We start from the raw sequence: 113,737 nt of genomic DNA, 5'->3' as shown, positions 1-113,737 counted from the left end.
GACACTGGCGATGACACTGGCAGTGACGACGACACAGACACTGGCGATGACACTGGCAGTGACGACGACACTGACACTGGCGATGATTCTGGCAGTGACGATGACACAGACACTGGCGATGACACTGGCAGTGACGACGACACAGACACTGGCGATGACACTGGCAGTGACGACGACACTGACACCGGTGGTGACTCTGGCAGTGATACAGGTTCTTCGACCAGCCTCAGTGTTACCAGTAATGACGGCGCATTGAGCGATTTTTGGGACTACTTAGAGGTTCGCGACATCGCCGTAGGCTACGTGGAGTTTACCGGCGTTGAAACGTCTATTCTCTTAGTGGGTGGCGAAGATATTGACTCTGTTGAAACCTTGAGCAATTTAACCGCGTCACCCAATAATGGGTTTGGCTTAGTAGCTGCCTTTGCCGATGGCACCAACATCACGGGAGCAAGCATTATTTCGGTGGTTGACGGGGTTGAATATAACTTTGAATGCACCGTAAATTGCGAAATTACTATTGATATCGAGGCGCAGTTGATCACCTTCGCTAACTCAGAATTTATCTGGGAAGACGGCAACGATTCGATTTTAGTTAGCGGCTCAGCCGAATGGTTAAGCAGTGATGAATACGTAGATACCTCAGATTGGGTGGGCTCTGAGGCGCCAACTGAGTCAACGTTTTGCGCCACTAACCTAACGACCAGCACAGCAGCGCAATTAGATGGCGGCTTGTCTTATACCACCGATGACGGAAACTGTGTTGGCCTGTTAAGCGTTGATAATAGTAAATTTACCAAACCGCTAACCGCGACCATAGTGACAACCGGTGACGGTGCCGGCGATGGCAGCTTGAGTATTGATAGCAATGTAAAAGTGTATGCTCGCACAGTAGACAAGGGCGTTGCTTACGTCGGCGAGAACGATGAAGCCTATTTTGAGACTATCATAGAAGGGGCTTTTGCTATCACCAATACCAGTGATTACGAGCTCTGCTTGGAAGATACCGACAATTGGCAGATGATGAAAGCAGACGGTACCGAGTTAACGAAATCGGTAACGGTTGCCTACTCATTTAATGACACCGAATACAGCTATGATTTTACTAGCTTTAATCGCGTCAACTTTCCTGGTTTAGATTGTTTACCACCTGGCGGCTCTACCATGATCCATTTAACACTTTCCCAATACGCAGTTACAGCCAGTGAGGACCTTAGCTTTCCCGAGGTCACTGGAATCACGCTTGCCTTAGAAGCTGAATACAACATAGTGGCCGACAATACCACTTACACCACACTGACCCCGGATTATATGGAGTGGTTGTACGTGAACGGTTCGCCGGGGATCCGTTTCGCCTTTACTAACAACACCGGCGTGCAACTCGTGCAAGACGACACACACCCAGTGTGGTATTACGATGATGATGGCTACCCAATATTAAGAAGTTATGTGTACTTACACACCCAACTTGGCGTAGAGGATTATGAACTCATCGAAAGTGATTATATTATTAACGACGGTGATCAAGTGCTGTTATTAGATGACTCGGCCGAAATAGCCATTCTTGCTCTGGGCGGAGGCACCGCGGTCAGGGCTGTACTGTACCCCGATTTATAAGCTATTCACTTTAACGAGTAAAAACACTCAAGGGTATTGATGCTAACGCACAATACCCTTTTTACTGTTTTAACGGATAGCGGTCATACACCGGACAAGTAGAAGTCAGTGCGTCCCAAATCTCCTGCGCCGCTCGTGTCTGACCAAACTGCTGTGCCAACCAAGCTAAATACGTTTTCGACTTAACGTTAAGCCTCTCGCCATGGGCTAACAATTGGCTGACGATAGACTCAAAATGGGGAAACACATGTTGCGTAACGCCTAACTGCTTTAGGCGTGCTTTATAATAAGCTTTAGCAACTTGCTGACTCACTGACGCATTGCCTAACAGCTCGTCCTTATCAATCAATAATAAGGCCTGCTGATATGCGTTAATGGCATTATCAACTTGCTGCAACTGCCAGTAAACGTCACCAACATCGCCCCAAACCTGATGAATATTCACAGCCTTTCGTTTACTAATGGCCCTTAGTTTGTAGTCTAATGCGGTGTGAAAATTGTGCTGATAGTAAAACACGGTGCCGAGGTTTTCATAGCCCAATGCACTGTGCTCAAAATGAGTAATGAGTTCGCCGTAAGTGGCTTTTGCCCCAGCCAGATCGTCTAAGCACAACTGTATAATTCCCAGATTAGAAAGGATCACCTCTTGCTTCACAAACTGATTGGCAGCCTTAAAATTTTTTAAGGCCATTTCAATATTGCCCTTGGCAAAATAGTAATTGCCAAGGGTATTGTATGCATGCCAGTTGTCAGAAGACAGAGCCAGCGCTCGGTTGATAAAGCGTGGAATATTCTCATCCGATACAGCGCTACTCTCGTTGCCACTCCATATCTGCAAGGTCAATTCTGCTAAAAGACTCAAGGCATCGGCGTTATGAGGCGCGGATACCAGGGCTGCTTGCACCATGGCCAGTGCATTGGCCTTTTCGCCCAAACGCGATAGTAGCTCGGCCTTGGCAAGAATGACCGAAATATGAGGGGCTGCGAGCGCGCCGGCCTTCGCACAATCGCTAGCCGCCCGCTCTAATAATGTGGCTTCTTCTCCCTGCCAACTCATATTCGCTTTGATTCGACAAGACTCTGCATAGGCTAAGCCGTAATTAGGGTCGAGCTCTCGAGCCTGTTCAATACTCGCTAAGGCGCGCTGGTAATGGGACATATTGTAGCTAGTGTAGCTGCGATCTACACCTTCAACATAGGCCCGAAAGGCAGCGGGTTGAGCAATAGATTGCGGCGCTAACGCCTTACCGACAAGCACTCGATTTAAGCGTTTAAAAAGCGTACGAACAATATTTTCTGTGCGAGCGCGCTGCGCCTCGGGATGAAAAACCTCTTGTAACGCCACCAAACTATGCCGCGCTGAGGCCAAGGTAACTGTGATCCCCCAGTAGTGTTTTGCGCGAGTATGTTGCAAGCGTATCACCACGTGTGCATCCCACATTTCAATAGCGGCTTTGTTGCTCATCGACGTGGCATCGTTATCGTCAATAAGCACAGCATTAATGGTCGGCTTGTCGTGAGTGTACTCAACAAACTTTGCGCCAAGGCCACGCAGCTCAAGATCGGCAATCACTATGACACGAGTAGGGCCAATAGCGGGAACCAAGCTGGCGAAATGCGTACTGTTCGTACTGTCACCCCTATCTTGTGGTATTAGCCCAACTATCAGGCTTACAATAATCGCCGTACTGACAAATGCAAACGCCAACCAAGGTAATGCGCGCCTTATTCTTGACCTAGCCTCAGTACGTTTAACCTGGTCGCCATCGTCACTTTCGGCCTTTTCAGCGCCGGTGTCTTGTTCAGCGCTTTGTCCTTTTGCCAAGGTAAATACTGACGGATCATCAGAAGCTAGTATGAGAGTGTAAACCTTTACGCCTAAGGCTTTTGCTACCCGCGTGAGGTTGTGAAAAGATACAGGTTGCTCGCGAAACACCTTGTTGATCAAATCTTTGGGCGGGCTCGACAAATTCTCGAGATCAGCCAAGTATTTGGCTAACTGAATTTGCGTACTAAAGCCTTTATCCGCCATGGCGGCTTCTAATTTTTGTCGCGACGCTTTTACGCCGCGTACTCTTCGTCGATTTTCCATATCACTTGAGCTCACACCCGCATTGCATACCGCAAAGTCACCATGTAACCAATTTCGTAACAAGGCCCCCAATAACTCTCACAGTTAAATTCGACCCCATAAAAACCGCTACTATGCTGCCGTACTTTGCATATATTGCCGAGAAGAGATTACTTTTCAATCAGTTTTTGGGGAAATGACGATAAAAATTACTCGTTTGTGCAACGATAGGCATCGACTGATCACGACTTACCACCTTGTTATCGATAAGCCTCTCATGCCAGTTCAATGAAAAGTAAGCCCCGTGAACATTGCGCTTAAGGCAGTACAATTGAGCAATAAATTAACCAATTCTAACGCCAGCGGTGCGCTAGCCTGCGGTGCCATTGGTGAATATATTTATAAAGACACTCTTCATAATTTAATCAATACGTTTTACATCATGTATTTTAAGATGGTAAACGGATCATATCAATATGGACAGGCATCTTTTTAGGTTGTGGTGATAACAACTTAATATTTTTTAGTGAGTACCAACAAAAAACTATAATCGGCTCTTATTTTAGATAAATGCATGCAGCGATTCGGTATCTGCGTTGGGTAAGTGCTTTTGAGGTGAATTTAGTACGAGGCTAGGCCTGCCTCTTGTGAAAAAAATGCCTGAAATGAAAAGTGATTCAGAAGGGCGTTAACCCAATGTACTCGTTTGCCGACGCTTTCGTTTGTAGTGCTTTAAAGTGTCTGCTTGTCCTGCAGCCACACTAAAATGTGTTTCAAAGGTTAAAAACATATCTTGCCAGGTGTGTTCGTCGAATCCTAAGCGTTGCAATATGGGCGATTCAGACATATCAATTGCACCTCGTTGTTCAGGATTGATTCTGCGACCCGATAGGTCCACTAATTTTAGATAGTCGACTAAATCGAAAGTTAACCCTAGCGATTGTTTCTGCATTGAGTTACCGACAAAGGGCATTAAGGTAGAGGGTTGATAACCGTTCTTAAAATCATGAATGCGACGCTTTATACTGGTGTGGTTAGATGATTCTGGGGTGGTTGCCATTTTGGCCCGTATTGGATTTAAATCTACGTACACCATACATGCAGCTAATGCATGTTCATCCAACAGAGCTTGTGACTTGAATCGCCCTTCCCAAAAATGCCCCGTACAGTTATCTTCCTGGTTTGCTTGTCGGGCAATAGGCTCATTCAATTCTCGCATAAACCAGCTGATATCGATTAATCGACTTCGATAAACCGATAAGGTTGAATTAAGTGTGATGCGTTCAGCGTCACTGAGCTCCGCCTCAATCAGCTCAGTAGCTTGCTTAGATGTGAACTTATGTGAAAGCAGAGTCCCTTTGTGAAGCTTATGCCAGCGCTGAGCAACCTCTTTATCCGTCCAATGTTTTGCTTTGTCAGAATTAACATGTAACACCACATGAGTATGATTACTCATTACCGCATATGCACACACTTCAATGGCAAAGACCGTGGTCAAAAATAACAATCTGTCTTCTACCCACTGGCGACGGTGTTCATAACTTTTTCCAGTCAGTTTATCTTCGCCGCACAAAAAAGCCCGACGAACACAGCGGGATATACAATGATAATAAGGGGTGTCTGAAAGACTGATTTGTCGCTTCCTTGGCAATGGCATAATTCATTCCTTGAATTAAGAATACTTAAGCATAGTTGATGTGGTTAACCTTGTAGTCTAGTTTGTGGCTGTCCATGTTAAATTATTGAATTAAGAATACTTAAGCATAGTTGATGTGGTTAACCTTGTAGTCTAGTTTGTGGCTGTCCATGTTAAATTAATCAACAAATCCTTGTCTAATTAACACCGCCCTAGTTAATTTCAACCAACCATGCACCCTAAGTTACTTAAGCGCTGGTTGTAAATACACAGTACCTTCTTTCATCACAAAAACAACGTTCTCAAGTAAACTGATGTCATCTAATGGGTTGCCTTTGATCGCGACTATGTCGGCCATTTTCCCTTCTTCAATGCTGCCAAATAGCTGTTCTTGCTGGAGAAGCTTCGCCGAGTTGATAGTAGCTGCTTGTAGGGCTTGCAGTGGTGTCATACCAAACTCTACCATTCGCGAAAACTGTTTGGCGTTGTCACCATGGGGGTAAACCCCTGCGTCGCTGCCAAATACCATATTCACTCCAGCTTTTACGGCTTTTCTAAAGTTATCACGCTGCTTTTTACCTACCGTACGTTCTTTAGCTAAACTCTCTTCTAAAATGCCGGCGTTTTCACCCTCACTTAGAATAAATTCTGTCACGTAAACATCCATAGAAAAGTAAGTTCCGTTTTTCTTGGCCAAAGAAATAGCCTCATCATTTATAAAGCTAGCATGCTCTATTGAATCCACTCCTGCTTTTATTGCACTAATAATGCCTTCCGTACCGTGTGCGTGAGCCGCCACTGTTAATCCGCGCATATGCGCTTCGTCGACTATGGCTTGCATTTCTTCTAGCGTATATTGCTGAACGCCTACTTTGGTGCCTTTAGATAACACACCACCTGTAGCGCAAAACTTAATCACCGTTGCACCATATTTAATATTCTCACGTACTTTTTTGCGCACTCCCCAAGGACCATCTGCTACGCCATCGGCTGTCACTTTATATTCAGCAGGCAACAGATTGTTATCACAGTGCCCACCTGTCACCCCTAAAGCGTGACCAGATACAAACATTCGTGGCCCTTCAATGTCACCATCGTTAATCGCATCACGTAGTGCCACATCGGAAAAACCTGGAGCCCCTACATCCCGCACGGTAGTAAAGCCAGCCATTAAAGTTACTTTCGCATGTTTTGCGCCCGTTAATGTCACTCTAGGTAAAGAGTCAGCTAAGCCACTATAACCATGTTGTTGTGAATCGGCAGTAAGATGAACGTGCATATCGGTCAGACCGGGTAAAAGTGTATGACCGCTCAAATCGACGGTATTTTGAGGTAATGGTGCACGATTATTGGCGGTAATCTTGACAATTTTACCGTCTTGAATTTCTAATAAGGGACGTGTTATTAATTTACCGTTTTTAACATTCACAAAGGCATCTGCATAAACGAACTGAGTGTCTGCTATAGCCAGAGTATTTACCGTGAATACGCCAAAAACAGAAAATAACATGCAGCGAATAAGCTGAAATCCTTTCATAGTTTAGATACCTTTTATTAATGCTATTGTATTTTTACTATACAACTTTTCATGGAAATAATACGAATTGATAGTAACGATAAGACAAAATAGCGTGAAAAAAACGATACAGATTATGATAAATCCGGTCACATTAGTTTGAAAGTATGAAGTCGATATGTATTGAGCACTAGCCTAGATACCTGAGATTATCAGGTCTATTGAAAGCTAGGCGTTAAGACTAACGAAAAGATTCTGCTTAGAATCATTTGTAGTTAAAAGACTTATTTCTCAATTAAATAATCAGAATCCAGTGACCAAAAGTTATTTTCGAGTCTTTTCAATGGCCGTTCTTTAGAACCAGGTTCGGCATTGAATAAGATCAGGTTGATAAGGTCAGAACTGACGGCTGGATTACTATGAAAATAATCATGTCCAATAAAACTGCTCGACTTTGGTACTTTGATTAAGCTCACATTTCCTACTGAATTAAAGATATTGCGCTCATTTATATTCACATCTTTAGTATTCAATCGGCCAAAGCTCAAACTGTTGGTTAACCATTGAGAAATGCCTAAAGCGCTATCTTCTTGCGACGTGTAAATAGTAATTTTTCCAAAAGCGGGGCCAAACTGTTCAGCCATTAGGCGTTGTTTAATAATGCCAAAATCTAAATCCGGAGCAGCTAAAATAAGATTTTCGATACGTAAGTCTTTTCTTGGGTTTCCGCCACCAGCTCTATTCTCGATGATAAGTTCTCGTAGTGTTGTGGTGACCACATCGGTGCCTCGACTGTGGGCAACAATATGAATATTTTCGATTTCAGGGTTTTTAAACAGTAGCCGTAAGGTTTCTTTTAAATGGAATATCGTAAATTGACCCGACTCTTTATCTGCAAAATAGGCAGTTACCCCTTTTGCTGCCGCTGGCCAAGAATACACAATAGGTACACCTTGTCGTTTCAGAAAATGCCAAATACCCGCTAGGGTGAAGACAGACTCGTTAAAGGTATTATTAAACCCGTGAACAAATAAAATAACGTCTTTATTTTTACTTTGTTTTAAACGCTGGTTGATGTGGTTGTTGAGTTGGTTTTCATGAAAAGACTTTTGCTCTAGGATTTCCTCATCAATTTGAAGTCGATCGCCTACTCGTCTAAATTTATACGGTGATAAAGGAAAGCGCCCCTGTTCATCTACATTTTCTAGCACATAAGTTAAATCAGCCGACCGCTTTTGTATATTACTTTGCGCCAATAATTCATCCCAGGGTAATAACTTATCTCCAAAATTTACTTTGGCAACACCATAGGCAATGGATGGCGAACGACTCGCATCGTAAATAACCTCTTTATTGACAGAAGTACCACGGTCCGTGACATATATCAGCTCCATACTGGTTTCACGCAGATCTTCGGGAACCTCACTTTCTGAATAAGGCGTATTGATAAACACATTCGGTGTGGGCATTAATTTTGGAGCGGAAGCACAGGCAGATATCAGCAGAACGAAAAAGGAAATAAAAACTGAGCGTTGAGCTCTGTGGTAAAACATAGTTATTCCTTTTTACACTTATTCGGGAGTTTAGGAGGCCAATACAAAAAGTAATAACCAAGGGAGCAAAATATAACAGATTTCAAATCTGTGGCCCAACAGATTTGTCGGAAATGCTTTGCCTGAGAATCAGGTCTTATATATCACTAAAAGATAAAGAGGCAGCGTAAACAATATGGAAATTAGCATTGGTTTACCTTGCGAGTATGAACAGCTATGTTTCTTGTAAGGCGTGGGCATCGCCGTTTTATTTATCAGCATAATCGCTGCAATTATTATCTCGGTATGGCGAGACAAAATAAAACAACAGAAAAAACGCGAATTGCGGAAAAAGCAAAGACAAAAACGTCGACAAAAGAGCTCATAAAGATGCCTATCTTACTTTTCCCGCCTTCTTATACTGTGGACTCGAATTGGCCGATTAATAAAGTAATACATTACTGAATTACGCTATTTGTAAGCCTTATTAAGTTCTTTTCGAATTGCAAAACTTCTTTGCTTTTGCAGTCCATGGTTTTAATTGACTGGTCAAGACCAGCAAGGATATGCCCGCTCTTTTCCAGTGTGAAGAAGCTATCTAAAAAGTCGGCAAATTCGCCGCTCGCGGGGCCGCAGAACCTTTCACATAGTTCAACAAATTCAGGGTTTACACGATACACCTTGCCTATTTTAATGCCGCCAGCACTACCCGCGTAGTTGCCCATTTGGTCTTGATAGTCGATCACGCGAGTGGTGGTGCGGGTATCGACTACTTTAGTTCCTTCACGAAAACAAGCATCCTGACGATTGCCTGTGAGTTTAGCCTTACTTACCGCGAAGCGACTAAAGTCATAAATGTATTTGCTGATCAAAAGTGTTGGGAACTTCATCTTTACATCAACATTTTGGGCACCATTAAGTCCTGCTTCAGCGGCTAGGTTAAAAAATCGTTGAAGATCGGCAGTTCCCGCCTGTTTGGCATACTCAGCTTCCAATTGTTGATTTATTTGAGCAATCTTTTGAGTGTCGTAGCGGTAGATAGCATCTAGATACACACCACCGAGCATTGAACAATAAGGGGAGGAATCACAGGTGCCAAATACTCGCTGATTAATCTTCATGCGTGCAAATGATTTAGCTTTTTCGCTCATATTATGTTGGGCGATGGATACTGAACCTTGATAACTAAGATTAAACCTCATGGACTCCCACCGGTTAACTGAACCTCGTTCATAAAAATGTAGCTCTATAGCCATAAAACGTTTGCAGTGCTCACGCACCCTTGGCAACACCTCTTCACTAACAAATCCCTCAAATCCGATTTTATCATTCCCTTTATAATTGGCCTTAACCCATTCATCACGCTCATCTATGGTGCTATCGAACTCTGCATCGACGTGAGCTATAGAGCCGTAACAAAACGGATCATTGCGAGGATAGAGCAAGAAAGGACCGATTTGGCCAATGACTTTATCTACGCGGTCTAGCTGTTTTGGGGGTGTTAATGCGTTTATACCGTCCTCCCCGAGCGCGGTACGAGCTGCACTTGATGGGTTATACTGAGTGCGAGTGACGATGCCATCACGATAGCGAAATACAAAGTTATCAAAGTCGTAATATCCATAAGAATCTGACCAATCTTGCATAGACAGGCGAATGTTATAGTTTGTCCGAAAACCTTCCGCTCCAGAGCAGGTTTTTTCGATAGCAGGGATAACCTGTTGAAGCACAAATTGTTCGAGATTTGGTTTGAACAACTGTGTTCGTTGTTGGGGGCTGAGCTTATGCTCTACCCGCACAGGGATCGTTTTGGGAAAACTTCTTTTATATTCCAACTTACACCAACCAGACAACGGGCCATTATCGTTAGGCATAAGTTTTAATTTATCAGTCTGGAGCAGAGTGTGTTCAATAGCTTTGCTCTGGGCGGCAACGAATGAAGGAGATGACAGCAAAAAAAGTGAAATGACCGAGGCCATAATGAACTTTAGACTCCTGACAACGCTATGTCTTCCCAGAGCATACTTTTGTAGATTTTTTTGTGACCATGGCATGGGTTAGCCTCCTTGAAGAATAAAGACTTCAGTTGGTATATAAGGAATAGCAGAAAACCCCTGATTGGTCTAGCCGCTTACGGATCACGCTTCAAATGACAATGAGTAAACCATAAGCAATTGATGGCAAACGACTCGCATCGTATATAACCCCTTTTTGCTCAGAGCTACCTCGGTCTGTCACATATATCAGTTCCATACTGGTTTCACGCAGTGCTTCGGGAATATCGCTTTCTAAAAAAGGCGTATTGATAAAACCATTCGGTGTCGGCATTAATTTGGGACTGGAAGAACAAGCAGATAGCAAAAGCACTAACAGCGAAATAAAAACGGCACATTGTCCTCTACGTGAAACACCATATTTATTCCTTTTTTCGCTTGTTCGGGAATTTACAAGGCCGATACAAAGGTAATAACCAAGGGAGCAAAATATAACAAACTTATTCGACCTTAGGAATTTTGTTGGTGTTCGGTATAAAAATACACCTTGACTACCCTGCATATTGAGAGTACTTTAGTCCCAAGGTTTGAGAAAAGGCCTGTTTTTGTGAATCCCTCGTTGTTTTCCATTTGTAGTAATCTAGTCATAATAGTTTATTTGTAATACTTCGCGTTATCCTCAGTACAATCTCCATTTTTCACGCTAAATTGCCAATTTTTTTGGCACAATTTTAATTATTTCTAGGATATCTATTATGTCTAATACAACTACTGGTTCAGTAAAATGGTTTAACGAAGGTAAAGGTTTTGGTTTTATCGAACAAGAATCTGGCCCTGACGTTTTCGCTCACTTCAGCGCAATCGTTAGCGATGGCTTTAAAACGTTAGCTGAAGGACAGCGCGTACAATTCTCTGTTACTCAAGGTCAAAAAGGCCCACAAGCAGAAAACATTGTTTGTATCTAAACCGCTTTAACTAAACAGATAAAGCTAATGTCAGATTTTGCTCATATGTAAATGTGAGCAGAAGACTGACATACAATTAAGTCCAACGAGTTATCAATACTTTTACTCGTTTTATTATTTCGACTCATTTTCAGAGTCACACCGCCCTGTTTTTCATAAGTTCTATTTCCAACATACTGGTTTACATCCCCATTTTTGAAAAAACACGTAAAACGCAAGGCGGCTCAAAGAGAATTTTATTAATTTGAATCAAACCGCATCAATTTCAGCAACTCACCCTGCAAATGTTAGAACCTATGACAACCCTATTCCTGGTCGTGAATTTATATTAAGCCTGTTTAGCAACGTCAAAAAACACCTAAACCGCGAACAAATCGCCGATGCATTGGCATTGCACTCCTCACAAGATAAAGAAGCACTAAGAAGACGTTTGCGCGCCATGGAACGTGATGGTCAGCTATCATTTCAGCGCAAGGGCTATCAACTCATCGATCCAGAATCACTGGTAAGTGGCGTCATCAATATTCACCCGGATGGCTTCGGATTCGTCACTTATAGCGAGTCTGAAAAAGACTTATTTCTACCCAAAAACCAATTAAATCACGTATTTGACGGTGATATTGTTCAGGTACTTATTGAACCCACAAAAAACGCAAAACGTGCTTTCAATACGCTGATTAAAGTGCTCGAACGCAACACCACTCACATTGTTGGTTTGCTCCAACGTGAGAGTAAAGGTTACGTCTTGCAGTCAGATAACAGCAAGATTTCACACATTATCCAGGTTGATAAGAGTAAGCTCAATCAAGCACGCGTCGGTCAGTATGTGAATGCAAAAATCCTAAATTACCCTAATTTTCGCCAACACACACAAGTTGAAATTACTGACGTACTAGGTAACGTTAGCGATGCCGGAATAGACAGCAAACTTGCCCTTTATCGACACGGTATTTCAGCTCAATGGGATAACACCCTACTTGAAGCAGCAAGCGCTTTGGGTACGCAAGTGTCTGAAAAAGATAAAACCCAGCGCGTAGATTATCGCTCTCTGCCATTTGTGACCATTGATGGTGCCGATGCGAAAGACTTTGATGATGCGGTTTATTGTGAAAAGTTAGAAACTGGCGAATGGCGTCTATTGGTTGCAATAGCAGATGTTTCTCACTACGTTCTGCCAAACGATGATTTAGATATTGAGGCGCAACAACGAGCGACATCAATTTATCTTCCAGATCAGGTTGTTCCTATGTTACCTGAAGCCTTGTCCAACGGACTTTGCTCGCTAAACCCAGATGAAGATCGCTTAGTGATGGTTTGCGAAATGACAATTAATCAAAAAGGGCTAGTTAGCAACGCTCAGTTTTCTGAGGGCTTGATTAAGTCTCATGCTCGATTAACATACAATCAAGCTAATGCACTTGTTACTAAACCAGGTAGTAAGCTGGGTAAGACAATTTCCGATTCCAATCCAGAAATAGTGCCACATGTTGCAAACTTACACTCTTTGTTTAGAGTTTTAGGCACACAACGCAAACAACGAGGTGCAATTGAATTCGAAACACAAGAACTCGCGCTTAAACTCAACAAAAATAAAAACATCGCCAACATATCACCGCTGAAGCGCAACGACGCGCATCGAATGATAGAAGAGTTCATGCTTTGCGCCAATGTCGCCACTGCGCAGTTTTTAGAACGTAACAAAATTCCGAGTTTATTTAGAGTACATGCCGGTCCGCAACAGAAAAAGTTAACGGCACTTCGCGCATTTTTGTCTGACAAAGGTTTACACCTCGGCGGCGGAGATAAGCCAACACCTCATCACTATAATAATTTATTAAAAAAGGTGAGTAAAAGAGCGGATGCAAAGGTGATTCAAACCTTGTTACTTCGCTCACAAAGTCAGGCGGAATATTCGCCAAATAATCAAGGACACTTTGGTTTAGCTTACGACGCCTATGCCCATTTCACTTCGCCAATTAGGCGCTACCCTGATTTATTAACTCACCGAGCAATTCGCGCAAAGATTCGAAAACAACAAAAAAGAACGGGGTTGCAATGGGTATTACGCCAATTGAAGTTGGATAAATTGCAAAATAAGACACTGCCTAAAACGGCATATCCCTATAACCCCGAAGAGATTGAGCTTTTATCAGTGCATTGCTCTAACCAATCGCGCTTAGCAGACATCGTTAGTCGCGAAGTTGAAAACGCAATGATGTGCAAGTATATGCAACCTTTTATCGGCAATTCTTTTGAAGCATGTATATCGGGAATGAACAGCTCAGGTTTATTTGTTACGTTAGCGCAATCTGGTGCCGAAGGCCTAGTGCACATTGCAAGTTTGCCCGGTCAAGGATTTAACTTTGACGCAAATAAGCAAAAATTAACCAACAACCATCATGAATTTGAAATAGGGAATGAAGTCACGGTTGTTTTAAAAGACGTTGACTCACTTAACCGTAAAATGAATTTCGAACTCCCTTTAGATTCCTCAGCAGTCGTTTAAATGCATAAGATTTACGATGAGTTTAAACCTGATTGAACTCGATAGCCTCAAGCGGCCAGATTCACACTTTGAAAAGATGACACAAACTTAGTTGCTTCGCTTTTCTTAAGAATCAAGTTTGTGGCTGTCCATGTAAATGCTACATGTAAATGCTATGTCCGCTTTGGCAACGAGCAGATATTCGGCAATAAGCGAAAAACAGAAGTAGGTTCCGGCATTTTCCATCGGCAGCAATAGACTGTGAGTTCAATTTTTGGTGGTATGGAACCGGGAAAAGAAAAGAGGCAGTACTTAGTAAATGAGCTTTAGAGTATTGCCTGAGACGCCCGATAATTAGGTTTTCGTTAAATGTAATTTCGTGATTTTTAAAACACAACTACTTTTTATGAGTGTAAATTCTTCCACGACCATCGTGTTTTGCTTTGTACAACGCCTTATCACATTGACTAATTAACAAAGATGTTGTCAGTAATGTGAGGTTATTACTAGATGATGTCAAAGAAGAAAGAAGCGATTTTGTTATGGAAGACGCCTACGCAAAAATGGGAAACTCTCTCCAATCTCGAACTATGGTCTTGAATAAAATTTCTTCACTTCCTAAGCCCAACTCGCAAGAGGAACTTGATCAACTCAGAAAATTGAACGAAGAGTACAAGAGATTAATTACTTCATTTAAAGATGCAATCAAGCAACTGAATACATATATTAAACAATCGAAAGATGCTTAATAAGGTGTTCAAAAAAATACCATAACTTACTCTTGTATGAGAATGAACTGAATATCTGCAAATGGCACAAAGTTCTCAGTCAGAATTAACGTAAAACTATCCGTTCAAGCAGTGCATGCGTCGAACAGGTTCCCAAGGCTAAATGACTGCTTTAGAAAATAGCACAGAAGAAAATGAAATGACCGTTCCTCGATAAGCTTATCTGCCGTTCAAAATATTTTATTGAACGACATTAATTTGCAGTGATAATGCCGACAAAAACTGGTTTGAGTAAGCTATTAAATAAGTATTCGTACTCGCGCACTTTCAATTGGACGACATTAAACTTTCAATTGGACGACATTAAACTTTCAATTGGACGAAATAAATTCTACTATTAGTCAGAATCATACTTAACCCAATTGAGTCGCATAATGTTTGAACGTTTCGCTAAAAAAAATTTATTAGATGCGCTTAGTGACACACCTGTTGTGCTAATTCATGGTTCTCGTCAATGTGGTAAAACAACGCTCGCACAACTTGTAGGTGAAAAGCAGGGCTATTACTATCTGACCTTTGATGATACTAACCAACTCAACTCTGCAAAAAACGACCCTGTGGGTTTTATCGATAATTTACCAGAAAAAGTCATTATCGACGAAGTCCAGCGTGCTCCAGAAATATTTACAAGTATTAAGGCTAGCGTTGATAAAAATAGAAAACCTGGACGTTTTATACTAACTGGCTCGGCAAACGTTTTACTCCTTCCAAAGTTATCGGATTCGCTCGCGGGTAGGGTAGAAATTATTCATCTAAGAGCGTTATCGAAAGCTGAAATTATTGGTCGCCAATCCAGCGTCATGCTAAGCATATTTACACGCACCTTAGATCAAAATGTCAAAACAACTGGATATGTAAAACTTGGGAAAAAGATTAACACGTTAATCACTGCTGGCGGCTACCCTTCTGCACTTAGCCGAACTAGTGAAAACAGGAAAATGGCATGGTATCGAGATTTTACTAACACTATTATTCAACGAGATATTCAGGATATTGCCAGTATTCAGAATATAAGCATACTCCCGAAATTACTTCAGCTCTGCGCCAGTCAGACTGCTAGATTGTTCAACGTATCTGACTTAGCGTCCCCCTTTTCAGTAAGCCGCCCCACTATAAAAGAATACATTACATTACTTGAACAAATATTCTTAGTTGAGCAAATTCAGCCATGGCACACTAACCGCTTGAGTCGTTTAATCAAGACCCCCAAAATACATTTAGCAGACACGGGATTAGCGTGTGCCTTACTTAACGTAAAAAGTGATGACTTGGAGAAAGATAGAAGTTTGTTAGGACAGCTTCTTGAAACTTACGTGTATCAAGAATTACAAAAATATGCCAGTTGGCAAGACAACAATATAGATATTTACCATTTCAGGAACAAAGACAAAGTAGAGGTCGATTTCGTTATACAAGACGGCAAGTATATTACTGGTATAGAAGTGAAAGCGTCTGCGACCATCCAATTAAGTGATTTCAAGGGACTCATTAAGTTACGTGATGCGGTTAACGACTGTTTTGCAAATGGTGTTGTATTTTACGACGGAGATACAATACTCTCTTTTGGTGACCGCTTATTTGCAATCCCTTATGCTGCATTTTTAGCGAGTTGAACATACTTTTGACCTAGAACTAATTAGCCTTTCAGTTCCAAATGACCGGTTTAGGGCTAGAATTTAACCCCAAAAGCCAGGTTTTTAAATGACTCCTAATCGCTCTAAGCCGTCCTACAATTAGTTTAATCAATTATCGGTAAACAACCTTTTGCATTTCATCTGGTGACTGATTTGAAACGGCCGCTTTCTTCAACAATACAAATAATATTTAAGCCTAAATGTCGGCAATTGGCACAAACCCAACCAAAACCTAGTGACGTGGCTGTGCGAGTTTCAAACTTTAATGTCTAGTTTCAAACTTTAATATACTCGCACAAGGGCCTTTCGGCCCTTTTAGTTTCTATTCAACAGTAACTGACTTGGCCAAGTTTCGCGGTTGGTCAACATCTGTACCTTTAATTACGGCTACGTAGTAGGAAAGTAATTGTAAGGGCAGTGTGTACACGATTGGTGCGATAGCTGGCTCACAATGAGGCACATTAATAACTCGCATGGTGTCGTCACTGGCGAATTTTGCTTGCCTATCGGCGAACACATACATAATACCGCCTCGGGCGCGCACTTCTTCTACATTGGATTTTAACTTTTCTAAAAGTTCGTTATTAGGAGCAACGACTATTACTGGCATTTCGTCATCGATTAACGCCAGAGGTCCGTGTTTTAATTCTCCAGATGCGTATGCTTCAGCGTGGATGTATGAAATTTCTTTGAGCTTTAACGCACCCTCCATAGCAATCGGGTATTGGTCACCACGGCCTAAGAAAAGGCTGTGTTGTTTATCGGCAAACTCTTCGGCTAAATCTTCAATTCCAGCGGTTAAACTTAAGGTTTCTTCAAGTTTAGCTGGCAAGCTGTGTAAACCGCTAACAATCGACTTCTTATCTATTTCAGATATGCCATTGTACTTACCTAGGGCCAATGTCAGCATCAAGAAACCAGTCAACTGAGTGGTGAACGCTTTGGTAGAAGCAACGCCTATTTCTGCACCTGCTAAGGTCATAAACGCCATGTCAGATTCGCGCACTAACGATGAACCTGGCACATTACATATCGCCAAACTCGACATATAACCGACGTTTTTGGCTAATCTTAGCGCGGCTAAGGTATCGGCAGTTTCACCAGATTGAGAAATAGTCACCAACAAGCTGTTGGGGTGTACCACTGATTTGCGATAACGAAACTCAGAAGCAATTTCAACGTTACAAGATACGTTGGCATATTGTTCCAGCCAATAGCGCGCCGTCATACCGGCATGATAACTAGTACCACATGCGATGATTTGCACATGTTTAATATCTTTTAAGATGGCCTCAGAACCTGCCCCAAATATCCCTTCAACTAAGTCAGTCTCACCTAAGCGATCTTGCAGAGTATTGCGCACAACTATGGGCTGCTCATGGATTTCCTTGAGCATATAATGACGATATCCGCCTTTGTCGCCAGCATCATGTTCAATATCTGAATCGAATACATCGCGCTCTACCAACGTACCTGTAGCATCGTATACTTTGATGCTTGTACGAGTTATCTCTGCGACGTCGCCTTCTTCTAAGAACATAAAACGACGAGTAACCGGCAATAAAGCCATTTGGTCTGATGCGATAAAATTCTCGCCAATCCCTAAACCTATTACCAATGGACTGCCTGAACGAGCAACAATAACGCGATTTGCGTCCATTTTGTCCATAATCACGGTACCGTAAGCACCATGAAATTGGCTCACAGAATCTTGCACTGCTTGTAGCAGATCTTTGCCATTTTTAAGCTCTTCATGAACCGTGTGAGCAATGGTTTCAGTGTCGGTATCTGAACCAAAGGTATAACCTTTGGCTTGTAAATCGGCACGCAGATCTTCATAGTTTTCGATGATGCCGTTATGCACCACGGCAATCCGGTCATTTGAAAAGTGTGGGTGTGCATTTTTCTGAGTAACACCGCCATGGGTGGCCCAGCGAGTATGCGCTATACCGGTAGAACCTTTCACTGGATTCGCTTCAATCGCATCACTTAGTGCTTTTACTTTTCCAATCTGACGTTCACGGGTCAAGTTGCCGTTGCCATCCAACACTGCCACTCCAGCTGAATCGTATCCGCGATACTCGAGTCGTCTCAGTCCTTCTAACAATATTTCAACTACGTTGCGTTCGGCAATTGCGCCTACTATCCCACACATAATCTTCTCCTAATGTGTTTCAAGGGTTGGAGCGCAAATCACATTTACGCCGTGTTGTTCAATTTGATGTTTGGCTTGTTCATCAATGCCATCATCAGTTACCAATATTGAGATTTTTGACCAGGGCAATTCCACATTGGGTATTTTGCGCTGTAATTTTTCTGATTCCGCCATCACAATCACTTGTTTTGATACTTCTGCCATGGTGCGGCTCAATGAGGTTAACTCATTGAAAGTTGTAGAACCGCGCTGCGTATCTAATCCCGCAGCACCTAAAAAAGCTTGGTCGAAATTATAGGCGCGAAGCATTTGTTCAGCCATTTGACCTTGAAACGAATGAGACTGTTGATCCCATGTGCCGCCGGTCATTAGCACTTGCGGCTCGTTTTCACGTTCTAATAAGTCATTCGCCACATGCAGTGAATTGGTCATAATGACTAAACCACGTTTGGCGGCTAAATGGGGGATTAACGCCGCTGTAGTGCTGCCACTATCAATAATAATACGGTTATGATCTTGAATAAGAGTAGCTGCGGCAATGGCAATAGCTTTCTTTCGACTCGAAAGCTTTTCATTGGTTAATTCAGAAGATTCTGACGGCAATAAGACAGCGCCACCAAATTTTCTGAGCAATAACCCGTTACTTTCGAGTTCTGATAAATCTTTTCGAATCGTTACTTCAGAGGTTGAAAACAGCTTAGATAAAGCGTCTACAGCGACTTCTCCACGTTCGTTTAAACGCTCAATGATAGCTCTACGACGTTGTTGGGTATTGCGTTTTTGCACTATTGTATCCACCGATGAAAGCACTTAAGTTTCGAAACGAAAGAAATAATAGACAATAATTTACGAATTGCAAGTATTTAGTTTCATACCTGTGTATTTTTCGATCAAAAGGAGAAAAGCTGAGGTAAACAATTTGCCACCAATCAAGATTAATTCTCGGTAGGCGGCAATATTCCAAGGTTTTGTTTTAGCAGGTCTTTGGCTTGGTCACTCAATAATGCTTCTGCAAGCATTTCTTCTAACGCCAACTCGTCGTAATCACCTGCTTGGAAGGTAAGACTGATCTCACTCATTAAGTTAGCTTCAAAAAGTGTCGCCGAGAGTGGCGAGAGCTCTGAGATCTTAGATATGGATATAGTTTGGTCTTTTACCACTTCGATTATTAAAGAAGGCATTTCCCATATTTTCATTAGCTCAACACTGAGCAACATAGAGCGCTGACTGAGAAATTTCTTAAACACCAATGAATCTTGTTTGAAGTCTGGATGACTTTTTTGAAACGCTTCAACCATAAATTGGAAAATAACGATTTTGCCTAAATCATGCATCAAGCCAATAATATAGGCAGCATCAGCATTCAAATTGCGCGCTTGGGCTAGGGTTTTGGCAAGCACCGCTACCTCTTGGCTATGCAACCAAACTTTTTCTCCAAATGCTTTAAAATAAATCGGTTTTTGATGACATAAGTTTTTTACAAAACCATTTAAAACAAATTCTTTTATATCTTTTGCCCCCATCAACATAAACGCTTTTTGCAGATCGGTGATTTCATTATTTCCACGTTTATAAGCAGGGCTGTTGGCTTTTTTCATCAGCTCGCTTGCAATACTCGGCTCTTGTTCAATCACTTTGATGAATTCAGTCAAGTTAAAGTCGGGATCGTTCAATAAATTAGTTAAGGTCAGCACAGACTGCGGCAGAACTGGGAAATGGGTTAACACGTCTTGCGGATTTTTAAGGGCGTGATTCACCCGAGTTAAGATATATTGTTCTAGTGGATTTAAGGTGGTACTGGTTTCAGATGGCCCTAACAAATAATCGTAGAACAGAAACTCCAAGCGGTTAAATGAAGCAACGCTAAGAGTGATACTTTTTGCAGGTACTGGAATATCAGGTAAATTAGATTCAGCAGGGCTCGCTTGTTTTGTTACTTCCGGTAAGCCACTTTTTGCCGAATCTATAACCGCAGACGTCTTGATTAACGGAGTTTTAACCGCTGGTTTGGGTGTTGAGCGCTTAAACAAGCGAGAGATCAATTTTTCAAACATATTCGAATTTGCAAACCAGTAATTTTGTTTAAGGCCTTGTTCAAGGCCTATTGAAATACACGATAACAACCTGAATCAATTTCTATCTAATATTAGTTAGCAAAAACTTAAAGATAAAAATTGTCGCTAGAATCCTGTTACCTATTCTTTCAAGTCTTTTTGGTCGGTCGTTTCCAACCTTGTATATTTCGCTGTTTGCTCCGAGCAACCGCCAATTCGTGATCATCGACATTAGTATTTACCGTTGAACCAGCGCCTACTGTGGCCATTTTCCCGATCGTCACTGGCGCGACTAGCGCACTATTAGAGCCAATAAACGCGCCGTCTCCAATAATAGTTTTGGATTTATTCACACCGTCATAATTACAAGTAATGGTGCCCGCACCAATATTGGCTCCTTCTCCAACCAGCGTATCGCCTAAATAGGTTAGGTGGTTGGCTTTAGAACCTTTGCCTAATACGGTTTTTTTCATTTCTACGAAATTACCAACCTTAGACTTATCATGCATTACAGCCCCTGGTCTGAGTCGAGCATATGGACCAACACTGCAGCCACTATGCAATTCAGCTTGCTCAATTATAGAGTTCGCTTCTATTACCGAATCATCGCCGATTTGGCAGTCAATCAAAATGCAATTAGGACCAATTTTTACATTATTGCCTAACTCCACTTTGCCTTTAACGATAACATTAACGTCAATGCTGCAATCTATGCCAAATGATAATTTACCACGCAGATCAAAACGATGAGGATCTAAAATATACAAACCTTCCATCAGCAAGTTTTCGGCATTTTCTAGCTGATAAGCACGTTCTATCATCGCTAATTGCTTGCGATTATTAATCCCTTCAACTTCCACCGAACTCGTGGGGTGTGATGCTTTAATCACTTTACCTTCGTTTGCAGCCATCTCGATGACGTCTGTGAGATAAAACTCACCTTGTGCGTTATCACTGTTTAGCGCTGATAACCAACGTTTCAGGTCAGCGCCGCCCATGATCATCATGCCGGTATTAATTTCTTTTATTTGACGTTGAGCATCTGTGGCATCTTTATGTTCTACGATGGCGGTCACATTTTCACCATCTCGAATAATACGTCCCATTCCTGTGGGGTCATCCAATTCAACGGTCAACAGTGCTAGATCTGACTGTTGTTTAACATCAATTAGTTGCTGCAATGTCTGCGCTTTAATTAAAGGCGCATCACCCACCAAGATCAAAACGTCTTCGTCATCTTTAATATGAGGAACCGCTTGCTGAACCGCATGGCCAGTACCCAATTGCTCTGATTGTAAACACCAATTGAGTTGATTATGCGCCAATGCCGATTGCAGTTGCTCGCCACCATGGCCATAAATTAAATGAATGCTTTCAGCGCCCAGCGTGTTCACAGTATCGATAATATGTTGCACCATAGGTTTATCGGCAATGGGGTGAAGTACTTTGGGTAATTTAGACTTCATGCGCGTGCCTTTGCCCGCTGCAAGTACAACTACTGAAAACGTCATTGAGTATCCTTAAATCATAAAATTCTATTTATTCTAACTAAGCTCACTAAAAGGTCTAGTAATATCACACAAAGCATATATTATTTGTTTGGCTAAAACCTGTGCGGATTTTATCCGTAGAAGTATTGGACGCTTATCGTTAAGATGATGTCTTGAAATTAATGAATGGAAATTGGATTTCTTTGAACGCCTTTCGAACTTTACATCGTAGTATTTTAATTTTGTTTGCCGTAGTGGTTATTTCAATAGTAACCCTTGTTCATTTTACAGCGTCAAAAATTGTTGCTGAGCAAAGCCGAGCTCAACAGCAATCCATTTCTCCTGCCATTACTTTAATTATTGATCAGCTTCTTGAACCCCTTCATGTATCCGAAACATTAGCCAAAGCCAAAGAACTCAAAGATTTAATGAAAGACAAAGACATTGATGAAGAAGCAATGTTTTCTATGCTCACAAGACTCGAAAGCGAGTTTGATATGGAGTTTTTTATTGCCAGTGAAAGCAGCCGTATGCAATACAACTCAGACAAGACAAAACTGGCATTAGTCGAAGACAAAGTGGATTGGTATTTTCGCTACAAAGCTGCTCCTAATGACGCTATAGCTGATATTGGTCAATGGCAAGATCCACATTTTTATATCGATTTAAAAGTGTATGACGGTGATGATAACTTTCTCGGCTTTTTTGGGATCAGTAAAAGCCTCGACAGTTTCGTGGAAATTTTTGATCAGTACAAACGCGAATATGGCTACGATTTTATTTTTGTGGACCAAGACAATAATATCGCACTTTCTTCAGATCCTAATTTAATCGTTGAGAATGCCACATTTAAAACCCTTGAAAGTTTAGATTGGTATAAAACGCTAGACATCAGCAAATTACCCGATGGTTCACTGAATAATTTGTTAGTTAAAACCTCCGGTGTAGATGCGCTCATTGCGGAAGTGAAAGTTGAGCCTTTCGGCTGGACTATGTATTTGCTGACGCCTTTGGAAGCAAGACAAACTGAAATTAGCCGTAGTTTTATCATTAGTGTTGTCACGTTGTTGGTGATTATATTTGTATTATTTATGCTGATTTATCACCTGCTGTATTATTTTAAGCAAGACATGCAGAAAAACTTCCAGACCGATCCTCTTACACGTTTGCCGAATCGTAATAAAGTCGAATTACGCTTTGCTGAAATGATGGATAAAGGACTGCAAGTAGGGGTGATTCTGATTGACATTGATCACTTCAAAGCGGTAAATGACACCCACGGCCACAACGCGGGTGACAATGTACTTCGTCAAATCTCAAATATGTTAAGTAATCAGTTACGACACGGTGATGTTGTAGGTCGCTGGGGTGGTGAAGAGTTTGTACTGTTGTTGCCAGACACAAGTCCTGAGCAAGCCTACGAAGTGGCACAAAAGTTACGTGAAAGCATGTCGAATATGACCGCTTCCACCGGCTCAGCTGCAGTTCAAGTAACGGCTAGCTTTGGCGTATCACACACCGACACGCTGCGCCCTCTAACCGAAGTGTTAGGTTATGCAGACGATGCTTTGTATCAGGCCAAACGAGACGGTCGTAACATTGTCAGAATGCAATTATCAAAATCAGAGTAGTAAGTAGTTCCACTTGCTACCTGCTTGTATATTGCTAGGCGAGTTTGAGTCTAAACTTAATCACACCTGTTGTGAGGCTCACTCCGAATAGAATTAATCCTGCGCCCAACAACATGCCTAGAGTTAGCATTTCTTGTAAAAATAACACGCCCCATAACACCCCAAATACTGGCACCAAATACGCAACGGTAATGGCTTTGGATGCACCCACATTAGCAATTAACCGGAAATACAAAATATAGGCAAAACCGGTGCAAACGACACCTAGCACTATCACTTGCACCCACGCATCAAATGATGGCATTTGTTGCGGCCAAAGCATTACGGCAAAGGGAATTAAAGCAAGCGTAGCAAAGACTTGACTGCCAGTTGCTATGGCAAGAGTGTTGATTCCGGTAAGATGTTTTTTGGTGTAACAAGCAGCAATTCCGTAAGCGAATGTTGAGCCTAGCGCCGCCAAAATAGGTAACACAGACAAATGTAAGTCAATTCCAGTACGAACCAAACTGATCACAACCACGCCACTAAAGCCAATAAATAGGCCAAAAACCGACAAGCCTGTTAGTCGTTCCTTCAACCACAAAAAGGCAACAATAGCGCCAAACATTGGGGCGGTAGCATTCAGAATAGAGGCCATGCCAGCCCCCAATAACACGGTACTGTAACTAAACATAACAAAAGGGATGGCAGTGTTAACTAATCCTACAAATAAAATGGGACGCCAATACTGCCTAACAACTGAGACCTTTTTACGAAGAAATAGCAGTGGTAATAAACACAAGGCAGCAATTCCTGTGCGCACTGCGACAAGGGCAAAAGCACCAAACTCTGGTGTGGCAGAACGCATGTACAAAAAGGATGATCCCCAAATTGCACCTAACATCACCAATTCGAATACGTCTTTTAATCTCATTACATCATTTACCTTTGCTCACTCCGATTTAATAACAAGTAGGAGTTATTGACCTTTTTGTTCAAATTCTAATAGCCATGACTTACGTTCTAATCCGCCGGCGTAACCGGTAAGTGTGCCATTTTTGCCAATCACTCGATGACAAGGAACAACGATAGAAAGTGGGTTTTTGCCATTTGCCGCCCCTACAGCTCTAACGGCTTTGGGGTTGTGTAATTGATTGGCTATATCAGCATAACTGCATGTCACACCAAAAGGAATATTTGCTAATGCCTGCCAAACTTGGCGCTGAAAGTCAGTACCTACAGCACCCAAAGGTAATTGAAAACGGGTTAACTTACCTTCGAAATAGGCATTCAATTGAGTTACAGCCTCTTCCGTTATGGGGTTGCCTTGATAAATGTCTTGTTGAGATTCTGAAAAAAATATAGAAACAATACACTGACTATTTGCACAAACTTCTATTTGCCCTATGGGCGTTTCGAGATAACTATAAAATAAATCACTGCTATGCGTCATGCCATGCTCCACAATTGAAAAGTAAGATAGCTCCTCCATGGAGCCGCTGCATCGGGATTTAAAAGGTGTTGTTGAATTTGCTTTTTGATCACCAAATCAGAATCTAACCAGATATCCGGATTGGAAAGCCCGCGCATATTGGCATAAGCCACCGTCCAAGGGCCAATTCCTTTGATACTTTGCCAGTCACTTAACAGCCCATTTTGAACCTGGAACTTGGCAAGATCCCGTAAACACTGTCGGCGTTTGTCAGGGATTTTAAGAAAGCTCAAATCTGACTCGGCAATAGCCTCAGGGGAAGGAAAAAGTCGTTGCTGCTGATAACTTCCGCCAAGTTCATGAGCCAATTGAGAAACCAGATTGACCGCGGCTTTAACTGAAATTTGTTGCCCTAAAATGGCTCGACAAGCAGCCTCAAAAGCACTCCAAACACCAGGAATTCGAATTCCTGGAACAATAATGTCATGGGGTAGCCCGGTGGCCTGCAAACTCGTGTGAATGATATGCGGATCGCAATCCAAATCCAATAAACGCCGGATTTGCATTACCACAGCTTGAAAACAACTCAAATCATTGATGCTGAGCGACACGTCAAAACAATTCTTGGTAGCGTTTAAAGTAGCAGTAAAATGCCCTAGCGCATTGCCATAGGTGAATCCTTTGCTATAACTATTTTCAGTCACGGTTTCTATCTCAGCAATCGCCCGTAGTTTTAAAAAGTCACGTAAATGCGGCCAGTTGTAAGGGGCTCGATACGCCAACTGAATGTGTAATGAGGCTGACTTCATTCCCTGCTCACTACCGTGGGGCGAGGTGATTTTTCTGGCTGCGCTCTTACGAATCTGAGTCGGCGTGAGTTGCAAGTTGGATTGCAGGTTAGCTTGTAACCGACGGGCACTAGTGAAGCCGCTGGCGATAGCTATATCGTCAATCGATAATGTGCTGTTGTGTAATAAATTTTTAGCCATCAATAGCTGGTCAAACAAACGAAACTTTTTAGGTGATATTCCCAGCTTCTTTTGAAACAAATCACGCAGATAGCGATCGCTGACACCCAATTTTTCACAAATATCCTCAACATTTAACTCGGGGTGAGCACGCAGTAATTTGATGCCCCGCTCGAGTGTAGTAGTGGTGCCCTTCCAAGCAAAAGAACCCGGTGCACTATCAGGGCGGCAACGTAAACACGGACGAAAGCCCGCCTGCATTGCCAAAGGTGCCAGTTCATAATATTCGACATTTTGTTCTTTTGGTGAAGGCGCAGGACAAATTGGCCGACAAAATATGCCCGTGCTTTTCACTGCCACATAAAACTGTCCGTCAAATCGAGGGTCACGGGATTTGCGCGCCTGTTGGTATATTTGCTTGGTATTCATAAAGGTTACTTTTAGCCAACTTAGAGCAAGTTTAACCGCAAAAGATCAATAAAACGCGCTGAAAACGGAAGTGATATGAAATTAGTCCCTTATTAGAGTGAATTCATTTCCCTGTTGTTTCAGCCACCTTCAACTAGTATCCTTGTCATGATGAGATGTTTAACGTTAATTGTCCTTTTCTGGTTGACAATAATTGTCTGCCCGCCGGCCTTCGCTGAAGAAGATAGCTGGCTTTACGACTTTGCCTCCAAAACCCAAGCACAAGCTATGAAGCACAATGTGCCTGGTTATATTCTTGTTTTTATTCGTAAAGGCGAACCGGCTAAGGTGATTAGTTATGGTTTGACTGAAAATTTTGGTCAAAAAATTGATACCGATACTGTGTTTAGATTGGCCTCTGTGTCGAAAACATTCGCCGGTGTGTTAATGGCCAAAAAAGTCGCAGAAAAACAGTTTACGTGGCAAACACCGATACTAGAGATTGTGCCCGAATACGGCTTTAATCGGTTAGATCCCAATCCGATAACCCTTGGACATTTGTTAAGCCAGTCCAGTGGATATATCCCCAATGCTTACGACAATTTAATTGAAGCGAATTACTCGTTAAAACGTGTTCTAGGACAGTTAGCGAAATTAGAGCCCTTGTGTTCTCCAGGCAAATGTTACACCTATCAAAATGCATTATTTGGCGTACTTGAAGATTATTACATCAACCATAAAAGTAGTTATGGTAAAGAATTAAGCGAGAGCATTTTTAAACCATTAAAAATGCCGCACGCCAGTACAGGAAGACAAGGTTTACAAAGCTCACCAAAATGGGCAAAACCCCATGTGGCAATCACCCGCTCGAAATGGCGAGAAACCAAAGTTCAAGATGATTATTATCGTTATGGTCCAGCAGCGGGAGTAAACGCCAGTATTGAAGACATGGCGATTTGGGTGCGCGCAATGTTAGGAGAATATCCAGAGGTTATTCCCCCAGAAATAGTTGATACGGTCACCTCAGAAAAAATCAAAACAACACGAGAGTTACGCAGACGAGATTGGCGACGGTTCTTGAAAGATGCCCATTATGGCTTAGGTTGGCGGATTTACGACTTTAAAGGCCACAAATTAAACTATCATGGTGGTTGGGTGAAGGGCTATCGCGCGGACGTGTCTTTTGCACCAGATCAGAAAGTAGGTTACGCGATGCTGATGAATGCCGAATCAAATCTTATCAATAGTTTTACTGCAAAATTCTGGCAGGCTTATTTTGAATCTTATGAAGAAACTCAAAAACTGCAATTGGCAAAACAAACTGGGGGCTAACCGCAGCTTAGCGCTTTACTGACATGCGCTGACAATTGCAAAAACCTTTAATGCAGTGAATTGAGTAAATCACTATCTGCAGTAAAAGCATTTCAGAAATGGGATCATCTAGGTGATGCAAATACACCACCTAGATTTCAATTACGAGGTTTTTAGGTAGGTATAACCTTTCAAACAATTTTCGTAAAAATCCGTCCACTTAACGCCTTCTCTAGGCTTAATTTCACCTTCGGCAATTTTAGCATCAATCAATTTTTTAACGGATTGCGCCATAAAGCTTGGGTTGTATTGCATGATAGATAACACATTATCTACAGACGATCCGGTGACAACTTCTTCGATATAAAAATCGAGAGGGTCATCATCATGACTGAAGATATGCACTTCATTCAAACGACCAAACAAATTGTGCATGTCACCCATTACATCTTGGTACGCTCCGGTGAGGAACATACCTAAATAGTAGTCTTCGTTTTTGTTCAGTTTGTGCATAGGCAATACATCTGAAATACCTTTACCCAATACAAATTGGTCAATTTTACCGTCACTGTCACAGGTTATATCCACCAGCGAACAGTTTACATTTGGTCGCTCATTCATTCTAGAAAGCGGCACAATCGGTAATACTTGATCAATCGCCCATGTATCAGCAGCTGATTGGAATACCGAGAAGTTACACAAATATTGCGATGATAAGTTGTAATCAAGCTCTTGCATCTCTTCAGGAATAAAATCAGCATTTTGCAAACGCTCTTGCAAATTAACCATAATTTGCCAATAAAGGGTTTCGATTTTCGCTAACTCTTCAAAGCTAATAACTCTCAGTTTAAACGCAGATACCGCTTGCTCTTTGTATTGAGAAGCATCGTTGAAAATTTCTTGTAAGTTATCTTGGGTTGACAATAAACGAATTTGGTCTCGCATATTGGTAACTAAAATATGCTCGTGCTCTTCGAAATCAGTTTCCATTTCCGCACTGTTAGAGCGAATTTCACCAACAATTTCTGCCACAACACAACTGTGATGAGCGGTGATAGCTCTACCACTCTCGGTTACTAAAGTTGGGTGAGGCACTTGTTCAAGATCACAAACTTCCTTCATACCAAACACAACGTCTGCTACATATTCAGCAATGGTGTAGTTGCGAGATGAATCATTGGTAGATTTACTGCCGTCGTAATCAATACCAAGTCCACCACCAACATCAACATAATCGAGCTGAAAGCCCATATGGTGTAATTCGGAGTAGATCATCGCACCTTCGCTGATGGCGTCTTTAACGGCGCGAATATCCGTCAACTGACTACCAATATGGAAATGCAGTAGTTTAAAACACTGCCCCATGCCTTGAGCTTCAAGATAACGAGCCGCTTGAATAATCTCGGTATTGGTGAGGCCAAATTTAGCCCGATCACCACCAGAACCTTCCCACTTGCCTTGACCTTTCACGGTCATTTTCGAGCGCAGGCCAATAATCGGCTCAATGTCTAATTCTTTGGCCAGTTTGACTAACAACAAAAGCTCAGAATACTTTTCAATGACGACAATTATTTTGCGTCCAAGTTTACGCGCCATTAATGACAAACGCATAAACTCCTCATCTTTATAACCATTTAAAATGGTTAGTGAGTCTTGGTTGGTGTTGTAGGCTAGAACCGTCAGTAGTTCAGCTTTAGAACCTGCTTCTAAGCCGTAAGCATATTTATTACCCGCATCGACAATCTCTTCCACCACTTCGCGCATTTGGTTAACTTTCACAGGATAAACACCGCGATACTCTCCGCGATAACCAAAATCTTTGATGGTTTTGATGAAAGTTTCATTTAACAACGCAACTTGTGACCGCAGAATGTCGTGAAATCTAAGAACAACAGGAAACTGAATTCCTTCTTCTTTGATCTCTTCAATAACATCTTTGAAATCGATGCGCATTTCAGCATTCGTTACATCAGGGGTAACATGCAAATTTCCGTTAGGACCAATCTCAAAATAGCCGCTACTCCAGCGCTTAACGCCGTACAACTTCTCTGCGTCTTCAATTGTCCAGTTATCGGGTTTGCTCATTTATTTGCTCCGAGGTTTGCCAATATTTGTAAAAAGGGGCAATTCAAAAGGAATTGCCCCATTCTAATATTGCTCAAACAACTTAAATTCATTGTTAATTGCCAGCATTATACTTTGCTGATGATCTAAAAGTGTACTATTTATTTGGGTTGATATTGAAAAATATCATCTAGGTGACATTCAAACACTTCAGCCATTTTAAAGGCAACTTCCAAAGAAGGGGAATACTTGCCTTTTTCGATCGCCATAATGGTTTGTCTGGTCACCCCAACTTTGTCCGCTAGCGCTTGTTGCGTCATTTCGTTAGCAAAAAAGCGCTTTTCACGTATGCGATTAGTAATAGGTATGTCTGCCACCCTAATATCCTCTACGATAATTAAACAAGGTGACAGAAAATCGAGCGACTTCAGACAAAATGAAACTAAACATCAATATATGCGCAGTTAACAGTGGAATTTGCATAGAACTATAGTGGTCGGCAAATTCAGGATTATATTCAACTGTAATTATTCGTCCAAGGGTAAAAACTACGCCGACCACCAAAATGGTATAGCCAACTTGATTACCGCGATATTCAAACAGTTTGTCTCTTTCGTCAGCGCCCATTTCAGCTGCTTTATGATTGGTGGCTGCCAACATGCTGTGCAGCACTATTTCTACCAATACACTAAGACCAATAGCTTGAATCAGTAAATCTTTGGCACTTTCTTTAGCCTCTTCAATCGGGATACCAGTGAGCATCACAATGCTATAAAAGTAGTAACCAAATATACAAATTGTGCTGACTAATGAAATCCAATGACTTTTCTCTTTAAATGACATGTCCATGCAAGTTCCTCCCAACTAAGCTGGAAGAAATGTATACCTAAACAAACTCAATGTCAAAAATTATTAACATAGAGTAAACATTCAAAGACCTAAAGTTACTTTTTCTAGCTATTCAGTACCAATATCTTCATTCCATAATTCGGGAGATTCAGTAATAAATTGCTCCATCAGTTGAATGCATTCTGGATCCTGCAGAACTTCTAGCTCAACACCTCTGCGTTTAAGCAATTGCTCTTCACCAATAAAGGTTTGATTTTCACCAATGATAATTTTAGGAATTTCATACAACAGAATTGCCCCTGAACACATTGAACAGGGTGACAATGTTGTATACAAAATGCACTCACGGTATACACTTGCAGGTTGTCGCCCAGCATTTTCGAAGGCATCCATCTCACCGTGTAAAATGGGACTACCAGATTGCACTCTGCGATTATGTCCACGACCAATGATTTGGTTTTGATAAACAATAACTGAACCAATAGGGATACCGCCTTCCTGTTTGCCTTTGATAGCTTCATCAATGGCTGCTCGCATGAATATGTCCAATTTGCTCTCCCATTATGGTTAGTTTCGCGCACTTAATGTTAGCAAGGAGGTTAGCTGTTTAGCCTTACAATTAATCTGTCTCCCTGCTTTATTTCACCAATCTAGCATAAATTGATACACTGCTAGTGTATAGTTTTGAAGCATTCATTTAACGTCGTATCAACGCTCAATTTCCATGTATTTTAAGTTTCCAATATCCCTGTCATTGATGCGCAATAAATTCGCTATATAAATTACTGAACAATAACAAGATCCATCTAAAGTGATGTTGTTATTTATCTGCAGTTAAACGCCAAAAGGATAACAAAAGCAATGAAAATTCTTGTAGACACCCACTCACACACCATCGCCAGCACACATGCATATAGCACCGTTCATGATTATTTTGTGCAAGCTAAAGTGAAAGGGTTACAAATGTTTTCATTAACCGATCATGGACCTGAAATGCCTGACTCGCCTCACCCTTGGCACTTTGGAAATCGTAATGTGATACCACGAATTGTCGATGGAATAGCCTGTCTTAAAGGCATTGAGGCAAATATATTGCCACCTGAAGGGGGGTTAGATGTGCCAAATGGTATGAAACCTTACTTAGACTTTGTTATTGCGAGTTTCCATGAACCGGTATTCGCACCAGCGAGTAAAACCATCAACACCAAAGCACTAATAAACACTATTGCCGGTGGAGACTGCCAGATAATCGGTCATCCGGGCAACCCAAACTTTCCGATAAACTACGAAGAAGTAATTATTGCGGCCAAGGAACATAATGTTGTACTGGAGATAAATAACAGCTCCTTCACTCATTCACGGCAAGGCAGCGAACCTAATTGCGTTCGCATTCTGGAACTAATAGATAAGCATGATTGGAAAGTTGTATTTTCAAGTGATGCGCATATCGCTTTTGATTTAGGTAATTACGAAAAGAGTATTGGTCATGCGCAATCAATTAATTTTCCCATTGAACGAATTGTAAATCGTGATGCAAAAACCTATTTGGCTTTTTTAGCCGAACATAAACGCCCAGTAGCCGACGAGTTGTCTCAGTGGTGCGCAAATCTCTAACTAGCAGCAAGTATCCCTAAGCTATGCGTCGCTCCAACGCATAGCCACATCACACCTTTGATAACTCTTACCGTATTTATCCATAATCAACGCATCATGTGTGAAGCCATTTTTTTCATACAAATGAATGGCGGCTTCGCATTTGGCATTGGTTAATAAAAATAGGCAGTCGATAGGCAATAGTTTCGCTTGGGCGATGACATGCTGAAGCAATTTTTCACCTACTTTTAAACCGCGGGCGTTCTCCAACACGCCCATCTTAGTCAGTTCGAATGCGCCATCTCCTTTATTTAATAATGCGCAAGCGCCAACGACACCTAATTGGGAATGCTTAGCAAACCAAATTTTGCCTCCCTTATCGATAATGTTTTCCTGAGGTTGACCCAATACTTGTTTGTCGACATCTTCAAGCACAAACATGCTTTTTATCCATTGGCTGTTAATTTGCTCAAAAAATGGCGCTAAATCCGGTTCAAAATCTAAAAAAGTGAGGCTGTTTTCTAACATAGTTGTATCCACGATATTGGTGTTTTGGGAGGTATTTAATGGCTCAAAATGATCTTTGCTGCGCTCAAGTAACGAGCGTTTATCAAGGGCTTTTTCGAAAGTCTGCAATGAAGCGTAAAAGTGATTTTCAAACTCACTGCATAAATCTTTGGCCGCTTTATCAACGGCCGCCCATACAGGTCGCATTTCCGCGACTTTTTGATGCCCTAGCGTTGATAAGCTCAGTACTCTTTTTCTTGAGTCTTCAGTGTCTAACTGAATCTCAATTAATTTTTTAGATTCTAACTGTCGACTGAATTGACTCAGGGCTGGTTGAGTTAATCCCAGCAAATTAGCAGCTTCTACTACGCTTACTTGCTTTTTTCGATCTAATAAAGCCAGCAAAGTAAACCATTTGGGCTGAATGTTCATATCAAAATGCTGATACACCGCGGCAGCATCTGCCATCATTCGTTCACTGACTCGTTTTAAGCGACTGCCTAACGCCAGTTCACCTAATTCATTTAGAAAATCTTTGTTCATACGCACCTCTATATAAGCATTTATATAACCACTTATATATAAATGCAAGTAGAAAGACGACGATTAAACATAGGTGTATTTGCAGGGATTAGATATAAAGGGCGTTTAGCTTAAGGATAGAAGTGTTGAAGGTGGTTCATTCAACACCAAGTAAATCAACTAAGGTAGCTTGTAATCAAAAATATAGAAGTGCTTTGTGTCCTTAATCTCAATGTTCATAGTACCCACAATACCGGTCAATTCGCCGCTGCCGGAATCAGGTACCACGGTAATCGCTAAAGACGGTTCGCCTTTGTTCATAATGCCTTGATGGATTAACACAAAACTGCCGTGTTTGCTGTCTAAAGTACCTGTGAACGATTCTAATGCCACATAACCGGCAGAACCTTTAACCTCGGTCATATGACTTAGCATTTGTCCTTTCGATTGGCCGTCAAGTTCACCATGATAAGTTTTATCCAAGGTCATTCTTGCAACTGAAAATTCGGCATCCGTTTGCGGTTGCATGATTACTTCGAACTCGCCTGTTACATTTTCAGTATTCAAATTTGGATCTCCTGAATAAACAACTTGGGCATAAGGAACAACAACCAACCCTAAAATACAGAAACAAGCTATCACTAAAATGGTTTTAAGATTGTGCATTTCCATGTCTCTTTTAGATTCCAAAAATAAGTATAACACCAATCTACAAGCTGTATATAAAAACAGTTTTTAATGTCGTGGAAAATACTTTTTAAAAAAATTGAAAAAAAATGTCAGGTTATTTTCATTTGTCTCGACTATTTAAGTAATTCACTAAAACGAGAGATTTGATATGAACACTGCAACGTTAAAAATGCATGAAAAAACCACACCATCACAAAGTTTTATTTGGTTAAAACGAGGGCTAAATTTATGCTTAAAAGCACCGTTTAAGATATTCTTTTTAATGTTGGCAACAATCATTATTGAAGGTCTATTTCAATTATTACCCGCTCCTTTTGGTGTCATCACATCTAAATTAGTGATGGCCATACTAATCGCTTCGTTGTGGCCAGTATTAGATCAAATATCACTGCATAAATCTTTTACATTCAAAAGTTTAAGACTCTATACAGGTTGGTCGAAACTACCATTGTTGAGTTTGTTATTGTTACTCCCGACTGCGGCGCAAGTGCTCACAGCTGTTGCTATGTTGGGGAGCAGTGGCCTCGAATTATTGTTTTATGCTCAAATGGTAGATGTGACGCCTGCGCAGTTATCCATTATATTTGCCTCAGCTACCCCGGTTAGCATATTGTTGATGTTTGTACCTGCATACCTTTTGTTAGAAAACAAAAATATACCGACTTCAATTAACAACGGAATTCGCTTAGCACTTCGCGCATGGAAACCCCTAACAGTAGTTTTCGCTATCAATCTACTGGCAATAATGGCTGTGCCATTTACGTTTTTACTTAGCGCATTATTACTCGGTCCATGGTTGCTTTGTATAAACTATGTGGCATTTAAAGATCTCACCAACGATCAATAGGAAGGTGCGTGACTCAAACTGCAAGGATTGAAGATATTTTGTCGCAATACGCGCCGTTATTGGCACGTATTGCAGCAACTTATGAAGCCGATTTGGGGCTAAGAGAAGACTTGATTCAAGATATTAGTTTGGCGGTTTGGCGAGCTCTGGAGACTTTTAGGGGTGACAGCAGCATAAAAACCTTTATTGCACGAGTTGCTCACAATCGTTCAGTTGATCATGTACTGCGCGAAAGCCGACGCAATAACAACCTGTCAGATGAGAATATTGATGATTTGCAAACAATGTCGTCAAATGCCACCCATCAAGATAAACAATTAGACCTAATGTCAGCGCTGCGTCAACTAACCCTTGGCCATCGACAAATTATTACTATGCAATTGGAAGGTTTTACCCAATTAGAGATTGCTAGTGTTTTAGGTTTGTCTGAAGCCGCTGTTGCCAAGCGCGCCAGTAGAGCTCGGCAACAACTAGAACAATTGTTGTAGAGGAACAATCATGGATCCGAAATTTGAACAATGGCAGCAAGCCTTTCAACAAAATACGCCTAAAATAGACGTACACAAATTAGCTCTGCAAGTTGCCAGAAACAACCAACGGGAAAAGCTAAAAGCCTGGATTGATTTAATTACAGGTTGCGGCGTTAGCGTTTTTTGCGTGTACTTTTTATTAGTTTATGCTGATACAACTCTTGGCAAGCTATTGTTCGCGGCGTTAAGTCCTATTCCCTTGGCATTTAGCCTTTGGGCGTTTCGTTTACGTCAATCGCAACCTTTCGAGCACAGTCTGGATATCAATCAGCTATTAGAATTCAAACGTAAAAAACTAAGCAACCAAGTGTACTACTGGAAAGTCAGCGCAGTGATTTTAACTGCTCTGTGGTTAGGCTTGGTTGGATTTGCAGGGTTATCTTTTATCAAGCAAGGTGGCGAGAGTCTTTGGCTGACGCAAGTAATTTTACAAACCCTAGTGCTAGCTGGGACATGGGGACGCTTTATCTATTTGAACAAACAACTACCTAAACGCTTAACGAAAATTGATGCTTTAGCCTAAATTCAGAAGAAATAATTTTAATTCTCGTGGTTGCTGATGAGCTTTATTTCACCATTATGCGCTAATCATCACCTTTTACACCTGTTCAATATTCATACAAATCAACATGTTAAAAAAATGCTGTCTATCATACTCAGTAATACCAAATGGATTAAAGGACTAGATAGTATTTTTAAGGTATCCACTGACATACGAATGTATTCTCCCAATGCTATCGGCAACTAGGGTTTTCACGTTTAATGCGCGCCATCGAAACACGCTTAAAATTTAAACTTTAATTTATTGAGGAAATAACCATGTTGAAAATAGTTAAAACTTCGCTGTCTATTGTTGCCTTATCATTTGTGTTCGCTGGGCAAGCTCAAGCTGACGTGAATGAAGCATTGAAAAATATCTGCACTATTGTTCAAGCGGATGATAAAACCGAGTTACGTAAAAAAATGAAAGTCGTTCAAACCGACTACAGACTTAAACTTCAAGACTATTACGCTTCTGTAAGTTGTAATGGAGAAAGCCTAATTCGCACTGCATTTAAAGCCGGCGCAATTGAAACTGGGACTTTGTTAGTTAAAAAAATGCCAAAAAGTCAGTTGAATGCGCCTGAATCTGACGGTAAAACCTTGCGAGCTTGGGTTTCTGAACAAGGTTTGATGGATTCTGCAATTGCCAGCGTTTTGAACGAACGTATTTAATTATTCATCAACATGATGAGATAAATATTAGCTAAGCAATACCAACAACAAAATTTGACGGCTCCATTGCGAGCCGTTTTTTTGTCTGTAATACTGAGGTTGAATTACAAATACTTTTGAACCTAGCGCCGGTATAAATAGGAATAAATTTTGGACATAGTTAACCCTAGCTCCCTGCAACAAGAATGGACAACATTACAGTACCAATACGACAGTTATGAGAAATTTTCATTGTTGATTAAAGTTTTCAGTGTGATCTTATGCAGCTTTTTAGTGTTTCATGTACAGCTTGATTTTATCGTACCTTCACTGTGTATCGTGTTTTGGATGCTCGATGGAATTTGGAAAACCTTTCAGGGGAGAATTAGTCAGCGACTTTTGGCAGTTGAAAAAGCATTACTAAATCCGATGCAAGACACTGGTATGCAATACAATAGCCAATGGGAGTTTAACCGTCCTAGTAGCATGAAATTGATTGTGAGTTATGCGACAAACGCTTTAACTCCAACTGTTTTAGTTCCTCATTTACTAATCATTTTGATCGCACTTATGGGCACTTACATATCCTAGATTTGAACGCTGGAGTCACGAATGACTCCAGCTATTGTTGCTAGCTTATGCAGCTTCGGTCAAATAAATTGAACGATAAGATGCGTACATTGATGTGAACAGCAAAGGTACAACCACTAACAAACCTAACATTAATGGTAAAGCGCCTACAATGTATAGCACCAACATCACTATGCCGTAGATTAAGAATGGCATCACGTTTTTAAAGCAACCGATAAAGCTCTCCTTCATCGCAGCAAAAACCGGCATATCTTGTAATACGATTAATGCTGGAGCGAACCATACTGCCATTACCATTGGCAACATTAACGCCATTGCGACTAAAAATGATAACCAAAATTGCGCACCCATCATTTCAGGACTGCTCTCTCCTGCGAGGATGTCCATGTATACCGAACCCATAGCTACAAACATAACGACAATACTGATAACAGCACCAATTGCAGATAAGCCCACTAGCCTGCCTGCGCGATATGAGAATCCAGCAAACAAATATTTGATGTCAAAGGGCTTACCCTCTGCTGCAGCCTGACAACCTAACATCAATCCACCTACCCAAATATAGGTCAAAAACATGCTAATGATTGAGCCGATGAAAGGAATAATATTGATCACAATTGCGACAACGAAGCCAACAATCATGGTCACTATCCACATACCAATATCTTGCTTAAATAAACTAAAACCTTCTGATATCCATGTCATTCCATCGCCGACAGCTTTATTTGATGGGCCGGTATAAACCCAAGATCCAGTAGGTGCCTCTGTTGAAGTAAGATCAGACTCGGGAGCTTGATACGGGCTATTTTCGTTATTATCCATTTTTTATTCCTATGTAAATTCCCAACATCATTAGAACTAAGAATTTTTCTAATGATTTTTTTAGTAGACGTGAAATTATCATTAGAATGCTGATGAATACAACTTTTATGCACCTAACCCAGTGATCGATATATATTTTCCACGGGCTAAAGCCCGTGCTACAAGAACAAAGAAACATAACAAGAATGTGTAGGCGGGTGCTTTAGCCCCGCGGTTGTAAGGGTTTCCCCATGGCCTAAAGGCCATGCTACGGTAGGAATGTGTAGGCGGGGGTTTTAGCCCCGCAGATTTTTACAGGGTGAAGTTAAGGCTAGCGAACAAGGTTCTAGGTAAACCGACAAAATATCGATAATTGCCAAATGCGATATCTGCGCGCTCTGCATAATCTCTATTGGTAAGGTTATTTAATCGTAGTGACAAACTTATGTTGTCGTTCATTTGCCAACTTGAATGCAGGTTAAACAAGTCATGTCCCGCGTAAGTGGCTGTATTTTCTGGATCTAGATAATATTCATCCATATGAGTCCATTCCAGACGGAAGTTCAATGTCTCCATAGCTTGCCAATGTAATCTGGCTCCGGCCAAAACTTTAGGTGCCGTATCAATATAATTCCCTTCGATGTTAATATTAGACAGGGTTAAATCGGATTTATAAGTATGTCGTCCCCAACCCAAATTGGCATCAAGCTGAATATTATCAGCTAATGCTGTACGAAAATTGAATTCCAATCCCGTATGCATTGTTTTGCCTTCGCTAATATTTTGTCTCTGAGTATCTTGGAAAATTACGTTTTCTTTTTCCATTTGATAAGCAACGGCTTCTGCCTGAAACCCATCCCACGATGCTTTCCATCCTAACTCAACAGAAAGCACTTCTTCAGCGTCTAAATTCGCAATTTGTTGGCCGCTTTGTAAGCGAAAAAGTTCTGTGCTTTGAGGTGCTCTAAAACCACTGCTTAAATTAGAAAAGATAGTTTGATTAGGAGTGATTGAATGCAATAAGCCTACACGCCAAGACCACTGTTCAAAGTCGACAGTTTGATCAGAGGGACGGGTAAAACGACAATTTTCCACCTCTGCTGCACATACATCACCATCGGTTATATGATTATCGTAGTCGTACTTCGTCATATCAAAACGCGCGCCTACACTTAGCTGCGTATTTTCTGTAATACTCCATTTTGTATGCACAAAAGGCGAGATAAGCGTAGCGTCCACATCATAATCATAGTGAACACCTTGGGGAATAGTCGGCGAAAAGTCTTCCCCTTGGGACTCTGTTAACTCACCATTAGTAAGATCAACGTCAATTCCTGAAATGAATTCAACATCGGTAAAGTGCTTTTCATATTGGCCCTGAATACCAACACTTTGTTGACTGTTTTCTTCAAGTGCTTGCCAAGGTAAATAATGCTGTAGAAAACGCATATCAGTCCAACGGACGTAAGGGGTTAGTTTAAAAACGCCCTGTTCTAGTTCTGTTTGCCACTGACTATGAGCACGAAAACTCTTAGACTCCCTAAAGGCTTCTGGATTCAAGTTTATACGCCGCATAGCTTCATCTTTGTAACTCAATTCGCCTTCAATGAAACCAGCGGTTTCTTGGTTTAAGTTGGCATAACTAAGCACATTTTTAACTTCCCACCGACCTACAGATTGCTGATGAATAAGGTCAATTTTCTGCTGATTGAAACCACTGTCGTTTTGATAACCGTCATCGTCAGTGATATTCGCTAATAAGGCAAAACCCGCCTCTGCAGTGCCTTGACTAAAAGTGCCTTTGAGTCGATGGAAACCGTATCCGCCTACGTCAGCAGAAACTGTATTTTGCACACCTTCAACATCGGCACTAATAACGTTAATCAGTCCATGAACTGCATTAGAGCCGTAAAAAACACTGTTGGGGCCTCGAACCACCTCCACTCTACTAGCTTGTTCAGAGTTCACATCGAACAGTTGATTAGCGTTACAAAACCCAGGAGCTCTCAAGGAAATACCGTCTTGGGCAAATAAAAATGCGCCACAACCACCAGCCCCGGTAAAAACAGGAGAACGAATAGCAGTTAAGTGTTCTTGACCATTGCCACGGCTTATCCAACCACCGGGTACAGTATGAAATAACTGATTGATATGCTGATGCCCAACTTCTTCAATCTCACTTGAGTCGATAATACTTACGCTACTATCGGCTTGCATAATTGCAAGAGGTTGACGAGTTGCAGTTACTGTAATTCGTTCATCTATCGCTAATGACTCAGCCAAACTGACAGCGGATACACTACTCCCAGCAATAGTGAAAATACTGCACCAAATAATCTTAAACTTCTGACAATTCATTTTCTCACCTTGTTTCTATTGTGCTTAAATGTCCATCGTGGGCAAAACTTCCACCCGCTGTAAAAACCAAAACCTTATCTGAAACGCAAATTCTTGGTGCTTAATTGCTGAATGTTTTTACAGCCCATTAAACGCATATCTCTTTCAATTTCAGTGCGCATCAAACCGAGGGCGCGTTCGACGCCAGGCTGTCCCGCTGCGGCCAATCCATATAGATACATCCGTCCTATACCAACCGCCTTAGCGCCCAATGAAAGTGCTTTTAACACATGGGTTCCACGTTGCACCCCACTATCAAACAGCACATCAATTTTATCGCCAACCGCTTCTACAATTTCCGCTAGATGATCAAAAGAACTTCGAGAACCGTCTAATTGCCGACCACCGTGATTCGACACCACTATGCCGGTACAACCGATATCCACGGCTTTTTTAGCATCTTCGACATTCATGATACCTTTAAGACAAAACTCGCCTCCCCAAAACGCCACCATGTCTTCAACGTCTTGCCAATTCATTGAAGGATCAAGCATCTCAGTAAAATACCCCCCAATAGAACTGGCACCACCTTTCATATCGATATGCGCGTCTAATTGCGGTAATGAAAACTTTTCGTGGGTGACGTAATTAATCCCCCACATAGGTTTCGATGCGAACTCCCAAAGCCCTTTTAAATTCAATCTAAAGGGAATCGAAAAACCGGTACGCAAATCTCTTTCTCTGTTTCCGCCAGTGATTGAGTCTACGGTTAACATCATTATTTTGATATTGGCCTGTTTAGCACGCTCCATCATTACCCGATTCAAGCCTCGGTCTTTGTGAAAATAGAATTGATAGACTTGCGGCGCACTGAATTTTTCAGCAATCTCTTCCATGCTGACAGTACCAAGGGAAGAAACACCAAAAAGGGTTCCAAATTTATCAGCTGCGGCAGCAACTGCTCGTTCACCTTGATGATGAAACAGACGTTGCAATGCCGTTGGCGAACAATAGACAGGCATAGGTAATTTGGTGCCCATCACTTCAACTGACATATCGATATTTTGTACCCCTGACAAAACACTCGGAATAAGGTCACATTGATTAAACGCTTGAGTATTACGTTGCATAGTAACCTCATCATCAGCACCACCATCGATATAATCAAAAATGGGGCTAGGTAGGCGTTTTTTTGCAAGTTTTCTAAAGTCGTGAAAATTATGACACTGACTTAATCTCATTCACTTTTTTCCTATTTTGAAACTAAGATTTAAATAACAAATGGTTGAGTTTTGAAATGATTTACTCACTGATGTTATCTGCATTTTTAGAAGATATTGTCATTGCTTGAAGAGCCGAGTTACCTAACTCATCATCCAGCTTTTGGGTTTGTTTAATGGTATAAAACTTATTCACCGCAACATTCCGATGAACGCTTTCAAACTGTTCCGAGCCAGGCCACACAATACGAATTTCATCGACAACATCGGCATCTGCTAAACCAAAATGTAATTCAGATGGAGAGCTAGATATAAAACTTCCGCCAGACCGAACCTCTTGCAATTGCGTTATGCCATTGGCGGTGACGTATACTTTTGCACCTATAGCTTGGGTATTTTTACCCAGCCCTTGTAAGGTCAAATGAATGAACCTTTTGTCTGCAGACGAAGATGCGTTGTTTTTATATAACAACAATCGGTCTTGATGATTGCTAACTAAAATATCAACATCACCATCTCGGTCATAATCTAAACAGGCAACACCGCGTCCTGATAACGTATCGGTAATCCCAAGCTCACTGCTCTGTTCGCTAAAAGTGCCATCTTGATTAGACATAAATAAACGACTTGGGGTGTTTTCAAATTCTCGCATTGAACGTTTTAACTTCATATAGGCATAGGGGCTACCCAAGTGTTTGCGTAACTCACTATCCAAATCAAAGCCATTCACGTGAAAGGTATCGGGCCATTGGTCATTATTGAAATCGGCGAAACACGCTCCCCAAGCCCACAACCCTTCGGCAACTCCAGCCTCGTCCGTCACATCAATAAATTGTCCATCAATATTGTTGTATAGACGGTTTCCTTCTACTCCCCAGTTTCCTTCAGCTTTACCATTGGGGTCAGATACACTGCTGACAAACCAATCCAGATCGCCATCATTATCATAATCAGCCACAGCACTGCCCATACCGTTTTTATCGGTAATCTGTGATAAGTGGGTGGTATTTTCAAAGCGACCATTACCGCTATTTTTATACACCTGACTAGTTTCAAAATCGGCGGCCATCAACAGATCTGGGTAGCCATCGTCATCAATGTCAGAGAAGGTACCGGTAAAGGTAAAGTCAGTGCTGCCGATCATTTCCATTAAATGCGCTTTTTTATCCGCTGCGACAAATTCCAAAGTAGTACCAGAGCTAACATTTTCCCACAAATGGTTGGGCTGTTGACCTCCCAATCCAGGACCTCGCCAGTGGGTCGTTAATGCATCTAAATCACCATCCAAATCATAATCGGCAAACGCAAATGACCAACTGGTTAACTGTGCTGCAATACCTGAGTTTTTAATCGGTATAAATTTTTGATTGTTATGATTAATGTATAACGTGGGATTCTGGCTATGTTGATCACCATTTAACTCACCTGCTATAGAAGACAAATTAGGGTGAACCAAATTAGAGGTAATAATATCCAAATCGTTGTCGCCATCGATGTCTACCATGGCAACGCCATTCGATAATTCTTTAGAGGTAATTCCCCATTGTTTAGATATGTCGGTGAAACTGCCATCTCGGTTGTTTCGGTATAAAACGTCTGCCGAGCCATCTCCGGTAGGTTGAAAAATATCTGGCCAACAATCGCCGTCAACATCGCCAGCGGCAACACCGCCACTAAAAATTAGGCGTTGTGCAGATTGTAGATTATAAAGTGGCCAAGAAATGTGATGTCGCTTAGTTAACCCCGATCTTAAAGCCACTTCTTTGAATTGATGGGGATTATTGTCAATCTCGTCCACCTTTGCGACTTCGCAACCAAATAAGTGGGATTCAAGTACGATGGCTTTTATCCGACCTGAAGATTTTAGCGTACTGCGGTTATCAGTGATTAAGGTTTTGCTCAGACTAGCCAAAGGTTTAGGAGGAGGAGCAAAATCACCTATTTTTGCATTTAAACGCAGTGAGTCGGGTGCGTCTTCATTTTCATTTGGCACCCAAACCGCAAGGCATTCTTGATTATTCAAACAGGGGTCAGTCAACGCACTGAGAAAAGCTAGAATGGCATCCCTTTGATGGGTATTAATATGCACATCACTGGGTAGTTTACTCAAACCTTGCTGTTGTTGTTCTAATAAAAATTTAAGCGGCTTTTGAGAATGCGCTTTGGCCTGCGGATTAAACTCACTGACATACTGCATTTGCGGATTATTGGCGAAACTAAAATCGTAATTTTCAATGGAGTTCACAGGATCGATATGATGAGCAATAACATCCGACAATTGGGTAAATGCCCCCGAGTGTGTGTAAGGAGCAGTCGCGGTCACGTTCAGTAAAGTGGGTGTCCGAAACGCGAATCTATCTTGGTCTTTTTGCGTGACCCCTCGACGTCCAAAATCTTCACCATTGGGCTGCTTGCCTCTACCAAATTGGGGAACAGCAATATTGTGGAACTGTTCATCGGAAAAAATTGGCGGAGTGTGGCAAGCAACACAATCAGCACCGCCTTGTTGCGATTGGTTGAAGAATAATAATGCACCTTCAACTTGTAAATCTGTTAGTGCATCTTCGTCGCCTTTGATATAGGCATACCAATCATTATCAATTAACACTTGGGTAGATTGGTAGTACGAAATGGCTTTTTCAATATTGCTAAAATTTATCAACGTATCGGCATTAGCATCAGGTTCACCAAATGCGGCACGAAACAATTTTAACCATGACTGATTTTTATCATGCTGTTTCATTCTTGCTACAAGTGCGTCACGTATGCCTTCATGAGTTAGTGCAGTGGCGAAACTATAGCCGCGCATTTCGTCATTTGAGACCACTGGAAAACGGGTTTGACTGGCCAAAAGATCATTGCCTGCAGCAATATCTCCTAACCATAAATTACTATCAGGTGTGCGATGGTTTTGGCCTTGACCGCCATTCTTAGACTCGTCATCTAAAACAAAAACACGACCGTCGTAAAACATTGCTCGATTGTATAATGAAGAATTAAAAGTGCTTTGTGCGTGACGCGCTACGTTTGGCGCGCCATCCGCATTAGGATCAGCAGAAGACTGCCAGTCATGCCAACGGCCGGGACCAAGCAATTCGGGATCATAAGCAGACTCGCCAACTGGCAAGCTAAGTTTATCTCCGCCTGCAAGGTACGGATGATGACAACTAGCGCAAGCAACGTCTTTGTTGCCACTTAACGAGCGGCTAAAAAATAATTCTTTGCCCAACCTAAAAAGCGGTGATGATGTTGGTTTTTCATCGACGCTAGGTAAAAGAGGATAAGATTGTTCTAGCTTATCAAGTACTGCTCTGAGCATCACTCGATCAGCGTCTACTGTTGCGTGAGTCGGACTTTTAGTGCCAGTACAGCTGATTAGAAACAAAAAAGCAGTGGCAAAGCAGATTAACTGCTTAACCACTGCAACGTGCCCAAAAGCGCGCGCTAACACTTTATTTTCCTGCACTAACTGACGCACAGGTCTCACCACGCAGGTAAGTGTTATTAACAAAGCGAATTTCGAGTTTTCCGTCCTTTGCATCGATCTTATTTATCTTTTCTTTACCTTCATAAATATGTGACGACAAGCCTTTTTCACTGCCAATGTTCATGCAATTTGGGCTATAGGTCGCATTGTATTGTTGCTCACCATCGATTTGCTTTTCAAAAACCGTCACCACGCCCGTACCACATTGTGCCATGGCATAAATGTCATCACTTTTGTCATAAACCTGAACATGCTCTTCGGTTTCTTCATCAATCCAATGAATATGTTTGTCAGGTGTTCTTACGAAAAAACCACCATTACAACTCACTCCTGTAATCGGTTTCGCCGCGGCTGACACAGTTGTTGATGCAGCAAGTCCCAAAAGCATTTGTGAAATAACAATTAAACTAATACTGACTTTTTTCATAATTAACTCTCTTTGGTTATCTATTAAGTAGCATTTGACGCACTACCAATTAATTTGAATTAACGTGTTCACCGTGGTGGCTTTCCAAACCCAATCCAACTATTAAACTCTGCGGCAACCACGAGTTCATCGTTTTCAGCGGCTAATGCCAAGGCAGGTAATTTTCTTGGCGCAGGACCAGACACCACTCCGCCGCCTTCTTTAGGATTAAAAACCGACTGATGGCAAGGACACATATAGTTTTCTTCCTCTTCTACCCAACCGGTGACTGGGCAACCTGCGTGAGTACATATGGCGGAGTAAGCAACTATGCCGTCGGCAGACATTTGCTGTGTTTCTGTCGATAGCGATTCTTTAGACAGTTTTTGAATCAGAATTTGGTTGTAACGAGAGCCATCTCGCACTTCCCCGGTTTTTGGATCCACAGGTACCACTAGCAATTGTTTATCTGATTCTGCGAGATCAGATATTTTGATTAAAGGTCCCTGTAAACGCTTGCTAAAATAGGTAAAACGATCACCTACTTGTGGGGGCAATTTACTTTCTGGCGATTTTTTCTTGATTGCAGCTAATGCTGTATTTCCAGTGAAACAGTTCACTGCCGGTATTGCTAAAGCAAGATATTTCAGCAAATTGCGTCTCTTGCTATCGGTACCGTGATTTTGATTGGTTTGGGCACAACCACAGCATGCTGCTTGATCGATATCATCATGCTTGTTATTTATTTTTTCTTTCATTGCTACACCTCGAACTTCAGCAGGCTAAATAGACTTTTTATTTTATTGGTTTATGAAAGTCAGGGGAGACACTCGCCTCCCCTTCAAGCTTTTTAAGCGTCAGGTAAAGCGAATACCCAGATTACGCCACCTTCAGGCACATCTGATATCCATTCACCGGTTTCGTCTTTTGCTGCCAAAACACCATTGGTCCAATGAGGATCAACACCGTAGCCAGCGGTTATAGCTATGTATTGCTTACCGTCCACTTCATAAGCGACAGGTGGTGCAATAGCGGTTGAGTTCAAAGGGAACTCCCAAAGTACTTCGCCAGTTTTGGCATCAAATGCTCGCAACATGCGATCATTGGTACCGGCGCTAAATACAATGTTGCCAGCTGTAGATAGAACAGGTCCCCAGTTCATGGTTTTGCCGTAATCGTGCTGCCATACTTTTTCGCGCTTGTTCACATCCCACGCCTGCATCTGGCCAACACCTTTATTCTTATCAGCTAAATACACGTCTAAGTCAGGAATATCGATACCAGCCCAGAATTGACCTGAAGCAGGTTCAACATCATCTTGGAATTTACCTTCGAAGGAATTACAAATGTTGTCGTTTGCTGGTACATACATCATCCCTGTATCTGGGTTATATGATTCGTAAGGCCAGTTTTTCCCACCCCAAAGACTTGGGCAGTAAGAGACACGTTTGCCAGTGACTGGAACGTGGTCGTAATCATAGGTAGGACGACCCGTTTTAGGATCCAAAGATTTAAACGCATTGTTCGCTACGAAAGGTTTGCCTTCGAGATATTCAATCTTGCCTTTACCATCTCTTTCTAACCAATACATGTAACCGTTACGTTGTGGAGAAACTAAACCTTTAACCTTTTTTCTACCGTCTTTGAGGCCATCAATCAGCATAGGTGCGTTCATCGCAGCCCAATCCCAAGAGTCGTTATAGTGGTACTGATAGTGCCCCTTAATTTTGCCGGTGTCAGGATCCATCGCGATAGAAGATGCAACATACAAGTTATCACCTGGACGTTGGTCACCTAACCAAGGCGAACCGTTACCTACGCCCCAATAAAGGATATCTTCATCGGCGTCATAATTGCCAGGCATCCACATACTGCCGCCACCATATTTCCAAGCGTCAGGACGTTTTCCTTCTTTTTTCCAGGTTTCATGGCCAGGCTCACCAGGGCCAGGTACGCTATAGGTTTTCCAAGCAGTTTCGCAGGTTTCTGCATCCATAGCTTCAAGGAAACCACGTACACCATATTCGCCGCCTGAAGGACCGACTAGAATTTTGCCTTTCACTGGAGTAGGCGCTGACGTGATGTATGCACCTATGCTCCAATCACCGATTTGGCTTTGACACAAACGTTCACCCGTTGCTGCATCTAACGCGTTAAGTGTGCCATCTAGGCCAGCAACATAAACTTTGTCACCCCACAAGGCTACACCACGACTAGTATTGTGCATAACACTCAAATCATACGGATTATCATGCTTATAACGCCAATACAGTTGTCCAGTTTTGGCATTTAATGCAAGTACGTTGTTGTAAGGTGTAGATACAAACATAACGCCATTGTTAATTTGTGCAGGTGCTTCATGACCTGAGTCCAAATTCGTAGAGTAAGTCCAAACCGGTTTAAGCTTACTAACGTTTTTAGAGTTGATTTCTTTTAGCTTACTGTACATCCAGCCTTCGTAATTACCTTTAGGCAACAACCAGTCTTGGGGTGCTGCTTCAACTAATCGTTTGTGGGTAACCGTTTTATAGTTTTCAATTTTTTTGTTAAGGGTTGTCAGGTTTGCTGCTGATACCGAATAAGCGGATATCAGCCCTACAGCGCCTATGCAACAACTAAGATATTTCATTTTAAATACTAAAGATTTCATTATTATCCGTGCCCCTGTTTGATTTTTTGATTGGCGAACTTATGAATCAATTAACATGCCAATAACATTTCCCTTTAAATAATTTTATAACCAGCTGATTTTTAACGAATTATTATTTTTAGCCTTTAACCTTTTGAAAACATGATTTTTAAATAGTACACAGGTGTTGCAGCATAAATGCGAAAATGAGACACCTAAATTTTGGATATATTGAACATTGCCAACATATGTCAAATAAATGTTAAACATTTAAAAATTCAGTGTTATGGTGAAAAGGAAGGTCTAAATGAATAGAACGAAAATAGTGAAAAATTTGCTGTTTACGCTAGGAATTTAATTGTGTTGGAGAATGGATAAAATGAGACAAGCACCTCAGCTCAAATCGACAAACGACGTTATCGCTTTTATGACCGGAAATTTTCAAAAACGAGATGTAAAACCGAATGAAATGATCGTCAATTCTTGGCAGCGAAGTATTTTGAAATATGGCCTTGACCCGCATAAACAAAGCGAAGTAGAGATTTTATCTAGTAGTGAAATGCAACAACAGTTGCAGCGACAAGAAGACTTTTTAAATATTGCAAAGCATGGTGTTACTGGCCTTGCAAAACGAATTTCAAATGCCGGTTTTTCTGTTGTTTTAACCGATGAAACAGGCTTAACTTTAGACGCTAAAATACCTAATAGTATTCGTGAAAAATGTCAGAAATCTGGATTACGAATTGGAGCTGGATGGTCAGAAAAACAAGTTGGAACAAATGGAATTGGTACTTGTTTAGCTGAAAAAGAGTCAATTATCGTTCATCAACACGAACATTTTTTTGCGGAACAAAGCCAATTGAGTTGCTCAGTCACACCTATTTTCGATCCAATGGGGGAATTAAGAGGTTGCTTAAATGCCTCTTGTTTAGGTGCTTCGAAAAACAAAGAAAACCAATTTTTGACCTTACAAATGGTAATGATGTACGGACGAATGATCGAAAATAGTTATTTTCGACAAGCATATCGCAATCAAATCACCATGAGTATTAAACCAACAGAAAGCTTTGCAGATCTCATTCAAGAACAACTCTTAGCAGTGAATGAACGAGGTATCATCGTAGGTGCAAATCGTTCTGCTTTCGCTGAATACGATTCATTATTGCCTGCAGATCAACAACTTCCGGGCAGTCAAATAGAAGATATCGTTGGTCAATCAATTGATGAGTTGCTTACCAAAAGTAAAGGTGGCGGCGTCGTCGTGCGATCCTTCTCGCCTAAGATGCTAGAGGAAATTGAGATTGGCTTACGGGTTCCATCTGGCAAGTTAAACAGCGTACACACTGTTGCAGAACGAAAACCCACAGAAAGCTTAGCAATGAAAGCGCACCCGACTTTGCAACAGCTCGCGGGGGAAGACCCCGTTGCACAGTCGCAAATTAAACAAATCATGCGGGTCATTAATAAAGATATTCCATTCCTGATTACCGGTGAAACGGGTACAGGAAAAGAAGCTTTTGCACGCGCAATTCATCGTGCAAGCGACCGTTCTGATGGACCTTTCATCGCCCTCAATTGTGCAGCTATTCCAGAATCTTTGATCGAGAGCGAATTATTCGGTTACCGCAGCGGTACTTTTACTGGTGCGAATAAAAAGGGAATGAAAGGTAAATTGGAGTTGGCCCACGGAGGCACTATATTTCTGGACGAAATAGGTGATATGCCGATCCAACTGCAAACCCGTTTGTTACGGGTTTTAGCTGAGAGGGAGACCATCCCACTAGGCGCTTCTGAGCCGACGCATATCGATATTCAAGTTATCTCAGCTACCCACCAAAATTTGCACGAATTAATTGGCCAAAAATTGTTTCGGGAAGATTTTTATTATCGTTTAAACGGTATGTCTATCGAATTACCAAACTTAAGAGATAGAAAAGACAAAGATTTTATAATTAATTATCTGTTGAACAATCTAAATTCTGAGCAACAAATCCAAGTCTCCGAGCAGGCACGGAGTATTTTGCACAGTTATCATTGGCCTGGCAATATCCGCCAGTTAGTCAGCGCTCTAAAGTTTGCAGAAGCGTTATCCGAAGACAATAAAATTGAAGTAGACTGCCTCCCCAAAGACATAGTAAGTGCCAACATACAATTAGAAAACAAAGCTCCAATTGAAGACTCTGTTGAGCAAAATAAAACACTTTCAAATTATGTGGGAAATCAGGAAGGACAGCATTTACTAGAAACCCTTAAAAAGTATCGTTGGAATATCACTCAAGTGTCAGAAGAGTTGAATATTTGCCGCTCCACTGTATATCGAAAAATGCGCAAATATAACATCGTTCAACCTAACGAAATTTACTAGCAAACGACTAAAAAAACCACAGTCTTATTGCGCCACTTAACTAACCTAAATTAGCCTCGATTAAAAATAGCTAACGCGCCTTGCGTTGGCTTTTTTTGATACCTCAAATCCGCTCGTAGCATGTTTATCACAGGTATCATTCACTTGTCGCATCACTAATGCAACATTGCAACATAAGCGTCACTCACAATTTTCAACAAAAAGCACAACCCATTGTTTTAACTGGTTTTATTTTGTTATCGAAATGTAAAAACCATGGCATGCGAATTGCGAAATAGTCGATGGCTAACCATTCACAGGCCACAATACAATGGGAAAATAATCATGAAAATTAAATTTAAAAAATTAAAAGTCGCATCAGCGATTCTGACCTCTTTATTAGCTAGCCAAGCCTTCGCTGCTGATACAAGTAAAATTCAATTTAGCGGTGCCGTCATGCAGTCTTGGCAGACAGGAATGGAAGTTGACGGAGCTGCGGTAAATCCGGCGGATGCAGAATCTGACTCAGGCTTCCATCGTTTGCGCTTTGCATTGAACATTAATGCACAGGTTTCCGAAAAAGTGTCGATATTTGCAGAGCTTGCGGAAGAACCAAATGATTGGAATAACGGCAGTGCTGCTATCTCGCAAGATTTGGCTTGGATTCAATTTGATATGACCGATACCATGGGCTTGCGTTTAGGTAATCTCATTTCCACCACTCAGACATTCTTACGTTATTCAGATGGTGCCGCGGTTCAAGCCAATCCATTTGTAGGAAATGGCTTAGTTGACATGATCACCGCTGAAGAAGGTGTTTGGGTTTACGGTGTTCATGATGTCTCAAACGACACAAACATCACCTGGGATGCAGTTGTTTCTACACCTGACTTCTTTGCTGATTTCAGTGACGGTCGTGGTTATAACTATGGTTTAAGAGGGACGTTGAATTTCAAGAGCGGACTTTCTTTCGGTGCAGGTACCTTCAAAACCAATCATGATATGGATGCCGTAACAGGCAAAGCATTTGGTTCTGCAATAGGCTTAGGTGATGGTGACAACTATCAGTTCGCTAGTACGGCGGTAAGTGCTAGAGGCACTCATACGTTGATCATACCCGGCGTTGATGCCTTTATCTGGCAAGCCGACGTGCAATACAAAACCGATAACTTCATGATCCATGCTTTATACGGCAAAGCCAACGACGATTTTAGTTGGGCAGATGGTCAAGGTAGCTTGCAGACCAACTATATCGAACAAGAATCAGAAATGGCATTTTGGTCAATTGAAGGTAAATACGATCTTACCGCTAGTGCCTATTTAGCGGTGCGCTATCAAGAATCGACAAACGATAGTGAAGGAATCGAGACGGAAAATGATGCAACAAGATTGCAGGTTGGTGCCGGTTGGTGGATGAATGATTCAACCTTATTTAAAATTGAATATGTGAAACAAGAAGAAGAACAATTCTCTGGCGGTGGTGCTACTGAGTTTGGTGCTGCAGGCGGAGCAGAATGGGACGGCATAATTGCTGAAGCATCAGTGACCTTCTAAATAGGACTTACTCACTGCAATTATTAACTGAAGTAGGTAAAAGGGCATACTCGATATGCCCTTTTTAATCACCAAAATAAGCCTAAAAAAGCATCTGAATTAAGCTAGTTTTTTATAATATAAACGCGACGCAGATTGGACAATTCAGCGGGATTGATGATGTGCAGCGGTAATTGATTTTTGGGGATAATGTTCTGTATAAAAAATGTCGCAACTTCGACACTTTCAAATATATTTTTTTCATAAACGGTTATGCTGGAGGGATAACCTTTAGGTAACAACAAGTAATCGTTCAGGGTGCTTTCAACAAAATAAAAGATACCACCTTCGTCAACGGCTAAGATAGCACTAAAGTTTGCAATCTCGCCACACTCTTCAGTGCAGTTGCTAGTCAAAGAGGTTGTAGTATTGTTGAGCGCTACGCCCTTATTAGCGTATTCTTCCCTGCTGAGTTCAACAACTTTCACGCCTCGATTTTTGAGTTTTCGCTTTAATCTTTCCATGATATTCCATACAACTTTGATCTTAATGGCAAAGGGCCTCGACTAACGAGACCCAGCGAATAAGATTAAGACTGAATATAGGCCACATGAGTTCTCATATACTCGTATAAACCGTGCTTACCATCAGCACCTCCGATGCCTGATTTACGAGCACCCGCATGGAAACCTTGCATAGCTTCAAAGTTTTCCCGGTTGATATAGGTCTCTCCATAATCTAAGCCGCTAATCGCGTTCATGGCAAGGCTTAAATTCTGAGTATAAACAGAAGATGTTAGTCCATATTCTGATGCATTTGCACAAGCAATCGCTTCATCTAAATCTGCGACAATTTGAACAGGCAAGACCGGGCCAAAAATCTCTTTTTGCATAATTTCCATATCGCTATTACATCCTGTCAAGACTGTTGGTTGATAATGGAAACCTTGACCTAGATCTGCTAAATTTCCGCCAGTCACCACTTCAGCACCTTGCTGTTTGGCAAACTCGACCATTTTAGCAACTTTATCTAATCCAATTTTATTTACCAATGGTCCCATATCAATATCGGGTTGTGCTAAGGGATCGCCGTAACGTGTGGCAGACATTGCAGCGCTCAATTTGGCAGTAAATTCATCGGCCACAGAAGCCTGAACATAGACTCGCTCAGCACAATTACAAACTTGCCCTGTATTGATCACTCGCGAGTTCTTTATTGCCTCCACAGCTAAGTCAACATTTGCATCCGCCAATACTATTGCAGGTGCTTTACCACCTAACTCCAAATTAAGTTTGGTGATATTTGGCGCTGCAGCGGCCATTATTCTTGAACCTGTACCTACACTGCCAGTAAAGCTGATCATATCTATTTTAGGGCTGGTAGACAGTGCATTACCCACCTCGTGCCCTGTCCCACAAACAACATTGAATACGCCAGCAGGCAGATCGGTTTCAGCCACAAGTTTAGCAAACTCGAAGCAGTTGTTTGGCGTCTCCTCACTTGGCTTAACAACAATGGTATTGCCGGTGATAAGTGCAGGAGCCATTTTTCTTGCAATCAAAAAGAATGGAAAGTTCCACGGCAAGATTCCCGCGACTACGCCAAGGGGCTTCCTAAAGACAAAGATGTTTTCTCCTTGTCGATCACTAGTAACAACTTCACCTTCAATGCGACGTGCCCACTCAGCCATATAATCAATGTAGTCGGCCGTAAAGTTAACTTCTACGTTCGCTAACTCTTTTGTTTTTCCCTGCTCTTTTACGATGACAGTAGCTAGTCTTTCAGCATTCTGTCTTACTTTATCGGCGATTTTCTTTAAAAAACCTGCGCGTTCGATAGCCGGCTTTTGGGCCCATGAAGACTGCGCTTTTCGAGCAGCATGAATAGCTTGTTCAACTTCTTCAGCTGAAGAGTTAGGAACCTTAGACAACAAACGGCCATTTGCAGGGTTGAACACCTCAATGGTGGATGTTGGCTCAGCGCTAAACTCACCATTAATATAATTACGATAAACTGGTATATCAGACATGCTTGAATTACTCCCACGTTTTAATTTCAAGTCGTTTATAAATCATTACGCCGTGTCTCTATGAGACTCCTTTCAAGGACTGCACCGGCTCGGAATAATCTAATCCGTTTAAACAGAATGATTGTCTAATACCAAGCAACCCCTTAGCTTTGTAATATGGTTGGGTAAAAAACAATACCTAAGACTTAGTGCAAGCGTCACACCAGCTGTTATAACTATCCTCACTTTATTGTTAAGCCAATGTTATGAAAGTGTTTTTTTATTTAGATGGGAGAAAAATGACAAAAGCTATTTAGTCAAAAACAAACTTCGTAAAGGAGAAAAAGCATCAAGTGTTGCATGTCCAAGTGTCGCAGATGATACAGTTTGGTGATTTTTAAGACAGTTGCCGTGTCGCCCATCTTAAAAGCCGATTTCGCCCTAAAGCGTCGGTAGACTCAATGCCATCAACACATCCAGAATGACCTTAGCTTTTCAATGGAATATAACGCTCTGTAATTAGGGCTATGGTATGTATATTGCTGTATCTAATGCTACTAATAAAACAACTAAACCTGACTTGGCGGCGAATAATTATGAGCAACTTACAGTGTTTTACAGCAATTTTAATGTTGATCGGTTACACATCCAATCTGCATGGCTTTGAAAAAACCATTTGGCAGCATAAGCTCGATTATATCGCCATTCAAGAAGTTGAAAATATACCGACAAAAAACCAACCTGCAGCACAGATTTCTCAACCCATTTTAGCTTCAGCTTTAGCTAAAATTAGCATCGAGCCTAAATCTTCAGATAGCCTGTTGTCTTCTTTGGTAAGCAGCGACGAGGTAAAAACAGTTTTTACAGAACGAGAGGTAAAGGTTTTATCTGAGGGTATTTTTAGCACCTTACAATCCCTTGCCAATAATCAACTATTGATATTTTCGGTGTCTGACAGACATTCCTCATTTCTTGGTATAGGCGCAGAGACATTGTATTCCAGCGGTTCTGTGTATGTTAGTGGAAATGACCTGTATTTGTTGTTGGCAGAAGCTCAGGTCGATATTCAAAAAAAGTACATTAGAGCTGGAAATAGTGTCAATAATTCACGCTTTGCCACCAATTCGGAATTAAAGGGATTTAAATTATCAACTGGTGATTACAGTTCAGAGACGGATCACTCATGGCAACTCCAGTTGTCCGATGGTGTAACTCAGGTAAAGCAGCGAAAAGATTGGATTAAAATAGCATTAGATGGACCTATGCAAGCAGCACAATCTAAGCAAAATAACCAACAGCCAAATCAATCAAGGGAAATTCGGGCAACAGCTAATCAGCATGAAAGTAATTTAACCTTTAAAGAAATTCAGCAACAAAGAGTTTCACAGCCATCTAATCAACAACAAAAATCAGAAATTGAAGTGCGCTTAGAAAAACTCAAACAGTTGTATTTAAATGGGCAGATTCCAGAGCAAGTTTATTTGGAGAAAGTAAACGCCATAATTGAAGAAATATAATTATTGGAGTGCTTTAGCCCCGCGGTTGTTGTGGTTTCCCATGGCCTGAAGGCCATGCTACGGTAGGAATGTGTAGGCGGAGGCTTTAGCCCCGCGAGGATAGGGCAACCGTTTCCACGGCCTAAAGCCCGTGCTACAACTTTGTGAGGTTTTGGTTATTTCCATGACCTAAAGGCCATGCTAGGGGTTTGAATGTGTAGGCGGGTGCTTTAGCCCCGCGAGGATACGGCAACCGTTTCCACGGCCTAAAGCCCGTGCTACAACTTTGTGAGGTTTTGGTTATTTCCATGACCTGAAGGCCATGCTAGGGGTTTGAATTTACCGAATAGCAAAATACAATTTAGTAAACCACGCTATGATAGGCGAAGAGTTGGAGGTACTGTTAATTGCCCTAGCCTTTTGTTGGCAATTATCTAAATTCCTCTGCTCCCAGCGCTTATTGATAGCCTGTCGCTGATCACGTCGTTCTTGTGCACGATTCGCTACTAGAGTAAATCGTGCTCTTTGTTCTGAGGTTAAACGTTCGGCTATACTTTTAATCGGAGCACGGCGCGGCCGGCTTGAACCGCTGCTTTTGGGTGAACTGCACATTTCAATCTCCCTCAATTTTCCATTGTTATCTTCAGTATTAGACAGGAAAACCCGCAAATTAATTTCAGCTCTATTTTGTCGCAACATACAAGTCAATTACGACCTAAAAATAAATCCAAAGATGTCAGCATACAGTTGTCTGTGTACCGCCTCTCTATCAACACCAACTCTATCTTTACACAGGGAAACTCCCATCGCTTTGTGCGTATGCTTGCAACTGTCTAAAAAAACAAAATGACCTTCATTATTTTGTAAGCTCACCAAGCGGCTATTTTGCAATTGCTGATGATAAAAACCAGCGTGCCCTGCAAAGTCTAAAAAGTCGTTATTAAGTGGAGCAATCAGTAGCACGGGGACAGAAATTTCACTGACACTTTCGACATCCGCTGATGGACCCAGAGCAGGATCGAAAGCAATGACGGCAGTAATCCGCTCATCTTTGTAGCTTGCAGATAACAGTGTTTCCTTATCATTTTTTGCTTCTGATAGCTTTGCATACTGACAACTTAAATCTTTTTGCGCAGCAGTTGATTGACAGTACTGAGTCATGTCTTTACCCAAGGTCGCACCCGCCAACGCTAGGCTTGTAAAGCCACCTGAAGAATGGCCTATGGCAGTGACGTTATTGAAGTTTAATTGTTCACTTAAATACTCGGCAGAGGAAAACTGATTGAGAACATAGGATATATCCAAGGAACGATCCCACATACGCAAAGCCGCTTGAGGATCGATATTATCTGGGCCATATATCCAAGATTCACCAAAATGCGAGGGAGCTAAAACGGTAAACCCTTGAGATGCTAATGCATACCCTATCCAGTTATACCCCATGGGATCGCCCATCGCACCATGTGAAAAGACAAACACTTTATTTTTATGCCCTCGCTTATCAATACAAATGGGCGCTTTTTCACATACAGCGATTTGTTCAGAAGGAAACCACACCGTGACCTTAATCGGTCGTTGCCGAGACTTATCAAACAAGTCCACCTTGCTCATTTGAGCCGTAAAAGCAGGACCATTGGGTTGTTGGTTTTGGCCAAAAGCACTGGGAGCGGCAAGCCAGAATAGGGCCCCAAGCGCACAGACGATAAACGCATTGATTGTTTTAGTATGTGCAGTTATTGATAAGCTCATGATTAATCCTTTAGAAAGATATTAAGTAAGAGAGCTTAATATAGCGACAGACAGTGAAGCGCACAGGTGAAGAAAGTCACCTTTTTAATGATGACTTTTGACCTATTCAGATATTGTTGTGTGCGCTACTGTATTGAATAACTGGAGTTATGACCACGATTGGCTCAACGATTTTCCAACCTGTTGTAATCTAACCAGCCTGCTTCGATAGGGTTCTGCTGCTTGAAAATTTGGTTTAGCTTATCACTAAATTGCCAGAAGTCTGCAGCGGTTCGACGCACTGCAAATGAGTCTAAAAATGCGGCATAATCTTGTTCTGTTTCAATTTTTTGCGCCAATGCGACCATGGGAGCAAGCTCAGTTTCTTTGACTCGCCAGAACGCATCTGGGTAACTACCGAGCAATCCATGCACTAAGGTTACGTCATCATTTTTTGGATCTCGATTGGCACTTTCAGAAAATAAGCTATTCACATTAAAATGCGCACTGTTACGTACAAGAGTAAAAATTTCTGGTTGTTTGCCATCGTTTGGTTCAACCATAATCATGCTTAATTCCGGCAATACAGACGCACTTTTTCCTTTAATATTGGCTAACTGAGCCAGCAGCGCCTTGCTTTTGCCTGTTAGCTCACTCTCTTTCAATTGGTAACGAACAGGTTGCACCTTTTTTAAGTGTTCCGCAAAAATATCAAATAGCTCTTGTTTATGATTCTTGGTCTTAAATTCAATGCCACTTGGTTGATCAAAAATATGCACATTACCTTCAAAAAATGACGTCAATTCGGGACCAGATTTTTGATACCAAGAAGCCAACTCTTCACGCCGACTATCTGGTGGTAAAAATGCTAAGAAATTAGTTTCCCCTTCCATACGTAAAAAATCCATGTATAAACGAGTCATCAGTTGATGACCATAGTTACCATACACATCAAAGCCTGCGACCAACAAGTAATGAATACGTTCCAGCAGGGCATAGTCAATAACCCACGCTGTTTTAGGCGGTTCACCTACTAAACCTTTGATCACGGTAGCATTGTCAAAGTGACGAAATACCGTCAATGTGGCATTTTGATTTTCACCATCACCATCCCAAATATCGTCAGGGCTAAAGTGGTAGTCTTTTTCCAGTTCAGTGTTCATGAAGTTTTGCCTGGCCCGCATGTAATCACCTTGACGAGAAGCGTATTCGATCCAAGTTACAGCAAAAGCGGTACTTTGTTTTTCAGCAGGTAAACGCAGGTTGTCTTTTTGTGTTTCATAAAATCGATTGATCTGAGGGGAAGCGGCTACTTCTGGCTTTACAAAATACACCCAAAACCTGTCGTTAATCACATTCAACGCGACTTGTCCGCGACAAACGGGACCTTTGATGTACCCCATAATAGTATTTTGTGCACGCTCTAACATAAAACGATAACGAGCGTTGACCGGTAATTGACTAAACGCGGTTAACGGATTGGCTGCGATTTGCGGCTCGTAGCTAGGCATTTTTGTGACTGTATAATCCGCTTCAATAAACCATTTTTGCCATTTGTCGGTCAGAATTTTGTTGATGGCATAAGGTTGATGGGTTTTATTGACTATTGTTGAGTGCACTGGGAACAAGCGGTAATAAACCCGCTCTACCTTAGGATCATCAAACGGACGACGACTAGCAATAACTTCTATCGGCTGCCCAGAGGGCGTTCGAGAACGTACCATATTGAAAAACTGCGGTTGAACATCGTCATCACTTAGCTCACTGAAATACAGATGAGAGCTAAACAAATGCTCGTAAATGTAACGAGCGGTCAATTGCTCTTTCAAACTCTCAGCGTTTAAAAAATCTTCTAGTTGCTGCACCGCCTGTTGTTCTGCAACCGAAATAGGCGCTGGCGCTGGCATGTAAGCACCTCGTTCAATCCAATTGATTAAGGTGTTATGTTCATCATCACTCAATTCAGGCAGCGCATAAGGCATCCCTCCAAATGCTTGGCTTTGGGCATAACCTTCGAACTCTTGCACTGTGGGACATTGTTGGCTGCGGTCGATACTGACATCAAAGCGCTCATCTAACAATTTATCGGCTGGTAACGGGTTTTGCTTTTTCAAGGTGAGCATTTTTGCTAACACCGAAGCTTGAGTGTTAGCCACAGCTGACTGTTCGCGCTCATTTAATACTGGATAGAATCCCCGCTCTCGCCATTCACTTGAGCTTTGCGCATCAATAAAAAGTCGATTAGGCGTGGCGGCAATAATACGTGAGCCGTGATAGACCTTCTCTTTATTTGCACCTCGCTCGATGCCTTCAGGGTGTGTCATTTTTAACTGACAAGGGGCGTCATAACAAGCATGACAAACCACACAACGCGCATTTATAACAGGTGCAACTTCGGTCTCATAAAAAACTGTGGCGGCGCTGTCTGGCGAAGATTGTTCAGGTGTTGCATTGATCCGGTTATCGGTATTTTCTTCACCGTAAAGTCGGTTTAAATCAAGGTTTGCGATAGTTGCACATCCTGAACATATCAGAATGATGCCGATGAACATCTTGATCCATCTTTTCTGTTTGTACTGCATATTAGTCCAATTGAGACATTAGAAACGCCAAAGCTTTAGGCAAAAAAGGGCGGAATTAAGTATTGTAAATTAATCACCTTAACCTAGGTCAACTAATTGTGACCGTTAAAGTCTATTGTAACTTGATAAAATCCAGGAGTGCTGGTCTTTTCATAATGCCATTCATGGTGATTAATAATTTTTTCGCTTAATTGTAACCCCAATCCATAACCGTAACCAAAAGCTACTTTGCTATCATTCGAATCAACCATAGGTGAAGTATTATCATTACTGGTATTGGTGTTAATGATTATCACTCGACTGCCTTGTTGTTCAATTTTCACTTCACCGTGTTGAGTATGCTGATAGGCATTTCGAATTAAATTGTTGATAACAATGTGGCAGGCAACGGCGACGGTATTTACCTCGCACTCTTCCGTTTCCACTTTGACCTCTACATCTTTGCCGCTGAGCAAATAGTTTAAGTCACAACAGGCCTGTCTAATTTTTTCATCCAGCTTGACCGTTTCTGGCGCTACGTTTAATTCTTCATTCCGACTCAACCAAAGAAATGTATCCGTCAGATTCGTCATAGTAAGACCAGCCCGCTGTATTCGTTCTAACGTAAGCTTCTGCTTTTCACTGGTGGGAACTTTCTCGTTTATGCGCTGCAATAAGTCAACATTACTTCGAATAACTGCAATAGGTGTTCTCAATTCATGACTGGCATAGCTGAGAAAACGCTGTTCTCGTTCTAAACTTTGATGTGCTGACACCAGACTACTCTGCACCAACGAAGCCAATACATTGAGTTCGTTAAAGGTAAAATCAGGGGGCGGCGAATGAAGATTATATTTATCTAAAGACTTAGCCCAACTTTTTAATGATTCAAGAGGCTTAGTGACTTTTAGCATTATCATTACCAGTAAAAGAGCAAATAATAATATGGCGATAATAGCGACTATAGCCGTCCATATTAAGCGGTTAGTAGGATGCAGATCGGAGTAATTTGGCACAAAGTCTTTTTCTAGCATGACCTTAGATATGAATCTTTCTTCACCATTAGGGCCATGGTACAAAACCACAAAGTACAGATTTTTAGGCATGGATAAAATAGTGGCTTGGTCTTTTATCTTGAGTAACTGTCCTACTTCCGACGGTGGATTGGGGAAATGTTGCCGTATGAGTTCAGGGGTATCTTGCCAACGACTAGCAACATGAATGCCGGCGATAATTTTAGGATGTTGATCTTCAACTTCAGTGGTTTTGGCGATTTCGAACATTATGCCATTTAGACTCCTGTCGAGCCCATCCACAAAGTAGTTAACACTTAAAAACGAAAAACCAATGACCATAGAGGAGCCAAGCAATACGACGCTAAAAAAAAAGTGTAGCTTAAGACTTGGCCTGATTTTCACGATTAATTTCCTTCACTATCCACTTTAATGGCAAAACCAACACCTGACACAGTTTCAAGTTTTACATTACTCTGCTCAACATCCAACTGCTTTCGTAGATGATGGATATGTACTTTTAGGCTGTTACTGTCTGGTTGTTCGTCGCCCCAAACCTGTTGCATAAGTTGTTGCCGACTCACAGCTTGCGGACTGGTCCGCACCAAGACCTCGAGTATCTTAAATGCGATTGGCGAAAGTTTTAGCGTATTCTGCTTTAAATGTGCAGTGTGTTGGCTTAAATCTAAACTTAAATCACCAACGGCTAACTTTTTAACTTCTCCGCTTCGCCGTTTTGCAAGCACTTGTACCCGTGCCACCAGCTCTTTCATGGCAAAGGGTTTAACCAAATAATCATCACTACCCGCCTCGAAACCCTGTAATTTGTTATCAAGGCTATCTCGGGCGGTTAACATCAAAATAGGAATATCCATGCCTCTTTCCCGTAGGGTGCTGCATAGCGTTAAACCATCCATTTTAGGCATGTTAATATCAAGTATTATCATTTGGTAATGATTACTTTCGATTAAACTTAATCCCATTAAACCATTACTTGCGTGATCGCACTCGATAGACTCGATCTCAAGATAATCAACTATGGTTGTGGCAAGGTCGATATCATCTTCAACTAACAATACGTTCATGATTAATTTAACTATTCCTAATTTGCTTTAATAACCGCCAGTTGTCTTACCCGTGAGTATAGACATTTGTGTTACGCAGTTTTCTCTTCAGCTAGTCCGCCACCCAAAACTCGATACAAAGTGATACGATTTTCCAAGTCGGCTTGTTTGGTCAGAATCAGCGATTGATTGGCTTGATACATTGTTCGCTGTGCTTCTAAAACGCTTTGAAAGTTATCGATACCACCTTTATAGCGGGCAAGGGATAAAACGTAACTGCGAGTTGCAGCCAACACCAAGGATTTTTGACTATTTAGCTGCTCTTGAATAGTTGCTCTGCGTGCTAACGCATCGGCGACCTCTGAGAACGCGCTTTGAATAGTGTATTCATATGCGGCTAAGTACTTCTGTTGCTGAGCTTCTGTGTACGCTAAGTTGGCATCATTAGATCCACCGTCAAATATTGGCAAGCTGATACTAGGTGCAAGGGTCCAGATTGAACTTGCACCGCCGCTGAATATATCTGCGAGTACCGAGCTAGCCAAACCACCGGTTGCGGTTAAAGATAACGTTGGGAAATAGGCTGCTCTAGCTACACCAATATTGGCATTGGCCGATTTCAAAGTATGCTCAGCTGCCAATACATCGGGACGCTGCAACAATACAGATGATGACAAGCCAACAGGTACATCTGTGACTAAACTTTCGCTACTTGGTAATAGTTCTGGCAATAAACTGTCGTCTAGTTGCTCGCCCACAAGCAAACGCAGTGCATTCAGATCTTGCGCCACTTGGGTTGTATAACTAGCAATATCAGAACGGGCGTTATAATAAATGGTTTCAGCGCTGGCCACATCGATTCTAGAATCGATTCCCATTTCTAACCTTTTATTGGTTATATCCATGGTTTTTTGCGCGTTAGTGGCCGTTTCCTGAGCCAATTTGAGCTGGTTTTTATCAGCGGCCAAGGTTAACCAAGCACTGGTAATTTCACCAATCAGTGAAATTTTTGCCGCCTTTGCCGTTTCTTGACTCGACAAATAAGCTTCCATTTGCACCGCACTTAAACTGCGGTTTTTGCCAAACAGATCTATTTCGTAACTACTTAAACCAACTTCAGCTTGGTAGGTCGTACTAATATTTCCTGACGAGGCCTTAGTACGATTACCGCTTAATCCTGCATTTATCTGCGGATACAGTTCGGCATCTTGGATTCGATAAGTTGCACGGGCAGCTTCTACATCGGCTAAAGTTTGGCGCAAGCTTCTATTACTTTTCAGGGCAAGTTCAATAACCTGAGTTAAGCGTGGATCTTTAATAAAGCTTTTCCACGGCACCTGCGCGGCCTGTTGGTCTGATAAACCCGGAGTCTGCGCTTGGGGAGCATTTTCCCATGTCTGTGCAACAGGCAGTTCTGAACGTGTATATTCAGGCGATAAAGTACTACAACCTGCCAATATCAAAGCACCAGCAATAGGTAATAAACGAGCGACACCCTTGTTAGGTAAAGAGAATTTACGCATCAGCTTTCTCCCCTGTATTAACAGCATCATCATAAACCGGACGCCTTTTTGGGAATAAGCCACGGATGATGACAAAGAATAAAGGTACAAAGAAAATCCCCAAAACAGTTGCGGTGAAGGTTCCACCAACGATTCCTGTACCTATGGAAATTCGACTATTAGCTCCTGCACCGGATGAGATAGCCAATGGTATGGTTCCGAAAATGAACGCAAGAGACGTCATAATGATTGGCCTTAAACGCAACTTGGCAGCGTGCACAGCAGAATCAATCAACGACATACCGCGCTGATAAGAAGACTCTGCAAATTCCACAATCAAAATCGCATTTTTTGAAGCCAATCCAATGGTAGTAACCAGAGCTACTTGGAAATAAATGTCATTTTCCAAACCTCTTAAACTGGCTGCCAATGCTGCACCTACAACACCAAGCGGGATAACTAAAATCACCGATAACGGCACCGACCAACTTTCATATAACGCCGCTAGCGCTAAGAAAACCACTAAAATGGAAATAGCGTAGAGGGTGGAGGACTGTCCACTAGATAATTTCTCTTGGTAAGATAATCCACTCCATGAGAAATTTAATTTTCCCTGCCCCACTTCTTGGGTTAAGCGCTCCATTTCAGCCATAGCTTGACCCGAACTGACGCCACTGGCTGCCGCACCTTGAAGCTGATAAGACGCAATTCCATTAAAACGCGACAAACTTTGTGGTGCGCTTGACCAAGAAATAGTACTGAAAGCGGAGAAAGGCGTCATACTCGTTTCACCATCAGCGTTGGTGCCACGAACATGCCATTCACCCAGGTCTTCAGGTTTCGAACGGAACTGCGCATCACTTTCTAAATAGACCTTTTTCACCCGACCATTATCAATAAAGTCATTTACATAAGTTCCGGCCCAAGCTGAGGTTAAGGTGCTAGATACATCTGATAATGACAATCCAAGTGCGGTGGCTTTGCCATTATCAATATCAATTTTCAGTTGAGGAGTATCACTTAACGCCCCTTCTCTGACCCCAACAAGCAAACTGCTTTGTCGTGCTTTTTCGAGCAACTCATTTTTCAATTGGGTAAGCTCATCACGAGTTGTGCCCGCTGCGGCTTGCAATTCAAAGGTGAAACCATTGCTTTGCCCTAGCCCTTGAATCACCGGCTGCGACATAGAATATACGCTGGCATCACGAATACTAGACAGGTTTTTATTCATTCGATTAATTAGCGCATCTGCACTTTGCTCTTCGTTAGGTCGCTCATCCCAAGGCGTCAATGCAACAAATCCCATACCCGCATTTTGGCCACTACCGGCGAAATTAAAACCGGAAATAGAAAAGGAACGAATAACAATGTCAGACTCTTTTTCCTGCAGGTATTGCTCGACTTGCTCTGCCACGGCCCGTGTACGCTTGATGGATGCACCTGGGGGCAAATTAATTTGAAACATAGTGCTGCCCTGATCTTCTTGAGGTAAGAAACCAGTAGGTAGACGAACAATTAGCAAACCTAAAACAACAACTATGCCACCGTACACCAAAACCCAGCGAACTTTACGCGCAATAATGCTTTCGACATGGCCAGTATAAGACTTCGTCATGCGCTCAAAACCGCGATTAAAACGAGCAAAAAAGCCCTTACCTTCACTGCTATGGTTGCTTTGTTTAAGCATACTGGCACATAACGTAGGACTCAGGGTTAACGCGACAATAACCGATAGCGTCATAGAAGAGACAATAGCAATAGAGAACTGTTTATAGATTACACCTGTGGAGCCACCAAAAAACGCCATAGGTAAAAATACAGCAGATAACACAACCGCGATTCCCACCAGTGCCGTACTAATTTCCGACATAGACTCTATGGTCGCATCACGTGGCGATAGGTTCTTTTCGCGCATCAAACGTTCGACGTTTTCTACCACAACAATGGCATCATCTACCAACAAACCAATGGACAAGACAATACCGAACATAGTCAGTGTGTTGATTGAGAACCCAAACGCCGCCAGCACGCCAAATGTCCCCAATAAAACTACCGGCACAGCAATAGCAGGGATCAATGTGGCCCGCCAATTTTGCAAAAACAACCACATAACCAGCACAACTAAAATAACCGCTTCAATCAGGGTTTGTACCACTTCACTTATGGATATTTTAATAAACGCTGTGCTGTCACGGGGGAAGGTCACTTCGTAACCGTCAGGTAAGTTGACCGACAGTTCAGCCACTTTATCTTTAACCCGCGTGGCCGTATCAAGGGCGTTTGCTCCAGGTGACAACATTATTGCAATACCTGAGGCTGGATGGCCGTTCAAACGTGGAATAGCGCTATAACTTTCACTGCCAATTTCCACTCGAGCGACATCACTTAAGCGTACATTCGCCCCCGTTGAATTGTATTTAACAATAATATTGCGAAATTCTTCCGGCGTAGACATCATCGATTGGGCAGTCACAGTAGCATTCAATTCTTGATTAGCCAGCGTAGGTACGGCACCTATTTTACCAGCAGGAACCTGAACATTTTGTGCGCTTAATGCACTGCTAATGTCTGACGGCATAAGCTCATAAGCCGCTAATTTATTCGGGTCTAACCAAATACGCATGGCATATTGCGAACCGAATACTCTGACGTCACCAACACCTTCAATTCGTGCTAGAGAGTCTTGTAGGTTGGAAGATATATAGTCTGCTACATCAAAGGCTGTCGCCTGATCGGTTTTATCATACAGTGCAACTACCAATAAAAAATCTGAATTGGATTTAGTAACTGTGACACCTTGTGCTTGCACCGACTCAGGAAATCGAGTACTAACTTGCTCAACTTTATTTTGTACCTGTACTTGCGCGTAATCAGGATCAGTCCCTTCTTCAAAGGTGATTTTAACCGAAGCTGCACCATCAGACGTGCTAGAAGACGAAAAATACAGAAGCCCATCTAACCCTGTTAACTGTTGTTCTAGTATTTGCGTAACACTGTTTTCAACTGTGGCCGCATCTGCCCCTGTATAGCTAGTACTTACACTGATTACAGGCGGTGCCACACTTGGGTACTGCGCTACAGGCAACGATAAAATAGAGGCAATACCCGTAAGCATAATGATGATTGAGATAACCCAAGCAAATACTGGGCGATCAATAAAAAAGCGAGCAAACATCAACTACACTCCCACTTGTACAGAGGAGCTATTTTGGTCTTGTTTAACCACGGTAATCATGGTGCCTTGCTCGGTCATTTCAACCAATACAGGTTTAACTTCACTACCCGGACGGACTTTACCAGCCCCTTCAACTAAGAGCTTATCGTTCTCTGACAATCCGCTTGAGATCAACCATTTGTTTTCAACGGCATTAACGGTTTCAACAGTGCGTTTTTCGACTAAGTTATTCTCACCAATAACATAGGCATAAGCTTCGCCTGTGGCTGAGTGATAAATACCTTGTTGTGGAACGAGTATTGCGTGTTGATTAACCGCTTCATTTACTTGAGTTCTTACGAACATTCCAGGTAATAACAAACCATTTGGATTCGGAAATTCAGCGCGAAGGGTGACAGTACCTGTTGACGCATCTACTGACACTTCCTGCATTTTCAACTGGCCTTTGTGGTCATACTCAGAGCCGTCTTCCAAGGTAAGTGAAACTTCAGTTGTGCCTTCGGAAATCCCCTTGGAACCCAACATTTGACGCAATTTAAGCAATTCTTTACTGCTTTTTGTCATATCCACATAGATAGGGTCAAGTTTGCGGATAGTCGCTAAGGCGGTAGTTTGCTGCGCAGTAACTAATGCCCCTTGAGTCACATTGGAAATGCCAATATGCCCAGAAATAGGAGCGGTAACCTTAGTAAATTCAAGATTGATAGACGCAGAAGCTAATGCGGCTTCATACTTTTCAATATTGGCTTTCGCTTCTAAATAAGTCGCATGAACATCGTCAGCATCTTGTTGTGAAACACCTTCAAACTTCAACAAGTTCGCATAACGCTCATCCTTCAACTTAGCCGTTTCTAGCGAAGCCTTAGCACTGTTCAAATTTGCTTTTGCTTCATTGTAAGCTGCCTGATACGTAGCCGGATCAATTTGATAGAGCAATTCACCTTTTTCTACGGTATTGCCCTCATTGAATAAACGCTGTTGCACAATGCCACCTACCTGTGGGCGTACTTCTGCAATTGAGGAAGCAACAACACGACCTTGCATTTTAGTATCAATTTTATGCTCACCCGTTGTTACTGCAACATAAGATACGACTGGCACAGAGGCGGTTTTCGGGGGTGCGCTTTCTTGCTGGCAACCACTTAGCAAAGTTACTACCGTAAGCAGTCCCACGATGCTGATTGAAGATTTCATAATTAAGCATTCCTAATTAAATACACAAAATAAGATGAGGCGAAAGCCACTTTATGATTGTGCAATGCACTATCGATAAATTGTATTGGCCTATAATTGAAGCAAAGCTTAACAAGCTGATGGTTAAGGTAGGGTTAACGTATCTATGCTGTTTTAAAATATGTTCATAAATCTTTACGATTATTGTTTATATTGGTTGTCAGGGGATTAAGTAGGAGTAACTAGTTATTTCTAACAGCGCACATTCTCTATAATTAGTGTTACTGTTTTTAGACTTTAAACCGCCTCACTTCATAATATCTGCACATTTATTCTGTAGACTAATGAGTATACTTAATGAAAAGTTAGCTTAGTAAAATCAGAATTCAGAGGTTAAAGCATGGGATTATCATATCAATGGCCATTAATGATGGTGGCTGTGTCTGCTGCGATTGCATTAACAGGATGCAACGACGCTTCGGTAAAGAATGTTACGCAATCAGCCAGTGCCAAGGGCATAGACCTTTCCATGTTTGCCGAAGGAGCGTTTCTCGAAACGCCGACAATCGTTGACTGTGAAACAGCTGAAGGCACAAAAACCACCTGCTATAAATTAGTTACCTCTGGGGCGCCAGCAGGACGTGAACCTGGTCCTTTTTGCCCGAGAAAAATCACCGATGGGGCAGATAAAGGCGGAACTTGGTTTAGTAAAGAGGGAACTGGCGATTTGGTAGATATCACCGGTGAGTTTATTTTAAAGCTAGGTGAATATTACGGTGACGAAAAGTGGATGGTGTATGAAGCCAACACTGGAAATGTGCGCTACACCGCGACCAAAGCAGCCTGTTTAGGGGCGGCACGGCCTGACGTTGAAGAACAATATATGCAAAACTGCATTGAATGCGAATTAGAATACCTTGATGACGATTTTTCACTGACTTATCTAATTCCTACCCAACCTATTCCTGCAGCTGAAACCGGACGAGTTCATACGGTAGGCATTGCCTTAGACGGCACTGAACTATCTGGTCCAGCACCAATTAATGCCATTCTAGGAGCCTATACCATCGCAGCTTTTGACTATTGTGGTGGACATATTAACGTCCATCAAGGCTATCACTACCATTCGACCACCGGCTGCACTGATACCCTCGAAGACACCGATGATGGTCATGCTCCTTTAATTGGTTACGCGTCTGATGGATACGGTATTTACGCAATGAAAGATGCCCAAGGTAAAGAAACAGAAGGACTTGATCAGTGTCGGGGAATTACCGACCAAACACGAGGTTATCATTACCACGCTGCCAGTCCCAGTGAGAATATGTTCATAGGCTGCTTGCACGGCGAATCCGTTCGCCCCGCTGGCGGCCCTCCTGGCGGACCTAATGGCGCAGGTGGTCCGCCAAATGATCATCCGCCTCCCCGTGGAGAATAGTGGAAAAGATGAGTCTGAGGTCAAAGCTGAAGCTGAATATGAACACAGCTCCAACTAAACAGGCTCATTACAATTAACAGCCTTGTCAGTTGACTAAACCGTTCTTTGCCAAATCCTTTAAATCTTTAACAGCTTGAGCGGCGTCCTTGGTACTGACAAAAATATGATCGTGATAATAACCAGCAACCACGTTTGCACTGATATTTGATTGGGTAAGTTTTTTAGAGATAGCGGCGGTTAAACCAACGGCATCAAGGCTTGAGTGCACATTTAGGGTAATACACTTAAATACCCCTGAATAAGCAATTTTTTGCTTATCGGCGAGGTGTTTTTCAATAATCACCGACATACCTTCTTTTTCTAAAAACGTGCTTATCGGTTTCAACTGTTGCAGCATTTGGTAATCATAAGTTTCAAAAGTCGCAAACACATACTCTTGTGGCAACAAAACGGGTTCCATTGAAGCAATAAGTTTGGCTAAATCTTTTTCACCAGACATAAATATCTCACTCTTTTTATAATCGTAAATCTTCTTGAAATTAACTACTCAACTTCAAACCAATAACTCCCAACGCAATGATAATTAAACAAATAAGTTGTTTAATAGAAAGGCTTTGATCGAAGAAGTAATGATTAATAATTGAAATACTAGACGCACCAACAGCCAACCAAACAAGATATGCATGGCTAATGGGAATGTCTTTTGTTGCAATTGAAAACAACAGTAAACTCAGTGCCATAGATAACACAGCAAGTATAACGTAGGGAATATGAGTAAATGATTCAGATTTTTGAATACCGACTAACCAACCAGCTTCCAAAAACCCTGCAATAATGAGAATAAACCAAGACATAATAACGCTCTTATTAAGTTGAGGTCGTCCCCAAAAAATAAAATAGAGCGGTGAGGTCGTCCCCACATCCAGTTTTGAAGTTTGATCCTAGCAACTACAAATTTAGAAAGCAATTCCTGACTTTTTAAAAATTAAAACACAAAAAATTAAAACACATACAGACCAATCTCTGGGTAAATTTTTATTTCTTTAATTTTTTTGATGGTTTTTTGCGCTGCTTTACGCTTCTTAGATTGTGGTAAAGACAACATCTCAGCCATTTTGATTGCTCATCGGTGAAACCAAACTTAGCTAGTCACCTTCGCTATTTTTACCATATAGCCATTATCTTCGTGTTTTAATTAAACAAATTTAGCAAACTATGTAAGCATATTGATACAAACTTCGCTAAATCAAAAAAACAATCACTAAGTTATAACATTCAGTTTTTCAGCTCATTGTTGTAAGATTTAAATGATGTTTCAAGTAACTTTGTAGCTTTTACAGCCCCTCATTTGTTACTCAAAGAAGCATTCTTTAAATAATAATAACTGCATGTCGTTGAAGGTGTCGATTAAAACTCTGCTCACATTGCAAATTTTCTATACAACAATCAGGTAACACAATGTTTAAACCACTCTCTATGGTAGCTTTGCTATCATGTTTTGCGATTGGCTTTGCAAACGCAGCAATTAATCAAACAAAAGGCGATTTTGAAGATAAATTTCGTCAGCTAGATGAATCTCTTCCTACTCCCAATGTGTATCGCAACGCCGCAGGTGAACCCGGTCATGAATATTGGCAGCAGCAAGTAGATTACCAAATCAAGGCAAAATTAGATGAACAAAAGCGTCGAATTGAAGCCAGTGAACAAATCACTTACCACAACAATTCACCGGATACGTTAAAGTATTTGTGGATGCAATTAGAGCAGAATAAATTTCGCAACGACTCAATGTCGGCCATGACCACCACCTTTGGTGGTATTGGTAACCGTGGTCCAGCAACGGCAACTGCATCATCTGATAAACCCGCACAGCTTAGCTTAGGTGCACTGCGTCGCCAGCAATTTACCGATGACCACGAATTAGGCTTTGATATTCAGTCAGTGACCGACAGCAACGGTAACAAGCTCAAATTCACAATAGTGGGTACCAACATGCGTATCGACTTACCTCGTCACCTGAAGCCGGGTAAAAAAACCGTATTCAATATTGATTACGCGTTTAATATTGTCGAAGAAGATGCCGTAACAGCACGTTCAGGTTATGAACATTTCCCTGATGATGAACGAGAAGGCGGAAATGATATTTTCTTATTAGCCCAATGGTTCCCGCGTTTACATGCTTATACTGATTACGAAGCATGGACTAACCGAGAGTTCATTGGTCGAGGTGAATTTACCTTGGAGTTTGGTAACTACGAGGTGGAACTTACTGTACCTGCGGATCATATTGTCAGCGCCACTGGCGAGTTACAAAACCCCAAAAATGTACTCACTTCTACCCAACGCAAACGATTAAAGCAAGCTGAAGATGCAGAGCGTATCGTTTTCGTGGTGACGGCTGAAGAAGCGCTAGAAAACGAGAAAGAAGGCACAGACGCAACAAAAACATGGAAATTCAGTGCTAACAATGTACGTGATTTCGCATGGGCTTCGTCACGCAAATTCATGTGGGATGCCCGTGGCCACCAGCAAGGTGGAGATGATCAACCGTTAGTCATGGCGATGTCGTTTTACCCTAAAGAAGGCGGCAAATTATGGGAAAAGTATTCCACCGAATCAATCATCCAAACCTTAGAAGTATATTCTCGTTTTTCCTTTGATTATCCCTACCCCGTTGCACAATCAGTGAATGGCCCTGTAGGTGGAATGGAATATCCGATGATCACCTTTAACGGTCCTCGTACTGAATTGCAAAAAGATGGTAGCCGCACTTATTCGCAAGCTGAAAAGCGTTTCTTAATAGGCGTAGTTATCCATGAAATTGGTCATATTTATTTTCCAATGGTAGTCAATTCAGACGAACGTCAGTGGACTTGGATGGACGAAGGATTAAATAGCTTTTTAGACGGTGTAGCCGGTCGTGAATGGGATCCTAGTATTCCTTGGGGTGTTGAACCAAGAGATGTTGTGGATTACATGAAGTCATCAAATCAAGTACCCATTATGACTCAATCAGACAGCGTTTTACGATTAGGTCCTAATGCTTATACAAAGCCTGCCGCAGCCCTCAATATTCTGCGCGAAACTATCCTAGGCCGTGAATTATTCGACTTTGCATTTAAAGAGTATGCGCAACGTTGGAAGTATAAGCGCCCTACACCATCAGACTTTTTCCGCACTATGGAAGAAGCCTCTGGGGTTGATCTAGATTGGTTCTGGCGTGGTTGGTTTTACAGTACAGACCATGTTGATATCTCCATAGATAAAATCTATAAACTACGTTTAGACACCCATGATCCAGATATCGATTTTGCTCGTCAGCGCCAAGAAGAGTTGGATAAACCTGAATCGTTAACGGACATCCGTAACAAAGCGGAAGGACGCAAACTTTGGATTGAGCGTTTCCCTGATATTACCGATTTTTATGACGAGAATGATCGTTTCACGGTAACCAACAAAGAACGCAATGCTTATCAGAAGTTCTTAAGCAAACTCAAACCATGGGAAAAAACAGCCTTAGAACGCGCTGTGAAAGAAGACAAAAACTACTATGTATTGGACTTTTCCAATAAAGGTGGTCTAGTCATGCCAATTATACTGGAGCTAACCTTTGCTGACGGCAGTGTTGAAAACCAGTATATTCCAGCAGAAATCTGGCGTCGTACCCCTAAAGCGGTTAGCAAACTGATTATCACTGACAAAGACAAAGAGCTAGTTAGTGTGACTGTTGACCCCCACTGGGAAACAGCTGACGTGGATATAAGCAACAACCATTATCCACCTAAAATTATTCCGTCGCGGATTGAAGCTTACAAAACCAAAAAGCGTAGCGGCAAGGTTTATCGGGACATTATGCAAGATATAAAAACCGAACTAAAAACCTATGATGAAGACGATATTGAAGAAGACGACAATAATTGAGCATGAATAATTTCATCAAACTAGCTTTAGGGGCGCTGTTGTTAACAGCGTTTTCCCTAAGTGCACATCAACAAAAGACCTCGATAAGCACAGTGTTGTTTAATCCGCGCACTGAGAATATTGAAATCATGCACCGCTTTAGGGTTCATGATGCCGAGCATGCGGTAAAAGAAATATTTGGTAAAGACGCGGATATACTCGATTCAGAAAAGACTCAAAATGAGTTTAGCGACTATGTAAGCAAACGCTTTTACTTGTTTGATAGTCAGCAAAAAGCCTTGCCTCTAAAAGTGGTTGGTCATGAAATAGAGGGGAAGTTTTTCTGGGTTTATCAGGAAACCACACAGCCTGCTAAGTTAGAGAATCTGAGTATACGTCATGATGCCTTACGCGATTTATGGCCACAACAAGTCAACACGATTAATGTTGAAGGTAAAGGCGAACTGCAAACTCTGACCTTTGCAGACTCAGTGGAATTATTAAAAGTTAGCTTCCATTAAACTTTTCAATCAGCAGTAATAGACGTTTTTTAGAGTTCACAAAACACTAAGCTGAAATTGCTCTATTAACAAGCCCGTAAATATCAATTTTACGGGCTTTTTATTTACTTCTTCAAGACCAATCACCTTGCATGTTGACTGTGAATATTTTGCAAAGGTATTGAATCAAGTTCACAAAATTAAATTCGAAAAATCAAATTTCATCTTAAATTCATAAGGTTACAAGTTGGTAAAGGTTTTGCACCTACAGCTTCGTTGAATTAAAAAGAGGAAATATCATGTCGAACACAGTAAAAACAATTAATCCCTTTACTGAGCAGGTACTAGACGAGTTCCAACTTTTGAGCTTAGAAGAAGCAAATGCAGCCGTAGATAAAAGTCATGAGGCATTTTTATCTTGGCGAAACACACCTAAAGATCAACGTGCGGAACTGGTATTAAGCTTGGCCAGCACAATTCGCGAAAATAAAAGTGAATTGCTCAGATTAATGACCGCAGAAATGGGCAAAGTGCGCGCCCAGGGTGAACAAGAAATTGAACTTTGTGCAGGCATTTGTGAATACACTGCCACCGAAGCGATAAAAGCTCTGGAAGACGAAGAGCGGGAAATTGAAGGTGGCAAGGCGATAATCAGCTACCAACCTATAGGTGTTATTTTAGGTATTCAGCCATGGAATTTTCCTCTATATCAGGTCATTAGATACAGCATCAGCAACATTATGGCCGGCAACACCACAGTGATGAAACATGCTTCCAATGTATTTGGCATGGCTGTTGAAATTCAAAAGATGTACAAAAAGGCAGGCTTTCCAAAAAACGTTTATCAATCTCTCATCATCAAAGGGTCTATGGCAACCCAGCTTATTGAACACAGCAAAGTACGTGGTGTTACTTTTACAGGCAGTGACGGTGTAGGTAAAAAAGTAGCTGAAACAGCAGGTAAACATTCAAAGAAAACCGTCTTGGAATTAGGTAGTAACGATGCATATGTGATACTTGATGATGCCAATATTGAAACCGCGGTGCAAGCCTGTGTTCAGGGGCGAATGATCAACAATGGGGAAACCTGTGTAGCCGCCAAACGTTTCGTTGTTACTGAAGCGAAATATGACGAATTCAAACAAGCCTTCGTTGACCAACTTAAAAATATGAAAATGGGTGATCCTAACGATAAAGAAACAGATTTAGGCCCTATGGCACGAGAAGATTTGCGAGACGAATTACATGAGCAAGTTAAAACGTCCATTGATAAAGGGGCAAAAGTTTTGATAGGTTGCGAAATCCCAGATATGACGGGTTATTTTTACCCACCGTCAGTTCTTGAAAATGTGCAATCAGGTATGCCCGCTTATGACGATGAGTTATTTGGTCCAGTTGCCGCTCTGATTAAAGTTAAAGACAACGAAGAAGCAATGAAGGTCGCTAACGATTCAAGGTACGGTTTAGGTGGTGGTATCTTTTCAGCAGATGAAGATAAGGCGGTGAAAATGGCCATTGAAGAATTTGATACCGGCATGGTCAATATTAATGGCTATGGATTAGCTCAGCCCAACCTGCCTTTTGGTGGCGTGAAATCCAGTGGCTATGGCAGAGAACATGGTGGGTTTGGCATAGCAGAATTCGTGAATATTAAATCGGTCGTAATCAATCAACAATAGAACCTAGTCACCTAAACTGCGGATTGAATGTAAAATCCATTGAAATCCAAAAGAGTCGGTATTTTATCGGCTCTTTTTTTATGCAACTAGATTGTTAAGACAAAGAAAGGCAATCGTAGGATATTAAAGGTGAGACGCCCTTCGTCTTGCAAAGAAGGTAAAACAAAGGTGACTGATGATTAGCGGTTTTATCGATTAAAACCAAGCGAAAACTCGCAGGTAGGAATCAAAATTAGGCTGATGAGGGACGCTAAGCTGAAGTTAAGTGTGGTCGACATTGGCAATTGCCTTTTCCAAATTGGATAGCAATAGAAGCCAATGCCGACCTAATCTGAACGATTATTTAAACATTAATTTTGGTGAGTACCGCGCACTGGATAATTTTTGTTGAGTGCGAACTCAAGTCCACTAACGAACTGTTCCAGATCTGGACGAATGAAAGGTGCATTTGCAATCTCAATCATCACGGTTTCACCTTTTGGATTGACTACAAACAAGCCAGGCTCTGGAAAAGCATGGTCGGTTTCAGAGTCACTCATAGGATCTGAAATGTATAACCCCAGTGCATGCATTTGAGTTAAGGTTAAACCAGTAACAACCGGAAAGTTAACATCTAATCCTTTATCTTTCATCTTGTCTAATTGCTCTGGTGTATCAGCAGAAACGGCAACTACGTCGATGTTCAAAGATTTTAGTTTTTCTGTATAATCGGTAAGTGAATTTAGATATTTGAGGCAAATCGGACAATGATACCCGCGGTAAACAACAACCAAAGACCACTTGTCTTTATCCTCACCAAGGTGTGCTGCATCCGAAAGACTTGCTAAATTGCCGTTAGTATCTGTGATTTGTATTGTTGGAAATTTTTCGCCTGCTAAAAGTTTAGTATTCTTCATTCTATACCTCCATAAAAACGGTTAGCTCAACAGTGTCCTGTATTATTATTCTGTTTAACCAACCTAACCTAAATAATGATTTGTTTACGGTTTGTATGTAGCAAACTTCTTACCAGCTAAACTAAGTGGCTGTTTTAACGCTAAAAACATAGATTAATCCATACATGAGCGGAATATTGCAGCTGGAAACTGTGAAAGAATTGCATTAGTAATTGAATCATCTTCAATTTGCTTTGTTTGCTCCCTGATTATCCTTTATACCCTGAATACTCGGTTAGGTGTCGGACGCTGTAGATTCTACCTTGTGCAAATATTCAACGTACTCTTGTACGCTATCGTTTGGCATTTGAGTTTGCATTAAGCTTATCAACAAGCGAATATTTTGGCTCAAGTCAGGATAGTCTTGCTCTGGATGACGTTGCGTCACATCTATTGTAATGGTCTAATTTTTCAAGACACTTTGTTGGAGGTATCATAACCAAAACCAACGAGGTAAAAATGAAAAAGTTTACAACTGAATTTAAATTGGAATGTGTAGAGCTGATCACCATTCAAGGGTATCCAGTTAAGCAAGCCGCTGAATCTATGAATGTTGGTTATTCAACATTACAGAAATGGTTACGACAATATAAAGAAGAGCAACGTGGTATCACTCCAAAAGCCTCAGCAATTACAGCTGAGCAAAAACGAATTCAAGAGTTAGAGAAACAAGTTAAACAGCTAGAAAGTGATAACAACTTATTAAAAAAGGCGTCAGCCTTCTTCGCTATCGAAATGAACAAAGGCAGCAAGTCGCGCTAAAGTTGAAGAAGGCTGGGTTTAGTGTTCAACATATTTGTCGTTGTTTTAAATTGGCGCGTATCTCGTTTTACTTTAACGCAAAACCTAAACCGTTAAAACCAGATGAAATTCGTTTAGAAGCCGCGGTAAAGCATCTTCACAACGAAATGGATGCGACTTATGGTAGTCGCAGAATGATGATAGAGCTTAATCATCAAGGTTACCGAGTGGGTCGTTATAAAATACGACGATTAATGCGAAAGTGTAAACTGATAGCTAAACGCCCTCGATTACATAAGTATCCGTGGGCAGGAAAAGCATCAATCATTGTGCCAAATCATTTAAATCGACAATTTAACCCTGAGCAACTGAACACCCATTGGTCAGGAGACATAACGTACATACGAACAGGTCAAGGTTGGTTGTACCTTGCGGTCATCGTTGATCTATGTTCCAGAAAAATAATTAGTTGGGCGTTCTCAGATAAACCAAATACAGAATTAACAATGCGAGCAATACGCCTAGCCGTGAATAAACGGGAGCCGTTAACTGGGATTATATTTCATTCAGACCAAGGTGCTCAATATACCAGTGAGTCGTTTCAGCAATGTTTGCGTGAATTAGGCATTCAACCTAGTATGAGTCGAGCAGGAAATTGCCTAGATAACGCAGTGACAGAGCGTGTTTTTAGAAGTCTAAAGTCTGAACGAGTAAATTACAGAAGATATAAAACGAGACAAGAAGCCAAGGTAGATATTATCGATTACATCGAACCGTTTTATAACCAAAAACGACGACATCATAAACTGGGTAACATCTCACCAGTCGAATATGAGATGAAATTAATGAAAAGTGCCTAACAAAGAGTCCAAGAAAAGTTGACCATTACAAATTCGACCATCTTCTGCCCTATGTCCCACTTGTATAAGTATATGGCCCAGATGTGTATGTGAATGGCTCAGGATTACATCCAGATGTCCCAGTGCTATAACATTGACTTCGCGACTCTCTGACTTTGCTTGCTCATTACCCATGAACTAATTGTCGTAGCGATTATTTTATATAAATCTTCTTCTACTATAGGAGAAAGCCTATAGGTTGGCATTATCGCCCTTACTTTCAGATTGTTTATTTACTGAAAGAGAAGCTTGTTCAAATTTATCCATGACATTATGATTGACAATTCGCCCGCAGCTAGCTGTTCAAAACCTTTCGCTACTTCTTGTTTCATTTAATATTCACAGCGTTATATCAGTTTTCAAAGCAGTTCTAGCTCAGAAGTTTATTTTTCCAAATAATTAGTTAGCTTTAGCCACCATGGCAGACAAACGTTAGATACTAAAAGCCTTCTCAATGGACGGCTTTTAGCCAATAGCTGACATTACCCTTTGCAATACCATGATGATATTTAGTGCAATACTAACCGACATTTACTGCTCGTTTGTGGGGCTGGTTTAAGCTGTGAGTTCAACTGATCAATGCAAAGTTCTTTAATCCTTATTTGATGCGCAATGCGCAAGTTAGCAGTTGTGAAATTCAATATTCAGTCACAGGCAAAAACAGCGTTTTTTTGTTTAAGGATCGAGATAAATATATACCTGAAGAGGTCGTTATCTAAGTACAAGTTTAATGGGTAAAATTACAGTATCGGTTTGTAACATCCAATTCAATTGACCAACTTTTCTCACTATAGATATTGACTGCAATTCACCTTCGTTATTCGGATGAAAGTTGAGCTAAGCCTTCTAAAATAGGGCAGTCAGAGTTATCATTACCATCACATTTATCCGCTAGTTTCTGTAGCACTTCTTTCATTTTCTCAAGCTCACGTATCTTTTCATTAATCTCGTGTAAATGATTCAGTGCAAGTTGTTTCACGTTACGACTTTCTCTGTCAGTATCGAGCCAGAACTTGAGTAGTGACTGAATTTCAGCCATGGAGAAGTCTAACTTTCTCGCACGACGGATAAACCCCAATTGTTGAATGTGTGCTTGATTATATAGTCGGTAGCCGGCATCTGTGCGACTCGTTTTTTTCAATACGCCAATTTCTTCATAATATCGAATCATTTTGGCTGACACCCCCGTTAAACTAGCGGCTTTGCCAATTGTGACAAGTTTATCCATGTTATTTCTCCTTCAGAGTCCAACGTTGCAATAACAATGCATTACTGACGACAAATAAGCTACTAAATGCCATTGCAGTACCGGCGATAATGGGGTCAAGATAACCAAAGGCTGCGAGTGGAATTCCCACAGCATTAAAGATAAAGGCCCAAAAAAGATTTTGCTGTATTTTACGATAAGTCATCCTTGCAATGATTAATGCCGTGGGTACTAGGCTTGGTTTACTCCGCATTAACGTGAAAGAAGCTGCGCTAACGGCAACATCAGTACCAGACGCCATTGCCATACCCAAATCTGCTTGGGCTAGCGCTGGGGCATCATTAATGCCATCACCAACCATGGCAACCTGATAACCTTGCGCTTGATATTCCATAATATATTTTGCTTTATCTGCTGGCAGCACCTCAGCTTTAAAATCGTCTAACTGTAATTCTGTCGCCACCGATGTTGCACTCGCTTGATTGTCACCGGTAAGCATAGCCACCTTTATACCTTGTTGTTGCAATAGCTTCACAGCTTGCAGCGCATCAGACTTCAATTTATCACTAAAACAAAACAGGCCAAGTAATGTTATTTGATCTTGTTGCTGACTAGCCAACCAAGAAACAGAAGCACCCAGTATTTCTATTTGATCAGTTGGTAGTTTTACACCTAATTCTTGCATCCAATGACTACTGCCCATCAATACTAACTTGTCAGCAATATTGCCTTTGACACCATAACCTGCGACAACCTGAAATTCATCGACAGGTATTGGTTGTGTCCCTTTGGTTAATGCCTTTTCAACCACTGCCTTGCCCAATGGGTGCTCACTATTTATTTGTAAGGAATAGGCCAACTGCAATACAGCTTCTTCACTGCCACTGATGACTGTCATCTTATTTACAACAGGTTTGCCTTGAGTCAAGGTGCCTGTTTTATCAAATACGACTAAATTGATTTCTTTTGCTTGCTCTAACGCCACTGCATCTTTAACCAATACGCCTAATCTGGCAGCAGTTCCAGTGCCTGCCATGATAGCTGCCGGAGTTGCCAAACCAAGTGCGCATGGACAAGCGATAACTAAAACGGCTACCGCATTGAGAATGCCATTGGTCCAGTCATCAAACGCTAAACCTGTCACCAATAAAGTGGTAAGTGCGACCAATAACACCACAGGAATGAAGATACTGCTGACTTTATCCACTATTGCTTGGACGGGAGCTTTTGCTCCTTGGGCTTGCTCGACTAGTTCAATGATTTTAGATAAGGTAGATTCGGTACCAACATTAGTGGCACGGATCTCCAAAATACCGTCCAAGTTAAGTGAGCCCCCCGTGACAATATCACCTTCTTTTTTACTTAACGGAATCGATTCGCCACTAATTAACGCTTCATCCAGATGACTCTGCCCCTGTAAAACCTCACCGTCAACAGGCACACTTTCGCCCGGTATTACTTTTACTTTTTCACCAGATTGCACTGATGAAGCGGCCACTTTTTGCCATTTACCTAAACGTTGCACTGTCGCCTCAACAGGTTTCAAATTTTCCAATGCTCTAAGTGCATCAGTTGTTCGGCGCTTTGCCTTGTGTTCTAAATATTTACCCAGCAGAACCAAGGTGATTACTGCGCTACTACTTTCAAAATACAAATGGGGCATGCCATGAGCGCTATCAAAGCTCCACCACAAATATAAAGATAATCCGAAGGCTGCACTGGTACCGATGGAAACAAGAAGATCCATGTTGCCCATGCCAGCTTTTAATGCCCCCCAGCCTGCACGATAAAAACGAGCGCCAAAATAGAACTGAACTGGCGTAGCTAACAACCATTGCCAAACAGGCGGTAACATCCACTGTTGCGCAAATAACATGCCGAACATCGGCAACACCAATGGCAAGGTAAGTAAGCCTGCTCCCAATACGGGCCACCAAGCTTTAGTATAAAAAGGCTGATGTTTATTGGTTTTTTGTATCACGCTGTCATTGTTTAACGGGATAAAAAGGTAACCGGCTTGTGTCACGGCTTGGGCTAATTGTTCATCGGTTACAAAGGATAAAGTCCTTACTTGTACTTGCTCGGTGGCTAAATTTACCGATGCACTGACCATACCGGTTACTTTTAGCAATGCCTGTTCGACCCGCTTCACACAAGAGGAGCAGCTCATCTTTCCAATACCAAATTGCTTTACCTTTACTGGCACTTGATAACCGGCCTCAATAACAGCGGTAATTAATTCACTATGACTGGCGGTACCTTGAACCGTTGCCGTATCTGTAGCTAGGTTGACGGTAGCATTAGTCACGCCCACCACTTTAAGTAACGCGTTTTCAACACGACCTACACATGAAGCACAGGTCATACCGTCAATTTTGAATTGTGTAGTTGTATTCATAAGCTTCTCATCTTAATTGAATTGTAGAACTAAGCTGAGGTTAAAGCTTACCACGGTAGTAAGGACAACTGTTTTAGTATGAAAAGTGTTATAAATGACAATTTAACTGCAATCACTGCATTTTAAAGAGGAGTACAACCATCTTCATGGAGGCTTTATGAACACTAAAAACAGCTCATAAATCCATTGATGTTAGCGTCCGGTTTCGTATCGAAGAAGTCAGTAGGTTTGTTTGGAAGATAGTTTTCGCTTTGTCCGAATTAATACATAACAACAATGGTATTAGATATTGATTAACAAATAATAAAAAAGCCCAAATATTGCTATTCGGGCTTTCAAAAAACTCAGTAGATTAAGCGGTAATAGAAAAATCTATTACATCATGCCGCCCATTCGCACCTCAAGTTATTGATTTTAAGCTAAATTAATTTCTTAATTAATATTGAAACCCCACTATATACCCCATGTGTATACTTTTTGTCGTTGAATTATGAGTTTCCCCAAACCCCTGACATGCTACGCTATTTCTTTGGCAAGTTTGGAAATATTCACACGTGAATCTATTCTGTCTTCAACAATTGACTTAATTTTTGAACTTAGCTGCTGACGCACTTCCGCAGATTTTGGAATTGGTAAGTAAACTTCTTTTAAGCGTTGTCCTATCGTATCAATTACATCTCTGGTGAATTGCTTAGTGCGTAGTTGTCGCTTAACTATATAAGAATTAAGCAGGCCTAGTACCATCCACTCATCAATTTCATTGTTTTCGAGGACTCGTATCTTATAGAGCCCACCACAATAGAGAACTCTTTCATCACTACGGGTTATAATACAAGAGCTACCAACTAAATATGTTCCATCCCTCACAAGAATAATGTCTCCGCATTTAACATCTTGCTTGGTGGCGTATTCCTGATAAATTTCTTCAGAAATCCCCTGCTTTGGATCGTGTTTGATTTCCCAGTTTGAGAAGTCACTCGTCCTAATAAATGGAATATCACCGGTGCCATAAGCCATTTTCCCAATTTCGTCACCAGTATTTATTTGAATTAATCTCCTGTCGATAAGCTCCTGTACTGTTAGGCAGTCGCAAGTTTCGGATAAAGACTTTATTTCATTGGCGACATCCGGGTCATAGTATTTAGGCAAATAAATTTGATCTTTAACTTCTGTAGAATCAATCCAAAATGTTTCGAATTGTCCAAACTCTGACGTAACAGTATCTGAATTCATATTTTCTAGAATGTCACTCCATGTGCTTTTCAAGAAGTTTTCTATCGGTATAGTCGAATTTGAGTGTAAGACTTCCTCAATTAAGTTTGGAGCATGTTTAATGAATGCCTTTCCAATCTCTCTAGATTTCATACTATCTAAGGCTGATTCGGCGACCTCTTTTCTTATTCTTTCATTTTTTGGAATAGGTAGATATAAATCCATAAATCTATTCCCAATTGTATCAATTGTGTCGGCAGTAAATTGTACGCTTCGTATTTGTTCTTGGAATAGTGGTGAATTGATAAGAACAAACAATAGATAAGGATCAAGAGCTTCTTTATCATTGACTCTTATCTTAAAGATATGAGATTGATAAATTATCTTTTCGTCAAGCTCAGTAATTATACAGTTTGTACCAATTAGATAAGTCCCATCTCTTACCAGTAGAATGTCTCCCAATTGAACATTTTGTTGCGATTTATAAAGAGCATATATATCTTCACTAACACCTTGTTTGGGAAAGGTTTTAGTTTCCCAGTTCGAAATATCAGAAGTTCTGATAAACGGTATATCCCCAGTGCCATAAGCTAACTTCCCTATCTCGTTACCAGTACTTATTGATAGAACTTTTCGCTTTACGAGTTCCGATATTTGAATAATATCGTGTGTGTCTTTCAGTTTATCTAGTTTTTCAGTAAGAGACGGATCATAGTATTTTGGGATATATGTTCTTTCTTTAATACTCGAGACATCTAGCCAATAAGAAATCATTTGTTTGAAAACCCTTTTCTATAAATGTCCGCAACCTTTGGAATATCGTCCAAGAGTTCGTCAACTCCTTCTGCTGATTTTCTTATTGTAGGATTTCCTCTACTATCATGGCCACACCACTTAACGTCAGCCATAAAGATTGGCGTTTTTTTATCTTTTTGACCAGTGAACTTTTTTTCACAAATCAAAACACAGCATTTAGCATGAGTGTGTGGTTGAAATAAGTCTTCAGGCATTGTGACGATTGCCTTAATATTTGTTTTGCGTTCAATATAATCAACAACATATCTATATTTTGGCATTCCGAATATACTTTCTAATAGGACAATTCCTAAGGTGCCACCTTCAGTGAGAAGGTTTAAACAACGCTCTATAAATAGGATCTGTGGAGGTTGTTTATCTTCGAGTTTTCCTTTTTCAAAATTATCGTTACTCGAATTGTGTTTCCACTTATGACCCAAATCGTATTTTTTTAACATATCCTCGGAGTCAATAGCTAATTTTTTTCCAAAGGGCGGGTTCGTCACAACTAAGTCAAACTTTCCCATTTGAATGCCATCGTTTGTTGCATTAGACCAGTTTGTAGGGGTTTCCAAACTATTTTCACAATAGACTCCTCCCCTCCCATCTCCAAGAATAGCCATATATGCTTTTGCAACTTTACTGAGGAAGTAATCTTTATCTATCCCTCTAAAGTTTTTGATAGCTACCTTTTGTTTTTCAGCCTCAATTTCATTATCTGGCCAACCTAATTCTTTTCCTTGTTTGTCAATTTTTGCCCAGACATGTCTCAATCCTTCAACTAAAAATCCACCGCTCCCACAAGCAGGATCAATAATCTTTTGATCAACAGTGGGATCTACCATATCAATAACCATTTTAACGACGTTTCGAGGCGTGAAAAATTGACCCTGCCCTCCTTTTAGTGACGGGCCTATAAATACCTCAAAAGCATCTCCTACTGCATCTCTTGCGCTATCCTGCAAAGAATACAATTGTAATTCCCCAACTACATAGGCTAAGCTTTTTTCATCTAATATTATTGAGTCGGCAACTTCAATAACATCGTCGTATTGTTGTTTAACTTTTTCAAATAAGGCTACAATTCTTTTCATTACATTTTCTGGACTTTCACCAGTACCAGATCTAAATGTGACCATCTGGTCTTTTCTTGTGAAACGTTCGTCGTATATTTTGCAAAAAATTAAATTGATTAGTTGTTGAGCAAACACTTCGTCACGTGTTATCCCTACAGCGTTTGCGGCAAGATAATTTCGAATAGTTTTAAAAACCGACTTTAAATTAGTTGCAGGTCTAAGATCTTTACGTTTGAACTTACCAATATCTTCAACTCTTTCTCCATAACGAGGAATATTGGGTATTTGGTTAAATTCAATTCGACCATCAACTTCGGTCTTGTATATATATTCTCTTTCATCTCCATTAAACCAAACACCTATTCTTGCTTTAGAAAATCGAAGATAGTCTTCGAGCTGTCCTCGGCCATCTTTGCGGTTCTTTTTCTTACATTCAATAATAATTTCGACATTTTCTTCTGTATGTTCTTCACCTCCAAATACACCAATATCTATGGGGTACTCTTTTTTATTATCTGAAGGTCTAACTTTTACTCGCCACTGAGGCCTTGTTTGAATGTGTTCTACAGGATAACCATAGTCAACAACTAGAATTTCAGAAAAAACTTGTACGGCGTCTATCTCTTCTGGAGTAGCCTTAACTGGTAAACCGCTAATGTAGTCTAAAATATAACCTTCTTTTAATTCCATTTTTTGCTCTAAACCTTAATTATTTTTAATTCTTTTTTCTTCTATCCACGCTTCAATATCCACGACCTTAAAACGCCAACTTCCCCCAACTTTGAATCCTGGCAATTTGCCTTCAGCTGCCAGCCTATAAGCAGTTTTTTCATTAAGTTTGAGATATTCGGCAAGCTCTTTGAGAGTAAGTATTTCGTCAGACATTTTGAGTCCCTAATATTATTGCATATAAAATATGAGAAAATTAGGGAATAAACAAGAAATTTGGGTGTTGATTTTCCTAAAATAGATCCTTTATTAATAGACTAACATTTTGATCATTTTTAACTCTAACTTACGATTGTTATTCACCCAAGTTATCAAAAATACTCCCGCTAGTGAGATAACGAATGTTTTTTACGGCCATTGACTGCCTATTTAAGCCCTCTCCACCTTTAATTCAATTAGTTTGTTACGCTTAAATAACATTATATTACATGGAGTTACAAGTTAATTTAGATTCGTTGTTACCTTTTTAGGATAATCGTCAACCATACACTGTGTGTTTCAAAGACTTAAAAGGAGATTAACATGAAACCACAGGACGATAGGTTTATTAATGCTAACCAGCTGGGCGAAATGTTGGGTGTATCGAAGGTGACAATTTGGCGGTGGAGGAAAGGATCTCAGCTACCTTTACCTTTCCGGTTCAATGGTCAGTCAGTGAGATGGCGTCGCTCTGAGATAGAAAGTTGGTTAGAAGAACAGCGCGTAGATAGGGAGGCATAATCATGACTGATTTTGCGTTCATCCGTCTTCAGCGACTTATTAAAAGAATGTTAAGTTTCAACCAAAGTCGCCAAGACAACAAAAAGCAACCGCGCAATAAAAGTAATATTTTTGCAAACAAAACGGCACCACGGGAAACTGGGTCTAAGATGGCAGTGAATTATAATTTGCTACCGTCATATGTTAACGAGTGTTTGAGTGAAATTGACCTATCGAAACCACCTGGATTGGCCGGTGATATATGCCTAGATCTGGAGAGAATCGAGTATCGAGCGTTACCAGAGCTAAGGCCAATCGTGGCACTGTTAACATTGTCAGCGATTGTTAGTAGGAATACTACTCGAAACGTCAAGCTGAATGTCTACGTTATCGCGACAGCCTTAAGCGCTTCGGGGAAAGAGGCTCATCAGAATTATCTGAAGCAAGCATTGAAAGAGTTAAATTTAGATGAAAGCCTACATGAAACACCGCGTTCAGACTGTAACGGTCAAATAAACTTGGAGACTTCTTCAGGCACTTTTCTTTAATTTCATCTCATATTCTGCTGGTGAGACATTTCCTAATTTATAGTGTCGTCGCTTCTGGTTATAAAACGGTTCGATGTAATCAATAATATCAGCCATAGCTTCACGCCTTGTCTGATAACGACGGTAGTTAATTCGTTCCGATTTCAGACTTCGGAAAAAGCGTTCAGTAACCGCATTATCTAAACAATTCCCTGCTCGGCTCATACTTGCGATGAGCCCATGCTCTTTCAATGAACGCTGAAATGCCTCACATGTATATTGCACACCCTGATCTGAGTGGAATAGTACGCCATCAGTTGGTTGCCGTTTATTTACAGCTAGCCTTAATGCTCTTGTAGTTAGTTCACTATTAGGCTTATCTGAGAATGCCCAGCTAATGACCTTGCGAGAGCATAAATCCATGATTACAGCCAAGTACAACCAGCCTTGTTGCGTGCGAATATACGTAATATCACCAGACCATAACTTGTTTAAATGCTCAGGGTTAAACTGGCGATTTAAATAATTAGGAGCTATTACAGACGCCTTACCACCAGTAGGATATTTATGTTGTTTAGGTCGTTTGGCAACTAGCCCTAATCGCTTCATCGAAGTGCGTACACGATGAAGGCCAATATCAAAACCGAGTGCTTGTAACTCACCGTGCATACGTACCTTACCGTAAGTCGCGTCCATATCTGCATGAACTTGTTTCATGGCAGCATCGAGTTTGACTCGCTCAGGACAAATTAGCTTTGGTTTAGCTCTATAATAAAACGAGCTAACAGCAATGGATAAACAACGGCATATTTGCTGAACTTTACTACCAGCCTTTTTCAGCTTGGCAGCTACTTGCTGCCGTTGCTCATTTCCATAGCGAAAAAGGCCGAAGCTTTTTTTAACAGGGCATTGTCACTTTTTAGTTGTTTAACCTGCTTTTCTAACTCTTGAATCTTTATTTGCTCTGGCGTTAATGCGCTGGCTTTGGGCGTGACACCATGTTGTTCTTTTCGATATTGGCTTACCCAACGCTGAATTGATGATAATCCCACATTCATCGCTGCGGCTGCATCTTTATACTTATAACCGTGAACAATGACTAGCTCTGCACATTCACGTTTAAATTCTGCTGTTAATGTTTTCTTTGGCATTTTGACCTCGTTAGTTAATGGAATTTTACCTCTAACGAAGTCTCTAGTTAAATCATACCGTTACAATCTTGGAATATACCTAATTTTAAAAAGCATTGACAGAGTGGTACCCCAACTTGCACCCCTATTTTTATGAAATTCATTGCAATCAAATGAGATTGGTTGAAATAGCAAAAGCTAGAAAAAAGCCCCGAATATATTGATATTCAGGGCTTTTGAAATTTCATGAAATACCATGAAAGGTATAGTGGGCAGTTTACATCATGCCGCCCATTCCACCCATACCGCCGCCCATGCCGCCCATATCAGGCATAGCAGGAGCGTCATCAGCTGGAGCATCTGCGATCATCGCTTCAGTGGTGATCATAAGACTCGCAATTGACGCTGCAAATTGAAGTGCAGAACGAGTTACTTTAGTTGGGTCAAGAATACCCATCTCTAGCATGTCGCCGTATGTGTCGTTACCTGCATTGTAACCGAAGTTACCAGTACCGTTTTTAACTGCGTTAGTTACTACAGATGCTTCTGCGCCAGCATTAGATGCGATTTGACGTAGAGGAGCTTCCATAGCACGTAGTGCTAGTTTAATACCGTGAGTTTGGTCTTCGTTGTCACCTTTTAGGTCAGCGAATTTAGCTGCTGCACGAACTAGCGCAACACCACCACCAGCTACAACGCCTTCTTCTACCGCTGCGCGAGTAGCGTGAAGTGCATCTTCAACACGTGCTTTTTTCTCTTTCATTTCAACTTCAGTTGCAGCACCAACTTTAATGACTGCTACACCGCCAGCTAATTTAGCTAGACGCTCTTGAAGTTTTTCTTTGTCATAGTCAGAAGAAGATTCTTCGATTTGACCACGGATTTGAGCACAACGACCTTTAATCGCTTCTTCGTCACCAGCGCCATCAACTACTACAGTGTTGTCTTTATTGATAACAACACGTTTTGCAGTACCTAAATCTTCTAGTTGAACTTTTTCTAGCTCAAGACCAATCTCTTCAGAGATAACAGTACCGCCAGTTAGTGTAGCGATGTCTTGTAGCATTGCTTTACGACGGTCACCAAAGCCAGGCGCTTTAACAGCTGCAACTTTAACGATACCGCGCATGTTGTTAACAACCAATGTAGCTAGAGCTTCGCCTTCAACATCTTCAGCAATAATTAATAGCGGCTTAGATGCTTTAGCAACACTTTCTAGAGTTGGTAGCAATTCACGGATGTTAGTGACTTTTTTGTCAACCAAAAGGATGTATGGGCTGTCTAATTCAACAGTGCCATTTTCTTGGTTGTTCATGAAGTAAGGAGATAGGTAACCACGATCAAACTGCATACCTTCAACCACTTCTAGTTCGTTCTGAAGTGCTTGGCCTTCTTCTACAGTGATAACACCTTCTTTACCTACTTTGTCCATTGCTTCAGCGATAAGGTTACCCACTTCTGAATCAGAGTTTGCAGAGATAGTACCAACCTGAGCAATTGCTTTGCTGTCAGCACATTTAGTAGAAAGATTTTTAAGTTCTTCAACCGCAGACAAAACAGCTTTGTCGATACCGCGCTTAAGATCCATTGGGTTCATACCCGCAGCAACTGATTTCAAACCTTCAGTTACAATCGCTTGCGCTAGTACAGTTGCAGTCGTTGTTCCGTCACCGGCTTCGTCATTTGCTTTAGACGCAACTTCTTTAACCATCTGTGCGCCCATGTTTTCAAACTTATCTTCAAGCTCGATTTCTTTAGCAACAGATACACCATCTTTAGTGATGGTAGGAGAGCCAAAAGATTTGTCTAGAACAACGTTACGACCTTTAGGTCCTAAAGTAACTTTTACCGCGTTAGCAAGAATGTTAACGCCTGCAAGCATTTTGTTGCGAGCGTCATCAGAAAAACGTACTTCTTTAGCTGCCATGTTTAATTTCCTCTTAATTCTGTCTAATTGATTATGCTGTTATTCAACAACCGCTAGGATGTCGCCTTCGCTCATGATAAGCACTTCTTCGCCATCTAGTTTTTCGGTTTTAACACCATAGCCATCACTAAAAATCACTACGTCGCCAACTTTAACGTCAAGCGCTTTCACTTCACCATTATCTAAAACTCGACCATTACCAACAGCAACGATTTCTCCACGAGTTGATTTTTCGGCCGCAGAGCCAGTTAGTACGATGCCACCAGCAGATTTACTTTCTTGCTCTTGGCGCTTAACGATAACGCGATCGTGTAAAGGACGGATTGCCATTTTCAAATCTCCTGAAAATTCCAATTTTAAAGTTAAAATTCCCGAACGTCGGGGGGTGAGTTGCGGCTTTCACCTCAACTCGAATGAGTATCTGCGAGCAAAGATGGGGATAGCCTTACTGACTTCAAGGGTTTATGTTAAAAAAAATCTATTTTTGTGGTGTTTTTTGCGATTTTTTTGCAAATTGAAGGATTTGAGGCGTTTACGAGCGATAAAGTGTTTTTATTAAATGAAAACCGAATTGGGTTTTTACCGGGCCATGAATTGTCAAAACTGGTTTTTTAAATACCACATTATCGAACGCTTTAACCATTTGCCCCGGTTTCACCTCACCTAAATCGCCGCCTTTTTTAGCGGAAGGACATTGTGAGTATTTTTTCGCCAGTTGTTGGAAATTGGCACCTTTCGCAAGTTGGTGTTTTAGTTCTTCCGCTTGCTGTTTATCTTTGACCAATATATGGCATACACCTGCTTTCATTTGTTTTAATCCTTATGTTCTCGCCAGTTGGATGAAGCTCTGTCATTATACCCCGTATTTCGTTACTACTATGAGTTGTTAATTAATGAAAAAGCTGTTGTCTTTATCCTTTCAGGGCTTGGCCGCCATTTTACCGTTATCATTAACCCTGTATTTTATATACTGGTTTATGTCGGGCGCTGAAGCACTGTTATTTCCCTACGTCCCACAAGAATACTATTTTCCCGGAATGGGAATTTTAACAACCTGCGCAGTTATTTTACTCACTGGACTTGTGGTTAATCTGTTTTTTGTGCAATGGATGGTATCAACTGCAAACCGACAGGTTGAAAAAATACCGCTAGTCAAATCGGTATATGGAGCCATAAGAGATACCCTAACAGTATTTCAAATTAGCGATAAAGAAAATTCCAAAGCTGTCGTTTCAGTAGAAATTAAACCAGACATGCATTTAATCGGCTTCGTGACTGCCGACCAAGTTGCAGTAGAGATTTTCCAAGACGACGATAAAATCGGAGTGTATATTCCGCTTAGTTACCAAATAGGTGGCTATACCCTGTACGTAAAACGCCAGCAAATAACTAAGTTAGATATTGGTGTTGAAGAGGCCATGCGAATTGCGTTAACCGGTGGCGTCAAAGCGAAACAAAAATAAAACGCCAATTTTAAGCTGTTAACGGTCTGATGGAGAATCGATTTTCGGTCGGTTCTCAGCCTCATCTTTGTCAACATATTCCCCTTCAATAATATCACCATCTGCTTGATTACCACGATTTGAGTAGCTGGTTTGCGTGTAACTGGTGTGAGAATAACTGTGTTGCCCCTGACCTGGTTGGCCAGCTACAACGTTAACGGAAATTTGCTTAAGTAAACTTTTGGCAATAAATGGACGAGTAATAGGTAGTGCCAATAAAAAACCTAAAGCATCTGTTATAAAACCTGGGGTAACTAATAGAATTCCGGCTACCACTAACAATAAACCTTCGGCCATCTCCTGCCCAGGCATAGCGCCTGACTGCATCTTTGATTGAGCCTGCATTAGGGTCGCAATCCCCTGCTGTCGTACAAAATAAGCACCAATAAAGGCAGTAACCACAACAATAGCGACTGTATTCCAACCACCAATTTGCTCGCCGACATTAATTAACAACGCAATTTCGGCTATGGGTAAGATAGCGAACAAAATAAACAATTTACCAAACACAATACGCTCCTTGATTAAACATTTGATCTGGGGTCGTTTTGTCAATTCACAAGAACCTTTTACAAGCAAGCAAGTATTGAATTCTATACAGTGCTAAAAGATCAAAACACTTTTTTTTGAAATACATGACTTATTATTAATGTCTCCTATGGACAGAGTATAAAAGGTGTAATAATGAGTTCGCAATTTTGTATAGTTTTAACCACTTGCCCAACGAAGAAACAAGCTGAAAAAATTGCTAGTGAGTTGGTAAACCTTAAGCTCGCTGCTTGCGTGCAGATATCTCAGCCGATAACATCGTTTTATCATTGGGAAGATGAAGTCGTTACTGACGCAGAAATGCACTTAATAATAAAAACAATGTCGAATAAATTAGATGATGCACTTAAGTTGACTTTAAGCTTGCATCCCTATGATATTCCTCAGTGGATTATTCTTGATAATGCCTCCGCTAGTGAAGCATATTTAAATTGGATTGAAAGTAGCCTTAAATGAACTTTAGACGTCTTATATTGTTAACCGTATTTGTATTATTACCTTGGATGAGCTTAGCTCAAAGCAACCAAGCTTTTGATGATTTATTCGCAGACGAACCGACATTTTTGCCTGTAGAGCAAGCATTTCAGTTTGATTTTGACCAGAAAAACGACCAGCTTTTTTTGCGTTTTAATATTGCACCGGGATATTACTTATACAAAAACCAATTTAAGACAGTGGTAAAAAACGCTGAAATTAGTCAGCCAATTTACCCTGAAGCACTTATCAAAGAAGACGAGTTCTTCGAAGAGCCTCAGCCTGTTTTTTACGACCAAGTAGAGATCAACTATAGCGTACTCAGGTCGGAAAAAGATGCGGTAGTAAAACTTCAGTATCAAGGCTGTGCTGATGCGGGTTTATGTTATCCACCAACGGTTCAAGTGGTTTATTTGGACGAGGTGCTTGAAGCAGCAAGTACAACACTAAACACCCAAATGAATCAAAGTAGTGGGGCCAAACCAAACAATGATTCAGTGCCAGTTTCTCAACAATTTGAGTTAGCAGACTTACTCAAAGGTGAACAATTACTTATCCTCAAATTAGCTGCTTTTTTATTGTTGGGGATTGGCTTAGCCTTTACGCCTTGTGTTTTCCCTATGTACCCAATCCTATCCAGTATTGTGATTGGTCAGGGTAAATCAATCAGTACCTCAAAAGCATTTAGTTTATCTTTTATGTTTGTGCAGGGCATGGCAATCACCTATTCAATATTGGGATTAGTCATTGCATCCGCAGGTGCTCAATTTACCGCGTATTTACAGAACCCTTATATTTTAGGGGGGTTAATCGTTATTTTTGTGTCTCTTGCATTCGTGATGTTTGGTGCGTACGAATTGCAATTGCCGTCTAAATGGCAAGAAAAACTTAATGGATTGAGCAATAAACAAAAGAGCGGCAGCTTTATTGGTGCTTTTGTGATGGGCGTGATTTCGGGATTAGTTGCCTCTCCTTGCACCACGGCACCGTTAACTGGCATTTTATTATATATAGCCGAACAGGGTGATCAGTTGCTAGGCTTCTTTGCATTGTATGCATTGAGTTTAGGAATGGGTATTCCACTGATCTTGTTTGGGGTAACTGGCGGTAAATTACTTCCTAAAGCAGGCAATTGGATGAACGTAGTGAAAGTTGCATTTGGCTTTATGATGCTCGTTGTTGCTCTGACCTTTTTAGAGCGCTTAGTCAGTAATATTTGGATCGAATATGTGTGGTCTGTGTTAGGGCTTTCTGCTTTTACGTACTTTTATGTGATGAACCTCAATACTGCCACGACCCTTTGGAAGGGGATCCGCAGCCTAGTTATTTTTGCGGGGTTAATTGGCTCAGTATTATATGCTTATCACCAGTTCAACCAAAGCCACTCGACCGCAATAACAGCGGCAACATCTTCAACAAATATTGACGGCAGTAATCACCCTAAATTTATACTGGTGAAAAACTTACAGGACTTTGAAGAAAAGTTAACTGCAGCCAACGCACAAGGAAAATCAGTGATGGTCGACCTTTATGCCGATTGGTGTGTGGCTTGTAAAGAGTTCGAAAAGTACACCTTCCCAGCTCCTGAAGTAGTGGATGCCCTATCCGATTCAGTTTGGATGCAAATCGATCTCACGGATAACACTGCCACTAATATTGAATTTCAACAAGCCTTTGACGTATTGGGATTACCCACTATTCTATTTTTTGATTTACAAGGCAATGAATTGTCCTCTGCAAGGGTAACCGGATTTATGAAAGCCGGCCCCTTCGCAAAGCATGTAAATCAGGTATTAAACTAACGGTTGCTGAGAAGCAAAGGGTCAGTTTAGCGCTGCATCGTTAAATGCTGAGATGAGCTGAATTTTGACTATTAGTCCGCCGCTATAGCGTTTTCCTATGCTTGTTAAAATGAAGGCAAATAAGGATCTTCATGTTTTGGGTAGGCGACTAGCAGAGGCTATTTATCTAAGCTGCGAAATATTAAAGGGATTTAATTTTGTTTACTGCAACCAGCTTTTCGCAAGCAATGCAGCGGTTTCATCTTCAGGCACTGGTTTAGAATAAAAATAACCTTGTAGGTGATTACAACCATGTAATTTAAAGAAATCAATTTGTTCTTGTTGTTCAATACCTTCAGCTACACAATACATATCAAGGCTCTCAGCCATGCGCAGTGTAGTTAAGACTAAGGCTTCGTTACTCTTGTTCTTACCAATATCATCAACAAAGCTTTTATCCACTTTGAGTACTTGAATAGGAAACTCTTTTAAATATTTGAGCGATGAATAGCCGGTACCAAAATCATCGAGCGCAATAATAAATCCATGTTCGCGCATAGACTCCATATAATGCAATGCGCGCTCATAGTCTCTCATCAATGCACTTTCGGTAATTTCAAATCGTAACGTCGAAACCGGTAACCCATACTGCTCTAATAACAATACAATATGGTCAATGGAGATTTGTCGTTCAAAATGTCGCGCTGAAAGGTTAACGGATAAATACACCTCTCGCCCTTTACTCTGCCATTCGCTCAACACCGGCATAGCGCGCTCTAACGCATCCCATGTCATATTCTCAATCAGTCCTAACTCTTCAGCCACAGGAATGAATTGATCCGGCGGAACCATGCCATTAGTGTCAGGCCAGCGCATTAATAACTCAAATCCACCTACCACACCGGTATTGATATTAACGATTGGTTGGTAATAATTGATAAAGGCCTTACTTTGATGGGCCTTTTTCAAGCGATTTTCCATTAATAATCGGTCTTGCGCTTTTTCATTCATATGTTGCGTGAAATACTGAAAATCACTGCGCCCTTGCTCTTTTGCGTGGTACATCGCTAAGTCTGCGTTTCTCAACAGTTCTTCAGGCGTGTCTGCATCGCCAGGGTAAATCGCGATACCCACGCTAGAGGACACACTAACAGTTTGATTACCCAATTGTATTGGCGCTTCAAGAATCTCAATAAGCTGCTGAGCCAAAATACTCAGGCGATCAGGGTGTTTAACTTCTTCAACCATGACAACAAATTCATCACCACCTAACCTAGCCACGGTGTCATCTTGTCGCAATAAATTAGTTAAACGCTGAGCAACAACCTTGAGTAGTTCATCACCGGCTTTATGCCCTAAACTATCGTTAACCTGTTTAAAGCGGTCTAAATCGATAAAAAATATACCCATTTTAGATTTGTGTCTGGCTGCGTGATCAATACCATGCTTAATTCTATCTAACAGTAACGTTCGATTGGGAAGGTTAGTCAGGCCATCAAAATTAGCTAGGCGGCGAAGTTCATTTTCAGCCTCTTTTTGCTCGCTAATATCCGACATGATCATCAAATAATAATCAATTTCACCCTGCGCACGCATACTGGCAATGGAAGTCATATTAATCAGCACGTTAGACACTTTGTCGTTGTCGATTACTAGTTGCTCCTCCCCTTTCCAATGCCCTGTCACTCCAAGCTCGGATAGTTTTTTCCAGAATCGAGGAGGATATTCAGCGTTCAGCTTAAATAAGCGGTTTAATTGTGTTTTTAGGTCGCCATTTTCATCAATACCAAAGGCTTCACAAAACGCAGTGTTAACGGCTACCGGCACCATCTCGGTATTAAAAATAACAACCCAATCCCGAGTATGTTTAAATGCCTCACCAAATAATCTAACCTTTTCTCGATCCGCGACTGTTTCTGTCACATTGCTATAGGTTCCCGCGACAACACTTCTTAATCCGCTATGGTCAACAACTTCATTACCCACATCACGATACCAAAACCATTCACCGTTTCTGGCCCGCAATCGATAAGTGACATCTAAACCGTGACTATTTTTATCAATAAATGCCTGCCAGTTAGATTCAAATAATGCTCGGTCATCTTCGTGAATCAAATCAAGATGTGCATCAAAACTCATTAAATTATCATCAGATTTGTAATCTAACTCATCAGAGATTCTCGGCGCATAAAACTGGTTGGTATCTGAGCGCCACTCCCAAACATTACTGTTACTCGCACTTAACGCCAAAGTTAGTCGGTTTTTGCTCTGCAGAGCTTGTCCGTGAGCTGCCATTACCTGTTTATTTTGAAGATCCCGTCGATACCACCAGAACAACACCAAAGACACGAAAATAAAAATGTAAATGGCGTACGCTGCGGGAGACAACCAAGGCGAATATTTTACGAAAATATGCACAGAAGCAGGTGAGCTCTCAACACCAGTGGTAGGATCAAAAGCAATCGCAGAAAAAATGTATTCGCCTGGATCTAATTTAGGGAAGGTAACTTGAGAGTCTGTCGTTGCCGGATAAATATAACTGTCGGTGCCATCAAGTCTATATTGGTATTGAGTGGTGTTTTGATGTTCAAACGACAGCGTAGAAAACTCAATGGTTAAGCCTGCATCTTTATGATCAAGAAGCACCACCCGTTTATCCAAATTCACCAAAGGCATTTTTAATGAGTTAGAGCTTAGCTTGATAGACGTAATGCTGACTTGGGGTGGGTTTCCATCATGTGCTTCAAACGCTAAAGGATCAAAAATGGTTAACCCTTTCTGAGAGCCGTATACCAAGCGTCCATCCTGCAACACTATATGCGACAAGCCATTAAATTCTTTTCCGTCTAGTCCTTGGGAAATTCCGTACTGCTGGAGATAGGGGCCTGAGGGATCAAACTTAAGCAAACCAGCATGGGAACTCATCCAAATCGAACCGCTCTTATCTTGGTGGATGCCATAAATCATATTACTGGGCAATAGATCTTTTTTGTCGAAGCCATACTTAGGTGTATAGATCGTCGAATCTAACCCCACCAGACCAGCTCCTGGGTAAGCGATCCAAAGCGTCCCATTATTATCTTCAACGATACTTTCTGGATATACAGGTTGCCCCATACTTGCTCGTTCTAATTTGTGCACACTTTGCAGCGAGTCACTTTGCGTATTATAAGCCCACAACTGTTCTCTTTGAGCTATCCATAATATGTCTTTGAACAGTTTGCTAACACTCAAGAAGCCGTAAGACGCGCTAGCATCAATTTGCTCATTCAAAGTATCGACTTCTGTTACCACACCAGTGACCGCATCATATTTATAGAATTTTTCTAAATTGCTTAACCAATAAAAACCATTATTATCTTTGGCAAAGCTATCCATTCTGCTATTTAAAAGCTTAGCAACGTCTGAGTTAACACTCTTCGGTGGAGAAAAGGTATTGGTAATAGTATCGAAAGACCATAGCCCACCGTCAGTATTCAACAATAATGTTGTATCACCAAAAGTTTCTATGTCTCTTATTCTCGCCCTTTTGAGCCCTACAATATCTTCTGTAAACCAATGTCCGCGCAATTCATGTTCTTTGAGATCATAATAATTCAGGCCATTACTGGTACCAATCCATAAACCGTCATCATTAAACTGCGCAAAAGACTTCACACTGTTACTGCTTAACTGAATGGTTTCATCTTTGTTTTGACTCACGTTTTCGAATTTAACACTTTGCGTCGACCAGTACAGCGCACCATCGAAGGAAGAGCCAATCCACAGGTTCCCTTTGTTATCCATATCAACGGCAGTAACGTTATCGGAGGATAAGTAGTAGCGACTATCGGAAGGACTAAAATAATGCTGCAGTTGTGCAGATGGCGGATCATAACTGAACAAGCCTTGCTCTGAACCTATGTATAAACTACCGTAACTTGTTTCATAAATTTCTAAAATAGGAATGCTCAAAGCATGATCGATGAGACCAAATTGATTATTCTCATCGAACATTAAGCAAAATAGGCCTATTTCACTGCCGATCCATATTTTGTTATCACTGGCTAAAAACAATTTAGTGATAGGTTCATCACTCGTCTTGTCCTTTAATTTTATCTGACGTTCGTTACCTGTATTGAGCTCAATCTCGAACAAACCATCGCTGCGCCCCAACAAAAGTCTATCCTCTAAAAACAGCGTGGCATTGATTTGGTATTTAGCGACTTGTTTATATTCGGGCAATTTATATAACAGCGATGCTCTTCCCAAATCAGGGCTAACGATATAAACACTGCGCTCTGTGGACACGATAATTTGGTTATTTGCCAATTGGTTGATACTAGTGACCCTATCAGACCAAGTACTTTCACCCTCAGAAAAGTCCTCGATGAGGGTAGTCTCCCCGGTTTTTGTGTCGATTTTAAATAAGCCGGACCGTCGAGTACCAACCCAAATATTTTGATTGTTATCTTCGAAGATTGTGTCGATAGAAATATCGGCAAGTTGCATTTGATTACCATCAAAATGCTTAACTCGATAACCATCAAATCGATTCAGCCCGGCTTGGGTTGCTACCCATAAAAAACCACTTGAATCAATTAGTAAGTCATTGACGGTGTCTTGAGACAACCCTTGGGAAGTTGATAACTGAGTAAATTTGGGTTCGTTGATTAACGGTGCGGCTGAAACCTGAGATACGCTAAAAAATGCAAAACTTGCACACAACACGAGTCTAAGAAACTGACAGAAGTGAGTTAATCCGCAAACAACAACACGATTTTTAAGCTTTTTAAACAAACTTAAAAGTACCCCACAGTTCAATCTGTTATAGATTTAGAATGTAAAATTAATGAACAAAATCTGAGTTTACACAGGTTAGCCCAAGAACAATAGAAAAAACCGGCTATCAAAGGCCAAACTAAACTAAAGTTCTATATGCGATTAATACTCAACATCAGTTAATAATCAACGATTCTAATTAAACCATCAACATTGTTTTAAAAATCAGTTATACAATCAACGAGTGCCAAATATCTTATCACCGGCGTCTCCTAATCCTGGCAATATGTAACCTCGGTGATCTAATTTTTTATCTATCGCTGCCACATATATGTCAACATCAGGATGTTTTTTAACCACCTCTTTGATTCCTTCAGGCGCGGCCACCAAAAAAAGCCCGAGTATCTTTTTACACTTTTTCTTTTTTAACAGATCTATGGTGGCGATTAATGTTCCACCCGTGGCTAACATGGGATCAACAATTAACGCGGTACGCAAATCGACATCTTTCACCACTTTATCAAAATAGGCTACCGGCTCTAGTGTTTCTTCATCACGATATAACCCAACAACACTTATTTTAGCATTCGGAATCAACTGCAACACACCATCCAGCATTCCTAACCCAGCCCGGAGGATTGGTACCACAGTGATTTTCTTACCTTTAATTTTGGACACTTCGATTGATTCTCCTGTCCAACCAGGAATATTGACTTTTTCGGTTTTCAAATCCCGTGTCGCTTCATAAGTTAAAAGGTTGCCAACTTCACTGGCTAGCTCGCGAAAATCTTTGCTACTAATCCCTTTAGCTCGCATCAAACCAATTTTGTGCAAAATCAACGGGTGTTTAATTTCATGTACTGCCATAAGTGATCCTTTAATCTAATTGAACTGTTTGCACATAATGTATGAGTTCGGGATAGAACTCCAAAAAATCTTGTTCTATCTCATCATGATACAAATTCATAAATTGATAACCGTCTTGTGCGAATTTAATGCGCATATTTAGACGTTTTTCAATCTGTTGATAAGCGCCAAAACAATTTTCCCGGTCATCATAATTTTGTAACCATCGATGTTTTAATAAACCTGCACGAACAGACGCAAAGTGTTGACTGTGCTTAAGCGGTTCTGCTTTCAATTGCTGATAAAATTCAGTCAGCACCTGTTGTTTCGGTTGAGCGGTAAAATTTTGCCAATGTACAGATAATAAATGATCGAAATAAATATCAATAATAACACCAGAAATACGCCGTAAATCGGCTGGAAACTTTTTTCTCATCGCACTAACAACTGGGTGATGATCTGTGTAAGAGTCAATTTTTCTATGTAAACGCACACCATGCTGCACTGCGCCAGGAAGATGTTGTAAATTACTTCCTTTTACAAAGTCCCCTAAAAAATTACCCATTAAGCTCGTTTGGGATACATGAGCTAGATGAATATGGGCTAAATAATTCAATAAATATTACCTTTTGCGCTAAAACCTAAAAAAGATGCAGGAAACTTCGCTGATAAGACCAGTATTTTGCTGCTAATTAACCACTATTCTCTATAATTACTACAAACAACTTTTAATTGATTGTTTTTCAGGCGATTCTTATTTGACTTTAACCAGATTTACGTTAAGAGTATCGCAACAATGAAATTTAAAAGAAGATAGCGACAAATTCGTGAAATTTTTATTATTAAACGGTCCAAACCTTAATATGCTGGGAAAGCGTGAACCCACGATATACGGGTCGAAGACTCTACAAGATATTGTAGATGAATTGAAAATTCTAGCAAATCAGGAAGGTGTTGAATTGCAGCATCTGCAGTCCAATGCGGAACATGAACTGATAGATAGAATTCATGATGCTATGGGGGAAGTAGATTTTATTATTATTAACCCCGGTGCATTTACCCATACTAGCGTGGCTATTAGAGACGCTTTATTAAGTGTTAGCATTCCGTTTATTGAAGTGCACCTTTCAAATGTGCACGCACGAGAAGAATTTAGAAAACATTCCTATTTATCCGATATTGCCAAAGGGGTAATTTGTGGATTAGGAGATTACGGTTATAAAGCAGCTTTAATTGCTGCCAAACAACATTGCCAAATTAATTTAATGAGTAACTAAAGAGAGCTTAAATGGATATTCGTAAAATAAAGAAATTGATAGAACTAGTTGAAGAGTCTGGTATTTCGGAACTTGAAATTACCGAAGGTGAAGAGTCAGTACGCATTCATAGGGCTAGCGCTTCTTCACAAGCTCCCGTGCAATACGCACCAGCTCCAGCACCTGTAGCCGCGGCTGCTCCAGCCCCAGTTGCCGCAGCACCAGCCGCAACTCCAGAAGTGTCTGGTCATGTGCTTAAATCTCCTATGGTTGGAACTTTCTATCGTTCAGCTTCACCAAGTTCACCTGCTTTTGTAGAAGTGGGTCAAAAAGTGAATGTTGGAGATACTTTGTGTATCGTTGAAGCAATGAAAATGATGAACCAAATCGAGGCAGATAAAGCAGGTGTCATAAAACAAATTTTGGTAGAAAACCAAGAGCCTGTTGAATTTGATCAACCCATGTTCGTAATCGAATAAGCGAGCCAATTATCATGCTTGATAAAGTCTTAATTGCGAACCGGGGTGAAATAGCACTTCGAATTTTGCGTGCATGTAAAGAGATGGGAATTAAAACCGTCGCTGTACATTCCACCGCAGATAAGGATCTGAAACACGTTTTGCTTGCAGATGAATCAATCTGTATTGGCAAAGCTTCAGCCACAGAAAGCTATTTAAATATCCCCCGAATCATTGCCGCTGCTGAAGTATCTAATTCAGTTGCTATCCATCCAGGATACGGTTTTTTAGCTGAAAATGCAGAATTTGCAGAAGCAGTTGAAAAAAGTGGTTTTATTTTTATTGGTCCTAAACCTGAAACTATCACATTGATGGGCGACAAAGTGTCGGCAATCAAATCTATGAAAGCAGCGGGTGTTCCATGTGTGCCAGGTTCTGATGGTCCTCTTAATGACGATCCAGAGCGCAACAAAGCCATTGCTAAACGAATCGGTTACCCAATTATCGTTAAAGCAGCTGGCGGTGGTGGCGGACGAGGCATGCGCGTTGTGCGTGAAGAGTCAGAACTAATCAATGCGATTTCCATGACTCAAAGCGAAGCCGGTGCGGCCTTTGGTAATGCTACTGTGTACATGGAAAAATTCTTAGAAAACCCACGTCACGTTGAAATTCAAGTGCTGTCTGATGGTCAAGGTAATGCAGTTCATTTAGGTGAACGTGATTGCTCAATGCAACGACGTCATCAAAAAGTAGTGGAAGAAGCACCTGCACCGGGCATTAATTCAGAAACCCGTGAGCGAATTGGTGAGCGTTGCCGTAGAGCCTGTATCGAAATTGGCTATCGTGGCGCGGGAACCTTTGAGTTTCTTTATGAAAACGGCGACTTCTATTTCATCGAAATGAATACACGTATTCAGGTTGAACATCCTGTCACAGAAATGATCACTGGTGTGGATTTGATTAAAGAGCAACTTCGTATTGCTGCTGGTCAACCTTTATCCATTGAACAAAAAGATGTTCAGATTCGCGGTCATGCCATTGAATGTCGAATCAATGCAGAAGATCCAGCGACCTTTATGCCTAGCCCTGGAAAAATTAATATGTTCCATTCGCCAGGTGGTTTCGGTATTCGTTGGGAATCTCATATATATGCCGGGTACAGTGTACCTCCTCACTATGACTCTATGATCGGTAAGTTAATCGCTTATGGAGAAAATCGTGACGTGGCAATTGCGAGAATGCGACATGCCCTTGATGAATTAGTTGTAGAAGGAATTAAAACCAACATTTCCCTACAGCAAAGCATTATGGCAGATGAAAACTTCTTTAACGGTGGTACAAACATCCACTATTTAGAGAAAAAGCTTAAACTCGCATAATCTATGACGTAAAGGGCCTATCTAGTCTAAATTAGGTAGGCCCTGATTATTCCTCTCCCTGCTATTCAATAATTTTTCGTGTCCGTATTGCTATCTCTGTACTGCTTCAACGACTTTTAAAATATTAAACTTGAGCTCATTCCATTTACTGTAGTAAGTTTTCGATACTATATGTATTCGAACGGTATTTTTGTGAATCTAACACCAAGCCTCTTATTGCCTTTTCTGGCGCTTATTTGCCTTCCTTGCCTAGCTCAAATCGATACCACTATGGACGATGAACACACCAAAAAACCACTTTGGGAGGCAGGTATCGTCGGTGCTGGATTTAGCACCCCAGAATATCCAGGCGCAGCTAAGAATCACAACAATGGGTTTGTAGTCCCTTTTTTTATTTATCGCGGCGATATTTTCAGAATAGGCGAAAATAGCGTTATACGTGCGGTTGCGGTGGAAAAGGATTGGATAGAAATAGATTTGTCTATTGATGCTGCTTTTAGCGCAGACTCCAGTGACGACTCAGTGCGCGCCGGTATGCCCGATCTGGATTTTGTCTTCGAGGTAGGCCCACAAATTCGTCTTAAGCTTTTCGAAAGCGGTAAAAAAGCCACTGGTCTTCAGCAAATCCAATTAAAAGTACAAAGTCGCGCGGTATTCTCAACTGATTTTTCATCATTATCCCACCGAGGATATGTGTTGAACCCAGAATTGACCTACCAATACATTGGCACATTGCAATCCGAAGATCGCTTTAGAATTAGTGTATCGCCTAGTTGGGGCACAGAAAAACTGCACGACTATTTTTACCAAGTTGATAGCCAATTCGCCACCCAACAGCGGCCTGCATACGATGCAAAACAAGGCTATTTGGGTCTGGAACTCTCTACCGGCTACATGTTCAATGTGACCCCTACTGTTCGCATGTTTATGAGTGCGACCTATCATTTCCATAATGCAGCCGCCAACCTCGACAGCCCCTTATTAGTGGATAAAAATAATTATGCTTTTGGAGCAGGTGTAATTTGGCAGATTAAAAAAAGCAGCGAATATCAAAACTAAAAGGCGCAAAATACATTCCCATTGTGCAATTCAGCTATTCTTGAGTCATGTATTATAAAACTTTGATTTACATCAATGTTTCGAGCGTTTTTGGTTGAGCCAGATCAATATCAGAAAAATTCAATGCCGTAAGCTTTCCCCATCAAACTTAAACACATATTTCGATGGAGAAACACATGAAAAAACTAGCAGTCTATCTTGCTGTAGCTATCGCTCTTGGCGCTACTAATGCACAAGCCTACACAACCGGTGATATGATTTTACGTGCCGGTGTAACCACTGTTGCACCAGATGAATCAAGCAGTAATGTTTTTATCGGTAGCACGGATGTTGGTGTTGGCGTGAATGTAGATAACAACACTCAGTTAGGATTAAATTTTGCGTATTTCTTGTCACCCAATTGGGCGATTGAAGTACTAGCAGCAACGCCTTTTGAACATGATATTGGTTTAGACACAGTGGGCGCATTAGGCTCAACAAAACACTTACCGCCTACTATCTCAGCTAATTACCACTTCTTAGATGCCGATAGTGCATTTCAGCCTTATGTTGGTTTAGGTGTTAACTACACTATTTTCTTCAGTGAAGATTTCACCGCAGCCAATCAAGAAGCGGGCTTTAGTGACTTAGAGTTAGATGACTCTGTTGGTTTGTCTGCACAAATCGGCTTTGATTACATGTTGGACGACAATTGGTTTGTTAACGCTTCAGCGCGCTATATAGATATCAGCACTGAAGCAACATTTACTAATAATGGGACTGCTGGAACAGTGGATGTGGATATTGACCCATTTGTTTATTCACTGACTGTTGGTTATAAATTTTAAACCAACCCCAAACGACGATCAAAACGGGCACTGAAGTGCCCGTTTTTTTTGGCTAAAAATTCTGTCGTCTATTTATCTGCGTTAATACTATTTTAAGGTAAACTTTCTATAATGATAGGGAAGATCAATATGCAATTTGTAACTGACTTAACCTATTGTCAATTTCCCAACCGATTGCTGTAAATGAAAAAGAATCAATTATTATGCGTATTTTATTAGTAGAAGACGACCACGCGTTATCGGAAGCCTTAAGCAAATCATTGCGAACCCAAGGCTATGCCGTTAATTGTGTGTTCAACGGCAAAGACGCGATAGCCGCGCTAAACTCAGACGATTGCAATTTAATGATTCTTGACCTTGGATTGCCGGATATGGATGGGTTAACCTTACTTGATAAAATCCGCAAACAAAAAAACCCGATTCCAACACTGATATTAACCGCCCGTGACTCTACCTCGGATAAAATCCAAGGCTTAGATAAGGGCGCAGATGACTATCTGCCAAAACCGTTTGAAATGTCAGAATTATTGGCCCGTTTACGTGTGATGGAAAGGCGGTTAGGCACCTCTCAACAGTCCTTAGTAACCTGCGGACCAGTCAGCCTAGATATTACTCATCACTTATTGATAATTGATAATCAACCAATAGAAACCTCCCGTCGTGAATTTACCCTGCTGAAATCCTTAATGGAAAATCTTGGGCGTATTCAATCCAAACAACAACTGGAATCTAAGCTATATGAATGGGGCGATGAAGTGGCAAGTAATACAATCGAAGTTCACATTCACAATCTGCGCAAAAAATTACCTGAAGATTTTATTAAGACCGTTCGTGGTGTAGGCTACAGTATAAATCAGCGAGCCTACCCTGCTTAAATGGATTCAATTCGTAAATATCTGACTTTACTTCTTATCAGTGCCATCGCGCTGATTAGTTTCATTGCCGCACTGCAAGGGTATCGTTCAGGAATGCAAATGTCGTCGGTTTTATTCGACGCTGAATTGAAAACACTCGCTCAGAGTATTACTAACCTACCTAATCAAATTAACGATACGATTCCCGCGTCAAATGAAGATCTAGCGATTCAAAGTTGGTCAGCTAACAACTTAGTTTTGCGCACAAGTAATGTGCCATTAACCCCAATAGCGCCGTTTGAAATCGGTTATTCCGACCAGAACTTCAATGCCCAACGATGGCGGGTTTACGCTAGCTTCAATCAACAAACCTTTACTTGGGTTTTTGTTGCTCAGCCTTTAAAAACTCGGTTTGAGCTTACCGAAGAAATGATGATTTCAGCGATGACACCATTTTTTGTTGCTATCCCAGTTTTAGCGTTAGCGATTTTCTTGCTCGTTACCTATGGTTTAGCACCGCTGCGGGAACTAACCAGTCAGTTGTCTACTCGACGAGAAAACGACTTTTCGGCTATTGAGCTGTCTCGAACGCCAGAAGAGTTATTGCCAACGGTGAACACTCTTAATAGTTTGTTAACCAGGTTGAATTCCGCATTTGAGCGGGAAAAGCAATTTGCCAGTCATGCCGCACACGAGTTAAGAACGCCACTGAGCGTACTGAAAATAAATTTGCACAATTTACAGCAGAGTCAATGCTCAGACTACGAAGATATTAAACATTTACAACAAGATACTGATCGAATGATTCATGTTGTAAATCAAATTTTGCTATTAAGTCGTACCAATCCTGAAATAATTTCAGCCAACTTTGACACTTTTGATCCTTATAAAATAGCGCAGAAAGTCATTTCCGATATTTATGTAAATATCGATAAAAAAAACCAAAATATTGAACTCAATGGTGAGTCTTGTGAATTTCGGGGAAATGAATTTGCGCTTTACACCTTGCTGCAAAACCTGATTAGTAATGCCAATAAATACACACCAGAGAATAGTGATATACGGATAAACTTAAGTCTGGATGATAAATGTTTACACATTAACGTTGACGATTCAGGGGCCGGTATTCCCGAACATGAGCAAGCTAAATCTACCTTACGTTTTTATCGTGGTCAGAATCATCAAAAAAGTAAAATCGAAGGAAGTGGATTAGGCTTATCCATAGTCGAACAAATAGTCGCTATGCACAATGGCAAGCTTACACTAGGTAAATCCGACTTAGGTGGTTTGAGTGTGCTTGTTGAGCTTTATTCTGCATGAAAAACTTGCTCACCAGAAGGATTCAAAACGTCTTGCAGAAATTGATGATAGGGTTTGTTGCGCTATCATTTAACGCCTTTGCCATCGACGAAATTACGATCACGATTCGAAATCATCTATTTTACCCGCCAGAAATTGATATTCCGCAGCACAAAAAAGTAAAAATCACCTTTATCAATCAGGATGATACTCCTGAAGAAATTGATAGTTTCGACCTCAACAGAGAAAAAGTAGTGTTTGCAAATAGTCGCTCAAGTATTTACGTCGGTCCTTTAGATGCCGGTAGGTATCGTTACTTTGGAGAATATCACCCCAATACAGCAATTGGCTTTGTTAACGTCGTGTCCACTGAGGAGAATCAAGATGTTAAGTAATACAGTGGTGCTTTTCTTAAAAGATGCGTTACCGATCTTTTGGGCGATAGCCATTTTAATCGTCTTGATACCGAACTGGCGGCACTGGCTACCTCTTGGTATTGCTTGCGGCATTATTGTTTGCTTGAGCGTATTCAAAAATATCGGTTACATCTCTGAATTAGCAGATGGCTTGGGATTTGAATTTTTAAAAATCATTTTGCTTATTCTGTGTTACATCTTTGCGCTGTGCTTTTTTGTTAATCGTCCCCTTAGACTCAGTTTGACCGCCCGTGTTTTAGCCACATCTTTTGTTACTTGTATCATCATTCTAAATGCCAGCAACCTATTGCTGTTTTATGTCAGTTTCTGGCAAGTCAACGAACAGAGTAATTCGTTATTTTTAGGGTTAATTTTAGGTATTGGAATCTGTACAAGCATTGCCACGTTACTTGTACTGCTATTAAAACCATTACAAAAAGTCAAAGTGGCCCGCTATCTGTTTTTAATATTTGCTGTCGGTCAGTTCTCTCACATCGCCAATTTATTGCAACAGACAGACTTGGTCACCTCACAAAAAATTTGGAGCACTGAGCAATTCATTTCAGATGAAAATGAGATCGGCCAATTTCTTACCACATTGATAGGTTACGAGTCATCGCCAACAGGATTATATATTTTGATTTATTTAGCAGCTTTGATAGTGCCGATTTTGATGGGCTGTTTCCTGAACACAACAAGAAGCGTATTTATGGAGCAAAAAATATGAAGCTTTTCAGCTTTTTATGTGTACTCATAAACTTGATATTTTGCCCGCTGGTCTTCGCCGATGAAGGCTCTGTCGACAAGGTATACCACCCCTATGTTCTACCAAATGAGCGAGAAGTAGAATGGCGATTTGCCTCGCGCCAGAATGATGACGGTAACTTGCTAACCCAACGTTTTGCCTTTGGAACTGCAGTTTCAGAATACATGACTCTAGAATTCTATTTAGTCGCAGCCAGAGACGAAAACGACGACTTTGGCTTAGCATCTTATGAAGTAGAAGCTCGCTGGATGCTGACAGAACAAGGACAGTATTGGGCTGACTGGGGCGCGCTGTTTGAAATTGAAAAAGCCCATGACAGAGACCTATGGGAAGCAACGTCTGGTATTTTGATCGAAAAAGAATTTGGTTCTACTAGTTTAACCACTAACTTTTTACTCAGTTATGTATGGGGTAACGATAGAGGTATCGATACCGAAAGCGAAGTCATTCCCCAATTCAGGCTTAAATACAGATATCGTTGGCACCCATGGCTTCAACCCTCAGTAGAAATCTATACAGGAGAAAACTTTGTCGGTATCGGCCCTGCATTTATGGGTATCCAACGCTACCAAGGGCAAAAACAATTAAAATGGGAATTAGGTTTTATCTCCGGTTTCAATGGCGATAGCAAAGACCATACTTTACGCTTTGTGCTCGAGTACGAATTTTAAAGTTCGGACGCAAACCCCTATTCCCCATCCAAAAACTTAATCTGTATTCTCAAAGCTTAAGGTTCGCTTAAGGTTGATAACTTACTCTATCTCCATTGTGGTTTAGATTAAGTAATTTATGCGTCTTTTGCTGTTAACCCTGTTTCTATTAATACACTTCCAATCGAGTGCTTTACCGGCACCCGACTTTCAATTGCAAGATATCAAGTTAAGTGACTACAAGGGCAAAGTAGTCTATTTGGATTTCTGGGCATCATGGTGCAAACCTTGCCGAAAATCCTTTCCTTGGATGAATGAAATGACCCGCAAATACGAGTCTGAAGGCTTGGTCGTGTTAGCAGTAAATTTAGATAAAGACGGCAAACTTGCGCAAAAATTCTTAACTAAATATCCGGCTCAATTCAAAATTGCCTTCGACCCCCAAGGCAGTTTAGCCAGCCAATATCAAATTCCAGGTATGCCAACTAGTTACTTAATTAACAGGCAAGGTGAACTTGTGGTCGCTCACAAGGGATTTCATGTAGATAAATCCGCATCTTATGAACAAGAAATTGTCACGCTACTTAACCAATAGGAGAGCGTAAAAAATGAAACGAAAATATACGATTTTTATTGCCGTGATCGCAGTGTTGCAACTAGCTGGTTGTGCAAATTTAGGTGTCCAACCTTGGGAGCGCGATCTATTAGCTAAAGATGAAATGGCACTGGATTCCGAAGGTGTAGATATTGGTCTAGATGATCATATTTATTTTAGTAAGGAAGCGACCAGTGGTGGACGTTCATTTGCAGGCGGAGGTTGTGGATGCAACTAAAACAAAGCAAAAACGTCAGTGCCCTGCTTGCTGCGGCGTCTTGCGCTTTATTAGGCACAAGCGTCCAAGCTGAAGACAATGCCGAGGAATGGAAGTTCGATACTGCCATTTTGTACTACGGTGAAACGGACAGAGTGCAACTTGTAGAAGGTGTATTCAACGCCAATAAAGACTTCGGCAATGAACACTATTTTAATGGTAAGTTGGTAATCGATACACTAACCGGAGCTTCGGCATCAGGCGCGGTGGCGCAATCTGGCGTACAAACATTTACCCGTCCTTCTGGTAACGATTCTTATACTGTAGAAGGGGGTGAAACACCTCTAGATGATACATTTAGAGATACTCGGGTACAGGCAAGTGGACAATGGACACAACCTTTAGGTGAAAACTATCGGGTTAGTGGCGGGTTACAAGTTTCCAAAGAATATGATTATTTATCCATTGTTGGAAACGGTTCGCTGGATATGGATCTAAATCAAAGAAACACGACACTGTCAGCAGGAATGTCCTATGCTTTTGACAGCATAGATCCGGTAGGTGGCCGTCCTGTGGATTTTGCCAGCATGGTCGTAGATAACGGACAATTCGATAGCGCCGAAGCCTATCAACAAGCATTTGATGCAACTCGAATACAAGGTAGTGAAGAAAAAGACACCATAGATTTGCTGTTTGGTGTCACTCAAGTGATTAATCGCCGTATGTTGATGCAGTTTAACTACAGCTTGTCGATGTCTGATGGTTATCACAATGACCCCTACAAAGTGCTCAGCATAGTTGACCAGCAAGGAGTAACCCAAGACATAGTGCATGAGTCTCGTCCGACAGAGCGAACCAAGCACAGTGTGTACTGGCAAACCAAATATGCCCTTGATCAAGGTGTGTTAGATTTTTCTTATCGTTTCGCAACTGACGATTGGGAAATAGACTCTCATACGATTGACACTCGTTTTCGATATAACCTATCGGAAACCAGCTATATCCAGCCGCATATTCGTTATTATCAACAAAATGAGGCGGAGTTTTACAACCCATTTTTGTCGCAAGCAACGCCTCTTCCTGAGCATGCCAGTGCAGATTATCGCTTAGGTAAGATGACAGCTATTACGCTGGGACTAAAGTACGGTATGCAATTAGAAAATGGTAACGAACTAGCGTTTCGTTTGGAGTATTATCAACAGACCCCAGAAAATGCTGGATTTGAGCAACCAGGTTCTTTAGCCGATGAAGATCTGTATCCCGCTTTAAAAGCAGTGATAGCACAGGTAAGCTACAGTTTTTAGCGGCTTGTTTGAGAACAAGATATGCGAAACACTGAAATGCCTTTCACTATAGAGCAACGAGGCGACCATATTTGTGGTCGCTTTTCTGCTATGGCCAGTCCTTGTGAGATATTGCTGGACAGTGAGGATACAAACCTCGCTAAAACACTCACTAAAATTGCTTACACAGAAAGCAAACGAATCGAAAATAAATATAGCCGTTATCAAAACAACAATGTGATGCATAGGCTAAATCAGAGTAACAATCAGGCCGTAAAAATTGATTCGGAAACAGCCAAACTGCTTGCCTTTGCCAATACCTGTTACCAAATTAGTGAGGGGTTATTTGATATCACTTCAGGAGTGCTAAGAAAGGCCTGGCAATTTGATGGTTCAGATAAAATCCCTGAGCATGCACAAGTAACTGAATTGTTATCTTATTTAGGTTGGCAACATGTTACTTATACCTCCGATTCAATCACCTTACCAGTAGGTTTTGAATTAGATTTTGGCGGTATAGGAAAAGAATATGCGGTTGATTGCGTTGCTAAAGCATGCCAGCAAGTAGCGCCAAATGTATCTGTTTTAGTTAACTTCGGCGGTGATATACAAGTTACCCAAGCGCGCAAATCACAGCCATATTGGCAGGTGGGAATCGAAGACCCAAGTAATGCTTCTGGGGGCATTGCCATGGTTAATATTGCCAGTGGTGGACTGGCAACAAGTGGCGATGCAAACCGCTACCTGCTTAAAAATGGAGTTCGATATAGTCACGTTCTAAATCCGAAAACCGGTTACCCGATCCAACAAGCACCGCGCTCTGTAACCGTCGCGGCTCAACATTGCATTCAAAGTGGTTTGCTAGCAACTTTGGCACTCTTGCAAGGCCAAAACGCAGAAACCTTTCTCCAGCAACAAAACTGCAAACATTGGTGTTTTTGGTAGCCCCCTTTTTATCCTTCAATCTATTTACTCCTTTGAAAATTAATGCGATTCTGAAATGCTGCTTTGCGAAGTAGAAAGGAGAAGCCGAAGGGATTGTAAAATTAGGCTTGGATTCAGTGAATTCGAGCCAGCAAAGGAGCATGGTTTCATGTCAAATATTCCAACTACTTTACTTGAGCACCAACGAAGTTTTTTAACTAAACTGACCTCTCAAATATCGAAAGATGAACGATTTGTGGGTCTCGCCCTATCGGGATCTGCAGCAGAAAATAAAGTCGATAGATTCAGTGATCTGGATTTAGTCATTGCCGTTTTGCCATCCCACCTTGAGCAGGTAATGCAGCAACGTCAGGCAATAGCTGCAAACATGGGAAGGCTAGTCGCTTGTGCAACAGGAGAGCATGTAGGCGAACCTAGACTGTTAATTTGTCTGTTCGATAGCGAAGAGCCATTGCATGTTGATTTGAAGTTTGTGTCTATAGAAGACGCCCATCAGCGGGTAGATACGCCTGTCGTATTATGGGAGGTAGATAATTGTTTAAGCCAAATATATCAAGGCGGCGAAGGACATTATCCCATCCAACCGCCTCAATGGTTCGAAGATCGGTTTTGGATTTGGATGCACTATGGTGTAACAAAAGTAGCTCGCGGCGAACTATACGAAGCCCTAGACTTCGTGTCGTTTATACGACAAACCGTGATTGGACCTTTAGGTATGTTTAATCATGGATTTGAACCCAATGGTCTACGTAAAATTGAGTTCAAACTACCAAAGTTATCTCAGGAGTTAGCCAAAACAGTTGCACAAAATGATAGAAAGTCATTATTTATTGCCTTGGAAAGATTAGCCGAAATTTATGTTTCGCTAAGGCAAGAGCACATCGAGCAACTTGAATTAAAAGAAGCAGCTCAGCAATTGGCGATGGCCTACTTGCACAAAGAAGCATCAACCAAACAAGTTGAGCTATAAACTAGATAATCACATAAAGGCTATAAGGTAAATTTAAGGCAATTCAATGGATTGCCTTTTTATTCAAAACTCAAGTAAAGTAGCGCAGATGAATAGTCACTGCCACTGTTGAGCAATGTTTGTCGTTGTTTAATCAATACATCAGAGAATTTAATAGGATAATAGAATGACAATTGGTGCAATTTTACCATTGAGTGTTAGGGGAAGTTACGATGTGGATGACTTAGGTAGAACTGAAATCCTTTTCAAAACTCTAGACGCATTCTGTGAACCCGGTTTATTCTCAAAGTTTTTGATTGTTACCCCGCCAGACGAAGTACAAATAGTCACTGAAAAAGTAAGACGCTGGGCACAATTTAATCCCGTGGTGATGTCTGAAGAGGATCTCGTACCAGAATTGGGTAAACATCAACATATGCGCGGCTGGCGAAAACAACAAATTGTCAAAATAGCTGCACACACACAATTCACTGACGAATTTTACATTACCTTCGACGCTGACGTTATTTGTTTGAAACCCCTGTCTATAGAAAAGTTGATTGTTCAAGGCAAAGCACTACTGCAATACGAACCCCGCAGTTTTCACCCTAAATGGTGGAAGTCGTCTGCCCGCCTATTAAAAATGTCTCCAGAGGTAGGTGATACTTCAAAAGGTATGCACGTAACCCCGGCAATATTATCGACTAAGTTAGCCAAGCAACTGACCGAAGAATTAACCACACTTTGGAAAAAAGATTGGGTAAAGGCATTATGTTCATTGCACAACCCTAAACATCCTGGGAATTGGCGGATATCACGATTTTTGATGCTGAAATGGACAGAGTATTCGCTGTATTATCTGTGTTCGATGAAAAATAAAAACCTAGATAAGTTTCATATCACCGCAGGAAGTCAGACCCACCCACAGTTATTACTAATCCATGATTCTCATCCATATGAAGATTGGGATACGGCGAAAAGCTTTTCATCAGATTGCCCAGGGCTTTTCTGTGTAGTTGGCAGTAAATCTCGATTAGAACCAGAAGAAGTCTGGCAACGGATTAGTCCATTTGTGCCAGTTAAATCGTAATAACAGTCAAGAATGGCATAAAAAGGCAATAAAAAAGGCAATCATGTGATTGCCTTTTTTGAGTTTTCTATCAATTCGTTAGACTAGTCTAACGATAAATTGAATTAGATAACTTGAATGTTCTCAGCTTGAGGACCTTTTTGGCCTTGGCCGATAGTGAATTCAACTTTTTGACCTTCTTTAAGAGTCTTGAAGCCGTCACCAACGATTGAACGGAAATGAGCGAAAACATCAGGGCCGCCTTGCTGCTCGATGAAACCAAAACCTTTATCTTCGTTGAACCACTTAACAGTTCCTACTACTTTATCAGACATATTATATCTTCCTGTAAAAATTAAATTGGGTGCCAAAATTGGCAGGTTTAGCATAAAAAGAGACCGAACTTAAAAACAACAGGACGAAGAACAACGATATAACAACGAACATGTAGATATTTAACGAGGTTTTCTTAGCTAGGCG

General features: G+C 41.2%; 97 protein-coding genes. 42 read left to right on the top strand and 55 right to left on the bottom strand.

Translation table 11 applies throughout. The features are described from left to right. On the top strand, positions 1–1,617 hold a 1,617-nt coding region (locus Q4567_RS10925), incomplete at its 5' end, for a hypothetical protein (protein ID WP_303500383.1). Positions 1,618–1,678: 61 nt separating this feature from the next. On the opposite strand, the gene Q4567_RS10920 is transcribed toward Q4567_RS10925, so the two are convergent. The 6 genes from Q4567_RS10920 to Q4567_RS10895 form a co-directional block, all read right to left on the bottom strand. Next, entirely contained in the window at positions 1,679–3,772 is a 2,094-nt protein-coding gene (locus Q4567_RS10920) for a lipopolysaccharide assembly protein LapB (protein ID WP_303500382.1), read from the bottom strand. Positions 3,773–4,376: 604 nt separating this feature from the next. Next, positions 4,377–5,345: a transposase gene (locus Q4567_RS10915; protein WP_303500381.1), complete on the bottom strand. Its 969-nt coding sequence runs from the start codon at positions 5,343–5,345 to the stop codon at positions 4,377–4,379. A 223-nt stretch (positions 5,346–5,568) separates the two neighbouring features. Then, positions 5,569–6,834, bottom strand: coding sequence for an amidohydrolase family protein (locus Q4567_RS10910; protein ID WP_303500394.1), 1,266 nt, complete (start codon positions 6,832–6,834; stop codon positions 5,569–5,571). 290 nt (positions 6,835–7,124) lie between these two features. Further along, entirely contained in the window at positions 7,125–8,393 is a 1,269-nt protein-coding gene (locus Q4567_RS10905; protein WP_303500379.1) for an alpha/beta hydrolase, read from the bottom strand. Between the two features lie 437 nt (positions 8,394–8,830). Then, a complete protein-coding gene (locus Q4567_RS10900) occupies positions 8,831–10,426 on the bottom strand; it encodes a hypothetical protein (RefSeq protein WP_303500378.1) in 1,596 nt (531 codons plus the stop codon). Between the two features lie 91 nt (positions 10,427–10,517). Beyond that, positions 10,518–10,700 carry a hypothetical protein gene (locus tag Q4567_RS10895; protein ID WP_216048632.1) on the bottom strand — a complete coding sequence of 61 codons (183 nt, stop codon included), beginning with the start codon at positions 10,698–10,700 and terminating at the stop codon, positions 10,518–10,520. A gap of 421 nt (positions 10,701–11,121) precedes the next feature. Between Q4567_RS10895 and Q4567_RS10890 the strand changes: the two genes are divergently transcribed. The 3 genes from Q4567_RS10890 to Q4567_RS10880 all read left to right on the top strand — a co-directional run bounded on the left by Q4567_RS10890 (position 11,122) and on the right by Q4567_RS10880 (position 16,217). Further along, positions 11,122–11,331 carry a cold-shock protein gene (locus tag Q4567_RS10890; RefSeq protein WP_216048631.1) on the top strand — a complete coding sequence of 70 codons (210 nt, stop codon included), beginning with the start codon at positions 11,122–11,124 and terminating at the stop codon, positions 11,329–11,331. Between the two features lie 244 nt (positions 11,332–11,575). Further along, entirely contained in the window at positions 11,576–13,837 is a 2,262-nt protein-coding gene (gene rnr / locus Q4567_RS10885; protein ID WP_303500377.1) for a ribonuclease R, read from the top strand. A gap of 1,141 nt (positions 13,838–14,978) precedes the next feature. Continuing rightward, positions 14,979–16,217 (top strand): ATP-binding protein, encoded by a 1,239-nt coding sequence (locus Q4567_RS10880; RefSeq protein WP_216048624.1) that lies wholly within the window; start codon positions 14,979–14,981, stop codon positions 16,215–16,217. Positions 16,218–16,560: 343 nt separating this feature from the next. Here the strand turns inward: Q4567_RS10880 and glmS are convergent, their stop codons facing one another. From glmS to glmU, 4 genes are all read right to left on the bottom strand, one after another. Next, positions 16,561–18,393, bottom strand: coding sequence for a glutamine--fructose-6-phosphate transaminase (isomerizing) (gene glmS, locus Q4567_RS10875; RefSeq protein ID WP_216048623.1), 1,833 nt, complete (start codon positions 18,391–18,393; stop codon positions 16,561–16,563). A gap of 9 nt (positions 18,394–18,402) precedes the next feature. Then, positions 18,403–19,179, bottom strand: a complete 777-nt coding sequence (locus tag Q4567_RS10870) for a DeoR/GlpR family DNA-binding transcription regulator (protein WP_303500375.1) — start codon at positions 19,177–19,179, stop codon at positions 18,403–18,405. Positions 19,180–19,328: 149 nt separating this feature from the next. Then, positions 19,329–20,447, bottom strand: a complete 1,119-nt coding sequence (locus tag Q4567_RS10865) for an HDOD domain-containing protein (protein WP_216048621.1) — start codon at positions 20,445–20,447, stop codon at positions 19,329–19,331. Positions 20,448–20,596: 149 nt separating this feature from the next. Further along, on the bottom strand, positions 20,597–21,958 hold the full coding sequence (glmU, locus tag Q4567_RS10860; protein ID WP_216048620.1) for a bifunctional UDP-N-acetylglucosamine diphosphorylase/glucosamine-1-phosphate N-acetyltransferase GlmU: 1,362 nt from the start codon (positions 21,956–21,958) through the stop codon (positions 20,597–20,599). Positions 21,959–22,140: 182 nt separating this feature from the next. Here glmU and Q4567_RS10855 point away from each other — a divergent pair, with 182 nt between their 5' ends. Continuing rightward, a complete protein-coding gene (locus Q4567_RS10855) occupies positions 22,141–23,568 on the top strand; it encodes a sensor domain-containing diguanylate cyclase (protein WP_216048732.1) in 1,428 nt (475 codons plus the stop codon). Positions 23,569–23,602: 34 nt separating this feature from the next. On the opposite strand, the gene Q4567_RS10850 is transcribed toward Q4567_RS10855, so the two are convergent. The 3 genes from Q4567_RS10850 to Q4567_RS10840 are packed head-to-tail and all read right to left on the bottom strand — an operon-like array spanning position 23,603 to position 26,376. Next, complete coding sequence (locus Q4567_RS10850) at positions 23,603–24,481, bottom strand: DMT family transporter (RefSeq protein WP_216048619.1); 879 nt, start codon at positions 24,479–24,481, stop codon at positions 23,603–23,605. Between the two features lie 45 nt (positions 24,482–24,526). Beyond that, on the bottom strand, positions 24,527–25,000 hold the full coding sequence (locus tag Q4567_RS10845; RefSeq protein WP_303500373.1) for a methylated-DNA--[protein]-cysteine S-methyltransferase: 474 nt from the start codon (positions 24,998–25,000) through the stop codon (positions 24,527–24,529). Then, the gene (locus Q4567_RS10840; RefSeq protein ID WP_303500371.1) at positions 24,997–26,376 is read right to left on the bottom strand and encodes an AlkA N-terminal domain-containing protein; all 1,380 of its coding nucleotides are present in this window, start codon (positions 26,374–26,376) and stop codon (positions 24,997–24,999) included. The genes Q4567_RS10845 and Q4567_RS10840 overlap by 4 nt, the downstream gene beginning before the upstream one ends. A gap of 147 nt (positions 26,377–26,523) precedes the next feature. Here Q4567_RS10840 and Q4567_RS10835 point away from each other — a divergent pair, with 147 nt between their 5' ends. Then, positions 26,524–27,687: a serine hydrolase gene (locus Q4567_RS10835; protein ID WP_216048616.1), complete on the top strand. Its 1,164-nt coding sequence runs from the start codon at positions 26,524–26,526 to the stop codon at positions 27,685–27,687. A gap of 141 nt (positions 27,688–27,828) precedes the next feature. Here the strand turns inward: Q4567_RS10835 and speA are convergent, their stop codons facing one another. The 4 genes from speA to Q4567_RS10815 all read right to left on the bottom strand — a co-directional run bounded on the left by speA (position 27,829) and on the right by Q4567_RS10815 (position 31,128). After that, positions 27,829–29,751, bottom strand: coding sequence for a biosynthetic arginine decarboxylase (gene speA, locus Q4567_RS10830; protein WP_216048615.1), 1,923 nt, complete (start codon positions 29,749–29,751; stop codon positions 27,829–27,831). 140 nt (positions 29,752–29,891) lie between these two features. Beyond that, positions 29,892–30,107: a helix-turn-helix transcriptional regulator gene (locus tag Q4567_RS10825; protein WP_216048614.1), complete on the bottom strand. Its 216-nt coding sequence runs from the start codon at positions 30,105–30,107 to the stop codon at positions 29,892–29,894. Position 30,108: 1 nt separating this feature from the next. Continuing rightward, positions 30,109–30,579, bottom strand: a complete 471-nt coding sequence (locus Q4567_RS10820; RefSeq protein ID WP_303500368.1) for a hypothetical protein — start codon at positions 30,577–30,579, stop codon at positions 30,109–30,111. 108 nt (positions 30,580–30,687) lie between these two features. Then, the gene (locus tag Q4567_RS10815) at positions 30,688–31,128 is read right to left on the bottom strand and encodes a nucleoside deaminase (RefSeq protein ID WP_216048612.1); all 441 of its coding nucleotides are present in this window, start codon (positions 31,126–31,128) and stop codon (positions 30,688–30,690) included. A gap of 312 nt (positions 31,129–31,440) precedes the next feature. Here Q4567_RS10815 and Q4567_RS10810 point away from each other — a divergent pair, with 312 nt between their 5' ends. Beyond that, positions 31,441–32,193, top strand: coding sequence for a phosphatase (locus tag Q4567_RS10810; protein WP_216048611.1), 753 nt, complete (start codon positions 31,441–31,443; stop codon positions 32,191–32,193). Positions 32,194–32,214: 21 nt separating this feature from the next. Here Q4567_RS10810 and Q4567_RS10805 read toward each other — a convergent pair whose 3' ends face one another. Together Q4567_RS10805 and Q4567_RS10800 are read right to left on the bottom strand one after the other, a co-directional pair. After that, entirely contained in the window at positions 32,215–33,222 is a 1,008-nt protein-coding gene (locus tag Q4567_RS10805; protein ID WP_216048610.1) for a bifunctional helix-turn-helix transcriptional regulator/GNAT family N-acetyltransferase, read from the bottom strand. 159 nt (positions 33,223–33,381) lie between these two features. Beyond that, on the bottom strand, positions 33,382–33,867 hold the full coding sequence (locus Q4567_RS10800) for a DUF3224 domain-containing protein (RefSeq protein ID WP_216048609.1): 486 nt from the start codon (positions 33,865–33,867) through the stop codon (positions 33,382–33,384). Positions 33,868–34,039: 172 nt separating this feature from the next. On the opposite strand from Q4567_RS10800, the gene Q4567_RS10795 reads away from it, so the two are divergent. The 5 genes from Q4567_RS10795 to Q4567_RS10775 all read left to right on the top strand — a co-directional run bounded on the left by Q4567_RS10795 (position 34,040) and on the right by Q4567_RS10775 (position 37,053). Then, positions 34,040–34,738: a hypothetical protein gene (locus tag Q4567_RS10795; protein ID WP_303500366.1), complete on the top strand. Its 699-nt coding sequence runs from the start codon at positions 34,040–34,042 to the stop codon at positions 34,736–34,738. A gap of 8 nt (positions 34,739–34,746) precedes the next feature. Next, entirely contained in the window at positions 34,747–35,226 is a 480-nt protein-coding gene (locus tag Q4567_RS10790) for an RNA polymerase sigma factor (protein WP_303500365.1), read from the top strand. Between the two features lie 10 nt (positions 35,227–35,236). After that, a complete protein-coding gene (locus Q4567_RS10785; RefSeq protein WP_303500364.1) occupies positions 35,237–35,791 on the top strand; it encodes a hypothetical protein in 555 nt (184 codons plus the stop codon). Between the two features lie 296 nt (positions 35,792–36,087). Further along, positions 36,088–36,483 (top strand): DUF3718 domain-containing protein, encoded by a 396-nt coding sequence (locus Q4567_RS10780; RefSeq protein WP_216048605.1) that lies wholly within the window; start codon positions 36,088–36,090, stop codon positions 36,481–36,483. A gap of 150 nt (positions 36,484–36,633) precedes the next feature. Continuing rightward, positions 36,634–37,053 (top strand): hypothetical protein, encoded by a 420-nt coding sequence (locus tag Q4567_RS10775; RefSeq protein WP_216048604.1) that lies wholly within the window; start codon positions 36,634–36,636, stop codon positions 37,051–37,053. A gap of 45 nt (positions 37,054–37,098) precedes the next feature. Here the strand turns inward: Q4567_RS10775 and Q4567_RS10770 are convergent, their stop codons facing one another. The 7 genes from Q4567_RS10770 to Q4567_RS10740 all read right to left on the bottom strand — a co-directional run bounded on the left by Q4567_RS10770 (position 37,099) and on the right by Q4567_RS10740 (position 47,954). Beyond that, the gene (locus Q4567_RS10770; protein ID WP_216048603.1) at positions 37,099–37,875 is read right to left on the bottom strand and encodes a BPSS1780 family membrane protein; all 777 of its coding nucleotides are present in this window, start codon (positions 37,873–37,875) and stop codon (positions 37,099–37,101) included. 291 nt (positions 37,876–38,166) lie between these two features. Beyond that, positions 38,167–40,212, bottom strand: a complete 2,046-nt coding sequence (locus tag Q4567_RS10765; RefSeq protein WP_303500362.1) for a TonB-dependent receptor — start codon at positions 40,210–40,212, stop codon at positions 38,167–38,169. Positions 40,213–40,286: 74 nt separating this feature from the next. Continuing rightward, positions 40,287–41,432 carry an alpha-hydroxy acid oxidase gene (locus Q4567_RS10760; protein ID WP_303500360.1) on the bottom strand — a complete coding sequence of 382 codons (1,146 nt, stop codon included), beginning with the start codon at positions 41,430–41,432 and terminating at the stop codon, positions 40,287–40,289. Positions 41,433–41,493: 61 nt separating this feature from the next. Next, positions 41,494–44,889, bottom strand: a complete 3,396-nt coding sequence (locus tag Q4567_RS10755) for an FG-GAP-like repeat-containing protein (RefSeq protein WP_303500359.1) — start codon at positions 44,887–44,889, stop codon at positions 41,494–41,496. Next, positions 44,864–45,325, bottom strand: coding sequence for a hypothetical protein (locus Q4567_RS10750; protein ID WP_303500357.1), 462 nt, complete (start codon positions 45,323–45,325; stop codon positions 44,864–44,866). Before Q4567_RS10750 ends, Q4567_RS10755 begins: the two co-directional genes overlap by 26 nt. Positions 45,326–45,393: 68 nt before the next feature. After that, positions 45,394–46,062 (bottom strand): ubiquinol-cytochrome c reductase iron-sulfur subunit, encoded by a 669-nt coding sequence (locus Q4567_RS10745; protein ID WP_303500356.1) that lies wholly within the window; start codon positions 46,060–46,062, stop codon positions 45,394–45,396. A gap of 92 nt (positions 46,063–46,154) precedes the next feature. Further along, positions 46,155–47,954, bottom strand: a complete 1,800-nt coding sequence (locus tag Q4567_RS10740) for a PQQ-dependent dehydrogenase, methanol/ethanol family (RefSeq protein WP_252728983.1) — start codon at positions 47,952–47,954, stop codon at positions 46,155–46,157. A gap of 358 nt (positions 47,955–48,312) precedes the next feature. Between Q4567_RS10740 and Q4567_RS10735 the strand changes: the two genes are divergently transcribed. Together Q4567_RS10735 and Q4567_RS10730 are read left to right on the top strand one after the other, a co-directional pair. After that, a complete protein-coding gene (locus Q4567_RS10735; RefSeq protein WP_303500355.1) occupies positions 48,313–50,298 on the top strand; it encodes a sigma-54-dependent Fis family transcriptional regulator in 1,986 nt (661 codons plus the stop codon). A 324-nt stretch (positions 50,299–50,622) separates the two neighbouring features. Next, entirely contained in the window at positions 50,623–51,831 is a 1,209-nt protein-coding gene (locus tag Q4567_RS10730; protein WP_216047899.1) for a hypothetical protein, read from the top strand. 104 nt (positions 51,832–51,935) lie between these two features. Here the strand turns inward: Q4567_RS10730 and Q4567_RS10725 are convergent, their stop codons facing one another. Further along, positions 51,936–52,334 (bottom strand): hypothetical protein, encoded by a 399-nt coding sequence (locus Q4567_RS10725; protein WP_216047898.1) that lies wholly within the window; start codon positions 52,332–52,334, stop codon positions 51,936–51,938. Between the two features lie 65 nt (positions 52,335–52,399). After that, positions 52,400–53,839 (bottom strand): aldehyde dehydrogenase, encoded by a 1,440-nt coding sequence (gene aldA / locus Q4567_RS10720; RefSeq protein ID WP_303500354.1) that lies wholly within the window; start codon positions 53,837–53,839, stop codon positions 52,400–52,402. Positions 53,840–54,414: 575 nt separating this feature from the next. Between aldA and Q4567_RS10715 the strand changes: the two genes are divergently transcribed. Beyond that, entirely contained in the window at positions 54,415–55,335 is a 921-nt protein-coding gene (locus Q4567_RS10715) for a hypothetical protein (RefSeq protein WP_303500352.1), read from the top strand. 318 nt (positions 55,336–55,653) lie between these two features. On the opposite strand, the gene Q4567_RS10710 is transcribed toward Q4567_RS10715, so the two are convergent. From Q4567_RS10710 to Q4567_RS10675, 8 genes are all read right to left on the bottom strand, one after another. Further along, positions 55,654–55,926 (bottom strand): hypothetical protein, encoded by a 273-nt coding sequence (locus Q4567_RS10710; RefSeq protein WP_216047924.1) that lies wholly within the window; start codon positions 55,924–55,926, stop codon positions 55,654–55,656. A gap of 96 nt (positions 55,927–56,022) precedes the next feature. After that, positions 56,023–57,063 (bottom strand): hypothetical protein, encoded by a 1,041-nt coding sequence (locus Q4567_RS10705; protein ID WP_216047895.1) that lies wholly within the window; start codon positions 57,061–57,063, stop codon positions 56,023–56,025. Positions 57,064–57,227: 164 nt separating this feature from the next. Then, positions 57,228–59,624, bottom strand: a complete 2,397-nt coding sequence (locus tag Q4567_RS10700) for a fatty acid cis/trans isomerase (protein WP_303500351.1) — start codon at positions 59,622–59,624, stop codon at positions 57,228–57,230. 92 nt (positions 59,625–59,716) lie between these two features. Then, entirely contained in the window at positions 59,717–61,021 is a 1,305-nt protein-coding gene (locus tag Q4567_RS10695; RefSeq protein ID WP_303500350.1) for a HAMP domain-containing sensor histidine kinase, read from the bottom strand. Positions 61,022–61,023: 2 nt separating this feature from the next. Continuing rightward, complete coding sequence (locus Q4567_RS10690) at positions 61,024–61,704, bottom strand: response regulator transcription factor (protein WP_216047919.1); 681 nt, start codon at positions 61,702–61,704, stop codon at positions 61,024–61,026. 68 nt (positions 61,705–61,772) lie between these two features. Continuing rightward, positions 61,773–63,203 (bottom strand): efflux transporter outer membrane subunit, encoded by a 1,431-nt coding sequence (locus Q4567_RS10685; protein ID WP_303500348.1) that lies wholly within the window; start codon positions 63,201–63,203, stop codon positions 61,773–61,775. Beyond that, positions 63,196–66,357, bottom strand: coding sequence for an efflux RND transporter permease subunit (locus Q4567_RS10680; RefSeq protein ID WP_303500346.1), 3,162 nt, complete (start codon positions 66,355–66,357; stop codon positions 63,196–63,198). Before Q4567_RS10680 ends, Q4567_RS10685 begins: the two co-directional genes overlap by 8 nt. Positions 66,358–66,360: 3 nt before the next feature. Further along, complete coding sequence (locus tag Q4567_RS10675; protein WP_216047891.1) at positions 66,361–67,551, bottom strand: efflux RND transporter periplasmic adaptor subunit; 1,191 nt, start codon at positions 67,549–67,551, stop codon at positions 66,361–66,363. A gap of 379 nt (positions 67,552–67,930) precedes the next feature. On the opposite strand from Q4567_RS10675, the gene Q4567_RS10670 reads away from it, so the two are divergent. Then, positions 67,931–68,968, top strand: coding sequence for a YHYH protein (locus Q4567_RS10670; RefSeq protein ID WP_303500345.1), 1,038 nt, complete (start codon positions 67,931–67,933; stop codon positions 68,966–68,968). Between the two features lie 85 nt (positions 68,969–69,053). Here Q4567_RS10670 and Q4567_RS10665 read toward each other — a convergent pair whose 3' ends face one another. Then, positions 69,054–69,467 carry an ACT domain-containing protein gene (locus Q4567_RS10665; protein WP_216047889.1) on the bottom strand — a complete coding sequence of 138 codons (414 nt, stop codon included), beginning with the start codon at positions 69,465–69,467 and terminating at the stop codon, positions 69,054–69,056. A 40-nt stretch (positions 69,468–69,507) separates the two neighbouring features. Beyond that, entirely contained in the window at positions 69,508–69,822 is a 315-nt protein-coding gene (locus tag Q4567_RS10660) for a multidrug efflux SMR transporter (RefSeq protein WP_216047888.1), read from the bottom strand. A gap of 604 nt (positions 69,823–70,426) precedes the next feature. Here Q4567_RS10660 and Q4567_RS10655 point away from each other — a divergent pair. From Q4567_RS10655 to Q4567_RS10645, 3 genes are all read left to right on the top strand, one after another. Further along, on the top strand, positions 70,427–72,889 hold the full coding sequence (locus tag Q4567_RS10655) for a M1 family metallopeptidase (protein WP_303500344.1): 2,463 nt from the start codon (positions 70,427–70,429) through the stop codon (positions 72,887–72,889). 2 nt (positions 72,890–72,891) lie between these two features. Further along, positions 72,892–73,389, top strand: a complete 498-nt coding sequence (locus tag Q4567_RS10650; protein WP_303500342.1) for a DUF6702 family protein — start codon at positions 72,892–72,894, stop codon at positions 73,387–73,389. A 278-nt stretch (positions 73,390–73,667) separates the two neighbouring features. Continuing rightward, on the top strand, positions 73,668–75,047 hold the full coding sequence (locus Q4567_RS10645; protein WP_216047885.1) for an NAD-dependent succinate-semialdehyde dehydrogenase: 1,380 nt from the start codon (positions 73,668–73,670) through the stop codon (positions 75,045–75,047). 350 nt (positions 75,048–75,397) lie between these two features. Here the strand turns inward: Q4567_RS10645 and Q4567_RS10640 are convergent, their stop codons facing one another. Next, positions 75,398–75,943, bottom strand: coding sequence for a peroxiredoxin-like family protein (locus tag Q4567_RS10640; RefSeq protein WP_216047884.1), 546 nt, complete (start codon positions 75,941–75,943; stop codon positions 75,398–75,400). 274 nt (positions 75,944–76,217) lie between these two features. After that, entirely contained in the window at positions 76,218–76,370 is a 153-nt protein-coding gene (locus Q4567_RS10635) for a hypothetical protein (RefSeq protein WP_303500340.1), read from the bottom strand. Between the two features lie 71 nt (positions 76,371–76,441). Here Q4567_RS10635 and Q4567_RS10630 point away from each other — a divergent pair, with 71 nt between their 5' ends. Together Q4567_RS10630 and Q4567_RS10625 are read left to right on the top strand one after the other, a co-directional pair. Beyond that, positions 76,442–76,744 (top strand): transposase, encoded by a 303-nt coding sequence (locus Q4567_RS10630; RefSeq protein WP_216047876.1) that lies wholly within the window; start codon positions 76,442–76,444, stop codon positions 76,742–76,744. After that, on the top strand, positions 76,684–77,583 hold the full coding sequence (locus Q4567_RS10625; protein WP_303500393.1) for an IS3 family transposase: 900 nt from the start codon (positions 76,684–76,686) through the stop codon (positions 77,581–77,583). The genes Q4567_RS10630 and Q4567_RS10625 overlap by 61 nt, the downstream gene beginning before the upstream one ends. 856 nt (positions 77,584–78,439) lie before the next feature. Here Q4567_RS10625 and cueR read toward each other — a convergent pair. The 5 genes from cueR to Q4567_RS10600 all read right to left on the bottom strand — a co-directional run bounded on the left by cueR (position 78,440) and on the right by Q4567_RS10600 (position 85,195). Then, on the bottom strand, positions 78,440–78,850 hold the full coding sequence (gene cueR, locus Q4567_RS10620) for a Cu(I)-responsive transcriptional regulator (protein ID WP_216047879.1): 411 nt from the start codon (positions 78,848–78,850) through the stop codon (positions 78,440–78,442). Position 78,851: 1 nt separating this feature from the next. Continuing rightward, entirely contained in the window at positions 78,852–81,227 is a 2,376-nt protein-coding gene (locus tag Q4567_RS10615) for a heavy metal translocating P-type ATPase (RefSeq protein ID WP_303500338.1), read from the bottom strand. Between the two features lie 516 nt (positions 81,228–81,743). Further along, positions 81,744–83,213: a hypothetical protein gene (locus Q4567_RS10610; RefSeq protein WP_303500336.1), complete on the bottom strand. Its 1,470-nt coding sequence runs from the start codon at positions 83,211–83,213 to the stop codon at positions 81,744–81,746. Then, entirely contained in the window at positions 83,210–85,000 is a 1,791-nt protein-coding gene (locus Q4567_RS10605; protein ID WP_303500335.1) for an N-6 DNA methylase, read from the bottom strand. Before Q4567_RS10605 ends, Q4567_RS10610 begins: the two co-directional genes overlap by 4 nt. 15 nt (positions 85,001–85,015) lie before the next feature. Continuing rightward, a complete protein-coding gene (locus Q4567_RS10600) occupies positions 85,016–85,195 on the bottom strand; it encodes a helix-turn-helix domain-containing protein (protein ID WP_303500334.1) in 180 nt (59 codons plus the stop codon). A 366-nt stretch (positions 85,196–85,561) separates the two neighbouring features. Between Q4567_RS10600 and Q4567_RS10595 the strand changes: the two genes are divergently transcribed. Both Q4567_RS10595 and Q4567_RS10590 read left to right on the top strand, forming a co-directional pair. Further along, positions 85,562–85,759: an AlpA family transcriptional regulator gene (locus Q4567_RS10595; RefSeq protein WP_303500332.1), complete on the top strand. Its 198-nt coding sequence runs from the start codon at positions 85,562–85,564 to the stop codon at positions 85,757–85,759. Positions 85,760–85,761: 2 nt separating this feature from the next. Further along, complete coding sequence (locus Q4567_RS10590) at positions 85,762–86,286, top strand: hypothetical protein (protein ID WP_303500330.1); 525 nt, start codon at positions 85,762–85,764, stop codon at positions 86,284–86,286. Here the strand turns inward: Q4567_RS10590 and Q4567_RS10585 are convergent. The 5 genes from Q4567_RS10585 to Q4567_RS10565 all read right to left on the bottom strand — a co-directional run bounded on the left by Q4567_RS10585 (position 86,269) and on the right by Q4567_RS10565 (position 90,130). After that, on the bottom strand, positions 86,269–87,105 hold the full coding sequence (locus Q4567_RS10585; RefSeq protein ID WP_303500391.1) for an IS3 family transposase: 837 nt from the start codon (positions 87,103–87,105) through the stop codon (positions 86,269–86,271). The genes Q4567_RS10590 and Q4567_RS10585 overlap by 18 nt on opposite strands. Positions 87,106–87,113: 8 nt before the next feature. Further along, positions 87,114–87,416, bottom strand: a complete 303-nt coding sequence (locus Q4567_RS10580; RefSeq protein WP_303500328.1) for a transposase — start codon at positions 87,414–87,416, stop codon at positions 87,114–87,116. A gap of 256 nt (positions 87,417–87,672) precedes the next feature. Further along, positions 87,673–89,322, bottom strand: coding sequence for a chaperonin GroEL (gene groL / locus Q4567_RS10575; RefSeq protein ID WP_216047867.1), 1,650 nt, complete (start codon positions 89,320–89,322; stop codon positions 87,673–87,675). Positions 89,323–89,361: 39 nt separating this feature from the next. Continuing rightward, positions 89,362–89,652, bottom strand: coding sequence for a co-chaperone GroES (locus tag Q4567_RS10570; RefSeq protein ID WP_216047866.1), 291 nt, complete (start codon positions 89,650–89,652; stop codon positions 89,362–89,364). 202 nt (positions 89,653–89,854) lie between these two features. Beyond that, positions 89,855–90,130: a peptidylprolyl isomerase gene (locus tag Q4567_RS10565; protein ID WP_216047865.1), complete on the bottom strand. Its 276-nt coding sequence runs from the start codon at positions 90,128–90,130 to the stop codon at positions 89,855–89,857. 85 nt (positions 90,131–90,215) lie between these two features. Here Q4567_RS10565 and Q4567_RS10560 point away from each other — a divergent pair, with 85 nt between their 5' ends. Next, positions 90,216–90,785 (top strand): DUF502 domain-containing protein, encoded by a 570-nt coding sequence (locus Q4567_RS10560; RefSeq protein ID WP_216047864.1) that lies wholly within the window; start codon positions 90,216–90,218, stop codon positions 90,783–90,785. Between the two features lie 18 nt (positions 90,786–90,803). Here the strand turns inward: Q4567_RS10560 and Q4567_RS10555 are convergent, their stop codons facing one another. Next, positions 90,804–91,334 carry an FxsA family protein gene (locus Q4567_RS10555; protein WP_303500324.1) on the bottom strand — a complete coding sequence of 177 codons (531 nt, stop codon included), beginning with the start codon at positions 91,332–91,334 and terminating at the stop codon, positions 90,804–90,806. Between the two features lie 174 nt (positions 91,335–91,508). Here Q4567_RS10555 and cutA point away from each other — a divergent pair, with 174 nt between their 5' ends. Together cutA and Q4567_RS10545 are read left to right on the top strand one after the other, a co-directional pair. Then, positions 91,509–91,829 carry a divalent-cation tolerance protein CutA gene (gene cutA, locus Q4567_RS10550; RefSeq protein WP_216047862.1) on the top strand — a complete coding sequence of 107 codons (321 nt, stop codon included), beginning with the start codon at positions 91,509–91,511 and terminating at the stop codon, positions 91,827–91,829. Next, positions 91,826–93,649 carry a protein-disulfide reductase DsbD gene (locus Q4567_RS10545; RefSeq protein ID WP_216047861.1) on the top strand — a complete coding sequence of 608 codons (1,824 nt, stop codon included), beginning with the start codon at positions 91,826–91,828 and terminating at the stop codon, positions 93,647–93,649. The genes cutA and Q4567_RS10545 overlap by 4 nt, the downstream gene beginning before the upstream one ends. A gap of 201 nt (positions 93,650–93,850) precedes the next feature. Here Q4567_RS10545 and Q4567_RS10540 read toward each other — a convergent pair whose 3' ends face one another. From Q4567_RS10540 to Q4567_RS10530, 3 genes are all read right to left on the bottom strand, one after another. Then, positions 93,851–98,407, bottom strand: coding sequence for an EAL domain-containing protein (locus Q4567_RS10540; protein WP_216047860.1), 4,557 nt, complete (start codon positions 98,405–98,407; stop codon positions 93,851–93,853). A gap of 219 nt (positions 98,408–98,626) precedes the next feature. Further along, entirely contained in the window at positions 98,627–99,256 is a 630-nt protein-coding gene (gene upp / locus Q4567_RS10535; protein WP_216047859.1) for a uracil phosphoribosyltransferase, read from the bottom strand. A 10-nt stretch (positions 99,257–99,266) separates the two neighbouring features. Continuing rightward, positions 99,267–99,851, bottom strand: coding sequence for an ACP phosphodiesterase (locus Q4567_RS10530; protein WP_216047858.1), 585 nt, complete (start codon positions 99,849–99,851; stop codon positions 99,267–99,269). Positions 99,852–100,062: 211 nt separating this feature from the next. On the opposite strand from Q4567_RS10530, the gene aroQ reads away from it, so the two are divergent. From aroQ to Q4567_RS10450, 16 genes are all read left to right on the top strand, one after another. Then, positions 100,063–100,512, top strand: a complete 450-nt coding sequence (gene aroQ, locus Q4567_RS10525; protein ID WP_216047857.1) for a type II 3-dehydroquinate dehydratase — start codon at positions 100,063–100,065, stop codon at positions 100,510–100,512. 11 nt (positions 100,513–100,523) lie between these two features. Next, positions 100,524–100,970: an acetyl-CoA carboxylase biotin carboxyl carrier protein gene (gene accB, locus Q4567_RS10520; protein ID WP_303500323.1), complete on the top strand. Its 447-nt coding sequence runs from the start codon at positions 100,524–100,526 to the stop codon at positions 100,968–100,970. Between the two features lie 14 nt (positions 100,971–100,984). Beyond that, a complete protein-coding gene (gene accC, locus Q4567_RS10515; protein WP_216047855.1) occupies positions 100,985–102,328 on the top strand; it encodes an acetyl-CoA carboxylase biotin carboxylase subunit in 1,344 nt (447 codons plus the stop codon). A gap of 270 nt (positions 102,329–102,598) precedes the next feature. Beyond that, positions 102,599–103,387, top strand: a complete 789-nt coding sequence (locus Q4567_RS10510; RefSeq protein WP_303500322.1) for a MipA/OmpV family protein — start codon at positions 102,599–102,601, stop codon at positions 103,385–103,387. Between the two features lie 176 nt (positions 103,388–103,563). Beyond that, a complete protein-coding gene (locus Q4567_RS10505; protein ID WP_216047854.1) occupies positions 103,564–104,214 on the top strand; it encodes an OmpW family protein in 651 nt (216 codons plus the stop codon). 203 nt (positions 104,215–104,417) lie between these two features. Then, positions 104,418–105,089, top strand: a complete 672-nt coding sequence (locus tag Q4567_RS10500) for a response regulator (protein ID WP_216047853.1) — start codon at positions 104,418–104,420, stop codon at positions 105,087–105,089. Further along, positions 105,090–106,388 carry an ATP-binding protein gene (locus Q4567_RS10495; RefSeq protein ID WP_216047852.1) on the top strand — a complete coding sequence of 433 codons (1,299 nt, stop codon included), beginning with the start codon at positions 105,090–105,092 and terminating at the stop codon, positions 106,386–106,388. It abuts the gene before it with no gap. Between the two features lie 44 nt (positions 106,389–106,432). Further along, positions 106,433–106,762 carry a cupredoxin domain-containing protein gene (locus Q4567_RS10490; RefSeq protein ID WP_252729018.1) on the top strand — a complete coding sequence of 110 codons (330 nt, stop codon included), beginning with the start codon at positions 106,433–106,435 and terminating at the stop codon, positions 106,760–106,762. Beyond that, a complete protein-coding gene (locus Q4567_RS10485) occupies positions 106,752–107,510 on the top strand; it encodes a hypothetical protein (protein WP_216047850.1) in 759 nt (252 codons plus the stop codon). The genes Q4567_RS10490 and Q4567_RS10485 overlap by 11 nt, the downstream gene beginning before the upstream one ends. Next, a complete protein-coding gene (locus Q4567_RS10480) occupies positions 107,507–108,220 on the top strand; it encodes a hypothetical protein (RefSeq protein WP_216047849.1) in 714 nt (237 codons plus the stop codon). The genes Q4567_RS10485 and Q4567_RS10480 overlap by 4 nt, the downstream gene beginning before the upstream one ends. A gap of 118 nt (positions 108,221–108,338) precedes the next feature. Further along, a complete protein-coding gene (locus Q4567_RS10475) occupies positions 108,339–108,794 on the top strand; it encodes a TlpA disulfide reductase family protein (protein WP_303500319.1) in 456 nt (151 codons plus the stop codon). 13 nt (positions 108,795–108,807) lie between these two features. Next, entirely contained in the window at positions 108,808–109,032 is a 225-nt protein-coding gene (locus Q4567_RS10470) for a DUF4266 domain-containing protein (protein WP_216047847.1), read from the top strand. Then, the gene (locus Q4567_RS10465) at positions 109,023–110,315 is read left to right on the top strand and encodes a DUF3570 domain-containing protein (RefSeq protein ID WP_303500318.1); all 1,293 of its coding nucleotides are present in this window, start codon (positions 109,023–109,025) and stop codon (positions 110,313–110,315) included. Before Q4567_RS10470 ends, Q4567_RS10465 begins: the two co-directional genes overlap by 10 nt. Positions 110,316–110,405: 90 nt before the next feature. Further along, positions 110,406–111,239 (top strand): FAD:protein FMN transferase, encoded by an 834-nt coding sequence (locus Q4567_RS10460; RefSeq protein WP_303500388.1) that lies wholly within the window; start codon positions 110,406–110,408, stop codon positions 111,237–111,239. 148 nt (positions 111,240–111,387) lie between these two features. Beyond that, positions 111,388–112,209 carry an aminoglycoside 6-adenylyltransferase gene (locus Q4567_RS10455; RefSeq protein ID WP_303500317.1) on the top strand — a complete coding sequence of 274 codons (822 nt, stop codon included), beginning with the start codon at positions 111,388–111,390 and terminating at the stop codon, positions 112,207–112,209. 166 nt (positions 112,210–112,375) lie between these two features. Further along, positions 112,376–113,278 carry a DUF6492 family protein gene (locus Q4567_RS10450; RefSeq protein ID WP_303500316.1) on the top strand — a complete coding sequence of 301 codons (903 nt, stop codon included), beginning with the start codon at positions 112,376–112,378 and terminating at the stop codon, positions 113,276–113,278. 104 nt (positions 113,279–113,382) lie between these two features. Here the strand turns inward: Q4567_RS10450 and Q4567_RS10445 are convergent, their stop codons facing one another. Next, a complete protein-coding gene (locus Q4567_RS10445; protein WP_008846166.1) occupies positions 113,383–113,592 on the bottom strand; it encodes a cold-shock protein in 210 nt (69 codons plus the stop codon). Positions 113,593–113,737 lie beyond the last annotated feature (145 nt).

Source organism: Aliiglaciecola sp. 2_MG-2023 (assembly GCF_030548145.1).
Lineage (GTDB): Bacteria > Pseudomonadota > Gammaproteobacteria > Enterobacterales > Alteromonadaceae > Aliiglaciecola > Aliiglaciecola lipolytica_A.
Note: the sequence above shows the minus strand (reverse complement) of the source record. Positions and strands in the feature narration are given on the sequence as shown.

Excerpts from the sequence above, each read along its gene's own strand:
- Q4567_RS10915 (WP_303500381.1), bottom strand. The coding sequence starts at position 5,345 with ATGCCATTGCCAAGGAAGCGACAAATCAGTCTTTCAGACACCCCTTAT.
- Q4567_RS10715 (WP_303500352.1), top strand. The coding sequence starts at position 54,415 with ATGAGCAACTTACAGTGTTTTACAGCAATTTTAATGTTGATCGGTTAC.
- Q4567_RS10600 (WP_303500334.1), bottom strand. The coding sequence starts at position 85,195 with ATGTCTGACGAAATACTTACTCTCAAAGAGCTTGCCGAATATCTCAAA.
- Q4567_RS10480 (WP_216047849.1), top strand. The coding sequence starts at position 107,507 with ATGAAGCTTTTCAGCTTTTTATGTGTACTCATAAACTTGATATTTTGC.
- Q4567_RS10710 (WP_216047924.1), bottom strand. The coding sequence starts at position 55,926 with ATGTGCAGTTCACCCAAAAGCAGCGGTTCAAGCCGGCCGCGCCGTGCT.
- Q4567_RS10490 (WP_252729018.1), top strand. The coding sequence starts at position 106,433 with ATGATAGGGTTTGTTGCGCTATCATTTAACGCCTTTGCCATCGACGAA.
- Q4567_RS10900 (WP_303500378.1), bottom strand. The coding sequence starts at position 10,426 with ATGCCATGGTCACAAAAAAATCTACAAAAGTATGCTCTGGGAAGACAT.
- aldA (WP_303500354.1), bottom strand. The coding sequence starts at position 53,839 with ATGTCTGATATACCAGTTTATCGTAATTATATTAATGGTGAGTTTAGC.
- Q4567_RS10705 (WP_216047895.1), bottom strand. The coding sequence starts at position 57,063 with ATGAGCTTATCAATAACTGCACATACTAAAACAATCAATGCGTTTATC.
- Q4567_RS10570 (WP_216047866.1), bottom strand. The coding sequence starts at position 89,652 with ATGGCAATCCGTCCTTTACACGATCGCGTTATCGTTAAGCGCCAAGAG.
- Q4567_RS10795 (WP_303500366.1), top strand. The coding sequence starts at position 34,040 with ATGAACACTGCAACGTTAAAAATGCATGAAAAAACCACACCATCACAA.
- Q4567_RS10805 (WP_216048610.1), bottom strand. The coding sequence starts at position 33,222 with ATGAACAAAGATTTTCTAAATGAATTAGGTGAACTGGCGTTAGGCAGT.
- Q4567_RS10595 (WP_303500332.1), top strand. The coding sequence starts at position 85,562 with ATGAAACCACAGGACGATAGGTTTATTAATGCTAACCAGCTGGGCGAA.
- Q4567_RS10725 (WP_216047898.1), bottom strand. The coding sequence starts at position 52,334 with ATGGAAAGATTAAAGCGAAAACTCAAAAATCGAGGCGTGAAAGTTGTT.
- Q4567_RS10645 (WP_216047885.1), top strand. The coding sequence starts at position 73,668 with ATGTCGAACACAGTAAAAACAATTAATCCCTTTACTGAGCAGGTACTA.
- Q4567_RS10840 (WP_303500371.1), bottom strand. The coding sequence starts at position 26,376 with ATGAATACCAAGCAAATATACCAACAGGCGCGCAAATCCCGTGACCCT.
- groL (WP_216047867.1), bottom strand. The coding sequence starts at position 89,322 with ATGGCAGCTAAAGAAGTACGTTTTTCTGATGACGCTCGCAACAAAATG.
- Q4567_RS10605 (WP_303500335.1), bottom strand. The coding sequence starts at position 85,000 with ATGGAATTAAAAGAAGGTTATATTTTAGACTACATTAGCGGTTTACCA.
- accB (WP_303500323.1), top strand. The coding sequence starts at position 100,524 with ATGGATATTCGTAAAATAAAGAAATTGATAGAACTAGTTGAAGAGTCT.
- Q4567_RS10785 (WP_303500364.1), top strand. The coding sequence starts at position 35,237 with ATGGATCCGAAATTTGAACAATGGCAGCAAGCCTTTCAACAAAATACG.
- Q4567_RS10905 (WP_303500379.1), bottom strand. The coding sequence starts at position 8,393 with ATGTTTTACCACAGAGCTCAACGCTCAGTTTTTATTTCCTTTTTCGTT.
- Q4567_RS10680 (WP_303500346.1), bottom strand. The coding sequence starts at position 66,357 with ATGTTTGCTCGCTTTTTTATTGATCGCCCAGTATTTGCTTGGGTTATC.
- Q4567_RS10560 (WP_216047864.1), top strand. The coding sequence starts at position 90,216 with ATGAAAAAGCTGTTGTCTTTATCCTTTCAGGGCTTGGCCGCCATTTTA.
- Q4567_RS10745 (WP_303500356.1), bottom strand. The coding sequence starts at position 46,062 with ATGAAAGAAAAAATAAATAACAAGCATGATGATATCGATCAAGCAGCA.
- Q4567_RS10580 (WP_303500328.1), bottom strand. The coding sequence starts at position 87,416 with ATGCCAAAGAAAACATTAACAGCAGAATTTAAACGTGAATGTGCAGAG.
- Q4567_RS10590 (WP_303500330.1), top strand. The coding sequence starts at position 85,762 with ATGACTGATTTTGCGTTCATCCGTCTTCAGCGACTTATTAAAAGAATG.
- Q4567_RS10735 (WP_303500355.1), top strand. The coding sequence starts at position 48,313 with ATGAGACAAGCACCTCAGCTCAAATCGACAAACGACGTTATCGCTTTT.
- Q4567_RS10615 (WP_303500338.1), bottom strand. The coding sequence starts at position 81,227 with ATGAATACAACTACACAATTCAAAATTGACGGTATGACCTGTGCTTCA.
- Q4567_RS10700 (WP_303500351.1), bottom strand. The coding sequence starts at position 59,624 with ATGCAGTACAAACAGAAAAGATGGATCAAGATGTTCATCGGCATCATT.
- Q4567_RS10650 (WP_303500342.1), top strand. The coding sequence starts at position 72,892 with ATGAATAATTTCATCAAACTAGCTTTAGGGGCGCTGTTGTTAACAGCG.
- Q4567_RS10505 (WP_216047854.1), top strand. The coding sequence starts at position 103,564 with ATGAAAAAACTAGCAGTCTATCTTGCTGTAGCTATCGCTCTTGGCGCT.
- Q4567_RS10450 (WP_303500316.1), top strand. The coding sequence starts at position 112,376 with ATGACAATTGGTGCAATTTTACCATTGAGTGTTAGGGGAAGTTACGAT.
- Q4567_RS10510 (WP_303500322.1), top strand. The coding sequence starts at position 102,599 with ATGGACGATGAACACACCAAAAAACCACTTTGGGAGGCAGGTATCGTC.
- Q4567_RS10470 (WP_216047847.1), top strand. The coding sequence starts at position 108,808 with ATGAAACGAAAATATACGATTTTTATTGCCGTGATCGCAGTGTTGCAA.
- Q4567_RS10685 (WP_303500348.1), bottom strand. The coding sequence starts at position 63,203 with ATGCGTAAATTCTCTTTACCTAACAAGGGTGTCGCTCGTTTATTACCT.
- Q4567_RS10750 (WP_303500357.1), bottom strand. The coding sequence starts at position 45,325 with ATGAAAAAAGTCAGTATTAGTTTAATTGTTATTTCACAAATGCTTTTG.
- Q4567_RS10780 (WP_216048605.1), top strand. The coding sequence starts at position 36,088 with ATGTTGAAAATAGTTAAAACTTCGCTGTCTATTGTTGCCTTATCATTT.
- Q4567_RS10675 (WP_216047891.1), bottom strand. The coding sequence starts at position 67,551 with ATGAAATCTTCAATCAGCATCGTGGGACTGCTTACGGTAGTAACTTTG.
- Q4567_RS10445 (WP_008846166.1), bottom strand. The coding sequence starts at position 113,592 with ATGTCTGATAAAGTAGTAGGAACTGTTAAGTGGTTCAACGAAGATAAA.
- Q4567_RS10665 (WP_216047889.1), bottom strand. The coding sequence starts at position 69,467 with ATGTCTGGTGAAAAAGATTTAGCCAAACTTATTGCTTCAATGGAACCC.
- Q4567_RS10895 (WP_216048632.1), bottom strand. The coding sequence starts at position 10,700 with ATGCCGACACCGAATGGTTTTATCAATACGCCTTTTTTAGAAAGCGAT.
- Q4567_RS10760 (WP_303500360.1), bottom strand. The coding sequence starts at position 41,432 with ATGAGATTAAGTCAGTGTCATAATTTTCACGACTTTAGAAAACTTGCA.
- Q4567_RS10455 (WP_303500317.1), top strand. The coding sequence starts at position 111,388 with ATGTCAAATATTCCAACTACTTTACTTGAGCACCAACGAAGTTTTTTA.
- Q4567_RS10640 (WP_216047884.1), bottom strand. The coding sequence starts at position 75,943 with ATGAAGAATACTAAACTTTTAGCAGGCGAAAAATTTCCAACAATACAA.
- Q4567_RS10565 (WP_216047865.1), bottom strand. The coding sequence starts at position 90,130 with ATGAAAGCAGGTGTATGCCATATATTGGTCAAAGATAAACAGCAAGCG.
- speA (WP_216048615.1), bottom strand. The coding sequence starts at position 29,751 with ATGAGCAAACCCGATAACTGGACAATTGAAGACGCAGAGAAGTTGTAC.
- Q4567_RS10910 (WP_303500394.1), bottom strand. The coding sequence starts at position 6,834 with ATGTTATTTTCTGTTTTTGGCGTATTCACGGTAAATACTCTGGCTATA.
- Q4567_RS10865 (WP_216048621.1), bottom strand. The coding sequence starts at position 20,447 with ATGTTTGAAAAATTGATCTCTCGCTTGTTTAAGCGCTCAACACCCAAA.
- Q4567_RS10460 (WP_303500388.1), top strand. The coding sequence starts at position 110,406 with ATGGCCAGTCCTTGTGAGATATTGCTGGACAGTGAGGATACAAACCTC.
- accC (WP_216047855.1), top strand. The coding sequence starts at position 100,985 with ATGCTTGATAAAGTCTTAATTGCGAACCGGGGTGAAATAGCACTTCGA.
- cueR (WP_216047879.1), bottom strand. The coding sequence starts at position 78,850 with ATGGATAAACTTGTCACAATTGGCAAAGCCGCTAGTTTAACGGGGGTG.
- Q4567_RS10465 (WP_303500318.1), top strand. The coding sequence starts at position 109,023 with ATGCAACTAAAACAAAGCAAAAACGTCAGTGCCCTGCTTGCTGCGGCG.
- Q4567_RS10730 (WP_216047899.1), top strand. The coding sequence starts at position 50,623 with ATGAAAATTAAATTTAAAAAATTAAAAGTCGCATCAGCGATTCTGACC.
- glmS (WP_216048623.1), bottom strand. The coding sequence starts at position 18,393 with ATGTGTGGGATAGTAGGCGCAATTGCCGAACGCAACGTAGTTGAAATA.
- Q4567_RS10880 (WP_216048624.1), top strand. The coding sequence starts at position 14,979 with ATGTTTGAACGTTTCGCTAAAAAAAATTTATTAGATGCGCTTAGTGAC.
- Q4567_RS10845 (WP_303500373.1), bottom strand. The coding sequence starts at position 25,000 with ATGACGCATAGCAGTGATTTATTTTATAGTTATCTCGAAACGCCCATA.
- Q4567_RS10630 (WP_216047876.1), top strand. The coding sequence starts at position 76,442 with ATGAAAAAGTTTACAACTGAATTTAAATTGGAATGTGTAGAGCTGATC.
- Q4567_RS10545 (WP_216047861.1), top strand. The coding sequence starts at position 91,826 with ATGAACTTTAGACGTCTTATATTGTTAACCGTATTTGTATTATTACCT.
- Q4567_RS10800 (WP_216048609.1), bottom strand. The coding sequence starts at position 33,867 with ATGCACAATCTTAAAACCATTTTAGTGATAGCTTGTTTCTGTATTTTA.
- Q4567_RS10740 (WP_252728983.1), bottom strand. The coding sequence starts at position 47,954 with ATGAAATCTTTAGTATTTAAAATGAAATATCTTAGTTGTTGCATAGGC.
- Q4567_RS10485 (WP_216047850.1), top strand. The coding sequence starts at position 106,752 with ATGTTAAGTAATACAGTGGTGCTTTTCTTAAAAGATGCGTTACCGATC.
- glmU (WP_216048620.1), bottom strand. The coding sequence starts at position 21,958 with ATGACGTTTTCAGTAGTTGTACTTGCAGCGGGCAAAGGCACGCGCATG.
- Q4567_RS10655 (WP_303500344.1), top strand. The coding sequence starts at position 70,427 with ATGTTTAAACCACTCTCTATGGTAGCTTTGCTATCATGTTTTGCGATT.
- Q4567_RS10820 (WP_303500368.1), bottom strand. The coding sequence starts at position 30,579 with ATGGACATGTCATTTAAAGAGAAAAGTCATTGGATTTCATTAGTCAGC.
- Q4567_RS10475 (WP_303500319.1), top strand. The coding sequence starts at position 108,339 with ATGCGTCTTTTGCTGTTAACCCTGTTTCTATTAATACACTTCCAATCG.
- Q4567_RS10610 (WP_303500336.1), bottom strand. The coding sequence starts at position 83,213 with ATGATTTCTTATTGGCTAGATGTCTCGAGTATTAAAGAAAGAACATAT.
- Q4567_RS10765 (WP_303500362.1), bottom strand. The coding sequence starts at position 40,212 with ATGAATTGTCAGAAGTTTAAGATTATTTGGTGCAGTATTTTCACTATT.
- Q4567_RS10810 (WP_216048611.1), top strand. The coding sequence starts at position 31,441 with ATGAAAATTCTTGTAGACACCCACTCACACACCATCGCCAGCACACAT.
- Q4567_RS10890 (WP_216048631.1), top strand. The coding sequence starts at position 11,122 with ATGTCTAATACAACTACTGGTTCAGTAAAATGGTTTAACGAAGGTAAA.
- Q4567_RS10495 (WP_216047852.1), top strand. The coding sequence starts at position 105,090 with ATGGATTCAATTCGTAAATATCTGACTTTACTTCTTATCAGTGCCATC.
- Q4567_RS10500 (WP_216047853.1), top strand. The coding sequence starts at position 104,418 with ATGCGTATTTTATTAGTAGAAGACGACCACGCGTTATCGGAAGCCTTA.
- upp (WP_216047859.1), bottom strand. The coding sequence starts at position 99,256 with ATGGCAGTACATGAAATTAAACACCCGTTGATTTTGCACAAAATTGGT.
- Q4567_RS10850 (WP_216048619.1), bottom strand. The coding sequence starts at position 24,481 with ATGAGATTAAAAGACGTATTCGAATTGGTGATGTTAGGTGCAATTTGG.
- Q4567_RS10670 (WP_303500345.1), top strand. The coding sequence starts at position 67,931 with ATGGGATTATCATATCAATGGCCATTAATGATGGTGGCTGTGTCTGCT.
- Q4567_RS10660 (WP_216047888.1), bottom strand. The coding sequence starts at position 69,822 with ATGTCTTGGTTTATTCTCATTATTGCAGGGTTTTTGGAAGCTGGTTGG.
- Q4567_RS10835 (WP_216048616.1), top strand. The coding sequence starts at position 26,524 with ATGATGAGATGTTTAACGTTAATTGTCCTTTTCTGGTTGACAATAATT.
- Q4567_RS10770 (WP_216048603.1), bottom strand. The coding sequence starts at position 37,875 with ATGGATAATAACGAAAATAGCCCGTATCAAGCTCCCGAGTCTGATCTT.
- cutA (WP_216047862.1), top strand. The coding sequence starts at position 91,509 with ATGAGTTCGCAATTTTGTATAGTTTTAACCACTTGCCCAACGAAGAAA.